Here is a 115,343-nt window from a genome sequence, read left to right as displayed (position 1 = left end):
CCTAACATTGAGTGCTACGGGTGGAGCGTTAAATTTTGATTATAAGCTTTCGCGAAAGCTTACATCCAACCTTTCCTTAAGGCGACTCCATGGATATTTTGATAAAATGCTTCATTGCTACTTGAACAATCCGCAAAAAGAGATGAGTAATAACGATATTCTTTCATTAGATGAAAAGAAAGAATTACTAGAAGTGTATGGGAATGAGAAGAAAAAAGGCTCTGAAAAAACAATACTAGATTTATTTGCTCAACAAGTTAAAAACTCACCTGATGAGATAGCACTGGTCGTAGAAAAAAGTGCCTATACCTATAAGGAATTGGACTTAGTAAGTAATCAACTAGCACTATTTATACAAACAACTTATAAAATATCTAAGGGAGATTTAATAGGGATGATGCTAGCCCGCGATGAGTGGTCTATTATTAGTATACTAGCTATTATTAAACTAGGGGCTGTATATGTACCTATTGATAAAAATTATCCAGAAGAAAGAAAGCAATATATAAAAGATGATAGTCAGTATAAGATATGCTTAGATGAAGAAATTATTCAAGATTTTGTAAATAAAAAATCAAAATATTCTCAAGTATTAGAAGACCAAAATATCTTAGCAGACAATTTATTATATGTAATATATACATCTGGAACTACAGGGAATCCTAAAGGTGTGATGGTATCACATAGAAATTTGGTAGCATTTATTCCAAACTTAGATACCAAATTAAATCTAACATCTTATAAGAGTATAGCGGCTACAGCAAGTTTTACGTTTGATATTTCTATTCTTGAGGTTTTAGGAGGATTATGTACAGGAAAAGAAGTACATCTTTTCTCAGATAAAGATGTTAATGATCCGTTTAGGATTATGGAAAAATTAAAAGAACAACAAATAGACATTATACAACTAACTCCATCAAGGCTTATCCAATTATACGATACTAAAATTGCGTTTCCTGAGAGTCTAAAAGTAATGCTAATTGGAGGGGAAGCATTGGATAGTCAAACCTATAATAATTTAAAACAAGAACATTTTCAGAGTATCAATGTATATGGTCCTACAGAAGCAACAATATGGTCATCTAGGCATATCTTAAAAGAGAATGAAAACCTAGATGTGGGTATACCTATGGATCAAGAGCAAGTGTATATACTTAATCAAGATCATGCTTTGCAACCAAAAGGAGTTATAGGAGAAATATGTATAGGTGGTGTAGGAGTGACTCAAGGCTATCTCAATAAAGAAGCACTTACACAAGAAAGATTTATAGAGAATCCATTTGTCCAGAATAGTACACTATACAAAACAGGTGATATAGGAAAATGGTTGCCAAATGGTAATTTGGCATTTTTGGGAAGAAAGGATGACCAAGTAAAGATTTTAGGATATAGAATAGAATTGGGTGAGGTAGAAAATGCCTTATTAAGACATCCAGATATTCAGGGAGCTGTTGTATTAGCCAAAGAAGTAAATACAACTGAAAAACTATTAGTAGCATATTTAATATCTGATAAAAATTTAGAATCATCTGAATTAAGAAAGTTTTTAAAGGGGATACTACCCGCATATATGATTCCATCCTACTTTGTTACACTAGATGAGTTTCCAATAACATCCAATGGGAAAATAGATAGGAAGGCTTTAAATAAGTTGGATGAAGGAAAATTATCAACAAAAATAGCTTATGTAGCACCAACGAATGAACTACAAGAACAATTAGTCGCAATCTGGGAAAAAGTACTCCAAAAAGACAAAATAGGAATACAAGATAACTTTTTTGACCTTGGAGGGCATAGTCTTTTAGCAGTAAAGATCGCCTCAGATATTCAGCGAATGCTTGATGTCAAAGTAGAAATTACTAAACTTTTCTTAGAGCCTACTATAGCAGAGTTAGCCATAGAGATAGAAAACCAGTCTTGGCAAAATACTAGTGTTGTAGAGGAAAATGTAGCAGACAGAATCTTAATCTAGCGCACTACTTTTATTTAAATAAATAGTTCACATAAAAACAATTCTTCTACACTAAATAGAAGTCAGCTTTATCAGTAATAGAATTAATTAAATTTTAAAACAGCTCACAGTCAGTTATTTATTACAGGCTTGTGTAACGTTCTAGTGCTTACTAATTTTTAAAATAACATATAATCACTTTAAAATAATTTTTCCAATGAAACAAGACAACAAAAACTATTATCTAAAACTAAATGTAGCTATAGAAGCTTTAATTGATAGATGGTATGCCTGGTCACATCTCGTGTCTCCTGCTACAGCAGCAATGAATATAAAAGAGCGACACCTTAAGATCATGCAGTCTTATATTAAAAACCCTAAGACGCACGCCGCTGCGGTTAAAAGACCAGAAATGATAGGAGGACCTTTTATAGATTATGAAGGAGGAAGAGTAGAAGAGATAAAGGAGTTATTTGAAAATACACTTTCCAAAAGAGAGAATATGTTAGAATTGTATAATGCAATCCATGATCTGAATGATATGTTGCAGAAAAATGCAATAGGATATTCTTTAGACCCTTTATACAAAGAAGTACCTGACATTTTACAAGGTATGGTTGAGTTATACTATGACCTCAATAACAAACCAAACTTCAGATTTTTTGAATCATTATTGTACAAAAGCGAATTCTATGATGAGTCAACGCAATCTATATCATTACAATTAGTAGACTCAGACGATGCACGATCATTTGTGTTAAGTACACCAAGATTAAATGATGCTAATTTAATTCACTTAGATCTTGATTTTAAAAATCAACTAATCGATAAATTATTTAGAATGAAAAGGGTTCCAGGGAGTTACCAGGAAATCATGAAGGATTTAGGAATCCGCCCCGAGCAACAAGAACTTTTCAAGAGCTTTTTTACAGAAGAAGCTCCACCAAAGTACAAGAAGTACACAGGAGAAGGAATTAGAACTAGATACTTTGGGCATGCTTGCGTATTGGTAGAGACCAATGAAATTTCAATTTTAGTCGATCCAGTGATTAGTTATGATGGTTATGAAACAGATGTAAATAGATATACTATTAACGATTTACCAGAAGAGATAGATTATGTGCTAATTACTCATAATCACCAAGATCACGTACTTCTAGAGACATTATTGCAATTAAGACATAGCATAAAAAATATAGTAGTTCCTTCTTCAGGAAAGGGAAATCTACAAGACCCTAATCTTAAATTAATGTTTAATGCAATAGGGTTTCATAATGTCATAGAATTGGATGACATGGAAACCATAGAGTTAGATAGATGTGTCATTACGGGCTTACCTTTTATAGGAGAACACTCAGATATTGATATCAGATCAAAATTATGTTTTCATGTAGAGTTACATAACAAATTGAAAGTATTATTTGCTGCAGATTCTTGTAATGTAGAACCTAAAGTGTATGAAAGAATTCAAGCTATTGTAGGTGATATAGATGTACTTTTTCTAGGAATGGAATGTGAAGGAGCACCCTTAAGTTGGTTATACGGGCCACTAATGTTTGATAAGTTGCCACGAGAGATGGATCAGTCACGTAGGCTAGCAGGTAGTGACTTTAAGCAAGGAGAACGACTAGTCGATATATTCAGTCCTAAAAATGTATTTGTATATGCTATGGGATTAGAACCCTGGCTAGTATTTATAAGTTCTTTAAAATACACAGATGAATCAAAACCTATTGTGGAGTCCAATAAATTGGTAGAAGAGTGTAAAAAAAGAGGAATAGATGCAGAACGATTATTCGGAGAGAAAACGATTGAATATTAAAAATTAAAACTTGTTTCGTAACCCTATGAAATAAGTTTAAAGCATATACCAGTAATGAAAACAGCAAAAGACATACTCAAGACACTCAGACAGCAACAAATAAAACTTGTGCTAAACGGAGACGATATAGAAGTTATATCTTACGATAATAAACTTTCTAAGGAGCAAATACTTCTTATTAAATCAAACAAAGAAGGAATCATTCAATACTTAAAAACTATTGATAATAAAAAAGTTGTATCCGAAATTCCAAACGTTCCCTTAGCTAAGAATTATCCATTGTCTAATTCTCAAAGAAGATTATGGGTTGTAAGTCAGATGGAAGAGTCCTCTATTGCTTATAACCTACCAGTATCTATTGTATTAGATGGTACCTATGATATTCCTTGTTTTACTCGCTCTATAGAAGCTACTATTGATCGTCATGAGATTCTAAGAACTGTATTTAGAGAAGATTCAAATGGAGAGGTATCCCAATGGGTTCTAGATAGAGAATCGTTAGGATTTTCTATAGATTATAAAGATTTTAGTACCACTTCAAGTCCTAGTGAAATCTCTAAGAACTATGTAGCAGAAGATTCTTATAAGGTTTTTGATTTAGCAAATGGTCCTTTAATCCGAGCAAGTATTCATAAGCTATCAGAAGATCAATATGTGTTCTATTATAATATGCACCATATTATCAGTGATGGGTGGTCAATGAATGTCTTAGCTAAAGATGTTATGGCCTATTATGATGCTTACATAACACAAGCAGAACCCAATCTAACGGACTTGAGAATACAATATAAAGATTATGCCTCGTGGGAGCTTGAGCAATTAGAAGGAGAGTTGTTTGATACACATAAATCATATTGGTTAGATAAACTTTCAGGAGAGTTGCCTGTCATAGATTTACCTGGGCAAAAATCACGTCCAAAATTTAAAGGGAATAGAGGAGAGACTATCAAAACTTTTGTGTCTCCTAAATTAACAAAAGGACTGAATGATTTTGTGAAAGGTCAAAAAGGAAGCCTTTTTACAGGTATTTTAACCATTCTTAATGCACTTTTTTATAGATATACAGCAAAGGGAGATATCATTATTGGATCTCCTATGGTGGGAAGAGATAACTTGGATTTACAGGATCAAATAGGTTTTTATGTAAATAGTTTAGCATTTAGAAATGAAGTAAATGCAGAAGATAGTCTTGTTTCATTATATCAACATGTAAAGACAACAGTACTAAATGGTTTTGATCATAAATTGTATCCATTTGATCGTCTTGTAGAAGATTTAGATGTGCCGTATGACATGAGTAGAACTCCTATTTTTGACATATCACTTACCCTTCATGACCCTATTGATGGAGAAGGAGTACAATTACCATCCTTGGAAGATATGGATAATGTATCTCCAGTAACGGTAGGAGTGAGTAAAAATGATGTTGAATTTCACTTTCGTCAAATAGGAGAAGTACTCTCTTTTGGGATCAATTATAATAGTGATGTATATGATGCAGAAACACTTGCTAACGTGATGAGTCACTTTAAGCAATTGCTGTCAAATATGTTAATGAATCCTGAAAAGGCGATAAGTACGATAGACTATTTACGTACAGAAGAGAAGCAAGAACTTCTTAGTGATTTTAATACAAATACACTTGAGTATCCTGAAAATACAACGCTATTAAGCCTTTTTCAAGAACAAGTACAAAATACACCAGATACGGTAGCACTTGTATATGAGGAGAAAGAACTGACATATAGTGAGCTAGATACCCTATCAAGTCAATTAGCAAACTGTTTACGTGTAGAATATAATGTGCAAGAAGGTGATCTTATAGGGATTCATTTAGATAGAAGCGAACTATTTATACTTTCGATATTGGGGATTCTTAAATCAGGAGGAGCTTATGTCCCTATTGATCCAGAATATCCTGAGAGTAGAAAAGAGTACATTATAAATGATGCTAACATAAAATTACTTCTTACGAGTACAAACTATATGTTTGATATGGATTATTATGAAGAGACTCTATTTGCAATAGATGTAGAATTTGATGCTTCAGAATACAATCCTAATCTTGATTATCAAGTAAGTCCATCAGCTTTAGCATATGTAATTTATACATCAGGTTCTACAGGAAATCCAAAAGGAGTATTAATACCACATAAATCAATAACAAATACGATTCTGGCTCAGATAGAAGCATTTCATATGAGAGCCTGTGAGAGAAGTTTGCAATTTGCATCATTCTCTTTTGATGCCTCTGTTTCAGAAATATTCATCACACTTTTATCAGGTACAACACTTTATGTGGTAAGCGATGATAAAAAGAATGACCCAAAACAATTAGAAAGCTATATTGTAGATAATAAAATTGATGTAGCTACATTACCACCATCATACCTTAAGCTCATCAATATAGAAAGCCTTAAAAACATGAAGGTGTTGGTTACTGCTGGCGAGGCTGCCGTATATGACAAAGTGATGTCTTTTATAGATCAGGGAGGTATTTTTATCAACGCGTATGGTCCTACAGAAGTAAGTATCTGTGGTTCTACGTATGAAATGACTAAAGAAACACAATTGGCATCTACTACGATCCCAATAGGAGGTCCTATTGCTAATGCTCAGTTATATGTTTTAGATCCGTGTAATAACTTACAACCTAAAGGTGTTGTCGGAGAAATATGTATCGGTGGAAAAGGGCTTGCTATTGGATACTTAAATAGAGAAGACTTAACGGCAGAAAAATTTATTCCAAATCCGTTTGTAGAAGGAGAACGCTTATATAAAACTGGAGATTTTGGCAAATGGTTACCTGAAGGAATTATTGAATTTGTAGGAAGAGAAGATGATCAAGTAAAGATTAGAGGTCATAGAATAGAGTTAGGAGAAATAGAATATCAATTAGAGTCTAAAGATGATATTAGAGAAGCTGTTGTATTAGCAAAAGAATCTCCCTCTGGCGATAAAGAATTGATTGCTTATGTAGTTACCGAGAAAGAACAAAAAGTATCAGAATTACGAGCCTTTTTATTAAGAACGCTTCCTGAGTATATGTTACCAAGTCTCTATGTAGAAATAGATGAGATCCCATTAACCGTTAATGGAAAAATAAATAAGAAACAATTATTTGCTTTATCAGGAGATATGGTTTCAGATCAAGTTGCATTTGAAGCACCTACCAACGAAACAGAAGAAAAAATAGTAGCTATCTGGAAAAAAATACTCCATCTAGATAGCATCAGTATTCATGATGAATTTTTCCTGCTTGGAGGTCAGAGTCTTAAAGCAATATCGCTTATAAACGAATATCAAAAAGTATTTAATGTCGAAATTAAATTAAAAAATATTTTTGAAAATCCAACAGTAGCAAACCAAGCTTCATACATACAGAAAGCAGCAAAAATACAGTTTGTTCAGATTCAAAAAATAGAAGAACAAGATAGCTATCCTATTTCTAATGCTCAAAAACGTTTATGGATCTTAAGTCAAGTAGAAAAAGGATCTATTGCATATAATATTCCGTTCTCTACTATATTACAAGGGGAGTATAATATCACTCGATTTGCAAAAGCAATCGATACGGTTATAGAGCGTCATGAGATTTTAAGAACTGTATTTAGAGAGGAAGATTCAGGAGAAGTTAGACAGCATATTTTATCAAAAGATGCGCTAGGGTTTGCGATCGATTATCAAGATTTTAAATCAGAAGAAAATCCTGAAGCTATGGCAAAAGCATACATAGCGTCAGATGCAAATACAGCATTTGATTTAGCAAATGGGCCATTATTGAGAGCTAGTTTATTACAGCTATCCGATGAGCAGTATGTGTTTTATTATAACACCCATCATATTATAAGTGATGGATGGTCAATGGATGTATTGTCAAGGGATGTTCATATTTGTTATAAAGCATATATGGAAGGACTAGCACCAGAATTACCTGAATTAAGAATCCAGTATAAAGAGTATGCTACTTGGCAATTATCTCAAATAGAGACAAAAGAATATCAAGACCATAAAACGTTCTGGACAGAAAGCTTAAAAGGAGACTTACCAATTTTAGAATTACCTAAAAAAGGAGCAAGACCCTCTGTAAATACCTATGAAGGAAAAGGATTGAGAACATATATTTCTCAAGAAACTACTTCAGGACTAAAGAACTTGAGTCAAGATCAAGGTGGAAGTCTTTTTATGGGATTATTGGCAGCTTGGAATGTATTATTTAATAAATATACAACGAGTAAAGATATTATTATTGGAAGCCCTGTAGCCGGAAGAGGGCATGCAGATTTAGAAAATCAAATAGGTTTTTATGTAAATACAGTGGCATTAAGAAATCAGATCAACACAGAACAGAGTTTTACAACATTTTATAATGAAGTAAAGCAAACTACAATGTCTGCATTCTCACACCAGTCATATCCTTTTGATTGTGTAGTAGAAGATTTAGATATAAAAAGAGAAAAAGGAGCCAATGCTATTTTTGATATCATGCTTGCATTACAAAATGTAGGAGAAAAAATCACAAATATTGTAGTTACAGAAGAAGATGAGAATACAATCCTAGATCTAGGAAATACAGTGAGTAAGTTTGATATCACATTAAACTTTCAAGAAATAGGAAAGCACCTAATCTTTGATGTGATATATAATACAAGCTTGTATGAAGAAGAAATGATTAAAAATTTAATACATCATTTCAAACAATTGACTAGTAATTTAGTACAATCGCCTAATGAGAAAATAGGAGATGTAGATTGTCTTTTACCTTCTGAAAAACAAAAACTTCTTTATGATTTTAATGCAACAGAAGTAGCATACCCTAGAGATGAAACACTTGTTACTTTATTTAAGGAACAAGTATCTAAAACACCAGATAAAGTTGCTGTTGTTTTTGAAGATGAAAAGCTTACATATAGTGAGCTGGATAATCTCTCAGATAAACTGGCTCAATGTTTAGTGTTAGATCATCATGTAAAAAATGAAGATTTTGTTGGCATTAAATTAGAACGCAGTAATTGGATTCTTGTCTCAATACTTGGAATTTTAAAATCAGGAGGTGTTTATGTACCTATTGACCCTAATTATCCGCAAGTTCGTATTGATGATATAGAAGAAGATTGTAAATGTAAAGTGACAATAAATGAGTCGTTCATAAATACATTTGAAGAGAGAAAATCTCAATTTTCATCAGAGGTGCCTGCCATCACTACGCAAGCAAATAGTCTAGCGTATGTGATGTATACATCTGGATCTACAGGCAAACCTAAAGGAGTGATGGTAGAACACAGAAACGTGGTACGTTTAGTAAAATCGAGTGCGTACTTTCAGCTTTCACCATCAAATGTATTAGTAAGTACAGGAGCTGTTTCATTTGATGCAACAACATTTGAATATTGGGGAACCTTATTAAACGGAGCCCAATTAGTCATGTGTTCTCAAAATACACTTTTAGATATTGATAGCCTGTCTAACGAAATTAAAAACCGAGATGCAGATGTGATGTGGTTTACTACAGGATGGCTTAATCAATTGGTAGATACAAACATCAATGTGTTTAATGGATTAACAACAATATTATTAGGTGGTGATAAACTATCACCAGTACACGTTAAAAAACTAAGAACGTACTATCCAGATTTAAAACTCATTAACTGTTATGGGCCTACAGAGAATACTACTTTTTCAATTACCCATGCTATTGATGAAGTTTCGGGAGACATTCCTATAGGATCCCCTATCAGTAACAGTACTGTATACATACTAAATCCTGAAGGAGATTTAACTCCAATGGGAGTAGTAGGAGAGATTTACTTAGGAGGAGACGGAGTTGCAAGAGGGTATTTAAATCAGCCAGAATTAACACAAGAAAAGTTTGTCAGAGACCGCTTTCGCGAAAGCGGAAACATCTACAAAACTGGAGATTTAGGTAGATGGAGACCTGACGGAACTATAGATTTTATGGGTAGAGTAGACGATCAAGTAAAGATACGTGGCTTTAGAATAGAATTAGGCGAAATAGAACAAGCCATCGTATCAAACTCAGATGTAGAATCTGTTGTTGTAACAACCACACAGCATTCACAAGAAAAATCAATCGTAGCTTATATTGTACCTTCTTCAACACTAGATAAAAAAGTGTTGCAAGATGCTTTAAAAGTACAATTACCAGCATATATGGTACCTAGTTACTATGTTGTGATGGATACTTTTCCATTAAATGCTAACGGAAAAGTTGATAAAAGTAAATTGCCTGATGTTGGGGAGGATGATATTTTAAGAGAAGAATATATTGCTCCAAAAACGGAAGAAGAAAAAGTGCTGGTAGCTATTCTAGAGAAAGTACTCAAGGGACAAAATATTAGTATTAGAGATAATTTCTATAGCTTAGGAGGAGACTCTATAAACTCTATACAAGTTGTTTCACGTCTTAAACAAGAAGGATACAGATTACGAGTAGAACACATTTTGCAAACTCCTGTACTAGAGGAGCTAGCAAAGTATATGAAAGAAAACGTAGTTCAAAAAGATCAATCTGTAGTTTCAGGAAACGTTGGATTAACCCCAATACAACACTACTTCTTTAAAGATTCTGAAGTTGCTAATACAAATCATTTTAATCAAGGAGTAGCACTTAAAAGTGCGATGCCAATAGATGAAGAAAAACTAAAAGATAGTATTCAAGCACTTGTAGTTCATCATGATGCTTTAAGGATGAGGTATAAAAAATCTTCAGACGGATGGGTACAGACGAATGAAGGGATTTCAGGAACACACTTTGAAATCTCATTTTATGACCTTACATCAGAAGAAGATGAATTAAAAGTAATGGCAGAAGTAAGTGATGTATTACAATCTAGTATTGATATATCACAAGGACCATTATTTAAGGTAGGGCATTTTCGCTTGTCAGATGGAGATCGATTAGCATTAATAATACATCACTTAGTGATAGACGGCGTTTCTTGGCGTATTCTTTTAGAAGATTTAATGACACTTTATAAAGGTGCTATTTCAAATCAAAAAGTACAGTTGCCATTAAAAACAGACTCCTTCCAGAATTGGTCATCAACTCAATATCAATATGCAAATGAAGCAGCACAATTAGAAGAGTTAGCTTACTGGAAAAATATTGGTTTAGAAACGTTACCTAGCTTTCCAGTTGATAAAGAGTCAGATACAAAACATCTAAAATTAGATAAAGATGTTGTGTTTGCTTTAGATCAAGAAACTACATCACAATTAAGAACTGTTGCTCATAAGGCATACAATACAGAAATGAATGATGTTTTGTTAACTGGTTTAGGTTTAGCGATACAAGAAGTATTTGGAATAGAAAAAAGCATGCTTTGTCTAGAAGGACATGGAAGAGAAGAGTTAAATGAGAATGTAGATTTAAGCCGAACAGTTGGCTGGTTTACAACCATGTATCCATTTCTTTTAGAAGTATCTAAGGATCAAAACAAAGAAGAAAACTTAATCAAAGTAAAAGAGTCTTTACGTAAAGTACCAAATAAAGGAATAGGATATGGAATTTTTAAATACCTCTCTTCAGAAGAGTTATCAAAAATAACAACAACCATATTATTTAATTACTTAGGGATTTTTGGAGAAGAGCTAGATACAGAAGAAGGAGAAGAAGAGATCTTTGAATATAGTGGTGAGTACATTGGAGAAGAGATGGATGCTAATGAGCCATCTACAACACCTATCCAAGTATCAGGAATTATAGTATCTGGAGCGCTTAGAATAGCTATTAAATATGCTAGTTCTCAATATGAGGAAGAAACAATTAATACGCTATTACAATCGTATGAAAATAACTTAAAGGAACTGGTTAAGAACTTAAAAGCGGCAAAAGAGAGTACATTAACACCGTCAGATCTTACGTATAAAGGATTGTCTATAGATCAATTGAGTGAGATTAATACAGTAGCACCTATAGAAGATGTGTATAAACTATCACCACTACAGCAAGGTATTTATTACCACTGGGTGTCTAGTAAAGCATCCACACTGTATTTTGAACAACTTTCGTATAAATTAGGAGGGCAACGTTTAACTATAGATTATGTGCAATCTGCATTTAGACAATTAGTTCAAAGATATCCAGTACTACGTACAAGATTTACAAGTGATTACGGTGTAGAACCGCTACAGATTGTATATGAAGATGTAAAAGAAGATTTTGCATACCATGTGATAGAAGAAGAAACAGGATTAGAAGAAGTACAAGCGATTAAAGATCGAGATAGAATTCAAGGATTTGACCCTAATGGAAAATCACAAGTACGACTTATTGTATTAGACTTAGGAAATGATAGTTATGAGTTTGTATGGAGTTTCCATCATATACTCATGGATGGATGGTGTATTAGTATTTTGCTTAATGATTTTGATCAAATTTTACGATCATTACACAATAATGAAACACTCACACTTCCTAAACCTTTATTGTATTCTAATTATATTAAATGGTTAGATAAAGTAGATATTAAAACATCTTTATCATACTGGAAAGAATATTTATCGTCATATAACAAAGCGGTTGAGATTCCTTTTCTAAATACATCACAAGGTGATATTATTGCTACAAACCATGTAGATAAGATCTTGACTATAGGTGGAGAAGCACATAAAGACTTTATAGATTTATGTAACAAACAATCCATCACTCAAAATACATGCATACAAGGAATTTGGGGATGCTTACTCGGGCATTATAATAACACCAATGATGTTATTTTTGGGAGTGTAGTATCTGGAAGACCAGGAGAATTATCTGGGGTAGAACAAATGGTAGGATTATTTATAAATACCATTCCTGTAAGGGTACAATATCAACAAACAGAAACACCACTAGATGTATTAAAAAACCTTCATGCCACCTCGATTACGAGCAAACCACATCATTACCTTAATTTATCAGATGTGCAAGCTCAAAGTCCGTTAGGAATGGATTTGATGAATCATATTGTTGTATTTGAAAACTATCCAATACAAGAAGCAATACAATCAGATTTACAATCCAACGCAAGTTCAGATTGGAACCTCTCTCTAGAAGGACAAGAAGTATTTGAACAAACAAATTATGATTTTAATTTACTGATTGTACCTGGAGCAAAGAGCATTAATATCGTGTTTAGGTATGACGAATGCAAGTTGGATACTACCTTCATGAATATCCTTTTAGAACATTTTAAAGCGATGTTTCATCAGTTTGTGTATCATACAAACAACCCATTGAATACGTGTATTCCTATAGCATATCAAGAAATTGTAGACGATCAAAATAATAAAATTTATAAAGAAATTTTATTACAAGAAATTCTTGATTATCACAATACATATATACAAGATACAGCCAATATGTCTCCATTAAAAATTGTGTACAGAGATCAATTTTTGGTAGCAGATCATCAAATTCAATTTTGGAAAAGCATTTTTAAAAATGAAATAATTCCAGTACAATTTCCTTTTCAGAAAAAGAAAACAAAAAATCACACCTATGTATCAAATAGTGTGAAAGTTGAGTTGGGAGAAAAATTCAAAAACGGATTTGAAAAAATATCGGCATATCAAAAAGGAAGTATGGAAACTACTTGCTTATTTCTTGTCAATATGATGATTCATAAATACCTAAATACTAATAATATAATGGTAGGATCATCCTTTGCAGTAGAGGATGCAATACAAGAAAAACAATACGTGCATCAGTTACCTGTAGTGACAAATATCAATGAAGAATCTACACTAGATGATCTGTATGAGGCTTTTAGAAATCATTATAATGATGTAAAAGATAACGCAACATATCCATTATCAGTATTGATGAATCAATTAGGGCTTAATACAAATACAAACTATTCAGGACTTTTCAATATTCTAGTAGACTACTATAAGGAAGATGGTATGTTGTCAAAAACATCAAGTACTATAAACCCTTATGATATGTCATTAGAGTTTGTAGACGATGGATCAACCATAGATTGCATAGTCACATACAATACCTCATTATTTGATGAGATACAGATAACACTTTTCATAAACAGATTAGAAGTAATATCTGAGCAACTTGTAGACTATTCAGATACCCTTGAGTTAAAATTCCTAAATGACTTAAGTTTTGATGCTAATGAAGAAGTACAAAAAACACTTCAAGACAAATTAGCATTCTCATTAGAAGAAAACTTCTAAAAGCAAATATATTTTTTGGGCGTTCGGGCGGGCTATCCGTTATATCTTTTTTATGTTATCGTGGGTACTCACTCGAGACGATACCATAAAAAAGGATGCCACTTCTATCCCTAACGCAAAGAAAATATCAATGCTGTTTTTAATAAAAAAGAGCATACAAAATTCAGAAATAATTACAATATCAACACATTTTATAACCTAAAAAAAAGTTCACCATGATTAAACCACTAATACATTCGATGGCAGTTTGTCCAGATATGAATAAGCAATACGCTAAAATTCAATACGGAAAAGGAGTTTATCTCTATGATGAACGAGGAAGAAGATACTTAGACGGATCTTCAGGTTCCTCAGCAGTGTCAAATTTGGGACATGGGAGACAAGAAATTGCAGATGTAATAAGTCAGCAAGTTTCAAAAATCGCAGTATTACCAACACACGCTTTTAACTCAGATATCGTAGAGAACTACTTACAAAGATTAGCCAACTTTGCTCCTGAAGGATTTGTAAAATCTTGGACAGTGATGAGTGGGACAGAAGCAGTAGAAAATGCAGTAAAATTGGCATTGCAATACCACCAAGTACGAGGAGAAAATAGCAGGTACAAAATTATATCTCGCTGGAATACCTATCATGGGAATTCTGTCTTTATGCTCGATATTGGAGGAATGAAGGCTAGAAGACAATTATACACCAAATGGCTTAACAATTTCCCACACATATCTCCCGCATATAATTATAGAAGACCATCACAATTTTCTGAGCAAGAATATGTCCAGAGCTTACTTCAAGAATTTGAAGCAACTATACTGGAAACTGGTCCAGAAACAGTAGCTACCTTTATAGCAGAGCCTGTCATTGCAGCGGCTATGGGAGCTGTGCCTCCTCCTAAAAATTACTTTAGAGGCATGTATGAAATCTGTCAGAAATATGGAATTTTATTTATTTCGGATGAGATTCTTTCTGGATTTGGAAGAACAGGAGAAAACTTTGGGATTAATAATTATGGAGTAACCCCAGATATCATAGCAGCAGGAAAAGGAATTAGTGGAGGCTATTATCCACTGTCGGCTGTCATTGCTTCAAAAAAAGTAATACAGCCATTAGAAGATTCAAAAACAGCATTTCTTGGAGGGCATACATTCTCGTGTAATCCAGTAGGAGCAGCTGTAGGAACAGCAGTGTTAGACATCATTGAGAATGAGCAGCTTGTAAGAAGATCAAAAGATATGGGCGCATTATTTCTTAAAAAATTAGAAGTACTACGTCAGTATGATATGGTTGGAGACATTAGAGGCGTAGGATTACAATGCGGTATAGAACTCGTTCAAGACAAAGTAACCAAATCACCATTCCCGCCAGAATTAGGAATCTCTAAAAAAATTGGAGAAAAATCAATTCAAAAAGGAGTTGTGCTATATCCTGGTAAAGGCTCTGTAGATGGAGTGGCAGGAGACCATATCCTAATTACCCCTCCATTAACCATTAATGAAGAACAACTAGATGAGATCGTACATGCAATAAAAGAATGTATTGAAGAAGTAACTGTGGAATTAAAAAATGAGACCGTACTACGATGAATAAAAATATAATATTACAAAAAGCAAGAACAGAAGAGTTCTGGAGTAAACATCTAAAAGAGACTATAGACGTTAATGAAGCATCGTTTTTTGGTGGAAAAAATCAAAAAAGCACAAACGCTAATACGACTGAAATAACATACTTAAATCCAGAAAAAGTACAGGTGATTAATGACCTATGTAATGGATCTGATGTGTTAATTTATAATTTCTATGTAAGCGCATTAAGTATTTTGTTATCTCATTATGAAGAAAACTTTTTATTCTTATCGCCGCTTAATCAGTTTAGTCACGCTAGAGAAAAAGAAGAAGTATTTTTTCTTAAGCCAAAAATAAAGCTGGACAGTAATTTTAAGAAATTGTTTTCTTCATTAAAAGAATCACTTTTAGAAGCTATTCAATATACAATGGCATTTGACGAAGCGCAACGCAATTTTAAAGAGAAAGGGATTTTAGATAAAGCGACACAATTCGGGGTTGTTATAGAACAAACAGAAAATGAAGAATTTGGAGATTTGGTAAAAACCATGTTCAGGTTTGAATTGAAAGAAGCAAAACCTTATTTAGAAATCAACTTTAAAGGAGAACTTTACAATACAAAACTGCTAAAATTATTTAGTGAAAACGTAAAAACAGTTATAGATCAAGTTCTAGAAAAAACGTATACACCTATCCTAGAATTGGATTACAGCTCTCAAAAGGAAAAAGATATTCTAGAAGAAATTAATACACCAAGGTCATACTTCTCTTTAGATAAGAATATTGTAACGTTAATCAATATTCAATGTGAAAATAACAAAGGAGCGATAGCCATTCAGAATCAAGATCAATACATTACTTATGAGAACTTATATAAACAATCTAATCAGTTTTCTAGATATATCGTAACAAACTACCTAGCTCAAAAAGATGATCTTTTTGGAGTGATGTTATCACGATCTATCAATATGGTAAAATCAATTTTAGGTACCTGGAAAGCAGGAAGTGCGTATGTGCCTATCGGAACAAATTTACCAGATGATAATGTGTTACAGATCATTGAAAATGCAAACTTAAAGGCACTTATAATAGATGATGCCTCAGTACTAGAACAACTTTCTAGATTAGATGTAAAAGTGCCAATTATTGATCTCACAAAAATTCAGAATGATTTAGAAAAACAACTAGATACTTCTCTTGAAAAAACAATTCATGACAATGACCTTGCCTATGTAATTTACACGAGTGGGTCTACTGGAAAGCCAAAAGGAGTCATGATTGAACATTTAGGGATGACAAATCATATAGGTGCAAAAATAAAAGAGTTGTCTATAGATAGTGATAGTATTGTCGCTCAAAATGCTCCGCATACGTTTGATATTTCTGTTTGGCAAATGTTCTCTTCATTGGTAACAGGAGGCAAGTGTGTTATTTATGATACAGAAACGATTGTAGATGTAAAAAGCTTTTTTACTCGAATTGTCGAAGATCAAATTACTGTATTAGAGTTAGTACCCTCCTATTTACTTGAGTTATTATTACATATAGAAGACAAAAACGAAATAGATAGCTTAAACTTAGAATCTGTCATTTTAAATGCAGAAACGCTTACAAAATCTATGGTAAATAGATGGCTGTCTTTATATCCAAGTATCCCTATTGTGAATACGTATGGAGCAACAGAAGTCTCTGATGATATGTCTCATTACATTATGACAGAAGTGCCAGAAAGTTATTCGGTTCCTGTGATGAGATATCCTATTCAAAACTTTGAAGTTCATATAGTAGATGAGAATATGAGAAAAGTTCCTGTAGGAGTTCAAGGAGAGATATTACTAGCAAGTCCTTGCGTTGGAAGAGGATATCTAAATGATAAAGAAAAAACAGAAAAAGCCTTCCTAAAAGGTCCTATAAAAGGAATCACTTCAAAAAAGAGAATTTATAAAACAGGCGATTTAGGGAAGTTTATGCCCAATGGCACTTTAGAGTTTATAGGTAGAAATGATAATCAAGTAAAAATTCTTGGACATAGAATAGAGTTAGATGCCATAGAAAATGTCATATCTGTACTGCCAGAAGTAAAAAATACAAAAGCGATTGCCGATACTGATAAACAAAGAATAACACTTTATTATATTGCAAATCAAGAAATTGAAAAATCAGTATTAGAAACTACAATACTAAATAAATTGCCAAAATACATGTTGCCTTCAGTCTTTGTACAAATGGATATATTTCCGCTGACAAAGAATGGGAAAATAGATAAAAAATCACTTCCAGATCCTGACCAGTATAGAACACAAGACAAACATTATGTAGCTCCAGAAAATGAAGTAGAAGAAAAATTGGTTACTATTTGGAAAACGATTCTACAAGTTGATGAGGTAAGTGCTCTTGATAATTTCTTTGATTTAGGAGGGCACAGCTTAAAACTTATGCGTTTAAAAAATGAATATCATACGATGTTCAACGTGAAGATTGAGTTTCAAGATTTTTTCAGAAATACTACTTTGAGATCACACGCAATTTTAATTGAAACTTCTGAAGTAAATGTCTTTACAGAAATCCAAAAAATAGAAGAAGCAGAAAGTTATCCTGTATCTCATGGTCAGAAGCGTTTATGGATTATAAGCCAATTAGAAGGAGCCTCTAGCGCATATAATATGCCCTCTCAAATAGAGCTTAATGGAACCCAAGATTTAGATGCCCTTAAAAAAGCAATTCTAGCTACTATTGAAAGACATGAAATCCTTAGGACTGTTTTTAAATTAGATGGTAAAGGTAATTTAAGACAATGGGTGCTTTCAAAAGAAGATTTTGATTTTACATTTGATTATCAAGATTATAGTAATGATGAAAATCAAAACCAAAAGCTAGAAGAATATGTAGATCGTGATATGCAAACGGCCTTTGATTTAGAAAAAGGACCTTTATTACGAATAGCACTTCTCAACCTCTCTGATGATAAGCAAGTGCTTTATTATAATATACATCATATTATTGGAGATGGGTGGTCTACCGAAGTATTAATAAAAGATGTTTTGACATATTATGAAGCTTTCCAAAATAATACAGTACCAGTACTCCCTGAATTAAAAATTCAATATAAAGATTATGCGTATTGGGAGAATGAACAAGCTTCTAAAGAAGAGTATCAAAAGCATAAAGAATATTGGACAAATACATTTTCTGGGGTACTTCCTTTATTAAATATCCCAGGACAAAAGGAGCGATCTAGTACCAAGAATTTTAACGGATATACTTTAGGAACCTATATTTCTTTGAAAGATACCAGAAAACTCAAAGCGTTTTGTAATGAACATGGAGGAAGCTTATTTATGGGAGTGCTTACTGTATGGAACATTTTATTTTATAAATATACAAGGCAAAATGATTTTGTAATAGGAACTCCAATCGCAGGAAGAGAGCACGCAGACTTGAAAAATCAAATAGGATTTTATATGAATACGTTGGCGTTAAGAAATCAAATAGACCCTGAGGACACTTTCGTGAAAACCTATAAAGAAATTAAGGACACAACACTCCAAAGTTATAATCATCAAACGTATCCTTTTGATAAGCTTGTAGAAGATATAAATGCCAATAGACATTTAGGTAGGAACCCTATTTATGATGTGATGTTATCATTTCATAATATCATAGACAATGTTTCTGTATCAGAAATACAAGAAGTAGATGAAATATTTGATATGGGTGAGATGAAATCAAAACTAGATGTACTCATTAATTTTACAGAAAGAGGCAATAATATCTATTTTGATATCAACTACGATAGTGATTTATACGATCGGTCTATTATTGAAAAATTGATGCGCGATTTTAAAAATCTTCTTCAAAAACTCTTAATACATCAAGAAGCAAAAATAAAGGATGTACACTATCAAGTAGAAGAAATTCAAAACTTCAAGAAGAAAAATCTTCACAAGTTAAAAACTATTAAAACTAACATGGTATGAAAAATAGATTAAGCCTTCTTAAAACAATGACAACTAAGAAGATAACAGATGATGAAGGGATTAAAACTTCTTTCTTTGAAAATCCTATCAAATTACCAATGGTTATGCAACCAGTGCATAGTGATTTTGATATAAATAGCTGGATGATTGATAATAGGACTCAATTTGAAGATAATTTAAGAAAGTATGGAGGAATATTATGCAGGGGTTTTGGAATAGATACCGTAGATAAATTTGAAACCTTAATGAATAAGTTTCCAAATGACTTACTAGACTATTCTTTTAGATCATCTCCGCGTTTTGAATTATCAAATAACGTATACGTATCTACAACATATCCAGAGGATCAGGTAATTAATATGCATAGTGAGAGTTCTTATGCACCTAACCATCCAGCACGAATTGTTTTTTGTTGTATTACACCCGCTACTGTAAAAGGTGAAACACCCATAGCAGATAACAGATTGATACTTCAGAATTTAAGCGATACATTAAGGAATAAGTTTTTGAATAAAGGGGTGCAGTATCGAAGAAACCTGAGTGGAGTTTTGGGATTAAATTGGCAAGAGGTCTTTCAAACATCAGATAAAAAAACAGTTGAGACTGAGTGTCTTGAAAACGGAATGGACTATACTTGGGTAAGTGATGATCAGTTAGTACTGACTTGGACCAAAAAAGCGATATGGAAACATCCAATAACCAAAGAGTTAGTTTGGTTTAATCATGGGTTGTTTTTTAATAAATACATGCTTAATAATGATATTTTAGATTCTGTAACATCAGATAAAGAACTTCCAAACAATACTTTTTTTGGAGATGGAACTGAAATTTCTAAAGAAGAAATTGAAGAACTAAAAAGTGCTTATAAAAAAGCAACTGTAATGTTCCCTTGGGAAAAAGGAGATGTTCTCTTTTTAGATAATATGCTAGCATCTCATGGCAGAAATTCTTATCAAGGAGAACGTAAAATTATAGTCTCTATTTCATAAAACGATATACGCCCACTAATAATTTTAATGTCAAAAAGAGCATAATTATTGGGCACATAAGGTGCTTCCTTGAATTTTTAATACAAAACAATTAACTCAGAGATAAACAACTTCTGATGACACCCCCATCCCTCATGAAATAAGAGCCTTTTCCAAAGTCAAGTATAACTGAACGCGATGATCATTTTTTGTGATATTATGTCTTCACAAAACGTATGCTCTCAATGTGAACTTTGACCTTATTATCAGGGGAATCTTCAGATGTTAATGAGTTCTGTTCCAAATTCAAGGATGAGCACCTCATATACACTTCACCTTTTAAAAATAAATGTAATAGTCTAATACTCAATATTAGAAAAACTAATTAAATAACACAGTATTATGAATTCAGATACTTCCAAAAATATTGATGGATATGAGCTTTCCGAAAACCAGAAAAACCTATGGCAAATAGGTAGGGATAATCTCGCCGTTTTTTATAGTCAATTCACACTTAAGTGTAACACACAAATTTCGTGTGATCAATTACGAAGCGCATTGATGTCAGTAATACAAAAGCATGAGGTTTTGAGATTTAAAACTCTCATGCCTAAAAATTATATTTTTCCTGTACAATTTGCTTCAGAAAAAGAAGAAATAGATTATGTAGAGATCGACAGTACAAAGCCAGATTTTCTGAATGTTTTATCAGAGCAATTAGATAAAGCATATAATACTTATGAAAATGTACCTGTTAGATTCTGTGTTGTAAAGGAGAACACTTACGTGAAAGAAGTGTATGTAAGGTTATATACTCTTTGGTCAGATGTCTTTAGTATTTCTTTATTCTGTCAAGAATTATCAAAAGCTATTCATACAAATTTAGAAGTAGCTGAAGAAGTAGAAGAAAGTATAGCGTACGTTAATTACGCAGCTTGGCAAAATGAATTAATAGAAAACCCAGAAGCAGAAGCAGTTGTTTTTTGGGAAGCATACAAACCACAAATTGGTCAGAAAATAGACCCTTTTGTTAATGAGACTCTGAGTCAAAAATTTGCTCCACAAAGAAGACAAATAGGTTTCTTAAAAGGCGATGAGTATGTAAACTTCAAGAATAACTGTAAAAATAATAATGTCAAATTAGAAGATGCATTATTATATAAATATGCTTCTTTTTTATCTGTATTTACAGAAGACCAAATAACCATAGGATATGCACAGCCCAAAAGAGCCTATGAAGAGCTTAATGCTACACTAGGGTTAATTACTAAAACATTACCTATAAAGCTTGCTATACCACAAGGTTTAGATGTCATATCTGGAATTAAAGAAGTAAGAAAGCAAATAAAACAAGTAGAAAATTGGGCAGACTATTTTTCTTTAGATAGGAAGAGTTCAGAATCAAATAATAACAAAACATTTAATTATAATTTTGAGTATGTAAATATTAAAAATTATACCAAACAAAATCAAAACTATTTTGGTTTTACCGCCAGTGATTTTCACACCGTTGGAGATATTTTTTTTCTAAAAGTAAGTTGTGTTGATTATGGGGATAGTATTGCTGTAGATATGTACTACGATTCAGGAAGATACACTGAAAAAGATATTGATGTATTAGAGAGTCAACTTAAAAAATATGTAACAAATTTCAATGTAGATACAGCTACAAAAGTACAATTAAGCGAGGTGGAAAATACCATTATAACAACTGCAAACGCTACAAAAAAGGCATACTCAAATAAGGAATCCATACTTGAATTATTTGAAAGTCAGGTTGTCAATAATCCTGAAAACACAGCCCTTATATATGGAGAGAAAGAAATCACGTATAGAGAGCTCAATGAACTTTCAGATCAATTTGCTACTTACATATCAGAAAAGTGTACTGTTGAAAAAGGAGACCCAGTATGTATTCTACTACAACGTTCTGATTGGTATGTAATCAGTATGTTAGGGATCTTAAAAACAGGAGCCTATTACATCCCAATAGATCAAACATATCCAGAGGATAGAATCAAATTTATTCTACAAGATTGTAAGAGTAAACTATTAATCAGTGATGTAGATGGGATAACGTCTGAAAGCACAAATTCTCTAAGAGTTATTAATCCTTCAGATGAAACTATATATGAAGATGAGTTTATAGCTTATAAATCATGTGTGACTTCACAAGAAGTCGCCTATTGTATATACACATCGGGTTCTACTGGAAATCCAAAAGGATGTTTAGTTACACACGGTAATTTGGTTCATTATATTCAATGTGCAAATGACTACTATTTTAATGATAGTGAAAGTGGTAATTGGGCATTGCTTACATCTATTTCTTTTGATCTTACAGTCACTTCTTTATATACAAGTTTAACAAGAGGAAGAGTCTTAAACATTAAAAATGAAGCAAAAGATATTAGTGAGTTACTAGAAGAAAGTTTTAATGATCCTTCTATAGACACTTTAAAGTTGACACCAGCACATTTATCCTTGCTCAAGGATTTGGATATTACATCTACCAACATAAGTACTATTATTTGTGGAGGGGAGCAACTTCTTAAAAACCAGGTTGATATTGTCCGAAACATTAATCCTAATGTTAGAATATTTAATGAATATGGTCCTACAGAAACAACTGTAGGATGTATTGTAAAAGAGGTTTTTAATGAAGAAAAAATAGTGATAGGAAAACCAATCGCTAATACAATAATCTTTATTAAGAATGCGAATGATAATTTATGCCAAGTAGGTGAAGTAGGGGAGATTATTATTGGGGGATCTGGAGTGTCTTTAGGATATTTTAATAGAGATGAATTAACAAGAGAAAAATTTATAGAAGATTTTCCTGAATGCAACTGTAAAGTATATAGAACAGGTGACTTAGCCAGATGGCTTCCTGATGGAAATATAGAGTACCTAGGCCGAAAAGATGATCAAGTAAAAATAAGAGGGTATAGAATAGAACTAGGTTCTATTGAACGACATCTAAGAGAAAAAGAGGGTGTAACAGATGTTGTTGTAATCGCAACATCAGAAGAAAATAAAGCCAAAGAGCTCATAGCTTACGTTGTTTCTGAAATACCCCAAAGTGCTACTTCATTACAAGAGCATTTATTAAAGACGCTACCAGTGTATATGTTACCAAGTTATTATGTGCAACTAAAAAGCATTCCATTAACAGTAAATGGTAAAATTGATAAGAAAACACTCTTAGAAACAGGTGAAAACCTGTCTAGTGGAGTAGAATATCGAGCACCTGCAAATGATCTAGAAGAAAAATTAGTAAGTATTTGGGAAGAGATTTTACAGATAGATACCATCGGAACACTGGATAACTTCTTTGTAATAGGCGGTAATAGTTTAAAAGCTGTAACGGTAATAAATCATATTTATAAAATATTTGACGTGAAACTCCAACTTAGAGATTTCTTTAAATCGGCCACAATAAAAGATATAGCCCAAGAGATCAAAAAAGTCGTTGATGTAAGAGATATTCAAAAAGTAAGCTCAAATCAAGAATTTGATAGTGAAATAGTAATTTAATTATATATAACCATGTATAAGTTATTAAAGAAATTAGCAGACAAAAACATCCATATCCATATCGAAAATGATAACCTTAAGATTAAATTTAATGGGGATAGCTTACCTAAAGATATTGTTGAGGAAATCAAAAACAATAAGGAAGCATTATTAAGTTATTTAAAGGGAAGTGATACAAATCAAAGCTACCAACGAATTGAAAAAGTTGTAGAAGAAGATTCATATCCAGTATCATCAGCTCAGAAACGCTTATGGGTACTAGATCAAGTAGAAGGAGGATCTATCGCTTATAATATGCCATTTCAAGTAGCACTTAATGGTTCTTATGATTTAGAAAATCTTCAGGAAGCTATTCAAGTAACGATAGCACGTCATGAAATTCTAAGAACGGTATTTAGAGAGAATGAATTAGGAGAAATACGTCAGTGGATATTAGATGCTTCTGAAGTAAATTTTGCCATCGACTATCAAGATTTTAGAAACCTTGAAGGTACTAGTCAAGAAGATACAGTGGCTAGTTATATTCAAAAAGATACCTTCACTGCATTTGATTTAGAAAATGGACCTTTATTAAGAGTTGCTGTATTACAACTAGCAGATGATCGTGCTGTTTTTTATTATAATATGCACCACATTATTAGTGATGGGTGGTCATTAGGAGTACTTTCTAAAGATATCTTAACAGCTTATCAGGCAATTAATGATGGAAAAGAAATTCCGTTTTCAGAACTAAGAATTCAATATAAAGATTATGCTGCTTGGCAACTCGACCAATCTGAAGAATCTTCATTTAGTAAAGGCAAAGAATACTGGACAAATCAATTATCAGGTAATTTGCCAGTAGTAGATTTACCTACTTACAAAAAGAGACCTGCTCTTAAAACAAATAACGGGAAGCGACTTACAACGAGTATATCAGAAGAAACCGTAACAAAACTCAACACGTTTTGTCAAGAAAGAAAAGGAAGTCTCTTTATGGGGCTTGTAGCGACTATAAATGCATTGCTATATAGATATACACAACAAGAAGATCTCATTATAGGAACTCCTGTTGCAGGAAGAGATCATCCAGATTTAGAAAATCAAATAGGATTCTACGTAAATACGTTGGCATTAAGAAACAATGTAACAACTACAGATACTTTTGAGAGCTTATTTACACGTGTAAAAGAGACTACTTTAAAAGGTTTTGAATACCAAAACTATCCTTTCAATCAACTTGTTCAGGATTTAGAACTTAAAAGAAACGTAAGTAGAAATACAGTATTTGATATTATGCTAGTGATGCATAATATGAAAGATAAAAATACAGGCGGAGATGTACATTCATACCAAGAAGGTGTAGCAGATAAAGGAATATTCTTAAGCAAGTTTGATCTAGAATTTAATTTTAGAGAAGTAGATGGTTTTATGGTTTTTGACGTCATTTATAATACAGACGTTTATGACAAAGAAGTGATTGAAGGCTTTATGAAGCATTTCAAGAAATTCTTAGCAGAAGCTTTAGTGTCTTCACAGCAACATATAGATGATTTAGTTTATATCTCATCAGAAGAAAATAAATTATTATTAGAGGACTTTAATAATACAGTTACTGCATATCCTAATGATATGACTGTATTAGATCTATTTGCTTCACAAGTAGCAAATGATTCTGAAAAAGTGGCTTTAGTGTATGAAAATGATACAGTAACCTTTGGAGAATTAGATAGAAAATCAAATCAATTAGCAAACTATTTAGCCTCAGAAGGAGTAGAGAATACATTAATTCCTATCTGTACTGATCGTTCTTTTGAGATGGTTATTAGTATTCTAGGAATATTAAAATCAGGAAACGCTTATGTACCTGTTGATACAAAATATCCTCAAAAACGTATCGAATACATTTTAGAAGATACCGCAGCACAATACGTGATTAGTGGAGATGCACACATATCTTTATTTGACTCTTGTACAGTGATCAATATAGATACATTTCCCTATGATGTATATGCTACAGAGGCACCAGCATATAAAGTAACACCTCAACATACGGCTTATTGTATTTATACCTCTGGAACAACAGGGAATCCTAAAGGGGTGCTAAATGCGCATTCTGGATTGTTGAATAGATTACTTTGGATGAAAGACGAGCTAGCGATTACATCATCATCGGTGATTTTGCAAAAAACACCTTATGTATTTGATGTATCTGTTTGGGAGCTTACCATGCCATTATTAGCAGGATGTAGCTTAATTATGGCAAGACCAGAAGGTCACTCAGATCCAGAGTATTTACAAGAAGTGATTGCTCAGAATAAGGTGACAATTGTTCATTTTGTTCCTTCTATGCTTACAGTTTTCTTAGAGTCATTAGCAGTAGAAAAACTGGAAAGCCTTATGCATGTTGTATGTAGCGGAGAAGCATTATCTTCAGCGGTTGTTTCAAAATTTAAAAACGTATTAACAAGCACGCATATCCATAATTTATATGGTCCTACAGAAGCTGCTATAGATGTAACGACTATAGATTTAACTTCTGTAAATACAGATGAAGAAGGAGTAACTATTGGAAAACCAGTTGCAAACACACAATTGTATGTTGTAAACCCTTCTAATAATTTACAACCTGTTGGCGTTGTAGGAGAGTTATTAATTGGGGGTGTACAAGTATCTCAAGGATACCTTAATAAGCCAGTATTAACCGCAGAAAAGTTTATAAGAGACCGCTTTCGCGAAAGCGGAAACCTATATAAAACAGGAGATTTGGTACGATGGTTACCAAATGGAAATATAGAATACCTAGGCAGAAAAGATCATCAGGTAAAAATAAGAGGATACAGAATAGAATTAGGAGAAATAGAAAACTGTATAGAAGAAGTTTCTCAAGTAAAACAAGCCGTTGTACTAGCCAGAAAAGATGGAGAGACCAAACGCCTAGTAGCCTATGTTGTTACAGAGGGAACGCTTGATAAAGTAGAAGTTCAGAAATATTTACAGGCTAAATTACCAGAATATATGGTGCCTTCGATCTATGTTTCATTAGATCAGATTCCTTTAAGTATTAATGGGAAAGTAGACAGAAAGGCATTGCCAGATCCAGTAAATAGTGATATAAAGACCAGTGTATATGTAGCTCCAAGAACAGAAACAGAGCAAAAACTAGCACAGTTATGGCAAGAACTTTTACGAGTAGATGAGGTTGGAGTTTATGATAACTTCTTCTCATTAGGAGGTGATTCTATAATCGCTATCCAATTAATAAGTAGAGCCAAAAAAGAAGGAATATCTTTTAAAGTAAAAGATATTTTTGAATACCAAACTATTGACGGATTATCACAATCAATAGGCAAAGAAGTAGCTATCATTAGTGAACAAGGTATACTAGAAGGAGCCATGGGATTATTACCTATCCATCATAACTTTTTTGAAAAAGAATATGTAGCCTATAACCATTATAATCAGTCTGTATTATTAAATATTTCAAAAGAAGTAGCGACAGATGTTATTGAGCAGGCTATTGACAAAGTATACAAAAAACATGATGCATTAAGATTACAATATGAACTGAAGGGTGATACACATACAGGAATGTATAATGCATCTATTCCTGAAGTAGAAATGGTAACTTTAGAAGAAGAAGCTACGTCAATTTCTGAGGAAATAACAAATATTTGTACGTCATATCAATCAAGTTTGTCTATTGAGGAAGGTGTTGTTTCTAAGTTTGTGTATATAAAAACGCCTTCAGAAGAAGTATCTAATAGATTATTTATAACGGTGCATCACCTCGCTATTGATGGTGTGTCTTGGCGTATCATTTTAAAAGACTTTTCATCGTATATGTCTTTACTCCTTGAAGGAAAAGAACTTCCTGTAGAAGAAAAGACAACGTCTTACAGACAATGGCAACAAAGCTTACAAGCGTATGCATCTAGCGAGCGATTAATCTCTGAAAAATCATACTGGAAGTCTGTAGCATCAAAAGCTACCGTAATCCCGCAAGACACTTCCTATGATGGAATCACTACGCATGCAGAAAATAAGCATTACACAGTGAGTTTGTCAAAAGAGCAAACGCAACTTTTATTACAAGAGTCGCATCAAGCGTATGGCACAGAGATCAATGATTTATTACTAGCTGCATTAACGACTAGTTTATCTAGTTGGTCTGGTCATAATGAGATCGTCATAGGACTTGAAGGTCACGGGAGAGAAGAGCTATTTAATGATATAGATATTACAGAAACGGTAGGGTGGTTTACTACTTTGTATCCAGTCGCTTTAAAGAATTTTGAAAATGACTTAGAGACTACTATTGTAGAGACAAAAGAAAACCTAAGAGCAATTCCTACTAAAGGGATTGGGTATGGGGTATTACGTTACTTATCTACAGATGAGAATATCCGTGAGGAATTATCTATAGATACAGAGCAGATTATCTTTAATTATTTAGGCCAAGTAGGTCAGGAACAAGGAGAAGATGGAGCGTTTAGTTTTTCGCCAGAAAATAAAGGCAAAGAAATAGGAGAAGCTAATCATACAGGTAGCAAAATAACAATTAACTGTATTATAGTAGATGGCGTATTAAGTCTTAGCTGGAGTTATGATGCAAATCGTTTTCATTCAGATACCATTAGCGCAATTGCTACAGGGTATAAAAATGCATTAGAAGCAGTTATCTCACTTTGTACAAGTACCATTAATCAGGTATATACTCCAAATGATTATGGATTAAATGGACTCGTAAATTATCAGGAATTAAAAACATTTAAAGAATTACCACATACCTATCAAATAGAAGATATCTATAAACTAAGTCCTTTACAAGAAGGATTACTTTTTCATAGCTTATATGGGAATGATGCAAATGCATACATATTGCAACTAAGTTTTGATATGAAAGGAGCGTTCAATTTGGATCATTTTAAAGCAGCTTGGAATCTTGTTATAAAAAAGCATAGTATTCTAAGAACTTCCTTTTATCCTGAAGCGATGGGAGTTCCTGTACAATGTGTGTATATAGATATTGATCTTCCATTAACAGTAATTGATTATAGAGGACAAGAGAATGTAGCAGAAAAGATTAAGAGCTATATAGATAAGGATGCAAATACACCATTTAATATGGAAGAAGCACCATTATTTAGATTAACACTAGTAAGACAATCAGAAGAAAATACAAAGCTGATTTTTACAAACCATCATATATTATCAGATGGATGGTCTTCACCTATTATTTTTGGAGAGTTTATTTCCAATTATCAGTCTTTAGTACATGATGAGATTCCAGTAACTACAAATCAAAAAGATGATTACAAAGATTATATTACATATCTATCAAAGAAAGACCGTTTTGAAACACTTTTATACTGGAGAAACCATTTAAGTAATTTAGAATCTCCAAGTATTCTTCCGTTTTTAGATACAAGTGAAAAGCATAATACAACCTTTGGGAATACAAATATGATATTATCAAAAGGGAAAGATTATGTTCTGAAGCTAGAAAAATTTGCAAAGGATAATCACATTACCATTAATACTATTATACAAGGTATTTGGTCTTATTTATTATCGCAGTACACAAATAACCAAACTGTTGTTTTTGGAACTGTAATATCAGGGAGGCCTACAGAATTAAAAGGAGTAGAAACTAGAGTAGGATTATATATCAATACAATTCCTTTGTGTACAACAATAGAAGGAGAAACAGAAATCACAACTTGGTTAAGCAATCTTCAGAAAGGTTATACAACTTCACGAGAAGAGTATGGACATTCTTCTCTAGCAGATATTCAAAAGCAAAGTGTGATAGGTCGAGATTTATTTGACAGTTTACTCGTTTTTGAAAATTATCCTTTAGAATCTATAAAATCGGTAGACTCAGATTTGGGAATCGATAACATACAGATGAAGCAGCAAAATAATTATGCGCTGACCATATCTGTAAATCACATTTCTAATCATGACATTCACATAACCTGTGAGTATAATTCTGAAGTACTGTCTGATACTATTATAGAGATGATTAAAGGGCATTTCGATACTATATTAGATTCTATTTTAAAGTCAAATAAAATAAATGATCTTGAGTACCTTACATCAATAGAAGTAGAGCGTATTTTAAAAGAGTTTAATAGTATTACACCACAAACTACGATAGATAAGGATGTAACCGTCCTTGATGCATTTTATACGCAAGTAGAAAAAACACCAGATGCAATTGCCGTAAGATTTGAAGAAAAAGAATTGACGTTCAGAGAGTTAAATTCTTTGTCTAATCAATTGGCCCATTGTTTAAAAGATGAATATTTGATTTCATCAGGTGATCTAATTGGAATTAAATTAGACAGAAGTGAGTGGGCTGTGATTTCTATTTTAGGCGTACTTAAATTAGGAGCCGCTTATGTCCCTATAGATCCAGAATACTCATCTTCTAGAGAAGAAAATATTCTCAATGATTCCGAAGTAAAAATGGTCATTACTGAAACAAACTATATGTTTGATTTCTCAGAGTATGAAGGCACTTTATTCTCCATTGATATTGAGTTTGAGTCAGATCGATATGTAGATACTGTAGTTGATGTTTCGCTTTCGCGAAAAGACTTAGCTTATGTTATTTATACATCTGGATCAACAGGTAAGCCTAAAGGAGTTATGATAACTCACGGCTCTCTGATGAATTATTTGACTTGGGGGAAAAATACATACCTAGACGAAAATCAATTGTCTAATAATAACTTTGGATTATATACATCACTATCATTTGACTTAACAGTGACTAGTTTATTTATCCCTTTAATAAGCGGAAGTACATTACAAATTTTTGGTCAAGGAGAAATCTCAAAAACCTTAAAAACATATATAGAAACCGGAATATCGTGTATCAAATTAACACCTGCACATATTAGTGTATTAAAAGAATTAACAATAGATACGAATCAACTTGAAGTGGCTATTGTAGGAGGAGATGCTTTATTACAACATCATGTAGATATCTTAAGAAATATCAATCCTGCGATAAAAATTTATAATGAATATGGTCCTACAGAAGCAACAGTAGGTTGTATGATTTATGAAGTTCCTTTTAAAGAAGAAAATATATCTATTGGTCGTCCAATTCTAAATACAGAAATATACATTATCAATTCATCAAATAAATTAGTTCCTAATGGAGTTGTTGGAGAGATTTGTGTAGGAGGAGCAGGATTAGCAAAAGGATATCTTAATCGTCCAGAATTAACGGCAGAAAGATTTATAACACATCCTTTCAATTCTAATGAGTTGATTTATAAAACAGGAGATGTTGGCCGTTGGTTACCAAATGGTAATATGGAGTATTTAGGAAGAGAAGATAATCAAGTTAAAATTAGAGGATATCGTATAGAACTAGGAGAGATAGAGCAGCAACTGCTTACAAAAAATGATATAAATGATGTTTCCGTCATTGCAGTTTCTAAGCCAAATGGAGAAAAAGAACTGGCTGCCTATATTGTATTTGAAGAGTCACAAAACACAATCACAGAATTACGCAGATTTTTATTAGACAGATTACCTGCCTATATGATTCCTAATCATTTTGTAGAGTTAGAGAAAATACCATTGACAGTAAACGGAAAAGTGAATAAAAAGATGCTACCTTCAGTAGAAGGGCTCGAAGTTTCTAGTGGTGTTGAGTATATAGCTCCTCGCAATGAGATAGAAGAGGATTTAGCAACATTATGGAAAGAACATTTTGAAGTTGATCAAGTAGGTATTAAAAGCGATTACTTTCAATTAGGAGGTGATTCTATAAAAATGATTCGTTTTATAAGTGATATTAATAAACTATTTAACCTAGAGTTTCCAATAGCAACTTTTTATGAGAACCCTACTATAGAAGGAATATCATCATTTATAGCCACTCAAGAAAATAATTCTTCTTTTAGTAAAGAGCTTAAAGCGAAAATAGAAACAGCTATAGATCAATTAGAAGCATCAGTACTTAATAGTCACCCATCGGCTAGTAACATAGCAAATGTGTATCCTATGAGTGATGTACAAATGGGTATGATTCTCACAGGGCAACTAGCGAGAGAAAACAAAGAGTATGGCGTATTTCATGACCAATGGTTATTTCAAATAGGGCTAATAGATGTAGAACGTCTTACGGAAGCTATGAAGCTATTAGTGCATAAACACGAGACACTAAGAACATCATATCATCTATATGACTACGATGAGCAAGTACAAATAATACATAAAGAAGTGCCTGTCCATATTGGGTTTGAAGATATAAGCTCTCAGCGTAAAGAAGATAAAGAGGCACATGTTCAGAAATTCTTACAATACGAAAGAGAAGAAAACACTTTTGATGTTACTGTTGCCCCTTTATGGAGAATAAACATCTTTCAGATTAATGAAACGGAGATCATTTATGCACTTCAATTCCATCATGCTTTATTAGATGGTTGGAGTGAGAAAAGTATGCGAGTTGAGCTCTTTGACATTTATACTGCACTAGAAACTAATTCAGAAATTAAATTATCTGAATTGAAATGTAGTATGAGAGATAGTGTAGTGTCAGACCTTGTAGAATTACAAAACGAGGAAAATATTTTATACTGGAAAAATAAAGTAGCGGGACATAAACGATTAGAAATTTTTACAGAAGAGTATATAGACATTCAAAGATCAAAAGCATATAGCAAAGATTTTTCAAAAGCTATTTTAGAAAAATGTAAAGAAGATGGAATAACACCTAAGTCATTATTCTTTAGTGGTTATCTATACATTCTTAGTATGCTTTCTTTTGAAAAAGATATAACACTTGGAATGGTAGCGCATCGTCGTCCTATGATAGAAGATGGAGACAAGTTATTAGGATGTTTTCTAAACTCTGTCCCTTTTAGATATGATATGAAATCTTCTATGAAAGGGTCTTGGTTAGAGTATGTGAAATCTATAGAATCAGATCTTAATGAACTAAAAGGAAAAGATAGATTCTCTCTAAATAGTATTGCAGATCTAGCAGGAGAAAAATCTCAAAAAAATCCATTTTTTGATGTATTATTTAATTATGTAGATTTTCATATACTTAATGAATTATATGATAATGAAGATTTTCAACTACAAGAATCTACCACTGAAGCCGAAGATTTTTCCTTTGACGATTTTGAAAGAACAAATACATTTCTTGATCTTACATTAAGTGTTACAAGAGAAAATGTCTCTATTACATTTACTCAAAATAGAATGCTTAAGTCTGGAATAAAAGTAGAAGATTTGATAACATATTACGATAATTTTTTACATGCTTATATATATGACAGTGACGCTATAATTAAGGCTTCAAATATTATTTCTAAAGAAGAAAAACAAATACTCCTTCATGATTTTAATGCTACTGATATAGCCTATTCAAATTATGACACTTTGATAGATGTATTTGAAAAGCAAGTCAAAATTACTCCAGATGCTACTGCAATTGTATATCTTGATAAAGAATTGACGTACCAACAACTGAATGAATTGTCAAATCGTTTTGCTCAATATTTAGTAAAAGATTACGATATAAAAAAGAATGATCTGGTAGGAGTAAAGGTCGAAAGAAATGAGTGGACTTTAGTAACTATTCTAGGGATTTTAAAATCTGGAGGTGCATACGTGCCAATTGATCCAAAGTATCCAGCATCTAGAATTGAATTTATAGAAAACGATAGTCAATGTAAATTATGTGTTGATGATCATATCGTTTCCAAATTTATATCTGAGAAGGATAATTATTCTAAAAACAAACTACATATAGAGAGGAGTTCTAGTGATTTAGCATATGTAATATATACATCTGGATCTACAGGGAACCCTAAAGGTGTTATGGTAGCTAATAAGAGTATCCTTAATACAATCCTATCTCAAATAGATGCTTTTGATTTAAGGAGCAAAAGGAGAAATTTACAATTCGCATCTTTTTCTTTTGATGCTTCTATTTGGGAGAGCTTTATAACATTATTGTCAGGGTCAAGTCTTTATATTGTTAGTGAAGAAATGCGTAATAATCCACGATTATTAGAAACATATATCCAAGATAATGATATAGATATAGCTACACTACCTCCTGCATATCTTAAATTAATGGATATTAGTAAACTTGCAAGTATAACAACTATGATTACTGCAGGAGAAGCTCCAATATACGATAGTGTAAAAGAATATTTAGCATTAGGCTCAGGATTTTATTACAATGCTTACGGTCCCACAGAAGTAAGTATCTGTGGTTCTACATATTGTATTTCTAATACAGATATGCTAAAAGATAGGATAGTACCTATAGGAATACCTATACCTAATGCACAAGTTTATATCCTTGACACAATAAATCATATGTTACCAACAGGTGTAATAGGAGAAATTTGTATAGGGGGAGAAGGTCTTGCTAAAGGCTATTTAAACAGACCAGAGTTAACTTCTGAGAAGTTTATAGTTAATCCATTTCATAAAAATGAACGTTTGTATAAAACGGGAGATTTAGGAAGGTGGTTGCCAGATGGTAATATAGAATTTCATGGAAGAAAAGATGATCAGGTTAAAATTAGAGGTCATAGAATTGAGTTAGGAGAAGTTGAAAATCAATTGCTGGAAAAAGAAGAAATCACAGAAGCGGTTGCTCTTGTCTCTGAAAATATAGATACTGAAAAACAACTAATTATATACTATGTGTCAGATAAGAAAGAAGTGATTTCTGAATTACGAGATTATTTATCAAATAAATTACCGCTCTACATGTTACCAGAAGTCTATATTCAAATGGATAAAATGCCACTAACTCCTAATGGCAAAATTGATAAGAAAACGCTTATTAATCTAGATGAATTCCAACCCATGTCAGGAGTAGAATTTGTGGCTCCAAGTAATGAAATAGAAGAGAAGCTAGCTTTGATTTGGAGTGAGGTCTTGAAGAAAGATAAAGTAGGAATTAAAGACTCCTTTTTTGAGATGGGAGGAAATAGCTTAAAAGCTATTCAGATTACTTCGAGAATTCGAAAAGAATTTAACTGTACTATAGATGTTGCAGCATTATATCATAATGCGACCATCGAAGGTGTAAAGATTCAAATAGAAAACTCTATCTGGATTAATGATCAATTAAAGATCAAAGAAGAAAACGTTGAGACATTTTCTTTCTAAAAGTGATTAAACTTTTAATCACTAAAACACACATCATTTTATTTTTAGAATGATGTGTGTATAATCTTGTGTAATACAAGAATTTCATAAAATATATTAAAATTAATTCAACATAACAGTTTGTATTATGATAGATACGTTAATAAATAAGTTAAGAACTTTAGATGTAAAAATGGACATCATCAACGATAGGTTAGATATTCAAGCTGCTAAAGGTGTTATAGATACTTCTTTGATAGAAGAAATTAAATTACACAAGGATGCACTTATTGATTTTGTAAAAGTACATAAGTCTGATAATGGTGCTTATTTTGATATAAAATCAATAGATAAACAAGAGCATTATCCCTTGTCATCAGCACAACGTCGTTTATGGATTTTAAGTCAATTTGAAGATCAATCTATAGCATATAATATGCCTTCTCAAACGGTATTGACAGGTGGTTGTGATATACAAAACTTTGAAAAAGCAATTAATAGTGTTATTAAAAGACATGAAATTTTACGTACTGTTTTTAAAGAAGAGAAAAGTGGTGAAGTAAGACAGATGATATTGCCAATAGAAGCGTTTGATTTTTCAATTAATCATGAGGATTTTAGTGAATTTTCTGATAAAGAATTAAGAATCCAACAGTATATAGATAGAGATACGAAGACCGCTTTTGATCTTGAAAATGGTCCTCTATTAAGGGTGGCAATTTTGAAAGCTTCTGAAGATACTTTTGTGTTTTATTATAATATGCATCATATAATTAGTGATGGTTGGTCAATGAAAGTTTTGACCAATGATGTATTAGATTACTATGAAGGCTATTGTTTAAACACAGTTCCCCAATTAGCCCCTTTAAGAATTCAATATAAAGAGTATACAGCTTGGCAACAAGAACAATTAGAAAGTCAAGCATCAAAAAAGCATAGTGAATATTGGTTAAATCAATTTTCAACGGAAATACCATTATTGGATTTGCCTTCTCAAAAAAAACGCCCATTAATAAAGACTAGTAATGGATGGAGTTTAGAAACTATTATTTCAAAAGAATTAACAAGTGATTTAAAGAAGTTTTGTAAAGAAAAAGAAGGAAGTCTTTTTATAGGTTTACTAGCGATAATGAATACTTTATTTTCTAAGTATACATCTCAAAATGATTTTGTGATAGGAAGCCCTACTGCAGGAAGAGATCATATAGAACTAGAAAATCAAATAGGTTTTTATGTGAATACAATCGCATTAAGAAATGAGGTCTCACAAGAAGAAAGTTTTGAAGAATTATTTGATAAAATTAAGGATAACACTTTTAAAGCGTATGAACATCAACAGTATCCATTTGATCGCCTTGTGGAAGATCTCAATTTAAAAAGAGATAATAGTCGAAATCCCATTTTTGATGTGATGGTTATTTTACAAAATATAGTAACTATTGAAGGTGGAAAGGAAATTAATATAGAAAATTTAGATGCAATTATAGATCACAAAGAAACCGTAAGTAAGTATGACCTTTGTTTTACTTTTGAAGAAATAGGCGAGTATCTTTCGGTGGAAGTTACATTTAATACAGATATATATGTAAAAGAAACGATAGAACAATTCTTAACCCATTTCAAATGTATTCTTACTGATATCCTAAAATACCCTAAAGAAAAGATTAGAAATCTCAATTATCTTTCAGATTCTGAAGAAAAAGAACTTTTAATTACGTTTAACGAAACCAAAGTAGCATTTCCAACTGAAAAATCAATAATAGAGCTATTTGAAGATCAGGTAAATGAAACTCCAAATGCAATCGCTATTATTAATGGAGGTAAAGACTTAACATATAAAGATCTAAATGATCTTTCAGATAGGTATGCAAGTTATTTATATGACGTATTAGATGTAAAAAATGATGATAAAGTCATCGTTTCATTATCACATAACTATCAGTTAATGGCGGTATTGTTAGCCGTTAAAAAAAATGGAGCCATCTATGTTCCTGTAGATCCTAAAACTCCATCTGAAAGAATTCAATATATAGAAAAGGATAGTAAAAGTGTAGCGGTTATAAATCAAGCCACTTTAACTCAGATGGATTCGTATGAGTTTACGTCTACTAACATAAATCTATCGAAGAAAAGTAATATAGAGTTTATTATTTATACTTCTGGATCGTCAGGAATGCCTAAAGGTGTTTTATTAAAATCAAGTAGTGTTAATAATCGATTACACTGGATGTGGAAAAATTATCCATTTCAAGAAGATGAAGTATGTTGTGCAAAAACGTCAATAGGATTTGTAGATCATATCTGGGAATTTTATGGTCCCTTATTAAAAGGAATTCCTTTAGTTTTTTATAAAAAAGAAGAGATTCTTTCTATTCAAAAATTTGTAGATAGCCTACATAAAGATAAGGTGTCTAGAATAGTACTTGTTCCCTCTCTATTAAGAGAATTGATAAAGCATCCAGAATTATGTAGAGAAAAACTTCAAAACTTACATCTTTGGATTAGTAGTGGAGAAGCATTAAAGAAAAGTGATGTTGAAAAATTTTATAATAGTTTACGAAGTAGTAATGTGAGGCTGTTAAATATCTATGGATCTACCGAGGTAACAGCAGATGCTACATACTATGATACTTACAATGAGTATAATAAATTTAAGAAGTTCAATCTATTTGATTGTTCTATAAAAAATGAAATTGAACAATTAATAACGACTCATGATAATTCAAATAGGATTATTTCTGATCCTTTTGATAGTCTTGTAAAACAAGAACATTTTAAGAATGTAGATTTTAATTCTCAGTTAAATGTAGAAGAATATATTACATTCCTGAAATCAGACCTTTTACCTAATGTTGTAAATGTAGGAGTTCCTTCTTATGTAGGGCACATGACAAGTTTGATTCCTGACATTTTCAGAGAGCTTAACTCCTTAGTTACTATACTAAATCAAAATCAAGTTAAGATTGAAACTTCTATGATTTCTACATTGGTAGAAAAGCAAGTGATAGGGATTTTTCATAATCTGATATATAAAAATGAAGAAGCTTTTTATAAAAAGTATGTTCAAGCACCAGATGATGCTTTAGGAGTTATTACCAATGGCGGCACTATGTCTAATATTATGGCTCTTAATTATACACTTAATAATTTATTAAAAGCCACAGACGGATTTGATGGCATCTCTAAAGAGGGGCTTATTAAAGCATTAGATTTTTATGGATATCAGGATGTTGTTTTGTTGGGGTCTAGATGGTGTCATTATTCTTTTGGGAAAGCACTAAAGTTATTGGGCTTAGGTACAAAATCTTTTGTAGAGCTAGATTATGAAAATAAGGATACAGCAACGATAAGAGAAGAAATATCAACTTTAATAAAAACACTTAGAGATAATAAAACACTTGTTTTAGGAATCGTAGGAATTGGAGGGACAACTGAGTCAGGAAACATAGACCCTTTAGTAACGATAGGAGAGATCGCAAAAGAGCACAATATACATTATCATGTAGATGCTGCTTTTGGAGGTAGTTTTATGATGGATGACGAAATAGCTAAAAAACTAGACGGTATTCAGTTAGCTAACTCTGTTTCCGTATGTGCCCACAAACAATTATATATCCCAATAGGATTAAGTATTTGTCTATTTAAAGACCCTTCTTTTGTTGAATCTTCAGAAAATAACACCCATTATCAGGCAAGAAAAGGCAGTTATGATTTAGGGAAATATACCGTTGAAGGATCACGTAATTTCATGTGTTTACTCTTACACGCAGCATTTAAAATTTTTGGTAAAAATGGTTTCGCTCAAGTAATAAGATATAATTACAATACAGCTCAAGAATTCGCAAGACTTATCAATGAAGACCCATCTTTTAGGTTATTGTATAAACCAGATTTGAACATTGTTTTGTATAGATATATACCTGTAAAATATAGAAATACAGAAACCTTTACAGATAGTGAGTTAGAAGTTATAAATGAATTAAATCGTAAGATACAACAAGAACAATTTAAGAGAGGAAACACCTTTGTTTCTTATACACAAATCAAAAAAACTGAAAATACAATTAGAAATCTTGTTTTTAGAACAGTATTTATGAATCCTTATACCACTATTGAGGATTTAAAAATAATGCTTGAAGAACAAAAGGGAATCGCAGCTTCATTAGAAAGCATAAATTATTCTAGTAATATAGTAACGACAAGTGATAATATTTTGATAGGGAAACCTATCGAAAATGTAAAAGTATATATACTGGATAATTATTTAAACATTCTTCCAGTAGGTGTAATAGGAGAAATATGTATTAGTGGCGAGTGTGTTTCAGCAGGATATGTTAATGAAAATGAAGGTATAGCAAATAAGTTTATTGAGAGCCCATTTGTTAAAGGAGAAAAACTTTATAAGACAGGAGATTTAGGCAGAAGATGGACCGATGGTAATATAGAATGTGTAGGTCGTAAAGATGATATGGTTAAGATATTCGGTAATCGAGTAGAGTTAGGAGAAGTAGAGTATCAATTACAATCTTATAAAGATATCAAAGAATCGGTTGTTCTCGCAAAAGAGCTTGAAACAGGAGAAACAAAAATTATCGCTTATGTAGTAGCTGATGAAAAACAAGATGTTGCTTCTATTAGAGGGTATCTGTTAAAAAGATTACCTACATATATGATTCCATCCTATTTTATTCAATTGGATGAAATTCCACTTACATCTAATGGTAAAGTAAATAAGACAGCATTATCTAAAATTGATATTACAGAAACAGATAATGGAATAGAGTTTATCGTTCCAAGAAATGACCTGGAAAAAGAAATAGTCTCTCTATGTGAAAAAGTCCTCCAGAGAGAACGGGTGAGTCTAAAAGATAATTTTTATGATATAGGGGGTGATTCTATAAAATTAATCCAGTTATTATTTGAATTAAAAAGCATAGGCTTTGATATAAAAGCAGAGCATTTACTTACTGCTACAGATATAGAAGCAATAACAATATTACTTGCTAATATTCAAAGAGAGCTAACTACAAATAAAACACTAAATTCTTGTGAATATCATTCTTTATTAGGTAAGAAATGGAAAGTAGGAGATAAGGTTCAGATATCTGAAAACCAAAGATACATGATGAGATATAAGGACTCTCAAGCGATTTTAGGTCCTTTTACTATTCCTTCAAGTACCAAAGAAGAGTTAGACAATCACTTTAGGGGCTTTCTTGGTCATTTTCCAGAACTTCATTTACAATTTACAAATGAAGGAGATAAAATATATCAAGAATATTTGACACTAGATAAATTGCCATTACATATTGATTATGAAAAGCTTGATCTTTCTAATGAGATTTTAGTAAAAGAGTATATAAATAAAGTTTCAGAAAGAGAATATGAATTTTTTGAAGGCGAATTAATAAGATTATTTGTCATTAAAGATTCAAAAAATATTCAAGAAGATTTATTAGTTGTAGCAATAAGTCATGCATTAGCAGACTTACATACAGACCTCGTTTTCAATCAAGCATTAGAACAATTTATAAATGAAGGCGCTGTATCTAGACGAGGCAAAAACATCTCAAATTTTCACTACAGTAGTTGGCAACATGAATATTTAGCATCTATACAAGGAGTTAAATCTCGTGATTTTTGGCTTGATTACCTTGGAGATATACCTGTGTTAGATATTCAAAAAAGTAAAAAACCTCAGATAAATAATGGAGTTAAACAAACATTATTAATAGCTACATCTGAAGCTAAAGATATTGAAAGATTGTCTAAGAAACTGAGAGTGCCAATCGCTTGTTTATTCATGGCGTATCATCAGGTCCTATTACAAGAGTGCTCTAGCAATAAAGCAAGTATGCAATTTGTTTTGGTTAACGGTAGAGAATCTTTTACAGATGTTATTGATACTGCAAGTGTTTTAGGAGTTGTTAATAATGTGATACCTATAAAACTTGTTCAGAACACAAGTGCTGATCTATGTAGTACTGTACAATTAGAATATCTAAATGCTCGTCAACATCAATCTATTCCTTATGAAATTATTCGGAAGGATGTTTTAATACGAACCACTATAGATATAGACTCTTATGAGAAGGGATTTATAAATATAAAGCAAATGGATGGTGTTTTTAGAGAAAGCGAATTTCAGAATTTCAGTATAGTCGATTGTAAGCTCAAAAGAGATCTTTATTTGGATCTAAGTTGTGTGATAAAGAAGAATGGAATTCAACTCGAATTGATGTGTGATAAAAAAATCTATGATAAATATAAAAAGAGCCTATTAAAGGTGAAAGATTTTATACCAAATATGATTCGACAACTATCACATTAGTGTTAGCGAATTAGAATTTTAATAAATAAATAATGTAAAATATAAGTCATGAAAAAAATAAGCTTTTTAATAATAGTGTCTCTATTACCCTTCTTTAGTTTTTCTCAAAATACACTTCAAGGAGTTATTAAAGAAAAAGATACAGGAGTTAGTATTGCATTTGCAAATGTAATTCTTAGAGATAATTCTCAAGAATTAAAAGGAGGCACTGTCAGTGATGAACTAGGAGCTTTTTCTATAGTTGTTCCATCTGGAGAATATGAATTGACTGTAAGTTTTTTAGGCTACGAAACTTGGACGAAAAAAATTGATATTCAGTCAGATATGAAAGTTGAGGATATTATTATAATTCCTGCCTCTGAGGGGCTTGATGAGGTAATTGTTACTGGACAAAGAAAGATGATAGAATATAAGGCAGATCGATTAGTCTTTAATGTGGATAATAACATTTCTGCAACTGGAGGTGATGCTATGAGTGTTCTTAATGTAGCGCCAGGTCTAGTTGTTCAAAATGGTAATATTAGTCTGTTAGGAAAAGGATCTTCACGAATTATGATTAATGGACGAATTGTAGAACTATCGGGAGATGATTTAACAAACTATTTAAATTCTATTTCAGCTAGTGATATTAAAAGTGTAGAAATCATCACAAACCCTCCTGCAAAATATGATGCAGCTGGAGATGGAGGACTCATTAATATAAATCTTAAAAAGGGGGTTCGAGATTCTTGGAAGAATACTACTTCTTTAGTTTATGATCAAAACACCTTTAATTTTTATACACTACGCAATAACTTTTTTTATGATAAAAATAAGTTTAGACTTTCTTTAAGTACTAGTGCTAGAACAGGAGATGTAAGAAATCAAGGTGATCTAGATATATTTTTCCCAACAGGTCCTTGGATATTAAAAGGAGATGAAAAAGAAAAAAGAGATAATGTTACTGGACGCGTTACTTTAGATTATGATGTTAGTGATAATACTACAATTGGAGCACAATATTCAGGAAATTATAGTACTCCAGATGGAGCATTTTTAAATAATATAGCTATTAATAATACATCAAATCAAATTGAGTCTTTTTTAATTACAGATGGATTTAAGGATAGGGAAAATAGAGGTAACTCATACAATGTTCATACAATTACAAAACTAGATACTTTAGGAAGAGAAATATCTGTTGATGTTGATTATTTTGATTTTAATTCTAAAACAAGTAATACCTTTCTAGCTCAGAACTTCACTCCGGATTTTCAGTTAATCGATACAGATTTATCAGCAATAAACGCATCAGATCAAGACATAACTAATTTTAGTACGATTGTAGATATAGAGCATCCATTAGAGTTTGTGAATTTATCTTATGGAGGTAAAATTAGTTTTATAAATAGTGAAAGTGATATAGAGTTTTTTAATACTACTTCTGGAACACCAATTCTAGATACTAATCAATCTAATACGTTTGAATACGAAGAAAATAATCAAGCGATTTATGTGAGTGGGTCTAAAAATATAAATAAAAAACTTAGCGCTCAAGTTGGTCTTAGATTGGAAAATACACAGACAAAAGGATTTTCAAGAACATTAAATCAAACTACTGAAAATGATTATGTAAAATTATTTCCTACAGTCTACCTTTCTTATCAAAAAAGCGATAATCATGGTTTTAATTTTAATTATGGAAAAAGAATTAACAGGCCAAGTTTTGTAGATCTTAATCCTTTTAGAGTATATATTAATAGTACAAGTTTTTCTGAAGGTAATCCTTTTTTACAGCCATCTTTTAGTGATAATTTTGATTTCACTTATGTTTTTAAAAGAAAGTTAAGAATTAATGCTTTCCTAAATGTAGCAACCGATGGTTTTGGAGTTGTATTTGCTGCAAACACAGATGATAACACTCAAATTATTACAAAGCAAAACTATTTTAAAGAGTATTATTTTGGTCTAGGGACAAATTATACTAATAAATGGACGTCTTGGTGGAAGAGCCGTAATTTACTTTACGTGCTGGGGTCTGATACTCAATTTGAAAACGGTATTAATGCAACACCAATAAACAGTGCACAATTATTTTTCTCAACAAATAATACATTCTCACTAGGAGGTACTACAAAACTACAGGTAGATTATATGTACAGCTCTTCTTATGAAAGAGGTCTTTATGAATTTGGATATATGTCTGGTCTAAATATAGGTTTGAGTAAAAGTTTTCTTAATAAAGATCTACAAGTAACCCTACTCGTAAATGATGTTTTTAACTCAGCTTTCCTTAGAGATTTTACATCAAACGTAAACGGTGTAACACAAGTATATAATGAAAATAATAGCAGTAGATTTTTAAGATTATCCTTATCTTATAGTTTCGGAAATAATAAAATTAATGTAAGAGAACGAGCTGTGGGTAATCAAGAAGAGAAAGGAAGAAGCGGCAACTAAAGACACTGCTTAAATGCTATTTTGAATGTAATAAAACAGCATTGTAAAAGAATTTATTAACTAAATTAAAATCACAAAATGATACAGTTATTTTTATTACACTTTGCTGGCGGAAGTATATATTCATTTGATTTTTTAAAACAATATATATCTAAAGATGTACAGGTAATACCTTTAGAATTACCAGGAAGAGGTAAGCGGTTTGAAGAACCAGCTCTCAAGACAAAGAAAGAAACAATTCAAGACTATGTGAGGCAAATTACACTTATGAGAAATAAGGCTCCATATTGCATTTATGGACACAGTATGGGGGCTACATTGGGTTTGTCTGTAGCTCATAAAATGCAAAAATTAGGAGATCAACCTTTATACTTGATTGTTTCTGGTAATGCAGGTCCTGGAGTCTCTTATGATGAGGATGATCCAGAGAAACAAAAAAAGAAGCGCTACCTAATGAATGATAAAGAGTTTAAAGAGGAGTTACGAGAGTTAGGAGGTGTTCCTGAAGAAGTCCTGTTGAATGAAGAACTGTACTCTTTCTTTATGCCTATCATGAGATCAGACTTTGAAGTACTAGAAAAAGACGATTATTCCGAAGAAGGTATACAATTACAAGTCCCTATATATGCTATTATGGGTACTGAAGAAAAAACAAGTGCTCAAATTGACAACTGGAGGCGATTTACGCTCTCAAGCTTTAAATATAAAATACTAGAGGGTAATCACTTCTTTATATACGAGCAATGTAAAGAGCTTTCGGATATCATAAAAAACTGTTATGAAGAACAACTACAACCTTTTGTTTTATAGTTGCTTACATACATAATATTACTATTCTTATCGATCAGAAATCAGTTGATCTATCCCCAATCAGTATCTCGTAACAAGTCGCTAAGTGAGTGCTGTAATCATATTCCCTTTATTAATCAAAAATAAAAGGAATACAATCTTCTATTTATTAAAACAACAATAATCTATACTACATCTATATGTAGTGTAGACTAATAACGCTTTCGCGAAAGCGGAAAACAAACAAAAATATTATATAACCACATAAATTATTTACAAATGAAAAATGACTTAATAGAATTGAGTAAATCGAAAATGATTCCTATAAAATCAATTGTAGGATATTCGATATTAGCGATTATATCTGGGATGTCTGGCTTTGCTTTTATTACTGTAATAAACAAGGTTATCAGTATGTCTATAAACCCAGAAATCCCCCAAAATGGTAATTATTTATATATGTTTATAGGAGCTATTGTAGTTTTCTTTATAACTAGAAGATGGCTTTCTGGAGGGGTTATTAGCTTATCACAAAAAATTTTTTGCAACATGAGAAAGGATGTTATGAAGCTTGTAATTAAAGCCCCGTATAGAAATTTACAAGAGTCTAAAGATCAGATTTATGCGACATTGACTTCAGATGTGCATAGTATCACAAATGCATCATTATCTGTGATTACATTTTTCTCATCTATTATATTAATTATTGCCTGCTTTGTGTATATGGCATATCTATCATTAAGCCTATTTGGATTAAGTATAGGTATCATTGCTATAGGAGTGGGTATCTATCTTCTTAGATCACGTAAAAGTGACAAATTACTAAAACAAGCAAGAGAGTTAGAAAGCGATTTTATGAATACTTTTAATAGTATCATAGATGGAGCAAAAGAGATTAATATAAATCTAGACAAAGGGTTTGATATTTATAATGACAAGCTTGTTGGGATTGTAGATAAAGGAGAAAAAACATATACAAAAGCATTTGTTCATTATGTGAATAGTGAGTTGGTAAGCCAAATTCTTTTTTATGGTCTGATTACATTTGTTCTTATTTATTCGGGTAGCTTATTAGAACTCCCTATTGATGTAATCATAGGTTTTGTACTTATATTATTATACTTATTAGGTCCTATTGTGAGTGTGATGACACTTATGCCTTCTATGAACCAAGCAAAGGTTTCATTAGGTAAAATGAATAAATTAAAAAATGACCTTAAACAAATGGAATATAATGATGGAATTGAGGAAAAAGAAAAAAGAAAATTTCATGATTTTAATGTATTTGGGTTGAGGGATTATTCTTTTTCTTATGGAAAAGATAAATTTTCTGTAGGTCCAATCAACTTAAATATAAATAGAAATGACGTGATCTTTATTCATGGCGGTAACGGTGCTGGAAAAACCACTTTTATTAATACGGTTTTAAGATTATATGATTTAGATAAAGGCAATGCCTATATAAATGATCAAGTGGTTTCTGAAGAAGATATAGATGGTATTAAAGAATTATTTTCTCCTGTATTCAGTGATTTTTATCTTTTTGATGACTTTTACGGAATCGAAAATGTAGATATAAAAAAAGTAAACTATTTCCTCAGATTATTTGAGATGGAAGAAAAGGTAACATTAAAAGACGGTAAATTTTCTAGTATTGATCTATCCACAGGACAAAGAAAACGTCTAGCATTAATTAGTTCACTAATTGAAGATAGACCGATATTGGTTTTAGATGAATGGGCAGCAGATCAAGACCCTTATTTTAGACATAAATTTTACACAGAAATCATCCCAGAAATTGTAAGAGAACATGACAAAACGATCATTGCAATTACCCACGATGATAAGTACTATGATCAAGCCGATCGTTTGTTAAAAATGGAATACGGGACACTTGTAGAATTCCAGAAAAAAGAATTAGAACCTATGTTCAGCCCAATGTCTATGGGTTAAGTTATACCATTATACTTACATTTTAAAATTTTCAAGAGCCAGAAATTCATAAAACTTTTATTGAGTATTTTATGATGGTTATATTTTATGATCATCATAAAACGGGCTTTTTATTAATTCTTAATTAGATACCCATGAAACTAGTAAAAACAGCACTTGTTTTAGTGTTATGCATTGTGTGGATATATACCACAAACTACCAACTCAAACCGTTTAATTCTGTAGGAGAGTTACTTTCTTATAAAACAGGATTATTATCTGTTCCAATAGAAGAAAATGGGATCAATAATTATGAGAGTGATTATAAGCCTAATATATATGTAGATGATCTAGGGATTCCTCACATTTATAGTGACAATCAAAATGATGCTGCTTTTGGATTAGGGTTTATGCACGCAAAAGATAGGTACTTCCAGATGGAATTAATAACTAGAACAGTACAAGGGCGTATGTCTGAGATTTTGTCAGATAAGACCTTAGGTTCTGATCGTTTTTGGAAACCTTATGAATTTGAACGCAAGTCAGAAGAGTTATTAGAAACATATAAAGAAAAATCTCCAGAATTTTATGAATATTTGCTGGCGTATGCAGCTGGAGTTAATGAATATCTAACAACGAGTAAGAGTATAGATCCTCTTTATAGGGCTATTGGAGAAAAGCCTACAATATGGGAACCTCAATATTCATTGTTAGTGACTTGGTATATGAGTTATACACTTACCTATTTTGATCAACATGTGATGCATCAGGAAATGATAACAACATTATCTCAAGAAGAAAAAAACTACTTCTATCCAATGCAGCCTGAAGGTCTAAAAACAATTTTGCCTTCTACTCATATTGCAGTTCAGGATACAATTACAAAAAAGTATTTAGAAAAAGTTGTCGCACAAAATAATGTAAACGAGTTTTTGAGTCCAAATAAATTTGAGAAAGGTGTAGGAAGTAATAATTGGGCAGTTAGTAAAACAAAAACAAATAATCAAGCTACAATGCTAGCTAATGATCCTCATTTATTATTATCACTTCCAGAAGCGTTTTACGAAGCTCACTTGATATATGGATCTTTAAATGTTTATGGATTTTCTATCCCTGGAGTACCCGTCATAGTGAGTGGGCACAATGATGCTATCTCTTGGGGTATTACGAATGGTGAGTGGGATCTTATAGATAGGTATCATTTAAAAGTAAAAGATGATAATGCCTATTATTATGAAGGACAGTGGGTTCCATTTGAGAAAAAGCAATACACAATCAAAATAAAGGGGTATGATGATTTTATAATGACTCAAAACAATACAGTACAGGGTAAGGTAATTAAAGAGGGTGATCAATATTATGCACAGCATTGGTATGCCTCCAATAAGAGCTACTCCATTGAATCGATGTATAAAATGATGAAGAGTCAAAATTGGGATAATTTTACAAGCGCCTTACAAGATTATGGGTACCCACCTCAAAATTTTATATACAGTGATGTCGAAGATAATATTGGGATTGTTTGTGCTGGAAAACTACCAGATAGAGGACAAAATTATAGAGGAGGCCTACTAGACGGCTCATTAACATATACTCAAATAAAATCTATAGATACACTATGGAAAACATATAATCCAGATAAAAAGTTTTTACTCTCAGCAAATCAACAACCTATACAAAATGACATCTATTTTGGTCAACATGGATTAAAAGATGACTATAGAGTAGAGAGAATATATAAGCTATTAGAAAATAATGATAACTGGGGACTAGAAGAGATTCAGAAAATGCAATCTGATCAAGTAGATCTTTCATTCAATGATTTTAAGGGCTTATTAGAAAAGTATAAAATCAATAAAGAAAATACCAAGATTGTTGCTCTTCTAAATCAATGGGATGGTACAATGAGTTCTAATAGTAAAGAAGCTTTGGTATATGAATCTGTAAGAGTCATGACTATTATTGAATCTCAAAAATTTGCACAGAGGCAACTTAAAGTAAAACTCGTTCCATCATTTAAACAGTATGTAAAATACCTTAAAGATGATCAATACCAATTATCAGGACGCATTTCTAAACAAGAACAAGTAAATGTTATTTTGACAAAAGCAGATTCGATATTAACCAAACGTTTTGGGAATCAATGGGAAGACACTACCTATAGTGAGATATCAAATTTTAGTATTGACAATATACTATCTATACCAGGGCTCGGAGAAGAGATACATGATGCAAGCGGTAATACAAATACTATAAACCTAAATACAGGAAGCATTCACCCAGTGTACCGAGCAGTGTATCATATGAAAAAAGATCAAGTAAAAGCATACACTGTTCTTGCAGGAGGACAAAGCGGTCATGTAAATTCCATTCATTATAAAGATCAATTGCAATTATGGAGAGATGGTAAGCATAAAGAAACTCAATTTGAAAAAAAGCCTAATCAATTAAAAAATATTGAGAATATAATATCCTTCAAATAAAAGGAATAGCTCTCATTAGAGCTGTACTTCATAAAGTCAATACTAAAAAGAATTTCTAGTATCCAGTACTATAAATATTCAACACTAGTAATGAGCGAAAATCAAAGTATAAACTAAAACTTAGAAATCATGAATAGTAATTTAGAATTTTTATCAAATCACATCCTAGGCAATAACATTACAGAGGTATTAAAAATAGAAAAAAACCGTATTCATATACTTGGAATTGGATTCCCATTATTGGTAGATGAAAGAGGGGATCTTGTAAAAATTAATAACCTTAGCCTTGACGAGAAAACATCTTCAAGACTCAACTATTTACTATGGAGTTTAAATTTTTTGAATAAGAAGTTTCAAAAATCTAATGATCAATTTGATGCATTAGAATTAAGAGGAAGAGTGGTAAAGCTTTTAATAACATCGATTTATAATCTTGAAAAAAGTGACACCTACGATGATGTTAAAACAGTAATGAAGTATATAGAAGAGGAAAGAGACTATATCAAAGAGTGTATGACTCCTTATGCTCTCGTAAATGGGTCATATTAAGTAAATAATAAACATATCTAAAAATCAACTCATGAAACATCTATTTAACTACTTACCATATATAATCATTATTGGATTGCAATTTGTAATACCTAATTATACTGTTCTGGTGCTAAGTACTATTTTAGTGGGATTAGTAGCTTCTTTTTATATGCCAAACAAGAGTGTCTTTTTGAAAAGCTTTCTTTTGACATTTATAGTTTTCATAATTGTATTTTTTATGTACAAATCACGCGTTTTATACATGGGGCCTGTTTTCAATAGCTTTGGATTGCCAGATTATTCTTTATACTTAATCTTTCCTATTTTTAATGCATTAAACGTTGCAATACTTTTCTTAGTAGGGTATAAGTTAGGAACTATGCTTTCTTCTATAACTGTGAAAAGAACTTTGGAAGAAGTGTAAATAATTCATGGCATACTATCTTTTAAGTCTATTCTGATACTTGACTATATGATTTCTTCTTTCATAAGAAGAGTCATTCTATTTACAAAACTCATCCACTCTATTTCATAAATAACTAGCGCTTTTAGAAATTAAGAACCCCATGCCTACAGACATACAAGGCATGCTTCTTAAAATCTAAAAAAGAGCGAACTATTCATGTACCTATAATTTTTTCTTTAAGCTAGTTACAAGACAGTAGTATTATAAATTCTAATAACTAAAACCAAATAATTTATAGTGTTTAAACCTTGATGGACCATAATTGTTCAAGGAATAATAATTAAAAATAATATACAAGATGGAAAACAGAAAATTAAAAAATCTAGGGCTCAATCTAGAGAAAGTAACCATTTCAAGATTAAAGCAAACATCAGTTAAAGGTGGCGCAGATGAAGGCACTACTGATCTTGTAAACGTGAGACCCACACAAGCAGGTGAAAGCTGTATCTGCACATGGCATAACGCTTTAAGTGGTTAGACAATTATATTTAATAATGCTCTCAATTGTATAGAAAATTGAGAGCGAAAATCAAATTAATAATTACTGTAACTCAGTTAGAATAGTACCTAAGCCTTGATAGGTGTCCAATGTTCAAGGAACGTATACTTATTAACCATCATGAAACATAAAAAATAAAAACCTAGACCTTAATTTAGAAATAACCATAATCTCTAGGTTATGCTTAAGCTCACTTAAAGGAGGAGTAAATAATGATGAATCAATTAATTGTAATCCTCAAAAAAACACATGTGTGTCGCGGTTGTGTACCAGGATAATTAGATCACTCAATGTTAATTAAGGTTGCGCTATCAATACTTATAGCAATAGATTGATAGCTTGATTTCTTGATGGGCTTTAAATAGTTTAAAAATGATAAAGTAAAATTTAAAAATTTAAAAACTAAAAAAATGGAAAATAAACAATTTAGAAACAAGCAGATTAATTTTGAAAAGATGACAATTTCAAAATTAATACAAAGGCATATCCAAGGAGGTGTAAATCCTATATATAAGCCTGAAAACATAGACTATTCTTGCTCATGTGCCTGTGGATCATTACCAGATATAATTAAGTGTTAAAACAAATCAATTTTCATTCATAACTAAAATTAAATTATCATGAAAACAAATAAATTAACAATACTCTCTCTTGAGAAGCAAACTATTACAAGATTGCATAGCCTTACTATCACCGCAGGTAATGTACCATTAGATCCAGAAAATGATATGGGGTATACAGGTGAAAATAGAAGCTGTCACTCTAGCTATTGTTAAAAGCTAGTCTAGTGACAATACATAATAACAGTAACAAATATCTTATGAAAGCAAATAAAACATTTAAACTTACACTAAGAAAACACGTCATTTCTAAGCTTAGTAAGATCAAAATTATGGGCGGACTCATGGACTTTGCAACACAAAGTGATCAAGCGCAAACGGGATGTAATACAAATTGCCAAACACATATATGTTAAGTATTCTATGATAATTAATGCATCCTATTTAAATCCAATCAATCTTAATGTAAAATAAAGGATCTTGATGCTATACCTAATTATTAGCATTGGTTGAGAAACCACAATACACATATTTTTATAAATGAAATAGCCAGCATATTATATACTATGATGTGTTTCATTAATACGCTTTCGCGAAAGCGAACCCTACAGGTATCCTTTTAGTAAGAAAATACACTCCTATGAGTCGCTTACTAGGACTTAAGATCCTTTCTTTTACACAAGAACATTTTTAACAATTCAAAACAAATCGACATGGAAAAAAATAAACCAAAATGTAAGTGTGCTCAATTTGGAGCTCTATGTGGACGTAAATTAAGTCTCATCAAACAAGGAAAGTTAACTTTGGAGTCTGCGTCTAAAGAAATACAATGCCCCTTAAAAAATACATCGGTATACGCATCCTAAACAATAGATGTAAAACTTAGCTCAAGAGAAATTTATGTAACCCTGACAAACAAATTTTTACCAATGGTAAATACAATCAAAATAAGTATAAGAGAAGAAATACATTGGGTATAATTATTTCAATTCGCTTAGATATTATTTTATGATATCTGGCCTTTTTTTAAGATACTTATTCAAAATGATCTCCTTATCATAAAAGTCTAATTTAATAAACCATAATACTATGAATGTAGAATTAGAATATGCACCAGAAATTATAGTAAGAGACATAATTCCAAAAGCTTTAGAGATTAAACAAGATCATATTAATATTTTAGGAAACCATTTTTTAGTATTAATAGATGATGAGGGTAACTTTAAAAAGATTAATAATATACTACTAGACAAATCGAGTTCTTTTAAGTTTACTCAATTACTTTGGAATTTTGCTTTTGTTCTTGTGGCAGTGCAGAAGTCTAAAGGACAATTTGGACATACAGACGCAAGTATAAAAATTAAAAAAACACTTAAAAAAATCCTCATCAAACTTAAGATGAGTAATTGTATTTATGATATAACAACACTAATTCAGTATATGGAAATAGAAAGAGCTTATATCAATAATTTACTTTAACAACCTCACCACAATAATAACAGTTACATACCCTTGTAACGAGACCAAAATAATAAAAATAGACTTTGAATATACAGGTAATCTTCACAAGAATACGCTGTAGCATATTTTCATTATTGATGTAAATCAGTATTGAAAAAGAAACATAACAATTTGAAAAGTTTAATACAAAACCCTACTGTAAAGAGATATTCTTTATGAGAAGGTTTTTTACACCTATTTATCATGATCACACAAAACACAACATACAACGTAGCTTTTAGTGATTTTAAATCCATCCCTCAGATAGATTTGAGAGAAGATGAGTATTATTTATTTCAGTATTCTTCGGATAATGACATGGATCAAAGTATTTTAAAAGAGTACTTAGAATTTTTACCTCAAAAATTTAAGAAAGAGGTACTCAAATATAGAAGGTGGGATGACCGCTATAATTGTCTATTTGGAAAGCTTATGATATACATGGGGTCATATCTATTTGGATATAATGCTTTTATGTTTGAAAAAATCCTCAAAGATACTTATGGGAAACCATACATGGTAGACAGTAATTTTAACTTTAATATTTCTCATAGCGGTAATACGGTGGTATGTGTTTTTAGTAAAGAAGAAATAGGTGTGGATATTGAAGAAATTAATGATATCGAATTTGACCTGTTTAAAGATGTATTTACAAAAGATGAGTTAAAAGATATCAAAGCTCAAGGGCTGGATAAATTTTATGAGTACTGGACCAAAAAAGAATCTGTAATAAAAGCAGTAGGTAAAGGAATGTCTATCCCTCTTACAGATATAGAGATACGCAAAGAATCTACCAAGTATGAAGATGATACTTGGTATACAAAAAGCTTTAAAATGGACAATAAGTATTGCTCCATTACCTCAAAAAGTAAATTAAAAATGGCTCAAGAAATGCACGTGGTGTTTTAATATACATACGTGTAAATAGTTCCATTCCTAAGAGCCTACACACTATTATCAAATAATAATGTGTAGGCGTTATTCCTCTATTAATGAATAGGTGTTCGCTTTCGCGAAAGCTTAAAACTCATGCCTTCAAATATAGAAGGAGTGTATCATTAGGAATTCAAAGAACTTTCGAATGCTAGTGAAAAACGATATAACACTTTGTTATAGGGTTAGAACCAAACACACAACTTTACACAATTAATTTATATGAGAAATGACGTTGCAATTTAAGAATAACACATTGATATTAATCAAGTTGGGCTTAATTGTTAATGCGAATTTATAAATAGAAGTCTAAAGTAGTTATAGACTTAAAATGTTAACTACAATAGTAAACTATAAATAGTATTATCATGAAAAAAAAGAATCTAAAAAAACTAAACTTAGAAAAAACGAAGGTATCTAAGCTAGTTCAACGAAACATAAGAGGAGGAGCTCAAGTAAAAGTAGCTGATTCAATATTAGTGCACGAGACTGAAGTAACATGTAGGACTCAACCTTATCACGCAGAGTGTAGATAAGATTTGTGATTACATTGAATAATTTTTAAGCTTTAATCTAAGAATTATAAGAAAAATCCAATAACAATAAATACTATTAAAAATTTAAAAATGGCATTTTAAAAATAGGTGAATCAAAATTAATTCCTATGAAAGCTATTATTTGATATTTAATATTGGCAATTACATCAGGACTGTAGGGCTTTGTTTTAATTACAATTATAAATTAAGTAATTAAAGTACCGTTAGACATTAAGGTAGTATATATGTATATGTTTTAAACTACAATATGTCATTATAGTAAAACTCACACCTATAAATTCCTACAACTAGGAGTTTATAGGTGTGAGTTTTTTTTGTTTGTATCTAGCCTGTATTGGTTTCATAATATATGCGCTTTCGCGAAAGCGTATAAAAGAACCCTTAAACCTTTATTTTGGGAAAGAAACGCCCTGTCTTTTTCTTATAACCTGAATATCCTTTGAAACTACCTGCTAATCTCTCTTCTTCATAACGAGATTTGAAGGTAAACAGTACAAACAGAAGAAAAGTGACTAAGAGTTTATATCCAGAGCTTACATAGATGCTATACCCTAAAAGAAGCATCAAAATTCCAGTATACATGGGATGACGTATGTATTTGTACAGCCCATTTTGAATAAGAGATGACCCTGGTTTTGGGGAAGGAAAAGGGGAGAGATACTTGTTGAGTTGAAGCAAAGAAATAAGAATGATTATAAAACCTATAAAAACCCCTATAATTCCTACAGTAGAAACGATATCAGGAAGCACAAACCTTAATTGAGCTATTTCAAGAATAAATAAGATAAACAACACAAATTGTATCAAAACATAAATGATATCAGCTTTGGAACGTTTCATACAAACAAGATACGCCAAAAGCTTATGTTATCATACAGGGTATCCAGTATGATGTACCAAAAAGTAGTATTACTCTTGTTATTCTTGATCTTTGGGAGATTCTTTAAATGTTTTTAAACCTACAGCTGCATACAAAGGGCAAAAACTAATAAAACTAGTGAGAAGAAATATAGCAGCTGCAGCTAGCAAGATATATGCTAAGGTTCCTTCAATAACGTTTTGCCAGTATAACACACCTACAACAATAGCAATGACAAATCTCACAACACGATCTATAGTTCCCATATTCTTTTCCATAATATTCTATGTATTTGTTATTTATTTTCTATCATAAAGTAGGCTACTGTAAATAGGGTGGCACATATCATGCAGACCAACAACAGTTTTATTCCTTTTTTCATGAGATGAAAATCTTACTACAACAAATATAAAAAGGGAGGTTCTCAATTCTTGTGACATATGTTACAAGATATAAATTGAATGTTATTCTGGATATTTTAAATTGTTTTTACAAAACCTCAATACTACCTTGTTTTAAGATAATTGCACCTTCATTTTCCAGCTTTTTAAGTAATCTGGATATAACTTCTCTAGAAGATCCAAGCTCAATCGCTATTTGTTGGTGTGTGGTATGTAAAACAGTATTCTTCTTTAAGACAACTTCTTTTTTTAAATACTCCAACAATCGGATGTCTTTGTTGGAAAATGTAAGAATCTGAATAACGGTGAGGAGTTCCTCAAACTTGATGTTAAAAAGATCATATATAAACTCATTCCACTTTGGGTATTTTTTTGCAATTACCATTACCTTATCAACAGGTATGACTACAATTTCTGCCTTTTCTTCAATAATAGCTTTGACTTGACTTGATCCATTGCGAGACATACTTAGTACAGACATTACACAGCTTTCTCCTGGTTTGATATAATACAAAAGGACTTCGTGCCCGTCTTCATCTTCTTTAAAGACTTTTGCCAAGCCTGAAATAAGTAATGGGATCACCTTTACATAGGCTCCCTGTTTTAAGATAACCGTCCCAGCATCAAGGGTAACCATGGTGCTTATAGCCATAATATCCTGCTTGAGCGCCGGCATGGTCACTAGTTTAGGGAAATAGGTATCTAGTGCTTTAGAAATCAAACCAACTGTTTTTTATTCATTTTTATAAATAGTTCTCTCCCAGATCTGCTCTCGACCGAGTTGGTGGCCGTCTGCATGATCTCAATATCAAAGTAAGGTTCAAATAACTTCTTATATTCCTCAGTATTTCCTCCAAAAGGAGGATGATCTTTGTACAATGGTACATTGAATAATAATCCTGTTATTTTTCCTTGTGGTGTGAGTAAACTATGCATTTTTTTCGCGTAAGCGGGTCTCAACGTAGGATCAAGAGCACAAAAAAAAGTTTGTTCTATAATAAGATCAAAAGGTAGCGCTACATCAAAAAAATCTTTTTGAAGAAGTTGGTTTTTTGGAAAATCAGGAATTCTTTTTTGAATATTTTGAAGAGGCAATGCCGCAATATCGATCACATATACATTTGAAAATCCATTTTTAAACAAATACTCCGCCTCATAAGAATTTCCACCGCCAGGAATTCCTATTTTAATCTCCTTGTTATCCAATTGATCTATATATTCTTTTATGGGTGTAGAGATAACTCCTAAGTCCCAACGAGCGGTGTTTTCTTGATATCTATTCTCCCAATAATCACTAGTAAACTTCATGCTCATGTATTGTTTTAGTTTTGACTCCAAACACTCCATCCGCCCGTAAAATCATAGATGGTTGTAAAGCCTAATTCCTGTATAAGCTTACTTGCACGATGACTTCTCACTCCTGAATGACAATAAATATACACAGGCTTTGTCTTGTCTAATTTTTGAATTTCTGCGGTAAACCTTTCTTTATCTGCGATATTTATATTGATGGCATCATCTATATGCCCTTTGTTGTATTCCTCCTCAGATCGCACATCAACTAGCTGTACATCTTTGCCAATGATATCTGTTTTTACAGATTGAACATCAATGATATAAATTCCTTTTTCTTCTTGGCTGACACAAGAAAAGCTAAGCAAAAGTAATAAAATGGATAGTGTATTTCTCATAACTATTTAGTATCTGTAAAGTATTAATATTAGGGATCTGTGAGGTATAAATATAATAACTATGTGACGGTATTAAGAAAAAATATAGTTGATATTATTTTTGCGTCTACATTTAGGTGATCAGAAAAGCGATATAAAGCAGCGCTGATTCAAAAGGTGATATTTGAATCGGGTAATTAAAACTAGAGATACACTTTATATCCTTAGCTTTGCTCCTAAAAAAAAGCAAGACGATGGAATTTAATTCAGTGGAAGTTGTGGGATACCTAGCTAGTTTATTTGTGCTCCTATCCTTCTTTAGAAAAGATATTAGGCAACTTAGAATTGTAAATTCTATAGGGTGTACGCTTTTTATAATCTACGGATTCTTACTGATGAGTATTCCAATTATAATTACCAATATTGCTATTTTATTGGTAAATGGGTACTATCTTTTTGTGAAAAAAACTTCATAAAAAGAATCGATATCTTCCTATTCAATAGTAGATTTCTGAATGATTTTTATTCTATTTTGTTTAAAAAGAAATAGGATTTAAGTCGTTTTAGAGACTTGTTTCCTAAACAAAATGGGTAGTAAATCTTATGTAATCTCTAAAAAAGACTACTTTAAGACAGTAAAAATAAAAATAAAACAGTTATTTTCTGCGCGTATAAAAATGTTAAAAAACTATATAAATGACTAATATTTAGATATTTAATGCTTAATTTAGGCCTGTGATAAATAAAGTGCTATATAAACAAAATGTTAACATAAATATAATCAATGAATCTTTTTTGTCTAATAAACTTTGTTTATTTACATTTACCCACTTACAAATAATATGCAACAAACAAATACAAGTATGGATATTTTAACTGAAGCGGAAGCTTTTGAAAATTCCAAAATGAGTCATATGTCTACAAGTGATCGTGTGGTAGCTTCCAGAGAAGCAAAGCGACTTATTTTAGCAATTAATGACATTTACAAGGAAACAAAAGAACCAGAGCTGATGGATATGATGAAGAGGCTTACAGAAAAAAAACGTAAGATAGAAAAGCGTCTCAAAGGACGTCCAGATACCGCTTAAATATACAATGGCTCGCAAACTGCGAGCCATTTATTTTTTAGTAAAACACTATTTTGTAAAGTCTGAAAGACGCATACAAAATAGGTAGTTGAACTAATCCCGCTGAAAGCGGGATTTATGCTTTAATGCTTCAACCCTTGGGTCGATTTTTAATGTCTAGAACTTGGTCTAGAATTTAATACATTTTTATTCTTTCTTCAGTGATAATAATTCCCGTGCTGCACTAAATGGTGAAATCCTATTTTTTGATAACTGTTCTAAAAGGATAGGCAATCGTTTCTTTACGTGTGGATCTCTATAAAAATTCTCTTTCAAACTATTTTCAATCGTCTGTAATAACCAATAGGTATTCTGCTCGTGGCGTTTTCTGGTAAAATATCTATTCTCTTGCGTAAGGTCTTTATAAGAAACAATAAGCTCCCAAATCTCTGAAATTCCTTTGTGTTTTAATGCACTGCATGTACGTACCTTAGGTGTCCATTGACTATCTTTTGGGGGATATAAGTGTAACGCTTTCGCGAAAGCGGCCTTAGCCAGCCTCGCAGGTTTTTCATTTTCTCCATCGGCTTTATTAATCACAATCGCATCTGCCATCTCAATAATCCCTCGTTTGATGCCTTGCAATTCATCACCAGCTCCTGCCAATTTTAATAATAAAAAGAAATCCACCATAGAGTGCACCACAGTTTCACTTTGCCCAACACCCACCGTTTCTATAATAATCGTATCAAAACCGGCAGCTTCACATAAAATAATAGCCTCGCGTGTTTTACGGGCCACACCTCCTAGGGAATCTCCAGAAGCTGAGGGTCTGATAAAGGCATTTTTGTTCTGAGACAACGTATCCATTCTCGTTTTATCTCCTAGAATACTTCCGTGAGAAAGCGAACTCGACGGATCTACAGCGAGTACAGCCACCTTTTTACCGAGTGTAGTCAGATAACTCCCAAAAGATTCAATAAAGGTACTTTTTCCTACCCCAGGGACCCCTGTAATTCCAATACGTATCGATTGATTTGCATGCGGGAGACATTTTTCTATGAGTAGTTGTGCTTGCTCTTGATGTTTGACCACGGTACTTTCTACTAGCGTAATCCCTTTGGATAATGCCGTATGATTCCCCGCAATAATTTCTTGAGCAAGAAGCATCACATCAAGACTGGGTTTCTCCTTCTTAATAGTTCCTTTTGCAAACGCAGGATTAATCCCTTTGATAACTTTTTTATGTTCTTTATTTGATTCCAAAAATTATTTTTATCTATGAGTACTTTTAACACAAACTCTCGTAAATGCAGTAAATTTAGTATAAAGTAAACTACCTTGGGTCAAGCCTACAAGGTACTTTAAGGAAAACAATTTGATTTAGAGACAAGCCCTTACAGCATTTAAATCTCGATGATCAAGTAAAGGTACTAAATTTCAAAGGGCAAATTTTTTTTACTTTTTTTGCAACATCCATTATTTAGTGTCGTATTTAAAACGAATAGCAAATAAAAAGCATCTATTTTTATAGATGAAACACTAACCAAAAACAATACTTTGCTTACAACTGATATTATAGAACAATGTAAACGCAACGATCGGAAGGCACAGTTGCAACTGTACAATAAATACTGTGATGGTATGTACCACGTGGCTTTTCGATTTTTGAAGAATACATATGAAGCAGAAGAAGCCATGCATGAAGGATTCATCAATGCGTTTTCAAAATTGCATCAGTTTACAGGAGAAGTCACTTTTGGAGCTTGGTTAAAACGGATCGTGATCAATAAAAGTCTCGATATGATCAAAGCAAAAAAAGCCACGCTAATCCCATTGAATGAAGAAGTGATAGGCAAAGTAGACGATGATACCGAAGATTGGAATGTAGATGATCAAGTTACGGTAGACCACGTCAAGAAAGCAATCGCTGAGTTACCTGAAAAATATCGCTATCCGCTTATGCTATTCCTTATTGAAGGATACGATCATCAGGAAATATCAGAAATTTTACATATAACAGAAGTAGCCTCTCGTACCATGGTGCACCGCGGTAAGAAAAAGTTACAAGAACAATTAAAAAAAGAAAGCTATGGCACAGGATCTTAGAAACATGCTAAAGCACGCAAAAGAAACGCATACTTCGCCTTTGAGAGCAGGGCATCAATCTCGTTTTGAAGACCGTCTTTCAAAAGCACTACCACAGGAAAACATACCTAGTGGCTCTAAAAAAGGAGTATTCTTCTTTATGAAAATAGCAGCAATGCTCGTTATCGCTTGTGGTATTATTTGGGGTGTGGCTAAGTTCGCTTTCGCGAAAGCGGATTCAGAATCACCACAATTAGTACAACAATCACCTAAAGAATCAAAAGAGGACAGGATATTACAATTAAGTGATCTCTCTCCAGACTTTAAGAAAATAGAAGATTATTATTTAGCGAGTATCAATCTAGAGTTGGCACGATTAGAGATCACTGATGAAAATCAAGAACTCATCGATTCTTTCTTAAAACAATTAAGTAAGCTAGATGAAGAGTACAAGCTATTAAATAAAGAACTTACAGAAAGCGGTATCAGTGAAGAAATGGTAAACGCAATGATCGATAATTTAAAATTACGCGCAGAGCTATTATCCAAACTGAAACGCAAATTAACCGAACTAAAGGCATCTCAAGAAGATGCGATCCAAACGATCTAAAAAAATATATAAATGAAATGAGCATAAGCAAAATTAATTTTTTGCATATCAACCGAAACAATTAAATTTTTTATACGAAAGCGTAGCGGTTGATTTTAGCAGAAAATTTTTATTAGACTCATTCGATAAAAATTTTTAATAAAATGAAAACAACAAAGATATATTGGTTTCTAATGGCATGGTGTATCATGCTATCAGGAAGTGCATTTGCACAAGCCAAAAAAGAGAAATTAAAAGAACGTTTTAACACCAATAAGGATGTTGAAATAGAAGTAGATACTCGATATGCCGATGTGATTTTTGAAACTTGGAACAAAAACGAAGTTTCTGTAGAAGCGTATGTCGAAGGAAAAGATGGAGAACAAGCATTAAGAGATTGGGATTTATCTGTAACAGGCAACAGTGACCGTATTCGTGTAAGTAGCTCTAGCGGTTATAAAGGAGATGCGACAGTCATTCATTTAGATGATTTTGATGACATTAACCTTGATATTAACCTAGACGAGTTAATAGGAGAAACCGTAAGTATTGTAAACCCTGTGATGGAAGGCATTGTAGGACCTATCTTAGAAGGGTTGATGGGAGCGCCATTGCCTAAAGAGTTTTATGAAGAATTAGGAAAAACAAAATTTGACCACGAAGCCTATCGCAAAGAGGGAAGAGCGTATCTAAAACGTTATGAAAAAGAAATGGAGACGAGCTTTGGTCCTGAATTTGACAAAGCGATGGAAAAATGGGAAAAAGAAAATGATTTCTCTGAAAAAGGATTTTTAGGAGGTGCACTCAGTGGACTTATGGATATTCCAAGATGGCCATTTGGAGACACAGGAAATATTAATTTTAATGACAACGAGTATAGTAAAGACAAACAAGCCTACGTAGATAAGCTTAATAGAAAGTACGATACCAATGTAAAAGTACGTGAGGTTGATGCTTGGCTTAAAGAGATGAAAATTTGGGAAAAAGAGTTTGAACGCGACATGGAAGCATGGGGAGAAGATTTTGAACTTAAAATGGAAGACTTCGGGAAAGCCATGGAAAACTGGGGAGAAAACTTTGGAGAATCTATTGAAAAAGCTATGGAAAATTGGGGAGAAGATTTTGGAAAAGACATGGAGAAGTGGGGAGAATCTTTTGGAAAAAAAATAGAGAAGTGGGCCGAAGAGCATGAAGCAGAATGGGAAGAGCGCCATACCGAAGATGAGCATGGGAATAAGAAGTCTAGTTATCGTTTTAACTATGATACAGATGATAAACCGAGTCGTGATGTAAAACGCACCATTATTATCAAAATGCCTAAAAAAGCAGTACTAGACCTTAACGTACGTTATGGGAAAGTAAAAATGGCAGCAGTATATAACCCTAAAGCAACCATCTCACATGGTAGCTTTGCGGCGACAAACATTGATGGAGGGGAGACCTCCATCAATGTTTCTTACAGCCCAATTACCATTGGCTCTTGGAACGGAGGGGCACTAGAAGCAAATCACGTGAAGGAATGTACCATTGCAAATGCAAAAGACATTGCATTAACCTCAAATTCTAGTAATGTGATTATTAATACCTTATCTGGTTCAGGACTTTTTTCTGGATCTTTTGGGCAATTATCGATTCCACAAGTCATAGATGATTTTGGGTCCCTCACCATTATTCTTGAAAACAGCGATCTTGTTTTAAACTTACCCAATAGTGCTTTTACCTTTAATTACAGTGGAGAATTAAATGAGTTTTTAGTCCCAAGAAAATTAGAAACAAAAACCATAAAAAACAATAAAACGGCTATGGTTAATGGATTTCATAAATCTCGAAATACCTCCAATGTCATTACCATCACAGCCAAGTATAGTGATGTTGTATTAAAATAGTTATCGCCCTACCCAGTTAATTAAGAATACCTCAACCAGAGTTTCTAATCCTACAGCCAGTATCGCAAGACCATACCCAATCCACATTCTTTTTTTTGTTCTAGAGATCTTTATAGTCTCCAACAGTTTTTTTACAGCTTCTATAAGCTGTTTTTTGTTGTAATAGAGAATGTAACAACACATCCCAAAATACAACAGAGCACTCAACATCGCGCCATTAGAAATTTCAAAAAAGAAATCAACGACAATGATGTTGAGTAGTATTGGAATTAATAAAGCGACTCCTATCAGTTTTGTTTTATTGAAAAGAAGCAATCCACCACCTACAATTTGGGAGATGCCTATAAACCAGATATACCCTGTAGAAAATCCAAAAAAGGTCCAAGCCAAGTCAAAACCCCCTACCTCAGCAATAGGCGTAGTAGCCATCTCTTCTGGAAGGTTTCCTGCTCTGTGAAACTGTCCGCCCATCATTTTCCCGATTCCATATACCCATATTTTTGACCATACATAGATCCGACACGTTAATTCTAAAATCCAAAGATGTTGCTTCATTCGTGTTATTTTTCTATCTGACTGTTTTTTTAAGGTTTTCGTTACAGAAGAATCCTTATTTTTGATGAAATATCAATGTAACGATCTATCTTATATCCCATGATAGCCGATTTATCTTCTTCTTTTATCCCTGTAATTGATCCTGATTTTAAACCATCAGAGTACACACCTTTAGATTTGTCAACGGCAAATACATCTCTAGATGTAAAGGTTTTAAAAGATCCCAAAAAGCATCACGCACAATTACAAGACTTTTTAAAAGAACGTCAAGCCAAGGTTGCCTATGGCGGCTACCTCGAGCAACGTAAATTATACGATCGCTCTGATTATTTTCAAGCAGAAGACCCAGGTGATAAACGAAATATTCATTTAGGAATAGACCTTTGGAGCGAGGCAGGCACCACTGTAATCGCTCCACTAGACGGAACTATTCATAGTTTTCAAGAGAATACGAATTTTGGAGATTATGGACCTACCATTATTCTCAAACATAAGATGGAGGATGTTACATTTCATACCCTATACGGACATTTAAGCAAGAGGTCTTTAGAAGGTTTGGAGATAGGAAAAAAAATAAAAGCAGGAGATCAAATTGCCACCTTAGGACAGCCATTTGAAAATGGTGATTATGCACCGCACTTACACTTTCAGATCATCATCGATATGCAAGGAAAAAAAGGCGATTACCCAGGTGTATGCTCTAAAAATATGCTTGATTTTTATAAAAAGAATTGTCCAGACCCTAACCTGTTACTTAACATATACTAAATGAAACACCCGGATTACGGGGTGGTTGTTTAAAATAAAACGTACTTTTCAGAACGTTTAATTTTAAACTTTCCGTTCTTCTGATGATGATACATTAGAATATTATAAACAAAATTGCCCAGACCCTAATCTGCTGCTGAAGATATACTAGTCATCTCGACTAAAAGGAGAGATCACACAAGTAGCTGTTAGCTTTTGGACTTTAGCTGTTAGACGGTGGTTTAATAAAATTACTTGCAAACGAAATCCCTCTATTATTATTTGAATAAAGGGAGAAAACATAACTCCTGAAGCAAAGCGATTCTGATTCCATTGTAAAACGGTCAACGCTATTTAGGGAAGGTCATATGCAAACGACTAAAGACTAAAGACCAACGACTGACTGGTAATGTAATTTCTCATCGACTGTACTTCGTTTTGTTGAAAAGACAACGCGTTCAAATAAGACTACTGTCCACTCACAAACCTCTCAATCGCCTTCGCCACCGCATCTTCTTTATTGGTAAACGGACTCACATAGTTAGCCAATCTTTTCAATTGATCTGTCGCGTTAGCAACGGCGACACCAAATCCAGCGTGTTTAATCAATTCTTCATCATTGTGATTATCTCCAAACGCCATCACAGTATCCATTCCGAAATCAAAGTTGTTCTCTAGTAAAATACGAAGCGCTTTTGCTTTGTCTATATGCTTCGGTGTGATTTCGAGATACGTATCTTTCGATCGGTATAAATGAACCGCATCTGAATATATATCTGAAAGATGCGAAACAATGCTATCTATTTCGCCAACATCTCCCATGCACATGAGTTTATGAGGCGCCCTTTGTGCTTTACGAAGTGTTTCTAGACTGTCCAAAGCAGATTGATACGTTGGAGTGACTCTCGTGTTATTTATTTCGCGTAAGCTCCAAAAATCCTCCTGATCTGTAAACCAATCATCATCGGCATAGATACTCAGATTATAGGTGTATTTAGCGTGATGTGGCAACAAGGCTTCCAAAATTCCTAGTGGCATCGTATGACTCTCAATACAAACCCCGTTTTCACCCAAAATAAGCCCACCGTTATACGCAATAAGCGGTGCATTTTTTATACCGAGTCCTTCTTGTAAGTAATACATCGCACTCGGCATACGAGATGAAGCAAGTACGGTTGGAAAATTCACTCCCACCGTATCGGTAGGCAAGTTCGCGAAAGCGGACACAGTAGTATCACTCAAATACCGATCTGCATTCAGTAAGGTGCCGTCTATATCTGTGCAAATGAGGTTATAGTTCATCTAAAATTATTCACTAGCTAATTTTCCGTATTTCGTCGTTCGTACCTCCTACTTCTAACCTTTAAGGGGCTTATACGCCATCACCTTAATCTCCACCACCAAATGCGGGTGCGGTAATTGGTGAACCGCCACTGTGGTGCGGGCAGGACCTGTTTCTTTTTTGAAGAATTCTCCATACACCTGATTGTAGCCCGCAAAATCATTCATATTGACTAGAAAAGAAGTCACATCAACCACATCTGCCATCGTTGCATTTTCGGTAGCGAGATAATCTTTGATATTGTTTAATACCGCGCGCGTTTGTTCTTTAATATCTAAATGCATCGTACCCATGTCATCTACTTTATGGACCCCGGCAAAGGTATTGTCCGGAAGTCGGCTACTGGTGCCAGACACCAATAAAAAATCACCCGCACGTTTTACATGGGGATACGCCCCCCGCGGACTTGCTTTACCTTCTACTAAATTACTGCTCATGGTTTTTTTATATTTTAATAAACTTATTATTTCATCAGCTATCGACTGCGCTCGAGGTGACATTTTGGTTTCAAGTGTCCGTTCGAGCCTTTCGACTTCGCTCAAGACAGGCTTTAGTCGAGAACCTTTCTACAAGTTTTCGACAATCGCATCGTCATGCAATATGTCATTGGTTTCTTGTTGTACTTTTTCTAATTTCGCTTTAAGCGAAAGATCCTCAGGGAGGGCTCCTTCGTCTAGTAAACTTAGGATGGCTTTGTCTTGTGCTCTTCCCCGTAACATCGCTTCTCTGTAGCCAATAGCTTCATTGAAAGTGACCAAACTATACTTGGAGTAATAGTCATTAGGAAAATCTCTTTCAAAGGCTGTTTCTAATTTTCGTTTTTCCTGAAACAAGGGATTCGCCGTGTGTTCTTTCATTTCATGAAAATTATCGACAGCAAGATCAGCAATCGCATCGGTATCTTTTTTACGAGCTTTTTCATATTCCTTAAAAACCGTTTCCCAATTTCCTTGAAATTTATCTAGGACGGCGTCAAAAACCACTACATCCTCAAAACTCGCATTCATTCCTTGTCCGTAAAACGGAACAATCGCATGCGCGGCATCTCCGAGAATACAGGTCTTTCCAAAAGAATGCCACGGACTACATTTAATAGTTCCTAGAGGCCCTGTGGGGTTTTCTTGAAATTCTTGAATGAGGTTTGGCATCATGGCCACGGCATCAGGGAATTGTCTAGTGAAATATTCAGAAATCGCTTCTGGAGAGTTTAGCGAAGCAAAACTATCGGGCGCATCGTCATAATCTAAGAATAAGGTAACGGTAAAACTACCATCCAAGTTGGGTAATGCAATAATCATATCGCGTCCTCGCGGCCAAATATGAAGGGCATTTTTTTCTGTACGGTAGCCACCACCTTCTGCCGGCGGAATAGACAGCTCTTTATATCCATGCCCTAAGTATTCTTGTGAAAAACTAAATAAAAACTTCCGATTCAAATACATGCTTTTACGCACTGAAGATCCAGCACCATCAGCACCAAGAATCACATCGCCAGAGAAAGTATGCATCTCCTTAGTGGTGTATTCCTCAAAGGTAGCCGTCGCATTTTCTAAATCGACTTCTTGACATCCTAAATTAAAATGAATCGTAAGATCATCAAATTTGTCAGCAGCATTGAGTAACATTTCATTGAGATCACTTCGCGAAATCGAATTAATATACTCATCTGTTCGTCCGCTATACGGACTAAAAAACGTATTTCCTTGAGGATCATGAATCATACGACCATTCATCGGGATGCATAGTTTGCGCACCTCATCTTCAAGGCCTACCAATTTAATGCCTGTCATCCCTCGGTCTGAAAAAGCAAGGTTGATAGATCTACCTGCATCTTGATGTACTTTCCTCGGATCAGGCCGTTTTTCTACCACCGTCACTTTATAGCCTCTTTGCACCATGCGCAGTCCTAATAACGAACCGCAAAGTCCCGCGCCTATAATTAATATATGTTCTTGTTTTCTCATATCGTCATTCCCGCGAAGGCGGGAATCTCTTTAAATTAATACTTATACCTCCTTATTAAACAACCACTTCAAAAAGGAATCTCATTAATTAATCTGTGTTTTCCTTTATCGTACCCCTCAATTTCTCCATCTCCTCTGCAATCGCGATTTCTTGCGGACATCCCGTATTTTTTAATTGATGTACCACATTCTCATGGTTTTTATCATCTCTATTTTGAGATAACTTATACGCTGCTTCTATAGATGTAATAGCAATTTCAAAACCGATGACCCCATTTAGTTGTCGTAAGGTTTTCTCCGAAAGTGCCTCCATACGAACTGGCTTTTCTTGTGTATCTTCATACGTATGCATTAGAGTTTTTACCGAATTCCATAACCCTTCTTGATCTAATAGGGTGAGTTTTCCGCGAACGTGCACAGCGATGTAATTCCACGTGGGGACTTCTTCAAAATCATACCAGCTACTCGATACATAACTATGCGGACCATTAAAAATACATAAGGCTTCTGCGCCGTTTATAATATGTGCACATTGCTCATTTGCCTTTGAAATATGCGCATGCAATATTTCTGTGCCATCCTCTTTTGTAGCATATTCTAAAGGAATATGCGTCGCTAGTGACACCCCATCTTTGTTGGTGACAAGAATACCAAAGCTATTTGCTTTTATAAATGCCCTAATTTGTTCAGGTTTTTCGTTTTTATAGATGTCAGGTATATACATTTTCTATGCCTGCGAAGGCAGTTATGTTTTACTATTTATAAAAATGAATAGTAGATTATTTTAGTTTTTCTATAAAGGTATTTGAAAATTTAATTTCATCTTTTAATAATTCATAGTAAATCTGATCTTGCCCTTGGTCAATATAGGTTATTTCATTTTCTTTATTAAAATAAATGGAAATACTAGATGCAGGATCATATATAGTTCCAATCGACTTAAGAGATTCGCTTTCTTTCTCTAACTCATCAGTTACGACATATTTAAAATCTTTATTTAATAACCTTTTGTAACTTAAACTAGTGTTTCCAAAAGAAATTTCTATGCCTTTGGTGGAAAAAATACTGTCATTAGACTTGTATGAGAAGTACTTTTTATTCCAAATATCTATATGTAATATGTGTGTTGAATTGCGAGTGATATTTTCAGATGAATAGATGTTAATGTCTACTAATATGTTATTTATATAATCCTTTTTAGAAGTATCAAATACTCTTCTTTTTAGGTGAGCATCAGTAATTTTTTGTAATGACAAGTTCTTATAAATAATATTGGATTTACAGGAAAAAAGGTATAAACAAATGAATAATATGTAGTAATTATTATTTATCTTCATGACTCTAGTCTAGCTCTTTATGATAGATTTGACTTTTACTCCAACACTTTTTTCAATCGTTGTACAAGTTCATACACATCTTCATAACTCGTATATAAAGGCGCTGGTGCCACACGAATCACATCGGGTTCTCGCCAATCTGAAATCACGCCCGCTTTGGTCAATTGATCATGCAAACTGCGGTCTGCATTTCTAACCTGAATTGAGAGTTGGCAACCTCGTTGCTCAGGATCTCTTGGCGTAATTACCGAAATACGGTCGTTATCCAAATCGTCAAGTAAATATTCTAAATAACCGGTGAGTTGTATGGATTTTGCACGGATGTTTTTCATGCCCGCTTCCGCGAAAATATCTAAAGAAGCCCTCACCGCTGCCATTGATAAGATAGGAGGATTGGATAATTGCCATCCTTCAGCCGTTGGGATGGGGTCAAACCCATGTCGCATATTAAAACGTGTGTCTTTATTATGTCCCCACCAACCCGCAAAACGGTTCAGTTTTTTATCATGATGATGACGCTCGTGTACAAAACAACCACCCAAACTTCCAGGGCCGCTATTTAAATATTTATAGGAGCACCAAACGGCAAAATCAGGGCCGTTTTTGTGTAAATCAGGCATGATATTCCCTACACCATGTGCCAAATCAAAACCGACTTTACTGCCGTTGTTATGCCCTAGTTGTGTGATTTTATGAATAGGGTAGCATTGTCCAGAGTAGTAATTGGTATTTCCGATTAAGAAAAGTGCAATACTATCTCCGTGTTCTTTGACGAGATCTTCGAGATCTTCATAACGACACAAATTTTCTCCTTCTCTCGGTTCCCATAGAATCAGGCTTTCGGCAGGGTCATGTCCGTGATGTTTGATCTGACTCTCCACCGCATATCGATCTGATGGAAAGGCATCACTTTCTATAATAATTTTATGGCGCGTAGGGGTAGGTCTGTAAAAAGAGACCATCATTAAGTGTAAGTTTGTCGTGAGTGTATTCATCACCACAACCTCACTCGGTAAAGCACCTACAATATCCGCCATTTGATTGGCTAGAAACTCATGATACGGCATCCAAGGGTTTTTAGCATCAAAATGCCCTTCGACACCTAGATTTGCCCAGTCGTTGAGTTCTTGCTCTAAATACAACGCCACCGATCGGGGCTGACAACCGAGACTGTTTCCGCACATATAAATAAGCGGATTGTCCTCTTTATCTACGGGGAGATAAAAACGATCTCTGAAATGAGCAAGTGGGTCTTGGGTGTCTTGCGCTTTCGCGAAAGCGCGCGTATTCTGATACGTAGTTTTAGATATGGTCATTTGCTACTATTAATGCCTATAAAAATACGCATTATACGGCGATGTGGAAAGTTATTTACGTAAACGTTTTCGTAATTCGATGAATATTTTGTGACTTTTATATCTTCCGATTTAGTAGCTTTGAGTCCATGAATTCATTGCTGTTAATCCTTTCGCGAAAGCGGTATTTTGCTCCAGTATGGGTGTTTGCTTCTATCAATATCATGGTAGGCACATGGGTGCTTTATATCCCAAGAGTCAAAGAAAAATTGGCTATAGATGATGGAGATATTGGGATTGCTTTATTTTGCTATGCTGTTGGAGGTCTTTTTGCAGTTACTTTTTCTTCAAAGCTGATCGATGCCATAGGCGTGGGGAAGTCTACCTTGTATGGGATTATCATTTTTTCCTTATTATTTTTATTTCCTATTGTAGCGCCATCGTTAGTTTTGTTGTGCATTAGCCTATTTGTAGCTGGAATGAGTAGTGCTTTTACCGATATAGCGATGAATGCCTTAGTGTCTGAATTAGAAAAAGAAGATGAGGTTAATTTCATGAGTGCTGCACATGCTTTTTTTAGTTTGGGAGGTGTTTTAGGTGCAGGTATCGGTAGTCTTGTGATTGGAGCTGTTACATTTCCTTTTATTCATATAATGGGGGTTGCATTTGTGCTTATAGTGACGAATGTATTATTAGCTAGAAATTTCATAGCCATTGTGAATAATCCTGTTGAGAAAGAATCGACAGGATTCTCACTAAAACTGCTAAAACCTATTTTTGCGTTAACGATTATCTCTTTTATCGTGATGGGGAGCGAAGGATCCTTGGAGCAGTGGAGTAAATTATATCTTGAAGACGTTGTAGGAGTATCACTAGAGTGGTTGGCTGGTTTTGGGTTTGTTATTTTTAGTGCTGCGATGACCATAGGAAGATTTTTTGGTGATGAGATTAGTTCTCGAATTGGTTCTTATCGTATTATTATATATGGATTACTGATTGCGATTGTTGGGTATATAGCTATTTTATCTCGATCACAAGAGCTAAGTTTAGTTGGATTTGGTCTCGTTGGGATTGGTTTTTCTGTGATTATTCCAGAGTTATTTCGAGTCGCAGGAAAAGCAAAAGGAGTGACCCCTTCTCAAGGAATTTCGATCGTTGCGGGAATGGGCTTTGTAGGATTTATGGCTGGCCCTGCTATTATGGGGTCTTTGGCAGCTGCTTTTTCATTGTGGACTAGCTATTTAGCTTTAGGAATTGCAAGTGGTGTTGCCTTTGTAGCGGCAATGCTATTATTTCTTAAAAGACGATAAACTACCTTTAAAAAGTTAGTTTTATAGGTTATAGACTATTTGCTAGTTACTATCTTTGTTGCTTATGACAAAAGAGGCCATACAATCACGAGTAGATTTAGGAGAATTACTTCCGTTGATGGAAGAGTTTTATACCATTCAAGGAGAAGGATATCATAAAGGAACGGCTGCATATTTTATACGGATAGGGGGATGTGACGTGGGTTGCCACTGGTGTGATGTAAAAGAGAGCTGGGATGCTGCGATTCATCCACCTACTGAAGCCGTCACCATTGCCGATAATGCTGCCAAATACAGTGACACAATTGTGGTGACAGGCGGGGAGCCTTTAATGTGGGATATGCAGCCTTTAACGTCTTTACTTAAAGAAAGAGGTTTGAAAGTCCATATAGAAACCTCTGGTGCGTATGATCTTTCTGGGGAATGGGATTGGATTTGTCTGTCCCCCAAAAAACGAATGTTGCCGAAAGAAGAAGTATCTCAAAAAGCAAACGAACTGAAAGTGATTGTCTACAATAAAAGTGATTTTGCGTTTGCTGAAGCCCAAGCCGAAAAAGTGTCTAAAGACTGTATTTTATATCTCCAGCCTGAATGGTCAGTACGTGATAAAATGATTCCGCTTATTGTTGATTATGTGATGGCAAACCCGAAATGGAAAATATCACTACAGACACATAAGTATTTGAATATTCCATAGAAGAGACCGCTCGCTTCACTTACTTTTAGAAATCTATACTCTTTTTTCTATATTCTATTCTCTAAGTCTTATTTTTAAGGCTGATTACAAAAATTATTTATGAACGTACATTTTATAGCCATCGGCGGTGCAGCGATGCATAATCTAGCCTTAGCCCTACATCATAAAGGATATCACGTTACAGGAAGTGATGATACGATTTTTGATCCGTCGAAATCTCGGCTAGAGAAGTATGGGTTATTACCAGAAACATTTGGGTGGTTTCCAGAGAAGATAACCAAGGACCTTGATGCCGTTATTTTAGGAATGCATGCTAAAGAAGATAATCCTGAACTACACAAAGCACAAGAGTTAGGGCTTACCGTGTATTCATATCCAGAATATTTGTACGAGCAATCCAAAAATAAAACCCGGGTGGTGATCGGTGGGTCGCATGGAAAAACCACCATTACCTCTATGATTTTGCACGTGATGCATTATTGGGAAAAGGAAGTCGATTATATGGTAGGGGCACAACTGGAAGGTTTTGAAACCATGGTACATCTCACCGAAGAGAACGATTTTATCGTACTAGAAGGCGATGAATATTTGAGTAGTCCGATAGACCGTCGACCTAAATTTCATTTATACAAACCTAATATTGCTTTGCTAAGCGGTATTGCTTGGGATCATATCAATGTGTTTCCAACGTTTGAAAATTATGTGGAGCAGTTCCAAATATTTGTCAATAGCATGACGAATGGCGGTGCGATGGTGTACAATACAGAAGATGCTGAAGTTGTGACGGTTGTCGAAAATGCAACAGCGCATATTAAGAAATATCCGTATGAAACTCCTGTGTATGAGGTTGAGGACGGGGAAACATTGTTGGACACTCCAGAAGGTCCTATGCCTATAGAAGTATTTGGAAAGCATAATTTAAATAATGTAGCTGGCGCGAAATGGATTTGCCAACACATGGGTGTGGTTGAAGAAGATTTTTATGAAGCGATTGCTACGTTTAAGGGTGCTTCAAAACGTTTAGAAAAAATAGCAGAAAGCACCACAAATGTCGCCTACAAAGATTTTGCACACAGTCCGTCTAAAGTAAGTGCGACCACCAACGCGGTGAAAGAACAATATCCAGACCGCACGCTAGTCGCTTGTCTAGAATTACACACCTACAGCAGTCTCAATGCTGAGTTTTTATCCGAATATCAAGGAGCACTTGATGCCGCAGATGTTGCTGTGGTCTTTTACTCTCCACATGCCGTTGAAATCAAGAAATTAGAAAAAGTAACCGAAGAGCAAATTGCCAACGCGTTTCAAAGAGACGATTTGATTATTTACACCGATCCCGCTCAGTTTAAAGACTATTTGTTTGGTCAAAAATTTGAGAATACCGCTTTGTTATTAATGAGTAGTGGTAATTATGGCGGATTGGATTTTGAGGAGGTGAAGGGGATTGTATGATTTTTTGATAACATCTTGTATTTATTAATGTTAAAAAATAAAATTAACTAATATAGCTTTACTTATATGTTATTTTTGTGATTGATTTAAATGAAAAGATTTAAATTTTTACTTAAAACACATGATTTTTCAAGTTTTATTTTATGATAAAAAAAACACTTTTTTTACTGCTAATGCTAATATCCTCAATTTCCTTAGCGCAGAATAATAAATCGCAGGAATCCAATAATTGGACTGCTATTTCTCAAGAGGTTAAAATAGAGGTTGATACGGTTAAACAATTTGTTTTTAGAGGATATGTTAAGGCGACTAAAATAGATACCGTTTCTTATGGATCGCTATTTACACTTATTGAGCTAAAAAATGGAGAATGGGGATCTTGGAAAATAACTAGAGATACTATTGTAGATCATTTAGATTGGAAGGAGCATGTTATTGAAGGAGAAATTAATAAAGAAACTTCTCGTATTGTTATAGGAGCTTTTGTTTGGGGAGATGTAACTTTTTATTTTGATAATTTTCAATTAGAAATTGAAGATGATAAAGGTGATATGATTCCTTTTTCTATAGGTAATTATAGTTTTGAGAAGGCTATAAATGATGAGGTTGTTGATAGCTGGTTTGAGGGAATCACCGCAAAACCTGAAAAATCTGTAAAAGAATTTGAAATCGTAGCTTCCAATAAAGCGTTTCATGGTAAACAATCTATAAAAGTGACAGGTTCTGGCACAGATCCAAATTTGTATGATCAGGCTATAAAACCTGAGGAGAATTATAAACCACAATTAGGTGTTTTGATTTCTATGCTGGATCAGTTAAAAAAGCGAGTAAGAACTAAAGTTATAGGAATGACCGATTATGAGATAGATCACTTGCATGATGATGAGGCAAATAGTATTGGAGCACTCGTAATGCATCTTGCAGCTGCAGAAGTCCTATATCAAGTACGAACATTTGAGAATAGAGGTTTTAATAAAGAAGAGGAGGAGAAATGGGGTGCTGCACTTTCTTTAGGTGATGAAGGGCGCAAGAAATTTAGAGGTAAACCTATTGACTATTATCTAGAAGAATTTGATAAAGTTCGTGCTCATACTAAAGAACTCTTTAAAACAGTAGACGAGGATTGGTTACAAGAAGATATACCTGAATTTGGAATGAATAAATACTATGGTTGGTTTCATGTGATGGAACATCAATCTAGTCATTTAGGACAGATACTTTTTCTTTCTAAACGAATTCCGCCTGAACCTACCATTAAAGTTAATCCTGATATAAAAAATTAGTTTCTGATAGTGTATTTTTTAAGCTTACAATAAATAAAGAAATAACACTTCAACAGTATCTTGATTTTATGATTTCATACAAACAAAGTGTGTATGATTTAAGAGACGAGCAGCGTAGTATGAATAAAGCTTTAAACGCCTATAAAATCAACGAAAAACTGAAGTATCCTTTTTATTTTATAGAAGGCATAGAGGAGTAAACATAGACTTTTAAACTATTAAGGGCAATATTCTATAGGGTTTATCTATAATACAAAGCTATCTTTTTTCATTTGCCATTCGTCGCTCAATATTCGTCGCTTTAGGTTTTTTAAAGGATAATACACAAAGTTTTCTATTTTTTTATTCGTCGTTCAACATTCGTAATTCTACGCTTTATTTCACACTCCAAACTGTCGTAAATGATGGTCTAAGTGCTTGTACTGCATCTTGCCGTACTGCTCTTTGGTAAATTTTCCAAAAGAAGGATGTATAGGCCATTCTTCGCGATCACGTTTGCTATCAAATTCATCCAATAAGGCTTCTAATGCTTCTTTTTCTTGGGTAAATACTCTAGGTTCTGTTTGTTTTAAGGGCTTGGCTGTGGGAAGTCCTTTTTTCCAAAGTTTGTCACTATACATGGATTTTTTAAATAACAAATTAATCAACCAATTAGGTTTAAACCCGTAATCTTCTTTTTCTAAAATGATATTTAACGGTGCTTGGCAATGACGCAGCATTTGTCCAGTAGTCATCTTTCCCCATTGGCGTTCGCTATCTTCAGAAAGGGCATTAAGACGTGTGCGGATCTCGGTATAAGCTTCTTGGTCAAAAAGTGATTTCATGATCGTATATGGTGTTTATAGAAAAGATTTCTAATGAGAACTATGTTATAAAATTACTCAAATAATTCTGAATATATCTCTTATAAGTTAATACCAACATTTTTAGTACTTTAGTGACGTCAGAAAAATAAGTATTTATATGTCAGAAAATCAAGTTTCATTCTCGATCAAGAATTGGTCGGAGGATGACCGCCCTCGTGAAAAATTAGTAAATAAAGGAAGATCAGCCCTTTCAGATGCAGAACTCATTGCCATTCTTATAGGCTCTGGGAATCGAGACGAAAGTGCCGTAGGGCTAAGCAAGCGTATTCTAGCAGCTACGTCCAATAACCTATCAGAATTAGGAAAACGTTTCGTCAAAGATCTTAAAAAATTTAAGGGAATCGGTGAGGCTAAAGCTGTCACGATCGTTGCGGCGCTAGAGCTGGGAAGGCGTAGAAAAGAGGGCGATACGCTTTCGCGAAAGCGTATTACTTCCTCCTCCTCCGTATACGAATTATTACATCCTATTATTGGAGATTTACCTCATGAAGAATTTTGGGTCGTGTATCTCAATAATTCCAACAAAATTTTAGAGAAACAACAATTGAGTAAAGGCGGTATTACGGGAACATTAGTCGATGTGCGTTTGGTTCTTAAAACCGCATTAGAACTTAATGCAGTCGGTATTATCCTAGCACATAATCATCCTTCGGGCACCTTAAAACCTAGTCAGTCAGATATACAATTAACCCAAAAGTTAAAAGGCGCTGCCGCTAGTTTAGACCTGAAGGTGTTGGATCATATCATTGTGACCGAAAAGGCGTATTTTAGCTTTGCCGATGATGGCTTACTTTAATTAGTTTTACGATCTATTTTAATGTTGCTTGTTTATACCCATAAGATTACACCTAGAGTCACCTATACCTTTAAGCATATATGCACAAGAGTATTAGGGATAAAGGTGTCTTTTACGAGTAAAGTAGAGGATTTTGTAGCCCATGAAGGTTCTAAGTTGTCATATACCCATAAGCAATTAGGAAACGAGTTACATATCAGTGCCGTAGAGCTACTTTTTGAACAAGGCGTAATGGATGTTGATTTTCAATTACAAGATTGGGATGGGGTCCCTTGCTTTTTTGCATCTAAAATTGCAGAAGCAACCATGCCGTATGATATATTTGCCGCTACTTTTTATATGTTAAGTAGGTATGAAGAGTATCTACCACACGTAAAAGATGCGTTAGGTCGTTTTCCAGCGAGTGAGAGTATAGCGTATAAAAATCAATTCTTAGACCGACCTGTTGTCGATATTTGGATACAACGATTTAGAGAAGTTTTAGAAAAATTCTTCCCAGATGCTGTATTAAAACAATCACAATTTACGACTCAAGTTATCATAGATGTGCCGCAAGCTTATGCCTACAGGAAAGTTGGATTTTTAAGAACCGTAGGTGGGTATGGACGGGACTTTATTAATTTTCGCTTAAAGCGAAATTTTATAAGAACTCAAGTCCTATTAGGATTGCGTAAAGATCCTTTTGACATCTTTAGTTGGTTAGTCAATGTCCAAAAACAATCTTCATCTCGGTTTAAACTATTTTTCGAACTAGGTGATTATACCGCCGATAGTAAAAATATAAAATATAGTAAACGTAGTTTTCAATCTTTGATAAAAATGGTAGGCGACTACTCTACCGTGGGTTTACTAGTTTCCAAAAACGCCTCACAGTCTGTAGAGGTCTTAAAAGAAGAAAGAAAACGCATTGAGCATATTACAAATAGGCCCTTAAAACAAACAAGGATTACAGACTGTAAGATTGTATTGCCTACGAGTTATAGGGATCTTCTGGATCAAGAAATTGCAGAAGATTATACGATGGGTTATCCTGATATTCCTGGTTTTAGAGCGAGTACAAGTATGCCATTTTTGTTTTATGATCTGGATTATGAAATACAAACACCTCTAGTGGTTAACCCGTTTTGTATGCATGTAAATGCCATCATTGACGAAACTAAACACACCATAGATCGAGTGCGTTTAGAACGAATTAAAGGTGCTGTAAAAGAGGTAAACGGATTATTTTTGATCGCTTTTTCAAATTCAGATTTCACGAATGTGTACAGTAAGAAAGTATTTAGAACATTATTAACAACAGATGAGTAAACAGATTACAGACGTTTTTTTTGATTTAGACCATACCTTATGGGATTTTGATCGTAATTCAGGACTAGCCTTTGCTACCATATTTGAGAAGAATAACATAGGAGTGCATTTACAGGATTTCTTAGAAGTGTATTCTCCTATCAATTTTCAATACTGGAAGTGGTTTCGAGAAGAAAGAGTAACGAAAGCGCAGCTGCGTTATGGTCGATTCAAAAAAACATTTGATGCTCTTAAGATTAAAGTAACAGACGATACCATAGATAATCTTTCTGAAGATTACATACTACACTTGCCTGATAATAATCACTTATTTGGAGGGGCCATAGAGTTGCTAGATTATCTAAAAAAAGAGTATACACTTCATATCATCACTAATGGTTTTGAGGAAGTACAAATGAAAAAACTTAAAAACTCAAATATTGATACTTATTTTGATACGGTGACGACTAGCGAGACTGCAGGTGCAAAAAAACCAAACCCTCAGATTTTTGATAAAGCACTCAAAGCCGCAAAAGCAACCCCAGAAAAAAGCATGATGATAGGGGATACCTATGAAGCAGATATTTTAGGAGCAGAGCGTATGAATATGAAAACAATATGTTTTAATTATCATAATCTAAAAATGCCTGAAAAGCAAGTTGTCGTAAAAGATTTACTAGAAATTTGTAAGTACTTGTAGCAATATACTTATCAAATATTCGTTTTTTTATTAGTTTTAATAAACGCCCCCAAGTTATGAAATACCTTCAGCAATATCTCAGTATAGTGGTACTCATCACTTCATGTTTTATAAGCACTTCTTGCGTAAATGATGTAGATTTTGATCAAACACAAGATGTAGTATTTAATCAAACGGTGGATGCATCCCTTATTTTCTTTACCATAGACACTTCAGATTTTGAAAATGTAAATACAGAAGAAGCTGTTGTTACGGTGCGTGATACCACTCGATTAGAGTTTCTAAATGATGACTTTATCAGAGAGAATTTAATAGAAGTTACATTAGATTTTCAAGTAGATAATACTTTTGGACAATCTCTAGTAAATCGTGCTGCTTTTCTAAATAATGCAGGACAGGAACAATTGGTTATAGAATTTGATATTATTTCATCTCCTGACGGATCTGTACAACAAACGTTGTATACACAGGTGTTAAGTCAAGAAGATATTGAAGCTATAAGCAATTCCATTCAACTGGCAAATGAAGTGGTAGTTACGACCAATGGCGCTTCGTTAAACGGAGAACTATCGCTCCAGAGTAAGGCAATATATACACTTGAATTTTCAGACTTATAATCGTATGAGGGTAGTTCTTTTCATATGCTTAAGCTTGCTAGTCACAGAAGTCTGTGCACAAAATAAACAGCTACTTTATAATGTAGATGATTTACCGCAAACGTTATTGAGTAATCCTGGTGCCTCCATCGCTTTTGAAAAACACATTGGGATTCCATTTTTTTCTGGAATATCATTTAACGCAGGCTCAACAGGAGTAAGTGCATATGATATTTTTCAGGAAGGGGGTGATATTAACGCACGCATCCGAGATGCTATTTTCAGTCTAGATAATAAAGATGCTTTTCTGTTTAATCAGCAATTAGAGTTGGCTTCTTTTGGATGGAAAAGCAAGTTCACTGAAAATTATTATTCAGCTGGGCTTTATCAAGAGACAGATGTGATCGCTTATTTTCCAAAAGATTTGGCTGTACTAGCGTATGAAGGGAATGCCAATTACTTAAATACTCCTTTTCAATTCTCTGATATATCTGTTGCTGCCGAAGTTATTTCTGTCTATCACTTTGGAGTGAATAAAGAGATTTCTAAAAAGCTAAGAGTCGGCGCCCGTGCAAAACTGTACATGAGTATTGCTAATATAAACAGCACAGAAAATGAAGGTTTTTTTATAACAAGGACAACTCCCGATGGCCCTAATCTTTTGCAACACGAAGTCCAAGGAGCATCAGTTACCGCAAATACTTCTGGACTACGCTCCATCATAGATGGAGATGCTGGAGCAGGAAGCGCCGTAGGAAGAGCTATACTAAGTAATAATCTTGGAGTCGGTTTTGATATAGGGGGGACTTATACATTTAATAGTAATTGGACCGCTACAGCTAGTATCATTGATGTAGGTGCTATTTTTCATACAAAAGACTTACGCAATTATAGAGTTTCTGGTAGCTACGCGACTAGCGGGATAGAATTACAGTTCCCAGATGTATTAGATGGAGAACAGCTTTCAGACTATTGGCAAAACTTAGAAGATGAGTTCGAAGAAAATCTTCCTTACGAAGATGAATTAGAAAATAGCTATACAACTTGGCGTCCAACCAAATTCAATGCCTCTTTAAATAGAGGGTTTGGTGCCAATCTTAATGGCGATTGTGATTGTACTAATGGTGGGGTAGATAGGTATGCAATGAATGTAGGGGTACAGTTATTTGCTGTTAAGCGTCCCAAAAGTCTTCAGGGAGCAGCCACGGTGTATGTAGATACAAACTGGAATCGGTTCTTGAGAACCAAAATGACCTACACCTATGACGCATTTTCTAACAGAAATATAGGACTCTTACTTTCAACAAAAATTAACAAATTTAATGTTTATCTTGCAGCAGATAATTTATTAGATTATTCCAATCTGGCAAAGGCTCGAAGCGCTTCTTTACAGTTTGGTTTTCAGTTACTTTTTGATCCTGAATAAAATGAAACTACCATTAATTGCAGTCCTTTTATTGATATACGTATCCTCTTTCGCGCAAAGCGTAAATGATTACCAATATGTTATTGTTCCCGAAAAATTTGACTTTGCAAAAAGTATAGATGAATATCAGTTAAATTCACTCACACAATTCTTATTTAATAAGTATGGGTTTGATTCTTATAGGGAAAGGGATGAAAAGCCGCCTGGGTTAAAAAACGGTAGTTGTGATGCCTTATATGCAGATGTTGAGAGTGATTCAAATTTCAGAATATCAAGATTTACAGTCTTTTTGAAAGACTGTAATGGCAAAGTGATTTTTGTATCTGAGCAGGGAAGGAGTAAAGAGAAAGATTATAAAAAGTCCTATCATGAAGCACTTCGCGATGCTTTTATCTCTATCCAAGAATTACAATATTCTTATAACGGAACATCTCAAGAAAAGAAAAAAGAAGAAGAAACTACGCCATCCAATGAAGCATCTAAAGAACAATCTGAGACGAAAACAAAAAAGCCTATAACCCCAAGGCTAGTCATAGATGACCAAGCCATCACAGAGGTGAAAGAAGAAGTAGAAAAAATAACCTCTACAGATGGAACCTATCAAAGCGCCGATGGGTTTTATAAACTTGTCGTAAAAGAAGATAACCTTACTATTTTTGAAGGAACACAAAAAATAGGAACAGCGATTACCAATGATAATAAAACCTATGAGGTATTAACAACTCAGTTTACAGGAAAAGGGTATTTTGAAAATAATACCTTTATCGTAGATCGTACAGTAAAAGGAATAGGAGTAGTAAAAATGATATTTTCAAAAAGCAAATGAAACAATTTTTAACCATAGGTTTAGCCCTTTTTTTTCTAGGCTGTGGTCAGGAAAAAGATACTAAAACTACCACTTCGGTATCAGAAGAAACGTCCGACAAAACACAAAATCTTTTTGAGCTGATCCCTAGTTTGGAGAGTGGGATCACATTTTCCAATACCCTTAAAGAAGATGTAGGTACGATAGAAAATCTATTTGACTTTGATTATTTCTACAATGGCGCGGGTGTAGGCGTTGCAGATATTAATAATGACGGTCTTCAGGATCTGTTTTTTACAGGAAATCAAGTAGAAAACAAGCTATACCTCAACAAAGGGAATTTGCAATTTGAAGATATTTCTGAACAAGCGGGTATAAATGCAGGAAAACAATGGGCAAATGGAGTCACTTTTGCCGATGTTAATAATGATGGGTGGATCGATATTTACGTTTCTCAAGGAGGTCCAAAACAAGCCCAAGACCGTAAAAATCTATTGTACATCAATTTAAAAGATAACCGCTTTCGCGAAAGCGCACAAGAATATAATCTCGCCGATACAGGTATCAGTACGCAGTCCGTGTTTTTTGATTATGATAATGACGGCGATCTAGATTGTGTGGTGTCTAATGAAAATGAATTTTACGGACTCGATCCGAAGCGGTTTTTTGCCACAATGGATTTGGGTGACAACCTAAATAAAAGTAGTGTACAGTTGTATGAAAACACTGGAAATTCCTATTCAAAAATCACCAAAAAAGCAGGACTTCTTAAAGCGGCTTTTGGACTTGGAATCACCGTCAGTGACATTAATAACGACGGCTGGTTAGATATTTATATTGCCAATGATTATTATGTGCCTGACGCCATGTACATCAATAATAAAAATGGCACATTTACAGACCAGATTAAAGAGTACACAAAACAAGTTTCCTTCTATGGGATGGGCGTTGATATTGCCGATATTAATAATGATAATCTTCAGGACATATTTGTGTTAGACATGGCAGCCAGTGATCATGTGCGCTCTAAAACCCTAATGGCAAGTATGGACACAGATCGTTTTTCTATGCTCGTGGACGATCTTGGATTTCAGCATCAATACATGTTTAATTCGTTGCAGTTAAATATGGGAGGAAATCATTTCAATAATGCGGTACATCAAGCCAAAATGGCAAAAACTGATTGGAGCTGGGCAGGACTTATTGTCGATTTAGATAATGATTCTCATCGTGATGTGTATGTGACCAACGGATATAGAAGATATGCGCTAGATAATGATGTCCAAAACCAAGTGCGAGATACACAGAAAGCCTTTGGAGGCAAAGTACCATTAGATGTAAAGCAAAAGCTATATGACGCTATGCCTACTGAAAAATTGAGTAATATCATGTTTCATAATGATGGCGATCTTCATTTTGAAAACAAAGGCTACCAATGGGGACTTGCCGTAGCTTCTTACTCCAATGGAGGGGCGTATGCAGATTTAGATAATGATGGGGACTTAGAGCTCATTGTAAATAACATAGACGATGAGGCTTTCTTGTTTAAAAATACCAGTACAGAAAAAGAAGTTGGAAATTACCTACGGGTTACCCTAGAGGGTGCTACCTCAGAAACATTTGCTAAAGTTACAATAGCCTACGGAGATCAATCTCAAGTATATGAGTCAAAAAGAGCCAAAGGGTATCTTTCTGCTACAGAAAATATCGCACATTTTGGATTGGGAGATATTAAGAACATAGATAAAATAACAGTGCAATGGCTTTCTGGAAAGATGGAAGAGCGCACTAATGTTCCTGTAAATACTCTAGTTTCATTTGTAGAAAATGAAGCGACACTTTCAGGTGATCCCGTATTTAAAACGGATATGGGGGCTGGGTACGCTTTCGCGAACCTGCCTAGCCGGCAGGCAGGAGCGGAAACGATATTCGGACTCGATTTTACGCACAAAGAAAATACCTATGACGATTTTGCAAAGGAAGTTTTATTGCCTTACAAGCAATCTACTTTAGGACCCAGTATGACAAAAGGAGATGTCAATGGCGACGGACTGGAAGATGTGTATGTAGGCGGCGCTTCTGGACAAGCGGGCCAATTATTTGTGCAAACAGAAACAGGGTTTAAAAAATCAAAACAAAACGCTTTTGAAGCCGATGCCATGCACGAGGACATGGAATCTATTCTTTTTGATGCCGATGGGGATCAGGACTTAGATTTGATTGTTGTAAGTGGTGGTAATGAATTTGCAGCGCAAACGGCTGTTTATGAGAATCGATATTATCAAAACAACGGAAAAGGAATATTTACCAAAGTAGCTTTTGATACAGACAAAACCACTGGTTCCTTGTCTAGTAAATCTGTCACTACCATTGACTATGACTCAGACGGAGATCTGGATGTGATTGTAGGAAACCGAATCCAACCACAGCATTTTCCTGTCAGCGCTCCTTCTCAAATCTACCAAAATAATGGAGGTGTATTTATCAATGTAACCTCACAAGTAGCTCCAGGATTGTCAGGTTTTGGGATCGTAAACAAAGTCATCACCACAGATTATGACGCCGATGGGGATGATGATTTTATGATGGTAGGCGAGTGGTCGCATATTGGGGTTTTTAAAAATGAGAATGGGATATTTACCGATGTGTCTAAAGACCTAGGGCTAGACTCTGAAAAAGGATGGTGGTTTACCATTGCAGAAACCGATGTTAATAAAGATGGTCTTCCCGATTTTATTGTCGGTAATATAGGGGATAACGTAAAGTATAAAGCTTCTAAAAAGACACCTTTTAAAGTATTTGCTTCTGATTTTGATGATAATGGCACTTTTGACTTAGTACTGAGTAGTAGTTATAATGGTAATTATGTCCCAGCTAGAGGGAAACAGTGCTCTACCCAGCAAATGCCTTTTATCTCAGAAAAGTTTGAAACCTATAACGCCTTTGCAAATGCAACCTTAAAGGATATTTATGGAGAAAAATTAGAAACAGCGTATCAAAAAGATGTGACTACGTTTTCTTCAAAACTGTTAATTAATAAAGGAGATGGCACTTTTGATGTGTCTGTATTACCAACGTATGTGCAAACAGCTCCAGTGTTGAGTGTCATTACGAGGGATATAAATGAGGATGGTTATGAAGATGTGATCGTGATAGGTAATATTTATAACACAGAAGTAGAAACGCCTCGGTATGATGCGGGCAATGGTGTTGTTTTACTCTCCAATCAAAAAGATGGGTATACAGCATTATCTGTAATGGAATCAGGTTTGTTTGTTGACGGGAATGCAAAGAGTTTGCTAGAGGTGTCTCATGTTGGCTTAAAGAAAGATATTGTGCTTGTAGGCATTAATGATGGTCCTCTTGCAATAGTGGAGCTTAAATAGGCTTAATAATCGTATTTGTCATTCCACCGTACTTTAAGGAAGTCTCTAAGTCCTTTTTCTCTAGCAGAAGTTCCTGGGTCGTATAATTTTGTATTGGATATTTCTTCAGGTAGAAATTCCTGATGCGCAAAGTTTCCAGGATAATCATGCGAATATTTGTATTCTTCTCCGTAGCCTAGTTCTTTCATTAGTTTTGTCGGGGCATTGCGTAAATGTAGTGGGATGGAAAGATCCCCAGTTTCTTTTACAAGCCGTTGAGCTTTATTAATCGCCATATAGGAAGCATTACTTTTAGGTGAACTAGCTAGATACGTCACACATTGACTTAAGATGATTCTTGCTTCTGGGTATCCAATGGTATTGACAGCTTGAAAGCAATTGGTAGCGACGACCAAAGCCGTTGGATTTGCATTTCCGATATCTTCTGAGGCCGAAATGATTAATCTGCGTGCAATAAATTTTACATCTTCACCTCCTTCTATCATTCTAGCAAGCCAATACACAGCTGCATTTGGATCACTCCCACGTATGGATTTTATAAAGGCAGAAATAATATCGTAGTGTTGTTCTCCTGTTTTATCATAAAGCACGGTGTTTTTTTGAATTTTAGACATCACAAGATCATTTGTGATTGTTACCTTGTCATTAGGTTCTGTCGTGACCACAAGTTCAAAAATATTGAGCAATTTACGTGCATCACCACCACTGAGTCTTAATAGTGCTTCTGTCTCTTTAAGTGTTATGTTTTTGTTTTTAATAACGCTATCTTCCTCCATTGCGCGTTTTAGTAAGGCTTCTAGGTCTTCTTTTCCAAAAGGTTTAAGAATGTACACTTGACATCGCGACAAAAGGGCAGGGATTACCTCAAAACTTGGATTTTCTGTCGTAGCTCCAATCAACGTAACCCATCCTTTTTCTACGGCACCTAGTAAGGAATCTTGTTGAGATTTGCTAAAACGATGAATCTCATCAATGAATAGAATAGGATTTTTTTGAGTGAATAAACCACCACTTTGTTTTGCTTTATCTATAACGTCTCTGATGTCCTTAACGCCACTGTTTATAGCGCTTAGGGTGTAAAAAGGGCGTTTGGATTCGTTGGCGATAATCGTAGCTAATGTTGTCTTTCCTATCCCTGGAGGTCCCCAAAGGATAAGCGAAGGAATTACTCCTGCGTCAAGCGCTTGACGTAATGAACCTTGCGCTCCTACAAGATGTACTTGACTTAAGTAGTCTTCCAGTTTTTTTGGACGTAAACGCTCTGCTAATGGTGTATTCATAACATAAAAATAGGTATTTTATGAGTGATACGAATGACAATATTACGGTATTATTCTATTTGGCTGATTCTTTGCTTTTAAATTAATATGAATTCAAAATCTTCCTCTTTTCAATTTTATAATGGGGTTATTCTATACCCAATTGGATTTGTATTACTCATGTGGGTCATCTATTGGATTGAGATGCGTTTTGGTGTCAACTTTACACCTTATGGGGTCAAACCTCAAACAGCGCTAGGCTTAAGAGGCGTTTTCTTTTCTCCTTTTATTCATAGTAGTTTATCGCATTTGTGGCATAATACAGTCCCTTTGTTTGTGTTGAGTGCAGCCCTTTTTTATTTCTATCACAGAATCGCATGGCGTGTCTTTTTTTTAATTGTTATTCTTAGTGGTATAGGAACATGGCTTATTGGACGGTCTGCGTATCACATAGGAATGAGTGGTGTTATTTATGGACTTGTATCTTTTTTATTTTTTAAAGGAATACGAGCCAAGCATTACAGGCTCATTGCACTTTCTTTGCTTGTTGTGTTTTTATACGGGAGTTTGGTTTGGGGGACGTTACCCATGGATGAGAAAATATCTTGGGAAGGACATTTGTCTGGATTTATATCAGGGGGAATCTTGGGTTTTTGCTTTCGCGAAAGCGTAGCCAAACCTCTCAAATATGTTTGGGAAGCAGCAGATTATAATGAAGAAGATGACCCTTTTATGCGTCAATTTGACGAAAATGGAAACTTTATAGAGCTACAAGAAGAGCTTGAGTCCGAAGTTGAGTCTAATACTGAAGAAACAGATGAGGCATCAATTATCAATTATGTTTATAAAGAAAAAGATACTGATGATACCGCTTAACTTACGATTGTCGTTGTCTAACAACTTCATATAAGAAAGCACCACACGCCACGGACACATTTAATGAGGCAATAGACCCTAGTAAGGGTAATTTTGCTTTTTCATCTACGATTTTAAGAACTCCTGGCGAAACACCGCTGTCTTCCCTACCCATCACGATAGCAGTGGGTTGTTTAAAATCTAGATTGTATACTGTATTTTCTGTTTTTTCTGTGGCAGCAACCACATGTATGCCCGATCCCTGAAGATAGTAAATAGCATCTTTTATGTGATCTACTTTTGCGATAGGAATATTAAAGGCAGCTCCTGCAGATGTTTTAATAGCTACGGCATTGAGAGGTGCACCTCCTTTTTTAGGAATAATGATCCCATGTACTCCCGTGCACTCTGCAGTACGTATAATAGCACCAAAATTACGTACATCAGAAAGCTGATCTAATAAAATGAATAAAGGAGTGACCCCAGATTCTACAGTACGGTTAACGAGATTTTCAAAATCATCAAATCGAACCACAGAGATATTTGCTATGGCTCCTTGGTGGTTTTGTTGCGTGAGTTTATTTAATTTTTCAATGGGTACATACGAAGTTTGTATGCCATTTTTCTTAATTAAGGTGTTAAGCTCACTTGTAAGGTTGTTTGTAAGTCCTCTTTGTAAATAGACTTTGTCAATTTCTTTTCCGGCCTCAATGGCTTCTATAATAGCTCTTGTGCCAAATATTTGAAGATTTTTTTCCATGAGTTGATGTTTAAGAGGCTGTTTTTTTTGTTTTTGCAAAGAAACTACTTCTTAGGCATACTTCCTGACTTATTGTGCTAAAAAAACACTAAGACTTTGGCTGCACGCTAATAGAGTCAAATTGTATAGTACGAATTACTTTTAAATCACTCTGATTATATTTTGTATATAATTTTTCTAAAGGCGTGATAGTATCATTTGCATGAAATAAGATATAGTCTTGAAATAAAATATCTTTTATTCTTTTTGGTTCTGTCATTCGTCTAAATTGCTGTTTTGATCCGCTTAGATCATGCTGTATTGCTGTATACCCAATTTCATACGTATTTACATCTATATATAATAAAAAATGATCTTCAGGTAGGTCAGGTATTTTTGTAAACTGAACATCTAAAGTAAAGTATTCCTTTTGACGAATGATTACATTAGGTTGTCTAGAGAGAATGACATCATTAGTAGTTAAGTTAAATGGGATAGAAAATGTATACAAAAATCCAAACAGACTTATTTCTGCCATTCTTTTTGAATACTTTTCTTCTGACTGTAAGGAGTCATTTATAAAGTATTCTATAAGTCCATATTTATAAGACAATAAATGTTTATCATTGTTTACTTGGCGTATTTGTTTAAAATTAGCTCTTCCATTATCATATTGAAGGCTAAAGAAGGTTTTGTCGATATTAAATTCAATAAGTGAGTTTTTAAAGGATTCTCCTCCGTGAGCATTGATTGTTTTTTGAAGTAACTCATCAGGAGTTATTTCATTTAAAACCGTTTTGTCTTTTGTATTGGTTTTTTGCGTACAGCTAACGGTTACCAAAAAAAGGATGCTTAGGGTATATAGTGTTTTCATAGTAAAAAAAATAGTAAAAAAAAGGCTACCTATTTAGGTAGCCTTTTATATTTATGTATTTAGATACTCTTACTGTTTTGTCAATGTAAGTACAGAAGAGTAAGGAGCACTTGGGCAAGTACTTCCGCTATCTCCAGCTGTAATTATAAATCCAAGTGTAATGACTGTATCATCTGAAGGATCGTAAGATCCAAAGTCAGTTCCTAAAGAATCACCTTGAATAGCACCACCACATCCTACTCCACCACCAAGAGCTTGGTTTGGTAAAATTGTTGAGCCACAAACTAAGTTAAAGTTGATAGGTCCAACAAAATCTCCAAATTCAGGTAGGAAAGGAACATCATTTAAAACTCTAGCAGTAGCACCTTCACCAGCAGTCATTGAATAAACACCTTCTGTAAAGTCTTGCGTAGCTCCAAAATCAGGGAATACACCAGTTGTTACTACTAAAGCGTAGTCTCCAATTGCAAAAGCCGCATCTACTGGACAGGTAACTGTCGCAGTATATTGGAAAGGAGAGTTAAAGAATCCAGCGGTAATGATACCCCCAGCATTATTTGCTGAGAATACACGTCCGTCTGTCAAGTTTAATGCAAGACGTATAGTAAAAGTATCACCTCCAAAAAGTTGATCTCCAGTTACACCAGCACCTGCGTTTAATACATCGGCTGGAACTTCTAATGTATATCTAGGTAAACCGAAAGGTCCATCCATGAATTGATCAGCATTAATCGTTGTGATCGCAAATTCGTTAAAATTTGCTCCAGTTGTATCTCCATCATCTTCAGAGTTATCGGCAAATGTAGCAAATACGTCTACACTTTGTAATAAATCTCCTCCGAACTCATCTTGCATCTCTAATTCGACAGCAAAACCAGCGTCCAATCCAATAGGAAGTTCATTTGAAATTAATTGGATAGTACGAAGTACAGCTCCAGTTTCAACAGTATCTTGAACTACTACTGTTATGTTTTCTTCATCGTCATCACAAGAACCTAGGCCTAATGCTAAGATTCCCATAAAGACATATTTATATAAATTTTTCATGTTTAATTTTTACTTTAAATTAAAATTAGTTTGCCGCAGGGAATCCACCACTAGCTGAAGATGGAGGGTTCGTATCCCAGAATACTTGAACGCTCTGATCTGCTTTTTGGCTAATATTTGGATTTGCAGTTACCTCAGATGTAGCGTAAGGGAATGATCTTACAAAACCTCCTGGGTTTGGCTCTAAGTTTGGAGGAATTGTTGTAGGGAAACCTGTTCTTCTGTAGAAGTTATAAGCTTCAGCTCCAGCTCCATATTGAGAAATCCAGAATTGCTCAGCAAGCAAGTTCATACGATCATCATTGTTAGTAGCATCGTTAAATGCTTGTACTTGTGCATCAACAAATGCAGTGGCCTCTGCCATACTTACATCAAAAGAAGTATCTCTTGAAGCATCTCTAACTCCAAAGCCGATAACTTTAGTTACAGATTTAGTGATTGCATTTTCTAAATGCATTGCAGCTGCTCCAGGGTTGTTTTGAGCCATTGCAACTTCAGCACGCATGAAATCTACTTGTGAAGCTAATAAGAAAGGCTCGATACCAGCCCCTCCTGCACCTAGACCTAAACCTACGTTAGAGAAACGGTTATCATCAAACAATCCACCAGCAGGGTATACACCAGATGCAGTTCTAAAGAAGTTGTCTGGTGGAGTACCTTCATCATTTCCATGCAAACGACCCCAATAACCGTCTTCAAGAAAACAGAAGATATCACCAAATCCAGCTGCTGTTATGTGAGCAGGAGGCATTTGAAGTGAACATGATAATGTTTCTCCATTTCCATCAGGATCACAACTTGCACCAGGAGTACAATCACTTTGTCTAAAGAAATAGTAGCGAATTCTTGGATCATTAGAATTTAACATATAATCCATTGTCCAGTTAGACTTGTAGAGGTTAGCACCAGAAGGTGTGTAATCTGCTACATAATCTGGGTGACGTTCGTCTGGGTTTACTTCATTAGTTCCAAATTCGAATACGAAATCTTGATCATTAGATTGGATAAAGTTATCTCCAGCAATGATCTGATCAAAAGTAGTGTAATCTTGCACTGTAAGTGCTGCTTTTAAACGAATTGTGTTGATAGCTCTAATCCATAAGCTAGAGTCTCCTCCGTAAAATAAATCACTACCTGCAGTTCCATTTAATAAACCTTGTGCCTCATCAAGCATTTCTAAAGCAGCAGTATATACTGACTGACCTGAATCTAAGTTTGGCGCAGGAAATTCGTCTGGATTTACAGCTTCAGATAAAGGAATATCTCCAATAAAATCAACCATTAGCATAAGACTGTGTGCTAACATCACTTTAGAAATTCCTTCTTGAAAGTCTAATGATCCGTCACCAGCTTCTGCATTTAATGCTGCAATATTATTGATGTTTGGAATCATAGAAGTAGAATATATTCTATTCCAGTTTCCGTTTAGAGCATTTCCAGTAATACCTGCAAAATAATCTCTAGAACCAAAAGTATTAATTCTTACTAGTCCAGCAGCGTTTCCGTTAAAACTAGACATGTTATTTAAGTACCCTATCTGAATCGTATTTAATAATAAATTTGGATCGGCTTGATTAGGGTTAAGTCCATTGGGGTTCTCTGTAAGCTCAAGCTCTATTGTTTCACAAGAGTAAAACATAGCTGAACTAGCAACAGCAACCGCCATTATGAATTTAATTATTTTTTTCATAATTATAATTTTATAAATTTTTAATTAAAATGATGCTTTAACACTTACACCATAACGTTTTGATGATGGTCCGTTAAGGAAGTCAAACCCACGTCCATTACCAATACCAACACCTGCTACGTTAGGATCAAAGTTAGCTCCGTCTGGTGTATTGTATGCATCATACCAAAGGTTAAATCCGCTAGCCGTAATGCTGAAAGAACCAAATGGTGTTTTTTCTAAGTATTTCTTAGGAACATTATATCCGAAAGAAATTTCTTGAAGTCTAAGTACAGAACCATCATATACTTGTAATTCAGATGGGCCGAACAGTATGTTTGAGAAGTAATACTGTGAGTTGTTAATCTGAGTTTGGTTAGGAGTTGAATTTCCAGCAGCATCAACATTTACACCTGGAAGGATGAATGTGTTTTCTCTATCTTCAGTTTCAACAATTAGTCCACGTCCAAGAAGTACAGATATAGTTGATGCATATATGTCACCTCCTTTTGTGTGGTTAATTTGGAATCCTAAGTTAAAGTTCTTGTATGATAATGTATTGATAAAGTTCATTACATAATCTGGTTGTGGGTTACCAATGATAGGCTGAATGTTACGTCCGTCATCTAATGTGATGTTTGGCTCAGTTACATAGTTACCAGCAGCATTTACCACGAAGTTACCGTTTGCATCTCTTAAGATACGATCTCCAACGATTACACCTAATTGCTCTCCTTGAATAGCAGCATTTCCTAAGTTACCAAAACCAGCATATACGATAATGTCCTCAGCTTGCTCAGTTACGATTTGCTCAGATTGTGTGAAGTTAACTCTTGAGTTCCAGTTGAATCCGTTGCTATCACTTTGGAAGATGTCAACACCTAAGTCAATTTCCCAACCATCACCTTCTACTTTACCAATGTTATCTTGTGTTTGTGTAAATCCAGTTGATGGAGCTAAGTTTCTGTTTACGATTAAGTCTTCAGTTGCACGATCAAAATAAGATACGTCTAAACTAATTCTATTTTTCCATAAACGTGTTTCAAAACCAAATTCAAGTTCACTGATAAGCTCAGGTTGTAGATCTGGATTTGCTCTAAAGCTACTAAGTCCGTTTGTAGTTAATCCAACTTGTAATTGGTTAATATTTTGATTTACTAACTGAGATACTGGGAATCCTTGTGGGAATCCAGCAGATGTTCCTAAACTAGCTCTTACTTTAAGGTAATTTAATGCATCACTCTTTAAGCCATCAAAAGCAGCTGTAGGTAAGAATGAGATACTTCCACTAGGGTAGAACTGAGAGTTGTTCTCAGTAGGTAAGTTAGAAACCCAGTCATTACGTCCAGAAAGAGAAACGAAGAACATGTTATCATAATCAAAATCTGCTTGAGCTAATACCCCAACAATATTTCTGAATGTAGTAAATTGTCTAGCAACTTGTTGTCTGAAGTTAAAGTGTCTTTGAACTCCAAATACGATTTGGTCAGTGCTATTAACACCCTGTGCATCAATCTCTCTAGATCTAGAAGTTGCTCCAGCAATAAACGTTAAACCAATTTTATCACTTAAATCATAATCTCCGCTTAATGCTAAGTAGTGATCCCAGATTCTTGTGTTTATGTCAAATGTATTATACTCTCCACGGATATCATCACGAGCAGCACCTAATACACCTCCTTTATTAATATAGCTTTCGTTTCTTTGGTTAAAGAAATCAACACCAGCTCTATATTGGATGTTTAAGTTATCAGATAATTCGTATGATAAAGTAGATGTACCAAATACACGGTTTGTGATTTGAGAATCTTTAGCATTAGCAACAATCCAGTTAGGGTTGTTGATATCGTTACCGTTACGGTAGTAGATACTTCCTCCTGTTTCTGGAACCTCAAATGGAAGATTTACTAAATCTACGTTACGAGGTGTAAAGAATACATTTGCAAATACTGAGAATCCTGTTGTACCATTTCCTAAAGAAGCAGCTACTGGTGGGATTGAGAAGTCAGTTCTAGCATAGTTTAAAGATCCAGAGATCGTAAACTTGTTAGTTAATTGAGCTCTACCTCCAATAGATAAGTTATTTCTTCTTAATTGGTTTCCTGGGATAAATCCTTGATCATCTAAATGACCGTAGTTTACATTGTAAGATACTTTTCCATCTTCAGAACTTCCATTGATGTTGATAGAAGTATTAGAAACTGCTCCAGTTCTAAAAAATGCATCTACGTTGTTGTATGGTCTCCATTCGTAACGCTGATCCTGAAATTCTTGGTTAAGGATGTTGTTACCACCTAAAAATCCGTTAAGGAAAGCAGATGATGAGTATGGGTGCTCAACAGTTCCATCAGCATCAATAAGCTGAGCTGGATCATTTAAATATCCATCAACTCCACCAGCAGCAAATGCAGGTCCCCAGTTTGAGAAGAACCATCCAAATGATTGGTCAAATCCTCCACCATATTTATTTTGATAATCAGGAAGAGAAGCGATTTCGTTTGCAAAATACGATTGGTTGATTGTAATCTCTGACTTCTTAGGACCTTGTCCACGAGAAGATGCAGATTTTGTTGTAATTACGATTACACCATTTCGTCCTGCAGTACCATAAAGTGTAGCTGCTGCTAAACCTTTAAGTACGTTAACACTTTCAATGTTGTTAGGATCAAGATCTAAGAAACGAGAAGATCCATTGTTACCATTCGCAAAGTTTCCATCTGTGTTTGTGTCACTACTAAAAGGAACACCATCTACGATGAAAAGTGCTTGGTTACTTCCATTAATAGAGTTGTAACCACGAATAACAACGTTTGTTGCAGATCCTGATGCACCACTCTGAGAAGTAATCGCTACCCCAGATGCTTTACCTGAAAGGATACGTCCAACGTCACCTTCTGTACGATTTTCGATTTCTTCTGAAGAAACCTCACTTACAGCATATCCTAACGCTTTTTTCTCACGCTTTATACCCTGAGCTGTTACGATTACTTCATCTAATTGATTGTCAGAAGCAAGAGTAACATTGATTGTAGTTTGATTACCTACAGTAACCTCTTGAGTTGTGTAACCTACATAACTAAAAACAAGCACATCATTCGGGCTTGCTTGGATAGTGTAGTTACCATCAAAATCGGTTTGAGCTCCAGTCTGAGTTCCTTTGATTAAGACACTTGCCCCAGGCAATGGTCCGTTTTCTTCAGAAACTGTTCCGGAAACTGTTGTTTGTGCAAATGAAACTTGCACGACAAACGCTAACAAGAGCGTTAAAATTCCACTAAACTTTGTTTTCATTTTTATAAATTATTTGAATTAGCCAATGTCAAAAATCACAATAAAAAGTTAATTACACAACTATTTACTCCTAAATTTTAGAAATTTTAAATATATCTCAATATTGTGTGAGAAGTATTTAAAATTAGAGCTCTAGCTATATTGCATACTTTAATCTTTATTGTGTTCGTTGTAATAGTCCATTTCCTGATAGAATAGATCTCTTAATATTTTAACAAAAACCAATGATTATGATGTTTGATCTATATGTTAACTTACTGTTAAGGAATTGCCTCAGTGGTTTTTATCAATATTTAAAAAAATAAAGTGTCTGTCTAAGACACTTATTTGTGAGGGATGCGTCTATGTCATATAAAAAATCCAGAGAAGGTATCCTCTCTGGATTTTGTCTGTTTTTTAGCAACGTAAATATGCTTTAGGGCTACTTTATGTAGGGATTTTACTTTTTTAGAAATTGTTGCACAAAGGTAGTATTCCCTTGTAGAATACGTAAAAAATAGTTTCCAGTAGCAAGATTACTTACATCTATTCTGTTTGTTTCATTAAGTCTAGCATTTAAAACACGTTTTCCATCTGCGGTAAATACAGAATAGATTGCATTTTCTAATGGAATTGATGTTTGTAAATTGATTACACCGTCTGCTGGATTAGGATATATGCTAAGATCGTTTGCAGTTATATCATCTACACTTAGAGCTTCATTCTCATGTATGATAAGTGTACCGTTAATTTCTGGGTTCTCTACTACGGTTATAATTCCAGAAGGCCAATAAACAGTTACAGTGTCTATAGTGTCATCTTGTCCTAAGCCAAAATGTGTATTTAGCGAACTCATATATCTAAATCCTTCGCCGCTTCTTACATCTCTAATTTGAGTTCCCAAACCTGGGGATGTTATTTCTACTCGTGCTCCAATTCCATTTAAATTACTTTGATCTCCAATAGTGACGATTTTGATCCAGTTGTTATTATTTCCGTTGTTAATAAACAAACCATTACTAAAAATGTCAAGAAATCCGTCGTTATTTACATCTCCAATAGCGCCACTTTGAGGAACTGTCTGCGAAATGACTTCAAAAGATAACCCATCACCGCCATTCAGGAGAATCCGTCCGTTTGAAAATATATCAACATGTCCATCATTATCAAAATCTGCAGGTGCATTTTCTATACCTAATGGTGTTTCAGACAGATCTACACTTCCTGAAATATCTGTAAAGGTTCCATCTCCGTTATTACGCATGTATTTTGTGGGTCCGTCTGCTGTAGAGCTTGCGCCTATATATCCATCCATATCACCATCATTATCATAATCACCCCAGGCTGACGACCAGGTTTGTACGGGATCTGCAAGGTTCACATCAGGATCTGCGGCTATATTTGTATAGGTGCCGTCTCCATTATTTCTATGTAGTTCATTAATTTTTGCTTCCGTATCACCTCCTCTACATTTTGCAATAAAAAGATCCATGTCACGATCATTGTCATAATCGATCCATACTGTGCCGTAGTTTCCTCCATTTGCTACAAGACCTAAACCTGACGGGATACCATCTGGGTCTGCACCTTGATAGAAAGTGAGGTTCCCGTTTCCGTCATTAATATAATATACATTGGGTTGTACATCATGACATACAAATGCATCTAAGTGTCCATCATTATTAAGGTCGACAAAATTAGAACGTTGAGAAAAAACAAACTCAGGGCCTGATATTTCAGTAAATGCAGTTCCGTCATCATTAGCCATCATAAATGTAACTCCGCTTCCACCTCCATATAATAGGTCATTAAATCCATTACCATCAATATCTCCAGCAGCAAGACTCCAAGAAGGAGTATAATTTGCAGGTGTTGTGGCGATATCTACGGTATTGAAACCACCTTCTTCTAGTTGGTAATTGATATTTATGTTTGTTGCGGTAACAGACACCAAGTCATCAAGAAAATCTCCGTTCATATCTACAACGGCCAATCTAGATCCTGATGTGGAAACACCTTGTGCAGTAAACGTAAGTTGCCCTGGTGGCGGGGCATCAGCTTCGCTTATTTCAAAGTCAAACCCATTAGAAGACCATCTATTGTCCCATGCAATGTAATAAGATTCTCCGGCTACTGCTTGAAATGAAGCTATAGATAAAAAACCATTGCCAATGGTTCCTGCGTCATCATCACCTACAATACACGTTAGGTTATTACAATCACCTCCATATACTTGGACACGTGTATCTCCTCCAGAGTTTATCTCTAAATCAGAAGTAATGGTAACAAAAACATCATCTCCAGCAGGAGCCGTATAAAGATACCATTCTCCGTTATCTGCAGGGTTTGTGGTCTCTGTACTACATACAGGGATTGGTGCTTCTCCGTCAATACTATCTACGGTGTATATTCCAGCGCTTACAGAAATTGCTTCTGCACAATTTTGACCTGATTGTGCTACTAATACCAAGGGTATAAAGAGCAAAAAGGTATAGAGTAATTTTTTCATAATTGGTGTAGTTTAGTTATTCACATTCTATGTCTAAGTCATTTATAAATTCTTCTAAAAGGGTAATGGCCTCGTCGTGTATAAGGGTTCTTCCTAGGAGTGGCATACGTACCTCTTCAGCCGTTGTGTTCATTCTAAAGTACATTGCAGATCGGCCTATGTTGGTAGGTCTAATAATGTGTGAAATTCCATTACCTAAATCTTCTTCTGGTTCAACACAAATTCCAATATTCTCATCAAGGATAGATGATGTGTAGTCTAAGCGTATGGGTCTATAGGAACAATGTCCTTCCTCTATATGGCAATGCGCACAGTTGATCTCAAAGTAACTACGTACTCTCTCTTTCAGCGGGGCACTTGTATCTTGCCAATCTATTAGGGCAATCACATCTGCTGGAACAGATTGTAAATAGCCTTCTTCTATCCATTTGTCTAATTGGTTGGCTGTAGAACCGTCTGTGTATGTGAATGGTCTATTAAGGTTTTGAGGTCTTGGTCCAATAGGAACAGAGGTGTCTCCTGTTTTGTGACAGGTTTGGCATTCAGCTTCGCTTGGGATTCTGTAATTAACAGATCTTGTTTCTCCGTTTAGCTCCCACATAATATCTACATTACTTCCGTCAAGGTTGTAGATAGCTTCTGTTTGAGTCTCGTTCCAGATATAATCCGCAAATTCCCATCCGTTTGTTGTATGTATAAGTAGGCGTGTTTCAATAATACGTCTTGTGTTTTCTGGAAGAACATTATCATAAAAGAAATTTTTGATAATGATGGTGCCCACAGGAAAAACTAATAACGTATCATCTGCGTCATAGGTTGCAGTGGCTCCCTCTGGCATCCAGATAAAACGTTTTTTCACTGCATAATCAGAAAATAATTTGTTAATTAAAGAATATTCTAAGACTCCATTATTAGGAATAAGATTTGCTAGATCACCCTCAAAAAAACCATATTCAGATAAGGTGTCGAAGGGCACGCTACTAAGATCAATGGTGATGTTTTCCTCTTCTTCCATACTCCCATCATCGTCAGTCATGATGGGGCCATCATCGGTTTCACTCATAGGAGTGTAGTTGTCGTCACTTCCGCAGGATACTAATACTAAAAGAAGGAGAGTGGAAAGTGCTAAATAATATCGACTCATGGTGTGGTTGTAGTTTTAAAAATATGGATGTTGGTTTGTGGTTGGTTATAAATAATAAAACAAATGTAGGAATACAAATAATTCTATAAATACACCCTTTTTTATTTGAAATATTAAAAAATGAAAAAGTATTTAACAAATTCTTTTCTGAATATGTTAACTATTTATTAGTTATATAATATATTAAAGTAACAACTTAGTTTTTAAAATTCCTACCTCATACTTAAAATATGACATCTAAGTGTTGTTTTTCTTGCTTCCATGGCAGGTGATTTTGTGAGTCATTACTCTCTGTTTTTCTGTATGCTATTGCATTGTAATATTTATTGCTGTATACGCTTTCGCGAAAGCGTACTCCGAAAAGTCCTCCCTCAGATAGTGTTAATTTTTAGGGTGTTCTATGAATTTTTAGTACTTTAAACCATAAAAAATTGTGTTATGTATATACCTGAACGATTAGAACAAGCGATCACAAAATTATACAATGCTTTTCATCATAATACCCTGCACCCAGAATGTTGTAAGTCGTGTGCGGTGGGAAATATTCTTGATCAAACTGAAGCTTGGAAGCATCTTTCTGATAGTCATGGTTCTGTGGTTTTGAATTACATAGGCAAAGTACACCAGGGACTGGGGAGAAAATTTAATGGATATACCCCTCAAGAATTATTGCAGATAGAATCGGTATTTTTGAAAGCGTGTGGATATTCTTTACCTCTCACTCATAAAGGCGCAAAACCTTCGAGTCCAACAGATAAAGATTTATTGTTTAAGGGGCTTTCTGAAACGGTGTCTTTTTTGTGTACCCTAGACGAGGTGACAAATGTGATGGATTACTCACGATTGTTTGAGTTTAAGGAAGACGAAACGCCTGTGTACGAATTGGCGTTTTAGTTGTTGTGATATTCTCTGTAGTTTTAATGTATTCTTTAAGGGCTTCTCCCGCAGATACAGCATTCCATAAATCTATATCTTGTTCTATAACTGTTGGGTTATAAGAAGATTTGATATACTTTTTCAACGAAGTGACATACCGTTTGTCATTTGCAAGAATTTTGATGATAGATTGCCTTCCTGTAATGGCATACGCTCCTTCATAAGAAACACAAAATACCAATACGTGATCTCCTTTTGTAAGCGATGTACCGTCAAAACAATCAGTTTCTATAAAACTTACGTTGGTCATATCAATGTCGTGTGATTTTGAATCTAAAATTATCTCTTGAATAGCGATGTGTCCATTTACAGAAGTGTAGAGCGCATCTTCATGTGTTTTTTTAGGTGTGTTTATTTGAGTAACAGTTCCCCGTAAAATGAGTGAATACTGAGATTCAAAACCAAAAGGAGTCATGTCATTTGCCCAATACATGTATCCCAAGTTGAGGGTGTCTTTGGTTATTTGGTGATTTGTTGTTGGCCCTTTTTTCGTTGGATAACAAGAGAGACATAGGAAAATGATCACTACGAGTAGGCTATTTATTTTTGAAATAGTTTTATTCAAATCAACATCTTTTTTAAACTCTAAGATACTTAATAGTATGTAACTGAATATCAATCTTTTTTAATTAGTAGGTGTCTACTTGTGTGTCTGTTAAGGTTTTCAGGAAATTAACAAGTGCTAGTTGCTCAGTGTCTGTTAATTTTAAATTGTCAAAAGGGAGTGTTTGGTGTTCTAGGTCAAACCCGAGACCACCGCCACCGCCTTTATTATAAAAATCGATGACCTCATCTAGGGTCTTATATATTCCATTATGCATGTATGGGCTAGTGACAGCTACATTGCGAACCGTGGGAGTTTTAAACATGCCCTTGTGCAAAGGCTCGTTAAATTTCCAATAATATCCCAAGTCATCATCGAGTGCTTTATTCTTTGCGGTATTAGGAACACCTATCACTTCCCGCTCGGTCTCTTGAAAAAATGGTGGGACTGTTCCGTTTGTAAGTGGTATAAAGTGACATGTAGCACAAAGTGCTTTTCCCATGAATAAATTCATACCTTCTTTTTCACTTTTTGTAAATGTGTCTTCTTCATCTCTCATATTTCGGTCAAATTTTGAGTTAAACCCATTGAGAGTAGAAACATACGCAGAAATTGCTTTTATAACTTCGGTATTGCGAGCTGAAACCCCTCCGTAGGCTTGTTTGAAAAGGGGTATGTATGTGGAGTCCTGTAAAATGTCTTTTGAAAATGTATGCACGTTGGTGCTAAATTCTTTTTCGTTTGTAAATACAGAGGATATTTGGTCTATAAGTGTTTGCGACCGTCCATCCCAAAAGAAATTTTTCTGAAAAATGGTATTGATTAAAGTAGGTGTGTTTCTGTCTAAATTACCTCCTGAATTATTTTTGTTGGTCATAAGTCCATCGGTATATGCTTTAGAGGGGATGTGACAAGATGCACATGCCATTTCTTTATTTGATGATAAATTCTTATCAAAAAATAATTTTTTACCTAGTTTAATTTGATCGTCTGTTGCGTTTTTATTGGTTCCCGAAGTGAAAAATGCAATAGTATAACTGTCTTTTTCGAAAAAAGTTGGGGCGTCAAAATTAAAGGGCTGAGTGTTGGTACCATCCCACAATTCTGATGTCTTTCTAATAGCGACCCATGAGCGGGAAATAGGGTTTAGGTACTCTTTAATAAAAGTGTAACGGTCAAAGCTATCAAAGTCTGGATGTGATGCCACATATTGTGTCGCTAGTTCTATTTCTTTTTTGAATCTTATATCTAAATCCTGATTTTTAGATTGAATGATTTTTTGAATGCTAATGGTATAGGTGTCATATAGGTTTTGTAAAGAAATTTTACTCTCTTCGATCCCTAAGTGACTTATAGGGGTGTCAAACCCTGAGATAGAAAAACTTAATACACGAAATAATTGCTGGTGTGTTGCGATAAAATAACGTTGCGCAGTAAGTTCTCTCTTTTCAACACTTCTTTTTAGAGCATGTATTAAGCCGATTGTTGTTTTTAACTCATTTTGATATTGTTTATCAGGCGTCTCCCCCTCATAAATGCTTTCTTCTATTTTTTGTAAACCTATTGGAAATAGAACTTTGCCATTGTCTTCTTTATAAATAGGTAACGCAGGTCCGTTGACACGATGTCCCACTTCAGGATTAAGGTAAGAAGCATAAGGTTCTGCTTTTTTAAATGCAAAGCGTACTTTTTTAAATAATTCTTTTGCTAGTTGGGTGTTGGGAGCGCTATTTTTTAAACTATCTAATAGAATAAGGGTGTTGTTAATTTCTTGTAGATATAATGCTTGAGTGTTTTTCCAATTGGGTTCTAGGGTCTTTGGGTAAGAGTTTTCTTTTGAATTTTCTTTACAAGAATATAAGAAGCCAATAATAAAAACGATTAAAAGAAAAAACCTAGAAAGTGAAGAATTGCTGTAGGAGATCATAATGATAAATAAGGTGTAGTACTAAAGCAATCCTCAAAGAGGATTGCTTTAGTATAAAATAATTAGTAAATGGCTAATGCTAATAATATATCTATTGTGATTTATTTGGGAAGACCTCTTAAAATAACTACTTGAGATGCTTGACGATCTTCATTGGTTGTGTTGATATGTCCATCAAGTCCTGCAAATTGATCGCCTGTCCAATAATGAGGTTGTATGTTTAGTAAGAATGTATTTGGCTCTCCTATTTTATCAGAAATATCTATGAGTGCTCCGAACTCTCCATTTAATCCAGTACTGTTATCTTCTGCAAGATCCATGCGAACTACCAATTCTAGAACTACGGCAGCATTATTACCATTGATATCAGTTTGATATATATAGGCAGCATGACCTCTGCTAAAAGAGTTTGGGTCTTCTTGGATATACACGAAGTTTTCTGTTACTGTAATGTTGTCAGGGCTTTGAAGTTCAGGAAGATTGCCATCAGCATTATTGGTGTCTGTATTTCCGCTTACAATTTGTGTAATAGTTCCTTCTAATGGATTTGATGGATCTAAAACCAATTTGTAAACAGTTCCCCAATCATTATAAGTACCTTGCCCTGGGCCTCTCCCTGTAACGGCAACAAATAAGTTTCTTGCATTAGCATCACTTCCTTTCTGGTAATCAATGTCTTCTACACGCATAAATTGTGAAGCAAATACATCATTACATGCCGATTCCATTTCGTTTTTAGTAAGAGAAGCTCCATTAGGGATTTCTACAAATTCAACCTCATAAGTAGCGCCAAAGTCTAATGAAGACTCATTGTATTGTGTATTTGGTATAACCGTTTCTATCCCTCCAGCACCATCTGATACTTGCTTATAACGCAACACATAAATACTTCCGTTAGTGAAGTCAGCATCTCCATTTGTAGAATAGTACATTGCTATTTGACCTTCAGAGTTGCTAGAGTCGTCGTCACCTCCTATAATTACGGTAGCATTAGGATATGCATTTTGAGGAAGAGGTACTGCATTTTCCCATGAAAACTCTCCCAAAGCGTCAAGCCCAAAGTCAGCTTGAGGTGTTGGTGTTGTTACACGAGGATTGATAGCTTTTACATCATAATTAATACTTTCTGAGGCAGATAAAAAGATATCTTCAGTACCTCCATGAATATCAGCTTCCCACATGGTGGCAGAACATTGTCTTGCAAAATCTGCCACACCAGAATCCAATAAATAATCTCCAGAAATAGGAATAAGATTTTGATCTAAACGAATACGCGCTACAGCATAACTGTCTTCACAATTTGTAACGTAAATATATTCATCTCCATCAACTAAAAAACCAGCACCATCGGCAGATCCAGCTAGTTGGAAATTACTTCCTATAACATCTGGGCTAGAAATTAGAGAGTAGGCCTTTACATAATTAAATTGAGGAGTAATTGCTACGAGAGGAGGCGTTGGAGATTTGTCTGCAAAAATGGTTTCTTCTACTACAAAGTCCTGTCCGTCTTCTCCATCTTGACCGTCAACACCGTCTTGGCCATCCTGCCCATCTTGTCCGTCAATACCATTTAATCCATCTTCGCCATCTTCACAGCTTATCATATAAGTGCCTACAGCTACTAATAGTAGCATTTTAAAAAAGAATAATTTAAAAGTTTTCATGAGTTTTTTGATTTAATACAGTTGATTATTAACGCTCATAAAATTACTTTCAAAGGGTTGAAAGCTTGTTATCTCATTATATATTCTAGATTATAAAAGTGTTGATTTTATGTTACTGACTTTACACATTTTTAACTTGAAATTTTACATATTCTTAATGATCTTTAAAAATTAGATTCCGAAATTTAGAGGCTGATTTTATCAGACTATTTAGCGTAGAAAACACTTTTGAATAAAAAACACAAAGCTTACGAAACGTATGTTGTTGGTGTTTTAAAATCATACATTATCTAATGTACAAGTATAAAAATGGATAGATTGATAAATGATAAAGTTTAACCATAAAATTAGGTTATACCTGCGGAAGAGTTATTAGGGTCTTTTCACTTTGTCTTAAACGGGGATTAGGTATAAAAAATCATCCAGCTATACATTTAATTGATATAGCTGGATGATCAATATTATATTAATAACAAGCGTTATACTTTAATCACACGTACATACACCTCCTAAATAAACAATAATATGTCCAGGAGGAAGTCCACTTGGGATTTCTTCTGGATAAATGCCTTGGCAATAATGATCTAAATCTGGACAATCACCCCCATTGCCATAAGGATTGCAAGAGCCTCCTGTGGTACACTCGCCATCAGAGAATCCTAAATTTCTACCACCTTTGATCTCTTGTTGTTGTTTGCGCGTTAACGCTTCTCCTAACTTTAATAAGTCTTTCATAATTTTATTATTTATAATTATTAAATACCTTGATCCTTTAAAGACATTCAAGAATCTGTCTATTTTGAATTTTTAAGGTCTAAATATTCTACATTCTTCACCAGCCCCAAATACATCAGAACAAGGAACGCATCTTCCACCTAAACTTGCACATGTTGATGGACAGCTTGGTGCACAGCCACTACCAATAAATGGACGTCTCGCACCCTGAATTTCTTTTTGTTCTACTTTACTTAAAATTTTTCCTAATTTTAATAAATCTTTCATATTCTAATTGTTTTATAATTATTAAATACCTTGATCCTTTAAAGACATTCAAGAATCTGTCTGTAGCGATATAAGAGAGACCAATACTTTTGTTCAAGTTTTGATGTTTCCCTTTATAATATGCCTGTTCTAATTTCCTTCATTTTAAAAGGCAATACAATAAAAATTTACAGGAATTCAGGGAATTTAGGTATTTATTTTATGAATTAAAATTTTGAATTTCAATAGTTTATGACATTTTGTTGTAATAGGTCTTTTCAAGAGTAAATAGCTGACGGCACGATTTTATTTTACTTTTTTTTATGAGAACTCCCCTTTTTTTATCATTGGGAGTCTTGTCATTTAATAAGTTACATTTGGGAAGTAAGTTATGCAGAATGGGTGTGCTTTCGCGAAAGCGTTTATTGAATTTTCATATACATATCCCTTAAAAAGTGATGATATATGTGCTTCATAATGATTGTATAATTTTGATTTGTTTATTTTAGAGAAAAAATGTACTTCCCCTAAAGATAAATAGTTATGCATTTTAGTAAGATATGGTCTTTTATATTTTGGAGCTTAGTATGTATAAATGGCGCTATGTATTCGCAAGGAGAAATCTTGAAGATGCCGGATTCTCTAGAAGAGAAAAGTTATAAATATCTAAATGATCGATTTTTGGAGAACAGGAATGATACTTTGATGGCTACCTTATATCTAAACACAATAGTGGCTAAAGGTATTGTTAATGATGATAAGATTGCCAAGTCACATGCATTAGTTAGATTGTCATCTTATGCAGTTAATGATAAAGAGAAACTGGATTATATACAGCAATCCATAGCTGAAAGTAATAGCGTAGATTCCTTGTATTCTATACCATCATACAACTCTCTTGGATTGTATTATCAAGCAAATTATGACTATGAAAAAGCATTAGAAGAGTATGTTAGGGTGTTAAAACTTTCTATAACAAGGGGTGTTGAAAATTATGAAATAATTGCATTAGATAATATTGCTGAAATTAAACAAGAGATAGGACAGTATAAAGAAGCGCTAGATTTATATAGGAAAGGTTTCTATCTTGAACAAAATAAAGAGGATAAAAATCCCATACTAATTTTAGGATCTTCATTAAGTCTTTCAGAATCTTTTAGGCACAATAAGCAATATGATTCTGCTTCGTATTACTATGCGAGTGTTATTGATGATGTGCGCCAAAAATATCCTACCAAGTTAAGTAAAGCTTTGATTAATGAAGGGATAAACCTATACCACAAAAACGAATATAAAGAGGCGAAAATTTTGTTGCAAGAAGGTATGGTACATGTGAATTTTAATTCACATTTTGATGTGAAATATTACATTCTCGCAAATTATTATACAGGAAAGATGTTACAGGTGTCTAGTGATAAAAAGGCAGAGCAATATTTCTTGAAAGTGCATGCTTTATTGCTAAAACATAACGCTACAATACCAGAGTTGAAAGATGTGTACACGACATTAATTAATGCGTACAAAGAAACAGGTGATCAGAAAAAACAATTGTATTTTCAGGATAGATTAATTTATTTTAATGAGGTAATAGCTGCAAGGAACCTAAAGGTGTCAAATAAAATAAACACCGAATTTGATACGCCTAAACTTCTAAAAAAAAGAGATAAACTTATTAAAAGCTTACGAACAAAAAACGAGTATTTAAACACTGTAAAGATAATTTTATCTGTATTGCTTGTAGTTATGTTAATAGTATTGAGTGTACTATACATAAAGCACAAAAAACAAAAAAAACGATTCAAGCAAATACTTAAAGAAATAGATAATCAAGAGCAACCTCAAAAGACAAAAAGTACGTCAGCGTCAAGCCAAAAGCTCAATATTGATCCTCAATTGGTAGAAGATATTCTAGAAAGATTACAGGTTTTTGAATCAAAAAAGGGATTTATAAAAAACACCATTACAATAGCAATATTGGCAAAGAAATTATCCACCAATACAAAGTATTTGTCTAAAATTATCAACGCCTATAAAGGCAAAACATTCATCACTTATATCAATGATTTAAGAATAGAATATGTGCTAAAGGAATTGCAGATGAACCCTAAATTACAGCAATACACATTGTATGGAATCGCTAAAGAGATTGGTTTTAATTCGGCAGACTCATTTTCAACTGCTTTCAAAAAGAAAACAGGGATTTCACCATCGTACTATATGAAAAATTTAAAAAACATTAAAAAAGAGAAGGTTGCACTTTAGTGTAAGCCTGTAACTATTTTATTAATTTAAATATCAAAATTCATTATGAAAAAATCAACATCCTTAAAAAAACTATCCTTAAAAAAACTTACAATTTCACGGTTAACCAGTTCAGACATGATAGAAGGGGGGTCTGGAATATGCGGTACTAAAAGCGATCCTGTACAAGATTGTCCTTTGAGTTGTGGGGGATTTTTATCAGGCTGTAAATCCTGTACTGATCAGGCTAATACTGTTGAAACTTGTTAAAAATAGCTTTAGTCTTTGATATACGTATGTTTGATCTTACATTTCTCGATAAAAAGGCTAAAAATATATTCGCTACACATTATTATTTGTAATTCTGTGTAGCGAATATATTTTTATTTATTAAAAATAAATATTGTTTATAGCTGTAATTGAGTTAATTGTGGGTTTAATGTTTTGGAGATGTTATTTTTTTAAAATAATTTTAAAAAAAACCAAACCAACCATTTTTTTAGTATGTTTGTTATGATAATGAGTTCACATTAAAGAACGCATTGCCTTTATTAAATGAAAAGTTTTTTCATATTCGGGCTCAGGAGCATAAAGAAGTCTACTCCAAAAGCTGCCTTAGGGATAAGGAACCGAATTCTCAGGCTGACTTCTGAAATTAAAACTACTTACCACTTGTTGAAGCAAAAAAGCTTTGACCCTTCTACTATTTTTATTTTCCGTATTTGAGTTTTAAGACACATCTTACGCTTTATTGTTTTACAAGCAATACCTAAATGTTCTAATTTTTTCAAATACACGCAATGAAAACTAAATATATTGATCTTATAGATCAAACCTTTGACTTCCCACAAGAAGAATTTACATTAAAAGATAATACACTCAATTTCCACGGAATTGATCTTATGGAGCTTATACAGAAGTATGGAGCACCCTTAAAATTTACATACTTACCTAAAATCTCTGACAATATTAACAGAGCAAAAGGCTGGTTTGCAGATGCGATCAAGCAAAATAATTATAAAGGTTCCTACAATTATTGTTACTGTACCAAAAGTTCGCACTTTAAACATGTACTTGATGAGGCGTTGAAAAATGATATTCATATCGAAACCTCATCGGCTTTTGATATCGATATAGTTGAAAACTTAAAAGCACAGGGGAAAATCACAGATGACACGTTTGTCATAAGTAATGGTTTTAAACGTGATCAGTATATACAAAATATAGCAAGACTCATCAATAACGGACACAAAAACTGTATCCCAATTATTGATAACTATGAGGAAATTAACTTACTAAGTGAAGCCATAGATGGCAATTATACCATAGGAATACGTATTGCATCCGAAGAAGAGCCAAAATTTGAATTTTATACCTCTAGACTTGGGATCGGGTATAAAAACATTGTCCCTTTTTACAATAATGAAATCAAAGATAATTCTAAGGTAACGCTTAAAATGTTACACTTTTTTATCAATACTGGGATTCGTGATACCGCCTACTATTGGAATGAACTTTCTAAATGTATGAGTGTGTATGTGGCACTTAAAAAAGAGAACCCAAGCCTTGATAGCCTTAACATTGGAGGCGGTTTTCCTATTAAGAATTCACTCGCTTTTGAGTATGATTATGCGTATATGATTGATGAAATCATTAGACAAATCAAGCAAACATGTGATGAGGCGGGGGTTGATGTACCAAACATCTTTACAGAATTTGGAAGCTTTACTGTGGGAGAATCTGGCGGGGCTATTTATGAAGTGCTGTACCAGAAAAAACAAAACGACCGTGAGAAATGGAATATGATTAATTCATCTTTCATTACCACGATGCCAGATACTTGGGCCATTAATAAACGCTTTGTAATGTTGCCTATTTCAGGGTGGGATAAAGAATATGAGCGTGTTTTACTGGGCGGACTTACCTGTGATAGTGATGATTACTATAACAGTGAGCAACACATGAATGCTATTTATTTACCTAAATTCAGTCAAGAAAAACCACTGTATATCGGCTTTTTTAATACAGGTGCATATCAAGAAACCATTGGCGGTTTTGGCGGACTTCAACATTGTTTGATTCCTACACCAAAACATATTCTTATAGATCGCGATGAAGATGGTAATTTGATCACTTCGGTATTTGCAAACCAACAAACTTCAGAACAATTATTGTCTATTCTCGGATATAATTACGATATTAATAACGCTTTCGCGAAAGCAAAAACAAGCCTACCAGAAGTTAGTGAGGCAATGAAAAGATCTTACTAACTCAAAATAAATTTTAGAACAAAATGAAAACGTTTACTACATACGCAGGGATTCCAGAAAAAAATGCAAGCCTTGAATCGTCAAAAATAGTCTTAATCCCTGTTCCTTATGATGGAACAAGTACCTGGGGTAAAGGAGCCGATAAAGGCCCTGAAGCATTTTTGCACGCTTCAGAAAACATGGAATTATACGATATAGAAACAGATACCGAAGTATACAAACAAGGGATCCATCTAGCAGATGCTATTACAGAAAATAGTAGCCCAGAAGCCATGGTAAATGCGGTACATGAGGTGATTAAATCAAACATAAAACGCAATAAATTTGTGACCATGTTTGGTGGAGAGCATTCGGTATCCATAGGTGCTATACGTGCTTTTAATGAGTGTTATGATGATCTTACCGTATTACACATAGATGCACATGCCGATTTGAGAAAAGAGTATGAAGGAACACCATACAATCATGCCTGTGCATTGCATGAAGCAAACGAGACTACACACCTCGTTCAAGTAGGGATTCGTAGTATGGACAGCTCAGAAAAGACAGTTATGAACCCTGACAATGTCTTTTTTGCTCATGATATGGCCGTAGATGATTATTGGATGGACACTGTTATAGAATTATTAGGAGATAATGTTTATATTACTTTTGATTTAGATGCATTAGACCCGTCTATAATGCCAAGTACAGGAACTCCAGAACCAGGAGGCTTGTTTTGGTATGAAACATTGGTATTTCTAAAAAGTGTATTCGAACAAAAGAACGTAGTTGGATTTGATATCGTAGAATTATGTCCAAATGAAGTTGACAAATCGTCTGATTTTCTTGCAGCAAAGCTTTATTATAAAATGTTGAGTTATAAATTTCAAGAGCAAGATCAGGGTGAAGAAAATGCCAATCTCTATAATTTCCAAAAGGAGAACAATATCAATAAATTAAAATACGATCAAGATGAAGACTAAAGGAGCTATTTCACAATTCTTGTCAACATATTATTTGCATTTTAATGCAGCCTCTCTAGTAGATGCTGCCAAAGGATATGAAGACCAACTCGCAAGTGGCTCAAAAATGTTGGTCTCTCTAGCGGGTGCTATGAGTACCGCAGAATTAGGAAAAATATTTGCAGAAGTGATTCGTCAAGATAAAGTGCATATTATCTCTTGTACGGGTGCCAACCTAGAAGAAGATATCATGAATCTAGTGGCGCATAGTCACTATGAGCGTGTACCCCACTATCGTGATTTAACCCCTCAAGATGAATGGGATTTGCTAGAACGTGGTCTCAACCGTGTCACAGATACTTGTATTCCTGAAGAAGAGGCTTTTAGAAGAATACAAGAGCATATCGTAAAAATTTGGAAAGATGCAGAAGCTGCGGGAGAACGTTACTTCCCACATGAGTTTATGTATAAATTATTGCTGTCTGGTGTTTTAGAACAACACTATGAGATAGATATCAAAGATTCTTGGATGTATGCTGCTGCCAAAGCAAACCTGCCAATTATCGTTCCAGGCTGGGAAGATAGTACCATGGGTAATATTTTTGCAAGCTATGTGATGAAAGGAGAGCTTAAAGCAAGCACCATGAAGTCAGGGATAGAATATATGACCTATCTGGCAGATTGGTACACAGGCAACTCAAAAAACGGGATTGGCTTCTTTCAAATAGGAGGAGGGATTGCAGGGGATTTTCCTATCTGTGTGGTTCCTATGCTGTATCAAGATATGGAACGCACAGACACCCCTTTCTGGAGTTATTTTTGTCAGATAAGTGACTCGACAACAAGTTACGGGTCCTATAGCGGTGCAGTGCCTAATGAAAAAATTACATGGGGAAAATTAGATATGAATACACCCAAGTTTATTATAGAATCTGACGCTACCATTGTAGCACCATTAATTTTTGCTTACCTATTAGATATGTAATTATGAGAAAGAATGAAAACCCTAATCTTAAAAGAGTTATCGTTGATTTTAAAAAACTCACTCCAGAAATTTTAGCCCTTGTGGTACAAAAATATCCTGATGGGTATGACGATGCAGATATCATTAAGTTTAGAAATGCAAACTATGACTTAATTGAGGCGATAGAGATCATTACAGACGATACAAAATACTTAGTAAAAGTAAGTGCCAAACTTGAAAAAGTAATGGAAGACTATGACGAGGATGATTATGAAGATTTGGAGGCAACAGACCCAGATGCCGTGCAAGATCCTTTTGAAGAATAGTTTGATTTTTATAGAATGTCACTTAAAACATTCATGACAAAGTACAAACCCATTCATAAATCACGCCTTATCGCCTTTAAAGAGGATCGTATTTTGGTGCTCGAAAAAGTAGGGGCTAGAAAGAAATATACCCTTGCAGGAGGCGTTCAGAAGAAAGGGGAGTCAGATTATAAATCCCTCATACGAGAAACGAGCGAAGAAATAGGTGTGACTTTAAAAAAGAAACACCTTACCTATTTTATTTCTATAAAAAATGTTACCAAAGACAAAAAGATTGTTTTTAAACACTATTTTATTACCACAAAGTCCATTGTAAACATAGAAGTGTTAGAACCTGAAAAATTCAAAAAAGCTTTATGGATGCCATGGTATCAGGCGTTAGAGTTTTTAGATAAAGAAGATCGAAGCGCTGTCGTGTTGTATTGTGATCAGTTTAGACAAGAAGCAAATTAGGTTTTTTTGAAAGCACAACTTAGAAGTTCTTACCTTACTAAATACTCTAAATAGATTTGCGAAATAAATGATGCGGTTGATTCATAACTCTTCACATGCTCTTATAAAGTGTGTAGTGTAATACAATAGTAGGAAGGATTGGTGCTGTGTATAATAGATTAAAAAAATGCTGAAGCCATCTTCAGAAAAAGATATGAAAACAAAAGATATAGAAAATATCGAATTAAAATTTCTTGATTTAGATGATTATCAAGAGCTTAAAATGACTATGATTTCTGCATATACCAATATGCCAGATTCCTATTGGAAGGAACACCACATAAAATCTCTTATTGAGAAATTTCCAGAAGGGCAAGTCGTGATAAAAATCAACGGACAGCTTGCAGGTTGCGCTTTGTCCATTATTGTGAATTATGACGATTTTGAAGAAGATCACACCTATGTAGACATTACAGGCAACTATTCATTTAATACCCACACCTACGAGGGGGATGTTTTATACGGTGTTGATGTGTTTATTAAACCTGAATTCAGAGGATTACGTTTGGGGAGAAGACTTTATGATTACAGAAAAGAAGTTGCAGAAAATTTAAACTTAAAAGGCATTGCCTTTGGTGGGAGAATGCCTAACTACAGCAAATATGCAGCAGATATTTCACCCAAAGAGTATATAGAAAAAGTAAAACGCAAGGAGATTAATGATCCCGTATTAAACTTTCAAATTTCTAATGATTTTCACCCTACTAAAGTGATGAAAGGGTATTTAGAAGGTGATGCGGCTTCTGGCGAGTATGCCATCCTCATGGAGTGGGACAATATTTACTACAAAAAACCTTCAAAAAAAGCAGCTACCAAAAAAAGTATTGTCCGTTTAGGATTGATACAATGGCAGATGCGTCCTTATAAAGATTTAGATGAGTTGCTAAATCAAGCGGAATACTTTATAGATGCAGTGGCAGGATACCGCTCTGATTTCGCTTTGTTTCCAGAGTTTTTTAATGCCCCTCTTATGGCAGAGGTCAATCATTTAAAAACACCAGATGCCATTAGAGAACTTGCAAAACACACCGCAGCAATTGTACAGAAGTTTTCAGAGTTTTCAATTACTTACAACATCAACATTATTTCTGGGAGTATGCCAGAAATGAAAGACGGTCGTTTATACAATGTAGGCTATTTATGCCGTCGTGATGGAACCATAGAACGTTATGAAAAATTACATGTAACCCCAGATGAAGCAAAAGTATGGGGCATGCAAGGCGGAAGCCAAATTAAAGCCTTTGATACTGACTGCGGGAAAATAGGAGTGCTTATTTGCTATGATTCTGAGTTTCCAGAGTTGAGTAGATTATTGGCAGACGAAGGCATGGATATTTTGTTTGTACCCTTCCTAACAGATACGCAAAATGGATATTCACGGGTGCGCCATTGCTCACAAGCAAGAGCGATAGAAAACGAATGCTACGTTGCTATTGCGGGAAGCGTTGGAAACTTGCCTAATGTAGAAAATATGGATATCCAGTTTGCACAATCTATGGTGTTTACACCCTGCGACTTTTCATTCCCAACCAATGGAATCAAAGCAGAAGCGACTCCAAACACAGAGATGATCCTCATCGCAGATGTTGATATCGATTTGTTGAGAGAATTGAATCAATTTGGGGCCGTAAAAAACCTTAGAGATCGACGAAAGGACTTGTTTGAACTAAAAAAGAAATAATAGTAAATACACCAATAAATAATCTATTAGGTGTTTATTTGTGAGTTAAAATATAAATTGATATTGGAAAATTTAAAAATAATAGGAAGCGAAGAGTGGTGTGCATTTGAAACCTTTGGCATACCCGCGATAAAAGCGCGTGTAGACTCTGGTGCTAAAACCTCATCGATACAGGCAAATGGTATTAAAACGTTCTTTAAAGAAAATGAAGAATGGGTAAGCTTTGATGTAAACCCTTTGCAGGTAAACAGAAGCATCAGCGTTAGTTGTGAAGCAAAAGTTCACGCTAAGCGATCTGTAAAAAGCTCGATGGGGATTTCTGAGGAGCGTATCGTGATTAAAGCTCCTATTACCTTTGGTGAGGATACGTTTGAGATCGAATTAACATTGGCAAACCGTGACTCTATGGAGTTTAGAATGCTGTTGGGGCGTGAGGCCTTACATAATCGCTATTTGGTAAACCCTTCTTCGACCTATTTGTTTTCTAACATTCAAGAAGATGAGGTAGAAGGGATGTACACCACGTTTCATACGGAGAAATCAGGGTTAAAAATTGCCTTATTAGCTAGTAATCCAGACTTGTTTAGTAACAAACGTTTGATGGAAGCAGGGCGTATTCGCGGGCATGAGATGGTATTTCTTAATGTAGAGCAAGCCTATATGAAGTTTGATGCAAGAGAACCCCAGATACGCTATAGAGGTGGAAATGTGATTGCTGAGTTTGATGCGATCATTCCTCGTATCAAACCCTCTGTAACCTTTTATGCCTGTGCGTTGATTCGTCAGTTTGATGCCATGGGAACCTATTGTCTTAACTCCGCCGATGCGATTACACAATCAAGAGATAAATTGCAAGCAACCCAATTATTTGCAAAAAATGACATTCATATTCCTATTACGGGCTTCGCCAATTCGCCATTAGACACCAAAGACCTTATAAAAATGGTGAATGGAGCGCCACTTATTGTAAAGTTACTAGAAAGTACCCAAGGGAAAGGTGTTGTCTTGGCAGAGACCTCAAAAGCAGCAGAGAGTGTGATTAACGCTTTTAAAAGCGTTAAAACCAATATTTTGGTGCAGGAGTTCATAAAAGAAGCAAACGGGCAGGATATCCGTTGTTTTGTGGTCAATGGAAAAGTAGTCGCATCTATGCAGCGACAAGCCGCCAAAGGTGAGTTTAGAGCCAATATCCATCAAGGTGGATCTGCTTCAAAAATAAAAGTCACCTTAGAAGAACGTAAACTGGCGGTCAAAGCCGCCAAAATCCTTGGACTTCCCGTCGCTGGTGTAGATATCATCCGATCGAATAAAGGACCTTTATTGCTAGAAGTCAATTCGTCACCAGGATTAGAAGGCATAGAAGCAGCGACTGGACTCGATATCGCAAATATTATGATTGAAGCAATTGAGAAAAAACTAAAGTTTAAGAAGAAATAAGCGCTTGTGTCTAGGAAGTAAATTCCTTTCATACGTCTTGCAAAACAAAACCCAATGAATCATTGATTTCATTGGGTTTTTTATCATCTGATTTTACAGAAATGCTTCGTTTTGATTTTGAAATCTAGCGGGTGTAAGGTGGTATGGTTTTTCGCTTTAAGCGAAAATATATTTGTTCATCATTGAAAGGGGGTAGACTTCTATTTTGAGGAGGAAATATCAGGTGCTATAAGAATGGTATCTTTCAAAGCCGAAAGTAATTAACCTAAAGCTTTCTGAAAATACGTTTATAACCCTCTAATTCCCATATTAAATCCAACTACTGAACAAATAATGGGTATTAAAATGACAATATACCGAAGCAGATCAACTTCGTATATTAATGTAGGTAGGAATGCCGTAAAGAGCGTGCCGATCACCATTCCAATTGTTGCTTTTGCAATTCCGATTAAAAATCTTTTGTTTTTGTTGACACGTCTACTGTGAAAAAATCCAGGAATGACGATTCCAATTAAAGCGAAAAAAAATATAGATAGATATCCAAGAATAAATGACAAATTCATGTCAAACTTAAGTAATTTGTCAGCGAGCATTAAGAGTCCAAATAATCCCAAACTGAACCCCGAAAGGACTTCTAAAATGACAAATATGTAATGGGTCTTTTTATTCATTTTCATACGTTTACTGACTCGTTTATGTCGTTATTCCTTTTCTTTTATTTCCACATGCAGCACATAGTCTAGCTTTTGGAGTTCTGTATGGTTTTCCACAACGTTCACAATCAGGCCCAATTTGCCCGAGTGCGTGGTGCATTATTGCATTTGGTTCTGTTTCTCCAAATCCAGTTAATTCATTGTAATAATCTAATAATTCTTTGAAGCGTTCTTGTCTATCTTTGTTTAAAATTTTAAATCCTTTACTGTATAATTCTGAAGCAATTGCGTATTCTTTATCGTCCAGCATTGGGACTTCTGTTTTACACCTCCAACAATATTTAATTTCCATTTAATATTCCTA

Annotated in this window: 75 protein-coding genes (1 of these 75 only partly in view); 46 read left to right on the top strand and 29 right to left on the bottom strand. The window is 34.1% G+C overall.

Going from position 1 to position 115,343, the window contains the following annotated elements; translation table 11 throughout:
• The 19 genes from ACFO3O_RS13765 to ACFO3O_RS13675 all read left to right on the top strand — a co-directional run.
• Positions 1-1,972, top strand: the end of a protein-coding gene (locus tag ACFO3O_RS13765; protein ID WP_379979767.1) for an amino acid adenylation domain-containing protein. Its footprint begins 4,562 nt before the window's first position; the window shows 1,972 of its 6,534 coding nt (coding positions 4,563-6,534); its start codon lies beyond the left edge, outside the window; the stop codon is at positions 1,970-1,972.
• Between the two features lie 196 nt (positions 1,973-2,168).
• On the top strand, positions 2,169-3,773 hold the full coding sequence (locus ACFO3O_RS13760; RefSeq protein ID WP_379979765.1) for an MBL fold metallo-hydrolase: 1,605 nt from the start codon (positions 2,169-2,171) through the stop codon (positions 3,771-3,773).
• A 54-nt stretch (positions 3,774-3,827) separates the two neighbouring features.
• Positions 3,828-13,964 carry an amino acid adenylation domain-containing protein gene (locus ACFO3O_RS13755; RefSeq protein ID WP_379979763.1) on the top strand — a complete coding sequence of 3,379 codons (10,137 nt, stop codon included), beginning with the start codon at positions 3,828-3,830 and terminating at the stop codon, positions 13,962-13,964.
• 215 nt (positions 13,965-14,179) lie between these two features.
• Positions 14,180-15,544, top strand: a complete 1,365-nt coding sequence (locus tag ACFO3O_RS13750) for an aminotransferase family protein (RefSeq protein WP_379979761.1) — start codon at positions 14,180-14,182, stop codon at positions 15,542-15,544.
• Positions 15,541-19,500 carry an amino acid adenylation domain-containing protein gene (locus ACFO3O_RS13745; protein WP_379979759.1) on the top strand — a complete coding sequence of 1,320 codons (3,960 nt, stop codon included), beginning with the start codon at positions 15,541-15,543 and terminating at the stop codon, positions 19,498-19,500. The genes ACFO3O_RS13750 and ACFO3O_RS13745 overlap by 4 nt, the downstream gene beginning before the upstream one ends.
• Positions 19,497-20,489: a TauD/TfdA family dioxygenase gene (locus tag ACFO3O_RS13740; RefSeq protein WP_379979757.1), complete on the top strand. Its 993-nt coding sequence runs from the start codon at positions 19,497-19,499 to the stop codon at positions 20,487-20,489. The genes ACFO3O_RS13745 and ACFO3O_RS13740 overlap by 4 nt, the downstream gene beginning before the upstream one ends.
• A 381-nt stretch (positions 20,490-20,870) precedes the next feature.
• Positions 20,871-24,005 (top strand): amino acid adenylation domain-containing protein, encoded by a 3,135-nt coding sequence (locus tag ACFO3O_RS13735; RefSeq protein ID WP_379979756.1) that lies wholly within the window; start codon positions 20,871-20,873, stop codon positions 24,003-24,005.
• A gap of 12 nt (positions 24,006-24,017) precedes the next feature.
• Positions 24,018-35,150: an amino acid adenylation domain-containing protein gene (locus tag ACFO3O_RS13730; protein ID WP_379979754.1), complete on the top strand. Its 11,133-nt coding sequence runs from the start codon at positions 24,018-24,020 to the stop codon at positions 35,148-35,150.
• 127 nt (positions 35,151-35,277) lie between these two features.
• On the top strand, positions 35,278-41,460 hold the full coding sequence (locus ACFO3O_RS13725; protein WP_379979752.1) for a condensation domain-containing protein: 6,183 nt from the start codon (positions 35,278-35,280) through the stop codon (positions 41,458-41,460).
• A 48-nt stretch (positions 41,461-41,508) separates the two neighbouring features.
• Positions 41,509-43,899 carry a TonB-dependent receptor domain-containing protein gene (locus tag ACFO3O_RS13720; RefSeq protein WP_379979750.1) on the top strand — a complete coding sequence of 797 codons (2,391 nt, stop codon included), beginning with the start codon at positions 41,509-41,511 and terminating at the stop codon, positions 43,897-43,899.
• Between the two features lie 78 nt (positions 43,900-43,977).
• Positions 43,978-44,709, top strand: a complete 732-nt coding sequence (locus ACFO3O_RS13715) for a thioesterase II family protein (RefSeq protein WP_379979748.1) — start codon at positions 43,978-43,980, stop codon at positions 44,707-44,709.
• A 258-nt stretch (positions 44,710-44,967) separates the two neighbouring features.
• On the top strand, positions 44,968-46,641 hold the full coding sequence (locus tag ACFO3O_RS13710) for a cyclic peptide export ABC transporter (RefSeq protein WP_379979746.1): 1,674 nt from the start codon (positions 44,968-44,970) through the stop codon (positions 46,639-46,641).
• Positions 46,642-46,775: 134 nt separating this feature from the next.
• Positions 46,776-49,103 (top strand): penicillin acylase family protein, encoded by a 2,328-nt coding sequence (locus ACFO3O_RS13705; protein WP_379979744.1) that lies wholly within the window; start codon positions 46,776-46,778, stop codon positions 49,101-49,103.
• 129 nt (positions 49,104-49,232) lie between these two features.
• Positions 49,233-49,652: a hypothetical protein gene (locus ACFO3O_RS13700; protein ID WP_379979742.1), complete on the top strand. Its 420-nt coding sequence runs from the start codon at positions 49,233-49,235 to the stop codon at positions 49,650-49,652.
• Between the two features lie 31 nt (positions 49,653-49,683).
• Positions 49,684-50,058 carry a hypothetical protein gene (locus ACFO3O_RS13695; RefSeq protein ID WP_379979740.1) on the top strand — a complete coding sequence of 125 codons (375 nt, stop codon included), beginning with the start codon at positions 49,684-49,686 and terminating at the stop codon, positions 50,056-50,058.
• Positions 50,059-50,398: 340 nt separating this feature from the next.
• Positions 50,399-50,578 (top strand): hypothetical protein, encoded by a 180-nt coding sequence (locus ACFO3O_RS13690; protein ID WP_379979738.1) that lies wholly within the window; start codon positions 50,399-50,401, stop codon positions 50,576-50,578.
• A 641-nt stretch (positions 50,579-51,219) separates the two neighbouring features.
• A complete protein-coding gene (locus ACFO3O_RS13685; protein ID WP_379979737.1) occupies positions 51,220-51,375 on the top strand; it encodes a hypothetical protein in 156 nt (51 codons plus the stop codon).
• Between the two features lie 873 nt (positions 51,376-52,248).
• On the top strand, positions 52,249-52,638 hold the full coding sequence (locus ACFO3O_RS13680) for a hypothetical protein (RefSeq protein ID WP_379979735.1): 390 nt from the start codon (positions 52,249-52,251) through the stop codon (positions 52,636-52,638).
• A 225-nt stretch (positions 52,639-52,863) separates the two neighbouring features.
• Positions 52,864-53,568, top strand: coding sequence for a 4'-phosphopantetheinyl transferase family protein (locus ACFO3O_RS13675; protein ID WP_379979733.1), 705 nt, complete (start codon positions 52,864-52,866; stop codon positions 53,566-53,568).
• A gap of 962 nt (positions 53,569-54,530) precedes the next feature.
• Here ACFO3O_RS13675 and ACFO3O_RS13670 read toward each other — a convergent pair.
• The 5 genes from ACFO3O_RS13670 to ACFO3O_RS13650 all read right to left on the bottom strand — a co-directional run bounded on the left by ACFO3O_RS13670 (position 54,531) and on the right by ACFO3O_RS13650 (position 57,100).
• Positions 54,531-54,989 carry a methyltransferase family protein gene (locus ACFO3O_RS13670; protein ID WP_379979731.1) on the bottom strand — a complete coding sequence of 153 codons (459 nt, stop codon included), beginning with the start codon at positions 54,987-54,989 and terminating at the stop codon, positions 54,531-54,533.
• 78 nt (positions 54,990-55,067) lie between these two features.
• Positions 55,068-55,286: a YgaP family membrane protein gene (locus tag ACFO3O_RS13665; RefSeq protein WP_379979729.1), complete on the bottom strand. Its 219-nt coding sequence runs from the start codon at positions 55,284-55,286 to the stop codon at positions 55,068-55,070.
• A gap of 211 nt (positions 55,287-55,497) precedes the next feature.
• Positions 55,498-56,130: a Crp/Fnr family transcriptional regulator gene (locus tag ACFO3O_RS13660; protein WP_379979727.1), complete on the bottom strand. Its 633-nt coding sequence runs from the start codon at positions 56,128-56,130 to the stop codon at positions 55,498-55,500.
• On the bottom strand, positions 56,127-56,717 hold the full coding sequence (locus ACFO3O_RS13655; protein WP_379979725.1) for a class I SAM-dependent methyltransferase: 591 nt from the start codon (positions 56,715-56,717) through the stop codon (positions 56,127-56,129). Before ACFO3O_RS13655 ends, ACFO3O_RS13660 begins: the two co-directional genes overlap by 4 nt.
• Before the next feature lie 14 nt (positions 56,718-56,731).
• A complete protein-coding gene (locus tag ACFO3O_RS13650; protein WP_379979723.1) occupies positions 56,732-57,100 on the bottom strand; it encodes a rhodanese-like domain-containing protein in 369 nt (122 codons plus the stop codon).
• Between the two features lie 233 nt (positions 57,101-57,333).
• Here ACFO3O_RS13650 and ACFO3O_RS13645 point away from each other — a divergent pair, with 233 nt between their 5' ends.
• On the top strand, positions 57,334-57,555 hold the full coding sequence (locus ACFO3O_RS13645; protein WP_465251765.1) for a uroporphyrinogen decarboxylase: 222 nt from the start codon (positions 57,334-57,336) through the stop codon (positions 57,553-57,555).
• Positions 57,556-57,942: 387 nt separating this feature from the next.
• A complete protein-coding gene (locus ACFO3O_RS13640) occupies positions 57,943-58,167 on the top strand; it encodes a hypothetical protein (RefSeq protein ID WP_299210617.1) in 225 nt (74 codons plus the stop codon).
• A 186-nt stretch (positions 58,168-58,353) separates the two neighbouring features.
• On the opposite strand, the gene meaB is transcribed toward ACFO3O_RS13640, so the two are convergent.
• Entirely contained in the window at positions 58,354-59,412 is a 1,059-nt protein-coding gene (meaB, locus tag ACFO3O_RS13635) for a methylmalonyl Co-A mutase-associated GTPase MeaB (RefSeq protein ID WP_379979721.1), read from the bottom strand.
• Positions 59,413-59,706: 294 nt separating this feature from the next.
• On the opposite strand from meaB, the gene ACFO3O_RS13630 reads away from it, so the two are divergent.
• The 3 genes from ACFO3O_RS13630 (at position 59,707) to ACFO3O_RS13620 (ending at position 62,709) form a co-directional block, all read left to right on the top strand.
• Positions 59,707-60,255 carry an RNA polymerase sigma factor gene (locus ACFO3O_RS13630; protein ID WP_379979719.1) on the top strand — a complete coding sequence of 183 codons (549 nt, stop codon included), beginning with the start codon at positions 59,707-59,709 and terminating at the stop codon, positions 60,253-60,255.
• Positions 60,239-60,844, top strand: a complete 606-nt coding sequence (locus ACFO3O_RS13625; protein WP_379979717.1) for a hypothetical protein — start codon at positions 60,239-60,241, stop codon at positions 60,842-60,844. The genes ACFO3O_RS13630 and ACFO3O_RS13625 overlap by 17 nt, the downstream gene beginning before the upstream one ends.
• A 143-nt stretch (positions 60,845-60,987) precedes the next feature.
• Positions 60,988-62,709, top strand: coding sequence for a hypothetical protein (locus ACFO3O_RS13620; protein ID WP_379979715.1), 1,722 nt, complete (start codon positions 60,988-60,990; stop codon positions 62,707-62,709).
• Here the strand turns inward: ACFO3O_RS13620 and ACFO3O_RS13615 are convergent, their stop codons facing one another.
• On the bottom strand, positions 62,710-63,264 hold the full coding sequence (locus tag ACFO3O_RS13615; protein ID WP_379979714.1) for a hypothetical protein: 555 nt from the start codon (positions 63,262-63,264) through the stop codon (positions 62,710-62,712).
• A gap of 99 nt (positions 63,265-63,363) precedes the next feature.
• Here ACFO3O_RS13615 and ACFO3O_RS13610 point away from each other — a divergent pair, with 99 nt between their 5' ends.
• Positions 63,364-64,032 carry a peptidoglycan DD-metalloendopeptidase family protein gene (locus ACFO3O_RS13610; RefSeq protein WP_379979713.1) on the top strand — a complete coding sequence of 223 codons (669 nt, stop codon included), beginning with the start codon at positions 63,364-63,366 and terminating at the stop codon, positions 64,030-64,032.
• Between the two features lie 447 nt (positions 64,033-64,479).
• Here ACFO3O_RS13610 and ACFO3O_RS13605 read toward each other — a convergent pair whose 3' ends face one another.
• The 6 genes from ACFO3O_RS13605 to kynU all read right to left on the bottom strand — a co-directional run bounded on the left by ACFO3O_RS13605 (position 64,480) and on the right by kynU (position 69,970).
• Entirely contained in the window at positions 64,480-65,313 is an 834-nt protein-coding gene (locus tag ACFO3O_RS13605; protein ID WP_379979711.1) for a Cof-type HAD-IIB family hydrolase, read from the bottom strand.
• A gap of 54 nt (positions 65,314-65,367) precedes the next feature.
• Positions 65,368-65,790, bottom strand: a complete 423-nt coding sequence (locus ACFO3O_RS13600) for a RidA family protein (protein WP_379979879.1) — start codon at positions 65,788-65,790, stop codon at positions 65,368-65,370.
• Positions 65,791-65,919: 129 nt separating this feature from the next.
• Complete coding sequence (locus ACFO3O_RS13595; protein WP_379979710.1) at positions 65,920-67,317, bottom strand: FAD-dependent oxidoreductase; 1,398 nt, start codon at positions 67,315-67,317, stop codon at positions 65,920-65,922.
• Positions 67,318-67,405: 88 nt separating this feature from the next.
• A complete protein-coding gene (locus ACFO3O_RS13590) occupies positions 67,406-68,041 on the bottom strand; it encodes an FMN-binding negative transcriptional regulator (protein ID WP_379979709.1) in 636 nt (211 codons plus the stop codon).
• A gap of 55 nt (positions 68,042-68,096) precedes the next feature.
• Complete coding sequence (locus ACFO3O_RS13585; protein WP_379979707.1) at positions 68,097-68,573, bottom strand: hypothetical protein; 477 nt, start codon at positions 68,571-68,573, stop codon at positions 68,097-68,099.
• A 116-nt stretch (positions 68,574-68,689) separates the two neighbouring features.
• On the bottom strand, positions 68,690-69,970 hold the full coding sequence (gene kynU / locus ACFO3O_RS13580; RefSeq protein ID WP_379979705.1) for a kynureninase: 1,281 nt from the start codon (positions 69,968-69,970) through the stop codon (positions 68,690-68,692).
• A 128-nt stretch (positions 69,971-70,098) separates the two neighbouring features.
• Between kynU and ACFO3O_RS13575 the strand changes: the two genes are divergently transcribed.
• From ACFO3O_RS13575 to ACFO3O_RS13560, 4 genes are all read left to right on the top strand, one after another.
• Positions 70,099-71,259 carry an MFS transporter gene (locus tag ACFO3O_RS13575; RefSeq protein WP_379979703.1) on the top strand — a complete coding sequence of 387 codons (1,161 nt, stop codon included), beginning with the start codon at positions 70,099-70,101 and terminating at the stop codon, positions 71,257-71,259.
• Positions 71,260-71,323: 64 nt separating this feature from the next.
• The gene (locus tag ACFO3O_RS13570) at positions 71,324-71,956 is read left to right on the top strand and encodes a 7-carboxy-7-deazaguanine synthase QueE (RefSeq protein ID WP_379979701.1); all 633 of its coding nucleotides are present in this window, start codon (positions 71,324-71,326) and stop codon (positions 71,954-71,956) included.
• A 99-nt stretch (positions 71,957-72,055) separates the two neighbouring features.
• The gene (locus tag ACFO3O_RS13565) at positions 72,056-73,408 is read left to right on the top strand and encodes a UDP-N-acetylmuramate--L-alanine ligase (protein ID WP_379979699.1); all 1,353 of its coding nucleotides are present in this window, start codon (positions 72,056-72,058) and stop codon (positions 73,406-73,408) included.
• Positions 73,409-73,581: 173 nt separating this feature from the next.
• A complete protein-coding gene (locus ACFO3O_RS13560; protein ID WP_379979697.1) occupies positions 73,582-74,691 on the top strand; it encodes a DinB family protein in 1,110 nt (369 codons plus the stop codon).
• 380 nt (positions 74,692-75,071) lie between these two features.
• Here the strand turns inward: ACFO3O_RS13560 and ACFO3O_RS13555 are convergent, their stop codons facing one another.
• Positions 75,072-75,515: a DUF1569 domain-containing protein gene (locus tag ACFO3O_RS13555; RefSeq protein WP_379979695.1), complete on the bottom strand. Its 444-nt coding sequence runs from the start codon at positions 75,513-75,515 to the stop codon at positions 75,072-75,074.
• A gap of 139 nt (positions 75,516-75,654) precedes the next feature.
• Here ACFO3O_RS13555 and radC point away from each other — a divergent pair, with 139 nt between their 5' ends.
• From radC to ACFO3O_RS13520, 7 genes are read left to right on the top strand one after another with little or no spacing between them, the layout of a single operon-like run.
• On the top strand, positions 75,655-76,353 hold the full coding sequence (gene radC / locus ACFO3O_RS13550) for a RadC family protein (protein WP_379979693.1): 699 nt from the start codon (positions 75,655-75,657) through the stop codon (positions 76,351-76,353).
• Between the two features lie 21 nt (positions 76,354-76,374).
• On the top strand, positions 76,375-77,661 hold the full coding sequence (locus ACFO3O_RS13545) for a polysaccharide deacetylase family protein (RefSeq protein WP_379979691.1): 1,287 nt from the start codon (positions 76,375-76,377) through the stop codon (positions 77,659-77,661).
• Positions 77,654-78,340 (top strand): YjjG family noncanonical pyrimidine nucleotidase, encoded by a 687-nt coding sequence (locus ACFO3O_RS13540; protein WP_379979689.1) that lies wholly within the window; start codon positions 77,654-77,656, stop codon positions 78,338-78,340. Before ACFO3O_RS13545 ends, ACFO3O_RS13540 begins: the two co-directional genes overlap by 8 nt.
• A 56-nt stretch (positions 78,341-78,396) precedes the next feature.
• Complete coding sequence (locus ACFO3O_RS13535; protein WP_379979687.1) at positions 78,397-78,957, top strand: hypothetical protein; 561 nt, start codon at positions 78,397-78,399, stop codon at positions 78,955-78,957.
• Between the two features lie 34 nt (positions 78,958-78,991).
• Complete coding sequence (locus ACFO3O_RS13530) at positions 78,992-80,362, top strand: DUF5723 family protein (protein ID WP_379979685.1); 1,371 nt, start codon at positions 78,992-78,994, stop codon at positions 80,360-80,362.
• Between the two features lies 1 nt (position 80,363).
• Complete coding sequence (locus ACFO3O_RS13525; RefSeq protein ID WP_379979683.1) at positions 80,364-81,188, top strand: hypothetical protein; 825 nt, start codon at positions 80,364-80,366, stop codon at positions 81,186-81,188.
• Entirely contained in the window at positions 81,185-84,553 is a 3,369-nt protein-coding gene (locus tag ACFO3O_RS13520; RefSeq protein ID WP_379979681.1) for a VCBS repeat-containing protein, read from the top strand. Before ACFO3O_RS13525 ends, ACFO3O_RS13520 begins: the two co-directional genes overlap by 4 nt.
• A gap of 2 nt (positions 84,554-84,555) precedes the next feature.
• Here ACFO3O_RS13520 and ACFO3O_RS13515 read toward each other — a convergent pair whose 3' ends face one another.
• Complete coding sequence (locus ACFO3O_RS13515; RefSeq protein WP_379979679.1) at positions 84,556-85,833, bottom strand: replication-associated recombination protein A; 1,278 nt, start codon at positions 85,831-85,833, stop codon at positions 84,556-84,558.
• An 87-nt stretch (positions 85,834-85,920) separates the two neighbouring features.
• Here ACFO3O_RS13515 and ACFO3O_RS13510 point away from each other — a divergent pair, with 87 nt between their 5' ends.
• Positions 85,921-86,688 (top strand): rhomboid family intramembrane serine protease, encoded by a 768-nt coding sequence (locus tag ACFO3O_RS13510; protein WP_379979677.1) that lies wholly within the window; start codon positions 85,921-85,923, stop codon positions 86,686-86,688.
• A 1-nt stretch (position 86,689) separates the two neighbouring features.
• Here the strand turns inward: ACFO3O_RS13510 and rlmB are convergent, their stop codons facing one another.
• From rlmB to ACFO3O_RS13475, 7 genes are all read right to left on the bottom strand, one after another.
• A complete protein-coding gene (gene rlmB, locus ACFO3O_RS13505; protein ID WP_379979675.1) occupies positions 86,690-87,427 on the bottom strand; it encodes a 23S rRNA (guanosine(2251)-2'-O)-methyltransferase RlmB in 738 nt (245 codons plus the stop codon).
• Positions 87,428-87,515: 88 nt separating this feature from the next.
• On the bottom strand, positions 87,516-88,280 hold the full coding sequence (locus tag ACFO3O_RS13500) for a DUF6503 family protein (RefSeq protein WP_379979673.1): 765 nt from the start codon (positions 88,278-88,280) through the stop codon (positions 87,516-87,518).
• A 69-nt stretch (positions 88,281-88,349) separates the two neighbouring features.
• A complete protein-coding gene (locus ACFO3O_RS13495) occupies positions 88,350-89,327 on the bottom strand; it encodes a DcrB/PsbP domain-containing protein (protein ID WP_379979671.1) in 978 nt (325 codons plus the stop codon).
• 25 nt (positions 89,328-89,352) lie between these two features.
• Positions 89,353-91,017 carry a SusD/RagB family nutrient-binding outer membrane lipoprotein gene (locus ACFO3O_RS13490; protein ID WP_379979669.1) on the bottom strand — a complete coding sequence of 555 codons (1,665 nt, stop codon included), beginning with the start codon at positions 91,015-91,017 and terminating at the stop codon, positions 89,353-89,355.
• 24 nt (positions 91,018-91,041) lie between these two features.
• Entirely contained in the window at positions 91,042-94,287 is a 3,246-nt protein-coding gene (locus ACFO3O_RS13485; RefSeq protein ID WP_379979667.1) for a SusC/RagA family TonB-linked outer membrane protein, read from the bottom strand.
• A 439-nt stretch (positions 94,288-94,726) separates the two neighbouring features.
• Positions 94,727-96,775, bottom strand: a complete 2,049-nt coding sequence (locus ACFO3O_RS13480; RefSeq protein WP_379979665.1) for an FG-GAP-like repeat-containing protein — start codon at positions 96,773-96,775, stop codon at positions 94,727-94,729.
• Positions 96,776-96,791: 16 nt separating this feature from the next.
• Entirely contained in the window at positions 96,792-97,919 is a 1,128-nt protein-coding gene (locus tag ACFO3O_RS13475; RefSeq protein ID WP_379979663.1) for a hypothetical protein, read from the bottom strand.
• A gap of 438 nt (positions 97,920-98,357) precedes the next feature.
• On the opposite strand from ACFO3O_RS13475, the gene ACFO3O_RS13470 reads away from it, so the two are divergent.
• A complete protein-coding gene (locus ACFO3O_RS13470) occupies positions 98,358-98,813 on the top strand; it encodes a Na(+)-translocating NADH-quinone reductase subunit F (protein ID WP_379979661.1) in 456 nt (151 codons plus the stop codon).
• On the opposite strand, the gene ACFO3O_RS13465 is transcribed toward ACFO3O_RS13470, so the two are convergent.
• The 5 genes from ACFO3O_RS13465 to ACFO3O_RS13445 form a co-directional block, all read right to left on the bottom strand.
• On the bottom strand, positions 98,773-99,420 hold the full coding sequence (locus ACFO3O_RS13465; protein WP_379979659.1) for a hypothetical protein: 648 nt from the start codon (positions 99,418-99,420) through the stop codon (positions 98,773-98,775). The two genes, ACFO3O_RS13470 and ACFO3O_RS13465, sit on opposite strands and share 41 nt — an antisense overlap.
• A 64-nt stretch (positions 99,421-99,484) precedes the next feature.
• Positions 99,485-101,326, bottom strand: coding sequence for a cytochrome c peroxidase (locus ACFO3O_RS13460; RefSeq protein WP_379979657.1), 1,842 nt, complete (start codon positions 101,324-101,326; stop codon positions 99,485-99,487).
• A 101-nt stretch (positions 101,327-101,427) separates the two neighbouring features.
• Complete coding sequence (locus ACFO3O_RS13455) at positions 101,428-102,990, bottom strand: hypothetical protein (RefSeq protein WP_379979655.1); 1,563 nt, start codon at positions 102,988-102,990, stop codon at positions 101,428-101,430.
• 486 nt (positions 102,991-103,476) lie between these two features.
• Positions 103,477-103,725 carry a hypothetical protein gene (locus tag ACFO3O_RS13450; protein WP_379979653.1) on the bottom strand — a complete coding sequence of 83 codons (249 nt, stop codon included), beginning with the start codon at positions 103,723-103,725 and terminating at the stop codon, positions 103,477-103,479.
• A 72-nt stretch (positions 103,726-103,797) separates the two neighbouring features.
• Positions 103,798-103,992 carry a hypothetical protein gene (locus tag ACFO3O_RS13445; RefSeq protein WP_379979651.1) on the bottom strand — a complete coding sequence of 65 codons (195 nt, stop codon included), beginning with the start codon at positions 103,990-103,992 and terminating at the stop codon, positions 103,798-103,800.
• Between the two features lie 582 nt (positions 103,993-104,574).
• Between ACFO3O_RS13445 and ACFO3O_RS13440 the strand changes: the two genes are divergently transcribed.
• The 8 genes from ACFO3O_RS13440 (at position 104,575) to rimK (ending at position 114,326) form a co-directional block, all read left to right on the top strand.
• Complete coding sequence (locus tag ACFO3O_RS13440) at positions 104,575-106,233, top strand: helix-turn-helix domain-containing protein (protein ID WP_379979649.1); 1,659 nt, start codon at positions 104,575-104,577, stop codon at positions 106,231-106,233.
• Between the two features lie 779 nt (positions 106,234-107,012).
• The gene (locus ACFO3O_RS13435; RefSeq protein ID WP_379979647.1) at positions 107,013-108,482 is read left to right on the top strand and encodes an arginine decarboxylase; all 1,470 of its coding nucleotides are present in this window, start codon (positions 107,013-107,015) and stop codon (positions 108,480-108,482) included.
• Positions 108,483-108,505: 23 nt separating this feature from the next.
• On the top strand, positions 108,506-109,447 hold the full coding sequence (gene speB, locus ACFO3O_RS13430; protein ID WP_379979645.1) for an agmatinase: 942 nt from the start codon (positions 108,506-108,508) through the stop codon (positions 109,445-109,447).
• Positions 109,437-110,411 carry a deoxyhypusine synthase family protein gene (locus ACFO3O_RS13425; RefSeq protein ID WP_379979643.1) on the top strand — a complete coding sequence of 325 codons (975 nt, stop codon included), beginning with the start codon at positions 109,437-109,439 and terminating at the stop codon, positions 110,409-110,411. Before speB ends, ACFO3O_RS13425 begins: the two co-directional genes overlap by 11 nt.
• A 2-nt stretch (positions 110,412-110,413) precedes the next feature.
• Complete coding sequence (locus ACFO3O_RS13420) at positions 110,414-110,716, top strand: hypothetical protein (RefSeq protein WP_379979641.1); 303 nt, start codon at positions 110,414-110,416, stop codon at positions 110,714-110,716.
• Between the two features lie 33 nt (positions 110,717-110,749).
• The gene (locus tag ACFO3O_RS13415; RefSeq protein ID WP_379979639.1) at positions 110,750-111,169 is read left to right on the top strand and encodes an NUDIX domain-containing protein; all 420 of its coding nucleotides are present in this window, start codon (positions 110,750-110,752) and stop codon (positions 111,167-111,169) included.
• 193 nt (positions 111,170-111,362) lie between these two features.
• Entirely contained in the window at positions 111,363-112,889 is a 1,527-nt protein-coding gene (locus ACFO3O_RS13410) for a bifunctional GNAT family N-acetyltransferase/carbon-nitrogen hydrolase family protein (protein ID WP_379979637.1), read from the top strand.
• Between the two features lie 63 nt (positions 112,890-112,952).
• Positions 112,953-114,326 carry a 30S ribosomal protein S6--L-glutamate ligase gene (rimK, locus tag ACFO3O_RS13405; RefSeq protein ID WP_379979635.1) on the top strand — a complete coding sequence of 458 codons (1,374 nt, stop codon included), beginning with the start codon at positions 112,953-112,955 and terminating at the stop codon, positions 114,324-114,326.
• A gap of 287 nt (positions 114,327-114,613) precedes the next feature.
• Here the strand turns inward: rimK and ACFO3O_RS13400 are convergent, their stop codons facing one another.
• Both ACFO3O_RS13400 and ACFO3O_RS13395 read right to left on the bottom strand, forming a co-directional pair.
• A complete protein-coding gene (locus tag ACFO3O_RS13400) occupies positions 114,614-114,997 on the bottom strand; it encodes a hypothetical protein (protein WP_379979633.1) in 384 nt (127 codons plus the stop codon).
• A gap of 22 nt (positions 114,998-115,019) precedes the next feature.
• Entirely contained in the window at positions 115,020-115,289 is a 270-nt protein-coding gene (locus ACFO3O_RS13395; protein ID WP_379979631.1) for an LbetaH domain-containing protein, read from the bottom strand.
• Positions 115,290-115,343: the final 54 nt, after the last annotated feature.

This window comes from Dokdonia ponticola, assembly GCF_042653865.1.
Classification (GTDB): Bacteria; Bacteroidota; Bacteroidia; order Flavobacteriales; family Flavobacteriaceae; genus Dokdonia; species Dokdonia ponticola.
Note: the sequence above shows the minus strand (reverse complement) of the source record. Positions and strands in the feature narration are given on the sequence as shown.

Bases quoted from the DNA above. Each gene is read 5' to 3' on its own strand.
- rlmB (WP_379979675.1), bottom strand. From the start codon at position 87,427: ATGGAAAAAAATCTTCAAATATTTGGCACAAGAGCTATTATAGAAGCC.
- ACFO3O_RS13695 (WP_379979740.1), top strand. From the start codon at position 49,684: ATGAAACATCTATTTAACTACTTACCATATATAATCATTATTGGATTG.
- ACFO3O_RS13445 (WP_379979651.1), bottom strand. From the start codon at position 103,992: ATGAAAGATTTATTAAAATTAGGAAAAATTTTAAGTAAAGTAGAACAA.
- ACFO3O_RS13510 (WP_379979677.1), top strand. From the start codon at position 85,921: ATGAATTCAAAATCTTCCTCTTTTCAATTTTATAATGGGGTTATTCTA.
- ACFO3O_RS13425 (WP_379979643.1), top strand. From the start codon at position 109,437: ATGAAGACTAAAGGAGCTATTTCACAATTCTTGTCAACATATTATTTG.
- ACFO3O_RS13515 (WP_379979679.1), bottom strand. From the start codon at position 85,833: ATGAATACACCATTAGCAGAGCGTTTACGTCCAAAAAAACTGGAAGAC.
- ACFO3O_RS13455 (WP_379979655.1), bottom strand. From the start codon at position 102,990: ATGAAAACTTTTAAATTATTCTTTTTTAAAATGCTACTATTAGTAGCT.
- kynU (WP_379979705.1), bottom strand. From the start codon at position 69,970: ATGACCATATCTAAAACTACGTATCAGAATACGCGCGCTTTCGCGAAA.
- radC (WP_379979693.1), top strand. From the start codon at position 75,655: ATGTCAGAAAATCAAGTTTCATTCTCGATCAAGAATTGGTCGGAGGAT.
- ACFO3O_RS13490 (WP_379979669.1), bottom strand. From the start codon at position 91,017: ATGAAAAAAATAATTAAATTCATAATGGCGGTTGCTGTTGCTAGTTCA.
- ACFO3O_RS13535 (WP_379979687.1), top strand. From the start codon at position 78,397: ATGAAATACCTTCAGCAATATCTCAGTATAGTGGTACTCATCACTTCA.
- ACFO3O_RS13655 (WP_379979725.1), bottom strand. From the start codon at position 56,717: ATGAAGTTTACTAGTGATTATTGGGAGAATAGATATCAAGAAAACACC.
- ACFO3O_RS13675 (WP_379979733.1), top strand. From the start codon at position 52,864: ATGATCACACAAAACACAACATACAACGTAGCTTTTAGTGATTTTAAA.
- ACFO3O_RS13650 (WP_379979723.1), bottom strand. From the start codon at position 57,100: ATGAGAAATACACTATCCATTTTATTACTTTTGCTTAGCTTTTCTTGT.
- ACFO3O_RS13500 (WP_379979673.1), bottom strand. From the start codon at position 88,280: ATGAAAACACTATATACCCTAAGCATCCTTTTTTTGGTAACCGTTAGC.
- ACFO3O_RS13410 (WP_379979637.1), top strand. From the start codon at position 111,363: ATGAAAACAAAAGATATAGAAAATATCGAATTAAAATTTCTTGATTTA.
- ACFO3O_RS13670 (WP_379979731.1), bottom strand. From the start codon at position 54,989: ATGAAACGTTCCAAAGCTGATATCATTTATGTTTTGATACAATTTGTG.
- ACFO3O_RS13740 (WP_379979757.1), top strand. From the start codon at position 19,497: ATGAAAAATAGATTAAGCCTTCTTAAAACAATGACAACTAAGAAGATA.
- ACFO3O_RS13625 (WP_379979717.1), top strand. From the start codon at position 60,239: ATGGCACAGGATCTTAGAAACATGCTAAAGCACGCAAAAGAAACGCAT.
- ACFO3O_RS13755 (WP_379979763.1), top strand. From the start codon at position 3,828: ATGAAAACAGCAAAAGACATACTCAAGACACTCAGACAGCAACAAATA.
- ACFO3O_RS13640 (WP_299210617.1), top strand. From the start codon at position 57,943: ATGGATATTTTAACTGAAGCGGAAGCTTTTGAAAATTCCAAAATGAGT.
- ACFO3O_RS13540 (WP_379979689.1), top strand. From the start codon at position 77,654: ATGAGTAAACAGATTACAGACGTTTTTTTTGATTTAGACCATACCTTA.
- ACFO3O_RS13545 (WP_379979691.1), top strand. From the start codon at position 76,375: ATGTTGCTTGTTTATACCCATAAGATTACACCTAGAGTCACCTATACC.
- ACFO3O_RS13470 (WP_379979661.1), top strand. From the start codon at position 98,358: ATGTATATACCTGAACGATTAGAACAAGCGATCACAAAATTATACAAT.
- ACFO3O_RS13520 (WP_379979681.1), top strand. From the start codon at position 81,185: ATGAAACAATTTTTAACCATAGGTTTAGCCCTTTTTTTTCTAGGCTGT.
- ACFO3O_RS13735 (WP_379979756.1), top strand. From the start codon at position 20,871: ATGAATTCAGATACTTCCAAAAATATTGATGGATATGAGCTTTCCGAA.
- ACFO3O_RS13450 (WP_379979653.1), bottom strand. From the start codon at position 103,725: ATGAAAGACTTATTAAAGTTAGGAGAAGCGTTAACGCGCAAACAACAA.
- ACFO3O_RS13555 (WP_379979695.1), bottom strand. From the start codon at position 75,515: ATGAAATCACTTTTTGACCAAGAAGCTTATACCGAGATCCGCACACGT.
- ACFO3O_RS13525 (WP_379979683.1), top strand. From the start codon at position 80,364: ATGAAACTACCATTAATTGCAGTCCTTTTATTGATATACGTATCCTCT.
- ACFO3O_RS13495 (WP_379979671.1), bottom strand. From the start codon at position 89,327: ATGAAAAATTTATATAAATATGTCTTTATGGGAATCTTAGCATTAGGC.
- ACFO3O_RS13560 (WP_379979697.1), top strand. From the start codon at position 73,582: ATGCTAATATCCTCAATTTCCTTAGCGCAGAATAATAAATCGCAGGAA.
- ACFO3O_RS13690 (WP_379979738.1), top strand. From the start codon at position 50,399: ATGGAAAACAGAAAATTAAAAAATCTAGGGCTCAATCTAGAGAAAGTA.
- ACFO3O_RS13600 (WP_379979879.1), bottom strand. From the start codon at position 65,790: ATGAGCAGTAATTTAGTAGAAGGTAAAGCAAGTCCGCGGGGGGCGTAT.
- ACFO3O_RS13590 (WP_379979709.1), bottom strand. From the start codon at position 68,041: ATGTATATACCTGACATCTATAAAAACGAAAAACCTGAACAAATTAGG.
- ACFO3O_RS13475 (WP_379979663.1), bottom strand. From the start codon at position 97,919: ATGAGTCGATATTATTTAGCACTTTCCACTCTCCTTCTTTTAGTATTA.
- speB (WP_379979645.1), top strand. From the start codon at position 108,506: ATGAAAACGTTTACTACATACGCAGGGATTCCAGAAAAAAATGCAAGC.
- ACFO3O_RS13705 (WP_379979744.1), top strand. From the start codon at position 46,776: ATGAAACTAGTAAAAACAGCACTTGTTTTAGTGTTATGCATTGTGTGG.
- ACFO3O_RS13685 (WP_379979737.1), top strand. From the start codon at position 51,220: ATGAAAACAAATAAATTAACAATACTCTCTCTTGAGAAGCAAACTATT.
- ACFO3O_RS13570 (WP_379979701.1), top strand. From the start codon at position 71,324: ATGACAAAAGAGGCCATACAATCACGAGTAGATTTAGGAGAATTACTT.
- ACFO3O_RS13435 (WP_379979647.1), top strand. From the start codon at position 107,013: ATGAAAACTAAATATATTGATCTTATAGATCAAACCTTTGACTTCCCA.
- ACFO3O_RS13760 (WP_379979765.1), top strand. From the start codon at position 2,169: ATGAAACAAGACAACAAAAACTATTATCTAAAACTAAATGTAGCTATA.
- ACFO3O_RS13400 (WP_379979633.1), bottom strand. From the start codon at position 114,997: ATGAATAAAAAGACCCATTACATATTTGTCATTTTAGAAGTCCTTTCG.
- ACFO3O_RS13645 (WP_465251765.1), top strand. From the start codon at position 57,334: ATGGAATTTAATTCAGTGGAAGTTGTGGGATACCTAGCTAGTTTATTT.
- ACFO3O_RS13700 (WP_379979742.1), top strand. From the start codon at position 49,233: ATGAATAGTAATTTAGAATTTTTATCAAATCACATCCTAGGCAATAAC.
- ACFO3O_RS13725 (WP_379979752.1), top strand. From the start codon at position 35,278: ATGATAGATACGTTAATAAATAAGTTAAGAACTTTAGATGTAAAAATG.
- ACFO3O_RS13605 (WP_379979711.1), bottom strand. From the start codon at position 65,313: ATGAACTATAACCTCATTTGCACAGATATAGACGGCACCTTACTGAAT.
- ACFO3O_RS13415 (WP_379979639.1), top strand. From the start codon at position 110,750: ATGACAAAGTACAAACCCATTCATAAATCACGCCTTATCGCCTTTAAA.
- ACFO3O_RS13750 (WP_379979761.1), top strand. From the start codon at position 14,180: ATGATTAAACCACTAATACATTCGATGGCAGTTTGTCCAGATATGAAT.
- ACFO3O_RS13440 (WP_379979649.1), top strand. From the start codon at position 104,575: ATGTATTCGCAAGGAGAAATCTTGAAGATGCCGGATTCTCTAGAAGAG.
- ACFO3O_RS13620 (WP_379979715.1), top strand. From the start codon at position 60,988: ATGAAAACAACAAAGATATATTGGTTTCTAATGGCATGGTGTATCATG.
- ACFO3O_RS13480 (WP_379979665.1), bottom strand. From the start codon at position 96,775: ATGAAAAAATTACTCTATACCTTTTTGCTCTTTATACCCTTGGTATTA.
- ACFO3O_RS13745 (WP_379979759.1), top strand. From the start codon at position 15,541: ATGAATAAAAATATAATATTACAAAAAGCAAGAACAGAAGAGTTCTGG.
- ACFO3O_RS13420 (WP_379979641.1), top strand. From the start codon at position 110,414: ATGAGAAAGAATGAAAACCCTAATCTTAAAAGAGTTATCGTTGATTTT.
- ACFO3O_RS13595 (WP_379979710.1), bottom strand. From the start codon at position 67,317: ATGAGAAAACAAGAACATATATTAATTATAGGCGCGGGACTTTGCGGT.
- ACFO3O_RS13395 (WP_379979631.1), bottom strand. From the start codon at position 115,289: ATGCTGGACGATAAAGAATACGCAATTGCTTCAGAATTATACAGTAAA.
- ACFO3O_RS13575 (WP_379979703.1), top strand. From the start codon at position 70,099: ATGAATTCATTGCTGTTAATCCTTTCGCGAAAGCGGTATTTTGCTCCA.
- ACFO3O_RS13615 (WP_379979714.1), bottom strand. From the start codon at position 63,264: ATGAAGCAACATCTTTGGATTTTAGAATTAACGTGTCGGATCTATGTA.
- ACFO3O_RS13730 (WP_379979754.1), top strand. From the start codon at position 24,018: ATGTATAAGTTATTAAAGAAATTAGCAGACAAAAACATCCATATCCAT.
- ACFO3O_RS13680 (WP_379979735.1), top strand. From the start codon at position 52,249: ATGAATGTAGAATTAGAATATGCACCAGAAATTATAGTAAGAGACATA.
- ACFO3O_RS13485 (WP_379979667.1), bottom strand. From the start codon at position 94,287: ATGAAAACAAAGTTTAGTGGAATTTTAACGCTCTTGTTAGCGTTTGTC.
- ACFO3O_RS13720 (WP_379979750.1), top strand. From the start codon at position 41,509: ATGAAAAAAATAAGCTTTTTAATAATAGTGTCTCTATTACCCTTCTTT.
- ACFO3O_RS13610 (WP_379979713.1), top strand. From the start codon at position 63,364: ATGATAGCCGATTTATCTTCTTCTTTTATCCCTGTAATTGATCCTGAT.
- ACFO3O_RS13565 (WP_379979699.1), top strand. From the start codon at position 72,056: ATGAACGTACATTTTATAGCCATCGGCGGTGCAGCGATGCATAATCTA.
- ACFO3O_RS13460 (WP_379979657.1), bottom strand. From the start codon at position 101,326: ATGATCTCCTACAGCAATTCTTCACTTTCTAGGTTTTTTCTTTTAATC.
- ACFO3O_RS13665 (WP_379979729.1), bottom strand. From the start codon at position 55,286: ATGGAAAAGAATATGGGAACTATAGATCGTGTTGTGAGATTTGTCATT.
- ACFO3O_RS13715 (WP_379979748.1), top strand. From the start codon at position 43,978: ATGATACAGTTATTTTTATTACACTTTGCTGGCGGAAGTATATATTCA.
- ACFO3O_RS13710 (WP_379979746.1), top strand. From the start codon at position 44,968: ATGAAAAATGACTTAATAGAATTGAGTAAATCGAAAATGATTCCTATA.